Origin of the sequence: Pseudomonas svalbardensis (assembly GCF_030053115.1) — a bacterium.
Taxonomy (GTDB): domain Bacteria; phylum Pseudomonadota; class Gammaproteobacteria; order Pseudomonadales; family Pseudomonadaceae; genus Aquipseudomonas; species Aquipseudomonas svalbardensis.
This window is the reverse complement of the sequence record NZ_CP125619.1, coordinates 4,248,004-4,363,346: the sequence shown is the minus strand read 5'-3', so window position 1 is coordinate 4,363,346 and position 115,343 is coordinate 4,248,004. Positions and strand designations below refer to the sequence as shown.

Genomic DNA, 115,343 nt, shown 5'->3' with positions numbered 1-115,343 from the left:
CAGCCAACCGGCCACGGTTCAGTTATCCACAACGCTTTTGGTCCACGAACAAATCGCCGATCAGGCCGCCACCACCCCAGACGCGATGGCGTTGCAGGTCGACGGTCAATCCTTGAGCTACGCTCAGTTGAACACTCAAGCCAACCGACTGGCCCATCGCCTGATCGACAATGGCGCCGGTCCGGGCAAGCGTGTCGGCCTAGCGCTGCGTCGTGGCCCGCAACTGATCGTCAGCCTGCTGGCGGTGCTCAAAACCGGCGCGGCGTACGTTCCGCTGGACCCGAAATACCCGGCTGAACGCCTGGCCTACATGATCGACGACAGCCGCCTCGACGTGCTGCTGTGCGAGTCCGGTCTGCTGGAAAATGTGCCAGGCGTGCGACGTCTCGGCCTTGGCGACAGCGCCGACTATCCCGACAGCGATCCGCAAAACCACGCGCTCGCCGACAATCTGGCCTACATCATCTACACCTCCGGTTCCACCGGCCAACCCAAAGGCGTGGCCATCGCCCATGCCGCGCTGCGCGAGTTCTGCCAGACCGCCGCCGACTATTCGCTGCTGTCAGCGTCGGACCGTGTGTTGCAGTTTGCGACTTTCAGTTTCGATGGCTTCGTCGAGCAATGCTTCCCGGCGCTGTGCGTCGGCGCGACGTTGATCATGCGCGGTGACGACCTGTGGGACGCCGACCGCCTCGCCGCCGAAATCGTCCAGCAGGGCGTGACCGTGGCGGACTTGCCGGCGACTTATTGGTACTTGCTGGCCCGTGAGTGCGCGAGCGGTGTGGTGCGCAATCTCGGTGAGTTGCGCCAGGTTCACGTCGGCGGCGAAGCGATGTCGGTTGAAGGTCTGCGTTTGTGGCATCAGGCCTGTTTGAGCCACGTGCGTTTGCTCAACACCTACGGCCCGACCGAGGCGACTGTGGTGTCCAGTGTTCATGAATGCCATATCGAGGATGCCAGCGACGCGTTTGGCATTCCGATCGGTCGAGCCATCGCAGGTCGGGCGCTGTACGTGCTGGACGCTGCCGGTCAATTGCTGCCAAACGGTGGCGTTGGCGAATTGTGCATCGGTGCCCCGACCAGCCTGGCCCAAAGCTACTTCGACCGCCCGGCGCTGACCGCCGAGCGCTTCCTGCCGGACCCGTTCGCCCGTGAACCGGGCGCGCGGCTGTACCGCAGCGGCGATCTGGCGCGCTACAACGCTGAGGGGAATCTGGAATACGTCGGCCGCATCGACCATCAAGTGAAGATTCGCGGTTTCCGCATTGAAATGGGCGAGATCGAAGCCTGTCTGCAAGCCCGTGAGGACGTGCGCGAAGCGGCGGTCATCGCTCAGGACGGTACGCAATTGGTGGCGTATGTCGTGGCCAACGGCGCGGTGGTTTCAGAGACGGAATATCTGGAAGGCCTCAAAGTCGTCTTGCGTCAGTCGTTGCCGGAATACATGGTGCCGAATCACCTGATCCTGCTGGCCAAACTGCCGCTCAACAACAATGGCAAACTCGACCGCAAAGCACTACCGCGCGCTGAAGCTGGCGATGCACAACGTGACTTCGTGGCCCCGACCGAAGGGCTTGAAACGCAACTCGCGCTGATCTGGCAGGAAGTGTTGCAGGTCGAACGCGTGGGCCGCGACGACAACTTCTTCGAGTTGGGCGGACACTCGTTGCTGGTGCTTCAGGTGATCTCTCGCGTGCGTCAGCAATTGCAGCTCGAACTGTCGGTGAGCAGCCTGTTCTCCGCCGCCAACCTGGCGGAATTTGCCGAGCGTGCCGCGCTGGCGAACATCAGCGGCCAACCTGTTCTGCTACGTGCAACGGTCGATCAGCCACAAATTCTGTCCTACGCCCAACAGCGCCAGTGGATTCTCTGGCAACTTGACCCACAAAGCTCGGCCTACAACATTCCCGCCGCGCTGCGCCTCAAGGGATCGCTGAACCGCGAAGCCCTGCGCGAAGCTTTCGCCCACTTGCAGGCCCGTCACCAAACCCTGCGCACGACCTTTGAGCAGGACGGTCAACAGGCGCGTCCGGTGCTGCACGACAATCTGGCGCTGCAACTGGATGAACGCACGCTCGATCAGTCGTCGATCGACAATGCCGTAGCCGAAGAAATCTCCCGTCCGTTCGACCTGCGCAACGGCCCGCTATGGCGCGTGTTGCTGCTGCAAGTGAACACCGACGAACACGTGTTGGTGCTCACCGTGCATCACATCGCTGCCGATGGCTGGTCGATGCAGGTCATGGTCGATGAGTTCAGCGCGCTGTATCAGGCGGCCGTCGAAGGCAAAGCTGCGAACCTGTCGAGCCTGCCGGTGAACTACAGCGACTACGCCCGTTGGCAGCGCGACTGGCTGGAGGCCGGGGAGGGCGCACGCCAACTGGCGTGGTGGCGCGAGCAACTGGATGGCAGCCAGGCACCGCTTGAATTGCCGAGCGAACTGACCCGTCCGGCCCGTCGTACCGAGCGCGGCGCCAGTCTGGTATTGAACGTTGATCGCGGGTTGCTGGCCGGTTTGCGTCAACGCGCCCAGGAACAGCAGGTGACGTTGTTCATGCTGTTGCTGGCGAGTTTCCAGACCTTGCTGCATCGCCAGAGCGGGCAGTCGAGCATCAGCGTCGGCGTGCCGAGTGCCGGGCGTTCGCGCCTGGAAACCGAAGGCCTGATCGGCTTCTTCATCAACACCCAGGTGCTGCGTGCCGAGATCGACGGGCAGCAGTCCTTCAGCTCCTTGCTGCAACAGGTCAAACAGGTTGCCTTGGGCGCTCAAGCCAATCAGGACTTGCCGTTCGAGCAGTTGGTCGACGTCTTGCAGCCGGACCGCAGCCTCAATCACAGCCCATTGTTCCAGGTGCTCTACAACCATCAGCAGCAGTTGGGTGCGAGCGTCGAACGCAGCGTCGCCGACTTGCAGGTTGAGCGTCTGCATTGGCAGCAACACACTACGCAATTCGATCTGGTGCTCGACACTCAGGAACAGGGCGAAGCGCTGGATGCCAGCCTGACCTACGCCACTGATTTGTACGACGAGGCGTCGATGAACCGCCTCGCCGAGCAGTGGCTGAACCTGCTGCGAGCGGTGGTCAAAGACCCACAGCAACGGGTCGCCGAACTGCCGTTGCTGCAAGCGCCGCAATTCGATGCGCTTATCCAGCACTGGAACCCGACGTTCCAGGCGCAACCGCCGTCGCCAACCTTGCACCACTTGTTCGAAGTTCAAGCCGCACAACGGCCGAACGCAATCGCGCTGGTCTACGAAGGCGAGCAACTGACCTACGCCGCGCTCAACGCTCAGGCCAACCGACTGGCGCGCAAACTGCGTGAACAGGGCGTCGGCCCAGAGGTGCGCGTCGGCATCGCCACCGAGCGGGCGATGCCGTTGGTGGTTGGGTTGCTGGCGATTCTCAAGGCCGGCGGCGCCTATGTGCCGCTCGATCCGCAATACCCGGCCGAGCGCCTGAGCTACATGATCGAAGACAGTGGCATCACATTGCTGCTGGCCCAGCAACACTTGATCGATGGCTTGCCGGCCCGCGACGGCGTGCAAGTGCTGAGCCTGGAGTCGTTGCAACTGGATGCCTTCAGCGCCGACAACCTGCCAGCGCTAGCCTCCCCGGAAAACCTCGCCTACGTCATCTACACCTCCGGTTCCACCGGCCGGCCGAAGGGCGCATTGCTCAGCCATGGCAACGTCGGGCGTTTGCTCACAGCCACCGCTGACGAGTTCAACTTCAGCCCGGACGATGTCTGGACACTGTTCCATTCCTACGCGTTCGATTTCTCGGTGTGGGAGCTGTTTGGCTCGCTGTGCACCGGTGGGCGTCTGGTGATCGTGCCGTATTACATCAGCCGCGAGCCGCAGGAGTTTCACCGTTTGCTGTGTGATGAAGGCGTGACGGTGTTGAACCAGACTCCGACCGCGTTCCGCCAATTGCTGCCGATTGCCTGCGCCAGCTCGCGGAGCATGGCCCTGCGCCAGGTGATTTTCGGCGGAGAAGCCCTGGAAGTCGCGAGCCTGCGCCCATGGTTCGAGCGCTTCGGCGATCAGCAACCCACCCTGGTCAACATGTACGGCATCACCGAAACCACGGTGCACGTGACCTACCGCGCCATCCGCCTGGCCGACCTCGACGGCAAGGCCCAGAGCCCGATTGGCCTGCCGATCCGCGACCTGCGCTGGTACCTGCTCGACAGCCAGTTGCAACCGGTGCCCGTTGGCGTGGCGGGTGAGTTGTACATTGCCGGCGCTGGTCTGGCGCGTGGTTATCACGGGCGTTTCGGCCTCACCGCCGAGCGTTTCGTACCGAGTCCGTTCGACGCATCCCAGCGTCTCTATCGCAGTGGCGACCTGGCGCGTCAGCGCTCTGACGGCAGCATCGATTACCTCGGCCGGATCGACCAGCAAGTGAAGATCCGTGGCTTCCGCATCGAACTGGGTGAAATCGAAGCCGCGCTGCTGGCCCAACCGGGCGTGCGCCAAGCGGTGTTGAGCGTGCATACCGGCGACAGCGGCCCGCAATTGTGCGCCTACGTGGTAGCCGAGCACACCCCGCATGACCCGATCGCCTGGCGCGACAACCTGCGCGCCGCGCTCAAGGTTGATCTGCCGGACTACATGGTGCCGAGCCACTGGTTGCTGCTCGACGCCCTGCCGCTGACCGGCAACGGCAAGCTCGACCGCAAGGCCTTGCCGGTGCCCGATGCGCAGGAATGGCAGCGCCCGTTCGAAACCCCCGAAGGCGAGCTTGAACAGCACCTGGCCGCGATCTGGGCCGGCGTGCTGGGCGTGGCGCAGATCGGTCGGCGCGACAACTTCTTTGAACTGGGCGGGCATTCGTTGCTCGCCGCCCAGGCCAGTGCCCGTGTGGAACTGGAGCTGGGCATCGAGCTGCCGCTGCGTGCGCTGTTCGAATCCACCGACCTTCAGGCTTATGCCGCCATGGCCGGGCAACACACCCCGGCTGACAACGATGCACGTCTTGATGCGCTTGAGTCGCTACTCGACGAGATGGAGATCAACTGATGGAACACACCACTGCCCAGCGTATCGCCACTCGCTTCGCCGGCCTGCCGGCTGACAAGCGCCGCGAGTTTCTGCAACGCATGCAAGAGCAGGGCGTGAGCTTTGGTCAACTGCCGATTCCGCCCGCTGCCGAGCCGCTAACGACGTTCGAACTGTCGTATGCGCAGCAGCGCCAATGGTTCCTCTGGCAGCTTGATCCGCAAAGCTCGGCGTACAACATTCCGGCCGCCTTGCGTTTGCACGGGCCGCTGAATGTCGCGGCGTTGCAGCAGAGTTTCGACGTGCTGCTGGAGCGTCATCAGAGTTTGCGCAGCCGATTCGTCGAGGATGACGGTCAGGTGGTGCAGACACTGGCCGGGTTCACCTCGCTGCCGATCGAACAGATCGACCTGCGCGCCGAACCTCAGGAACAGCGTCTCGATCTGGCCATGAAAGCGGTCGAGCAGGACATCGCCCGGCCGTTCGATCTGCAGCACGGTCCGCTGCTGCGGGTCAGCCTGTTGCAGCTCGACGCCGAAGACCATGTGCTGTTGCTGACCCTGCACCACATCGTCACCGATGGCTGGTCGATGGGCGTGTTGGTGGAAGAGTTTTCCCGGCTCTACGCCGCCCATTGCCAAGGGCAAAACGCGGCGCTGGAAGCGTTGCCGATCCAGTACTCCGACTACGCAATGTGGCAACGCCGCTGGATGGACGCGGGGGAACTGGAGCGTCAACTCAACTGGTGGCGTGACACGTTGGGCAGCGAACAACCGCTGCTGGAATTGCCGACCGACCGCCCACGTCCGGCGCAACCGAGTCAGCGCGGTGCGCGTCTGGATTTCGCCCTCGATGCGACCTTGGCCAGCGGCTTGATGACCCTGGCCAAACAGCGCGGTGTCACGCCGTTCATGCTGTTGCTGGCGAGCTTCCAGGCCTTGCTCTATCGCTACAGCGGTCAGTCCGACCTGCGGGTCGGCGTGCCGATTGCCAACCGTAATCGCGCGGAAACCCGTGGCCTGATCGGCTTCTTCGTCAACACCCAGGTGATGCGTGCCGAACTGGACGGGCGTCTGCCGTTCAGCCAATTGCTCGACCAGACCCGCGCCGCTTCGCTGGATGCTCAGGATTATCAGGACTTGCCGTTCGAGCGTCTGGTGCAGACGCTGCAAAGTGAGCGCAGCCTGAGCCACAGCCCGTTGTTCCAGGTGATGTTCAACCACCAGCAAGCCAAACCGGCGGCGGTCAGCGGCTTGCTCGCAGGCCTGCGCGTCGAAGCACTGAACGCCACGGCGCACACCACGCAGTTCGATCTGCAACTGGACACGCAGGAGGAGGGCGACAAGCTGTTCGCCAGCCTGACGTATGCCACCGATCTGTTCGATGCTGAGCGCATCGAACATTTAGCGCGTCATTGGCGGAATTTGTTGGCCGGTGTGCTGGCGAACCCGCAATGCCCGCTCGCCGAGTTGCCGTTGCTGGAGGCCGACGAGCGCCTGCGCATCCTCGATGACCTGAACGACACGGCTCAACGCTATCCGGGCGAAGTCTGCGTGCAGCGGCATTTCGAAGCACGCGTGGCTGAAAACGGTGAGGCGACAGCGCTGGTGTTCCAAGGGCAGCGCCTGAGTTACACCGAGCTGAATTTGCGTGCCAACCGTCTGGCCCATCACTTGCGCGCCCAGGGCGTTGGCCCTGAAGTGCTGGTGGGGATTGCCTGCGACCGCTCGTTTGAAATGGTCGTTGGCCTGCTGGCGATTCTCAAGGCCGGTGGCGCTTATGTGCCGCTGGACCCGGAATACCCGCTCGATCGCCTGAGCTACGTGATCGAAGACAGCGGCATCACGCTGTTGTTGACTCAGGAACATCTGCTGGCGCAACTGCCTACGCCGGACAACTTGCGCACTTTGTGCCTGCACGCCGAAGCCGATTGGCTGAACGAGCTGCCGGGCACTGATCTGCCAAATCTGGCCATCGCCGAAAACCTCGCCTACGTGATTTACACCTCCGGTTCCACCGGCAAACCCAAAGGCGCGGGTAACCGCCATGTGGCGTTGCATAACCGCCTGGAGTGGATGCAGGAAGCCTACAACTTGCGGCCTACGGACCGCGTGCTACAAAAAACGCCGTTCAGTTTCGACGTGTCGGTGTGGGAGTTTTTCTGGCCGCTGATGAAGGGCGCCACGTTGGTCATCGCCGCGCCGGGCGAGCACCGCGATCCACAACGCCTGGCTGCGCTGATTGTCGAACAGGCGATCACCACTCTGCACTTTGTGCCGTCAATGCTCTCCGCATTCATCGGTGCCGACGAGGCGCTGGCCTGCACGTCGTTGCAACGGATCATTTGCAGCGGTGAAGCGCTGCCGATGGAACTGCAACGCCAGACGCTGCGCCGTCTGCCGCAAGCCAATCTCTACAACCTCTATGGCCCGACCGAAGCGGCCATCGACGTGACCCACTGGACCTGCGTGGAAGAGGGCCGCGACAGCGTGCCGATCGGCCGCCCCATCGCCAACCTGCGCACCTGCATTCTCGACAGCGAATTGCAGCCGTTGCCACTGGGCGCGGTGGGCGAGTTGTACCTGGGCGGTGTCGGTCTGGCTCGCGGTTATCACCGTCGCGGCGCGCTGACCGCTGAGCGTTTTGTGGCTGATCCGTTCGGCAGCGGCGAGCGCCTGTACCGCACCGGTGACCTGGCGCGTTATCGCGCTGATGGCGCCATCGACTACTGCGGGCGTATCGACCATCAAGTGAAGATTCGCGGTTTGCGCATCGAACTGGGCGAAATCGAAGCGCGTCTGCAAGAACATGCCGACGTGCAAGAAGCCGTGGTGCTGGCCCTCGATGGCCCAAGCGGCAAGCAATTGGTCGCGTACCTCGTGCCACAGAATCGCGCACTGCTGGACGCCGATGCCGACCAGCAAGGCGCATGGCGTGAAACCCTTAAAAGCCATCTGCTGGCCAGCCTGCCGGATTACATGGTGCCGACGCAGACCGTGCTGATCGAGCAAATGCCGCTGAGCCCCAACGGCAAACTGGACCGCAAACGCCTGCCGGCGCCGACCGCGCAAGTCAGCCAACGCGCCTTCGAAGCGCCACACAGCGAACATGAACAGGTGCTGGCGCAGATCTGGCAGGACGTGTTGGGCGTGGAGCAGGTCGGTCGTCAGGACAACTTCTTTGAACTGGGCGGCGACTCGATCATTTCGATTCAAGTGGTCAGCCGTGCCCGTCGTGCTGGCCTGAGCCTGCAACCGCGCGACCTGTTCCAGCAGCAAACCTTGCAAGCGCTGGCCGCTGTGGTCAAAGAACAAGCGGCACCGCTGGCGCAACAAGGGCCGGTTGACGGTGTGCAGAAACTCACGCCGATTCAGCGCTGGTTCTTCGACGAGCCGATCCCGCAGCGCGCGCACTGGAACCAAGCGGTGCTGCTGGTGCCGCGTGAAACCCTCGAATTGCCGCGTCTGCAAGCGACGCTGCAACGCCTGCTCAAACAGCACGATGCCCTGCGTTTGCGCTTCAGTCAGGTCGATGGCCAATGGTCGGCGCGTTATGTCGGGGCCGACAGCGCCGATGTGATCGACATGCTCTGGACCGCTCGCGTGGCCAGCGATGCCTCGCTCGAATCGGTGTGCGACGAAGCCCAGCGCAGCCTCAGCCTGCAAGACGGTCCACTGCTGCGCGTGGCGTTGATCGCCCAGGCCGACGGCTCGCAGCGTCTGCTGTTGGTCATCCACCACTTGGCGGTGGACGGTGTGTCCTGGCGGGTGTTGCTGGAAGATTTGCAGGCCGCTTACCAAGGGCAAGAGCTGCCGCCGAAGACCAGCGCCTTCCAGGCGTGGGCCGACAAGCTTGACGCGTACGCACGTTCCGAAACCGCCGCCAACGAACTGAGCTGGTGGCAGGCGCAACTGAACGTCGCCAATGATTCGCTGCCGGCCGCCAACGCCCAAGCCAGTCAGGCCGGGCACTTGCGTCAGGGCGTCAGTGTCGGTCTGGACCGCGAGCAGACTCGCCAGTTGTTGCAACAGGCGCCAGCGATCTACCGCACGCAAGTCAACGACCTGCTGCTGACCGCACTGGCCCGAACCCTCAGCCGCTGGACCGGCGACGAATCGGCGCTGATTCAGCTCGAGGGCCATGGCCGCGAAGAGCTGTTCGATGACATCGACCTGACCCGCACCGTGGGCTGGTTTTCCAGCCTGTTCCCGGTACGCCTGACGCCGACCGCCGACCTCTCGGGTTCGATCAAGGCGATCAAGCAGCAACTGCGCGAAATCCCCGGCAAAGGCATGGGCTACGGCCTGTTGCGCTACATGGGCGATGCCGCGGCCCAAGCGGCGCTGGCCGCGTTGCCGCAAGCACGCGTGACGTTCAACTACCTCGGCCAGTTCGACCAGAGCTTTGCCGACGACGCACTGTTCACCCCGGCTCGCGAATCCAGCGGTGCCGCGCAATCGGCGGACGCACCGTTGCCGAACTGGTTGTCGGTGGATGGCCAGGTGTATGGCGGCGAACTGAAACTTGACTGGACCTTCAGCCGCGAATGTTGCGACCAGCGCGAGATCGAAGCGCTGGCGGCGGATTTTCGCGCTGAGTTGCTGGCGCTGATCGCTCATTGCCTGAGCGATGGCGCAGGCGGCGTGACCCCGGCGGACTTCCCGTTGGCGCGTCTGACCCAGGTGCAACTCGATGGCCTGCCGGTGCCACCGGCGCAGATCGAGGACCTTTATCCGCTGTCGCCGATGCAGGCCGGTTTGTTGTTCCACAGCCTGTACGAGTCGGAGTCTGGGGCCTACGTGAACCAGCTCAGCGTCGAAGCCCGTGGCCTCGATGCCGAACGGCTCGGCCGCGCGTGGCAGGCGGTGCTCGACACCCATCCGATCCTGCGCAGCAGTTTCCACTTCCCCGACGGTTTCGAAGCGCCGGTGCAGTTGGTGCATCGTCATCTGCAATTGCCGATGGCCTGCCTCGACTGGCGCGGCCGCAATGATCAGGCCGAAGCGCTGGGGCAGTTGATCGACATCGAACGCTTGCAACTCGATTCGACTCGGGCGCCGTTGATGCGCTTGACGCTGGTACGACTGGACGATGAGCGTCAGCAACTGATCTACACCCACCATCACCTGTTGCTCGATGGCTGGAGTAACTCGCTGCTGTTGAGCGAAGTCCTGCAGCGTTATGCCGGGAAAGACGTGCAGGCGCCGATTGGGCGTTTTGCCGATTACATTGGCTGGCTGCAACGTCAGGATGCCCATGCCGACGAGATCTTCTGGCGCGAGCAACTGGCGACCCTCGACAACCCGACCTTGTTGGCGCAGAGCCTGGCCCATGGCGACAGTAAAAACCTGTCGACGGCAGAGTTCGCCGACCATCGTCAGACCTTCGATGTCGCCACCAGCAAACGCTTCAGCGACTTTGCCCGTCAGCAAAAGGTCACCCTCAACACCTTGGTCCAAGGTGCCTGGGCACTCTTGCTGCAACGCTACAGCGGACAACGCAGCGTCGCGTTCGGCGCGACCGTGGCGGGGCGGCCGGTGGACTTGCCGGGTGCCGAAAGCCAACTCGGCCTGTTCATCAATACCTTGCCGGTGATCAGCAGCCCGGACGCGGTTGAAAGCGTCGGTCAATGGCTAACCCGTTTGCAGGCGCAGAACCTGGAATTGCGTGAGCATGAATTCACCGCGTTGAGTGACATTCAGCGCTGGGCCGGGCGTGCCGGTGAACCGCTGTTCGACAGCCTGCTGGTGTTCGAGAACTTCCCGGTGGCCGAAGCGCTGCAACAAGGTGCGCCGGCCGGTTTGAGCTTCTCGATTCCACAGAACCATGAGCGCACCAACTTCCCGCTGACGCTGGCGGCCACCGCCGAAAACCAGTTGAGCCTGAACTGGAGCTACCAGTGCAGCCACTTCAGCGCCGAGGCGATTGCCCGCATGAGCGAGCATTTGGCCGCGCTGCTGGCGGCGATGGTCGCCGCGCCACAGGCTGCCTTGAGTGAACTGGACCTGCTGAGTGCGCCGGAACGCGAGCAACAATTGGTCGAGTGGAATCCCGCATTCACCGCAACGGAAAACCCGCTCTGCGTGCATCAATTGATCGAGGCCCAGGCCGTCGCCCGACCGGACGCAACGGCGTTGATCTTCAACGAACTGGAATTGAGCTTCGACCAACTCAACCGCCGCGCCAACCAATTGGCCCATCGCCTGCGCGCACTGGGCATTGGTCCGGAAGTGCGGGTCGGCCTCGCGATGCAGCGGTCGCCGGAGATGATCATTGGCCTGCTGGCGATCCTCAAGGCCGGCGGCGCGTACGTGCCGCTGGACCCGGCGTACCCGGCCGAACGCCTGCGCTATCTGATGGAAGACAGCGGCATTTCGCTGCTGATCAGCCAATCGTGGCTGCGGGAAAAACTGCCCTTGCCGGAAGGCCTGTCGGTCCTGGAGATCGACCGCGAGCCGCTGGAGCAAATGCCGGAAACCAACCCGGTCAACCTGACCTGCGGCGAAAACCTCGCCTACCTGATTTACACCTCGGGCTCCACCGGACGGCCGAAAGGCGTCAGCGTGGCCCACGGTCCGCTGGCCATGCATTGCCTGTCGATCGGCGAGTTGTACGGCATGACCCCGGACGATCGTGAGTTGCAATTCGCCTCGATCAGCTTCGACGGCGCTCACGAGCGCTGGCTGACGCCGCTGGTGTTCGGTTCGGCGGTGATGCCGCGCGACGATGAGTTGTGGAGCGTGGAGCGCACTTGCGCTGAAATCGAAAAACACGGCATCACCATCGCTTGCTTCACCCCGACCTATCTGGGGCAGATCGCCGAATTCATGGGCGAAGCGGGGCGCGATTTGCCGATCCGCTCCTACACCCCGTGCGGTGAAGGCATGGCCAAACATGCGTTCGATGAAGTCCAGCAGGTGCTGCAACCGAAGCGCCTGATCAACGGCTACGGCCCGACCGAAACGGTGATCACGCCGCTGATCTGGCTGGCGTATCCGGATACCGAATTCGACTCGGCGTTCATGCCGATTGGTCGGCCGGTCGGCAACCGCAGCGCCTATATCCTGGACGGCGGCTTGCAGCCGTTGCCGGTTGGCGTGGCGGGCGAGTTGTACCTGGGCGGCGAGGGCGTTGCGCGTGGTTACCATCAACGTCCGGACCTCACGGCTGAACGCTTCGTGCCGGATCCGTTCGTGCCGGGCGCGCGTTTGTATCGCAGTGGTGACCTCGCACGGTTCCGCGCTGACGGTGTCGTCGAGTACCTCGGCCGCATTGACCAGCAAGTGAAGATTCGCGGGTTCCGTATCGAACTCGGCGAAATCGAAGCCTGCCTGCTGGAACACGAAGGCGTGCGTGAAGCCTTCGTGATCGATCGCGAAGGCCTGGTGAGCCGCCAGTTGGTCGGTTACGTGGTGCCGCGCGATCCGCTCGCCGACGAGCACGATTTGCGTGAAGCGCTGACCCTGCACCTGCGCAGCCGTCTGCCGGCGCACATGCTGCCGGCGCACTTGATGTGCCTGGCCGCGTTGCCGCTGACGCCGAACGGCAAGCGTGATCGCCAAGGCCTGCCAGCGCCCGAAGCGTCACGTCAGAACCACGGTCAAGTCGCCGCCGTGTCGCCGGCCGAAGCGTTGCTGGTGGAGATCTGGCAGGAACTGCTGGGGCTCGAGTCGGTGGGCGTCACCGAGAACTTCTTCGAGCTGGGCGGTGACTCGATCATCTCGCTGCAAGCGGTGAGTCGTGCCGCGCAACGCGGGTTGGTGTTCAGTCCGAAGCAACTGTTCGAACAGCAAACCATTCGTGCACTCGCTGCGGTGGCGACCCGTCGTGAAGCGGCGTTGGTTGAAGCGTCGAAAGTCCCTGCTTTTGCGTTGGTGCCGCACATCGACATCGCCGCCCGTGAAGGGCTTCAAGACTTGTATCCGCTGTCGCCGATGCAGCAAGGCATGCTCTTCCATTGCCTCGATTCACCGGAGCTGAACCCCTACGTCAACCAGTTGAGCGTAGCGGTGGACGGTTTGCAGGTGCCGCGTTTCCGCGCCGCTTGGCAAACCCTGGTGGAACGTCATGAAGTGCTGCGCGCGGCGTTCCGCTGGCGCGATGGCTTGGCCGATCCGTTGCAAGCGGTGTTTACCGAAGTCGAGTTGCCGATCGAAGAACTCGACTGGCGCGAGCTTACCGACACCGAGCAGGCGCTGAGTGAACTGGCGGCTGCGGAACAGGCCAAAGGCTTCGACCTGAGTTGCCCGCCATTGATGCGTTTCATCCTGGTTCGCCTGGGTGATGACCGTTACCAGATGATCTGGATCTACCATCACCTGTTGCTGGACGGCTGGAGCGCCTCACGTCTGCTGGGCGACATGTTGCGCCTGTACCACAACGACAGTCTGCCGGCCCTGACCGGTCGCTACGCCGACTACATCGCCTGGCTGCAACGCCAGGACGGTGCGCAGGCGGAAGGCTTCTGGCGCGAACGACTGGCGTTGCTCGAAGAACCGACCATTCTGGCCAAGGCTTCCGGTGCCGCAGGTTCCGGCCACGGCGTGATGTACAGCAACCTCGACGCTGAAGCGACGCGCAAACTGCACAGCTTCGCCAAGCGTCAGCGCGTGACGTTGAACACGCTGGTGCAAGGCGCGTGGCTGTTGCTGTTGCAACGCCACAGCGGCCAGCGCAGCGTCGCGTTCGGCGCCACGGTGGCGGGGCGTCCGACTGGGTTGGCCGGCGCGCAGGACATGCTCGGTCTGTTCATCAACACCTTGCCGGTGATCCAGACCCTCGATCCGCAACAGCCGTTGGGCGTGTGGTTGCGAGCGTTGCAGGATTACAACCTGATGGTCCGCGACTACGAGCACACGCCGTTGTCGGACATTCAGCGCTGGGCCGGGCAGGGTGGCCAAGGCTTGTTCGACAGCATCATCGTGTTCGAAAACCATCCGGTGGACCGCGCCTTGAAAGGGGGCGAGGAAGGTGAGCTGCGCTTTGCCGAAGTCGGCAGCGGCGGTGTCACTAACTTCCCGATGGACTTGATGGTCAGCGCCAACGAAGAAGGCCTGGAAGTCGAATACCTGTTCTTGCGTGATCGCTTCAGTGAAGTGGAAGTAGAGCGGATTCGTGCGCAGCTTGAAGGGTTGCTGCGTGCGTTGCCGGAAGATGCCACGCGTCTGCTTGGCAACATTGGTTTGCCTGAAGCGCTGATCAGCCTGCCGCAAGTTTCTGACGACAACGCGGATTTGCTGCACGCGTTCAATCAGCACGTGCGCACTCAACCACAGAAAATCGCCTTGATCTGCGAAGATCGGGAAGTCAGTTATGCACAGCTTGAGGCGCAGGCTAATGGGTTGGCGCAGCAACTGATCGGTCGCGGCATCGGGCCGGAAAGTCTGGTGGCGGTGGCCCTGCCTCGTTCCGAGCGCACCATCGTTGCGTTCCTCGCAGTACTTAAAGCAGGGGCGGCTTATCTGCCGCTGGACTTGGCGTACCCGGCCGAGCGACTGGCTTACATGCTCAGCGATTCGGCGGCCAGCCTGTTGCTCTGCGACAGCGATTTGGGTGAACGGTTGACGCTGGCTGATAGCCCGCCACGGCTGTTGCTCGATCAGCTGAGCGTTGCCGACAACGCCGAGTGCCCGGTTTCCCGACCGCTGCCGGGACACCTCGCGTACCTGATTTACACCTCCGGTTCCACCGGCCAGCCGAAAGGTGTGGCGGTAGCGCGGGGTCCGATTGCCCGGCATTGCCGCGGCATCATCGAACTCTACGAACTGGCCCCGCGCAGCCGCGAACTGCATTTCATGTCGTTCGCTTTCGACGGTGCTCAGGAGCGTTGGCTGAGTGTGCTGTTGGCCGGCGGCAGTCTGGTGATCCGCGATGACAGTGTGTGGACGCCGGAGCAAACCCTGGAAGTGTTGCAGCGTCACGCCGTCACCGTGGCCTGCTTCCCGCCGGCGTACCTGCAACAGATGGCCGAGGTGGCTGAACGTTTGGGCAATCCACCGGCGGTCGAGGTGTATTGCTTTGGTGGTGACGCGGTGCCGGAGGCCAGTTTCGAGCAGGTCAAACGGGCTCTGCGTCCGCAGCGTCTGGTCAATGGTTACGGCCCGACCGAAACCGTGGTCACGCCGCTGTTGTGGCGTGCCGAGGTCAGCGAAACCTGCGACGCGGCGTATGCGCCGATTGGCCGTGGTGTGGCCGGGCGTGGTTTGTACGTGCTCGACGTCGACCTCAATCCGTTGCCGGTCGGTGTCAGCGGCGAGTTGTACCTGGGCGGCGAATGCCTGGCGCGCGGTTATCACCAGCGTCCCGGCATGAGTGCCGAACGTTTCATTCCGGACCCGTTCGAGGCCGGTGGCCGCATGTACCGCACCGGCGACCTGGTGCGCCAGCGCGAGTGCGGGTTGATCGACTACCTGGGGCGTCTCGACCAGCAAGTGAAGATCCGTGGTTTCCGTATTGAACTGGGCGAAATCGAAGCCCGCCTGCGTGATTGCGCCGGGGTGCAGGATGCCGCCGTGGTGGTGCACGACACGCCGACCGGCAAGCAATTGGTGGGTTATGTGGTGGCGGCCGGTGCTGTTGGGCTGGATCGTCGCTTGAAGTCTGAACTGCAAGCGCAACTGCCGGACTACATGGTGCCGGCGCGAATCCTAATGCTGGAGCGTTTCCCGCTGTCGGCCAACGGCAAGCTCGACCGTCGCTCACTGCCTACGCCTGAATGGGCGCTCGGCGGTTATCGCGCGCCGCGCAACGCACTGGAAACGGCGCTGACCGCGATCTGGCAAGAGGTGCTGGGCGTGCCGCAAGTGGGCATCGACGACAACTTCTTCGAACTCGGCGGCGACTCGTTGCAGGTGCTCAAAGTCATTTCGCGGGTGCGCAGTCAGCCGCAACTGGGCTTCGAATTGAAACTGCGAGACTTGATGCAGAAGCCGTGCATCGCCGAACTTAGTGGCTATCAGGCGGCCGAGCCAGTAGCAGCGGCGCCGGATCCGTTGTTGGCGCTGAATGCGCGGATCCCGAACGTGCCGGCGCTGTTCTGCCTGCACGCTGGTTTCGGCACGGTGTTCGACTACGAACCGCTGGCCCGTCGACTGGAAGGCCGGCGCACGGTGTACGGCGTGCAATGCCGGATGCTGCTTGATCCGCTGTGGCAGGACGAGTCGCTGCTCGCCATGGCTCAAGCCTATGCGCAACGGATTCGCAGTCAGCAGGCCAAGGGGCCGTATTACTTGCTGGGTTGGTCGTTGGGCGGAGCGTTGACGCAACTGGTTGCTCACGAACTGGAAAGCCAAGGTGAGACGGTCGCGTTTGCCGGGCTGGTCGACAGCTACGTGGCGGGCACCGCAGATGCGGGGGACTGGCGCGAGGACCTGGGCGACTTCCTGAAGTTTGTGCTCGGTCTGCCGGCCGATGAGGCTCAAGCGCTGATTGCGCTGAAAGCCGCTGACTTGAATGAGCGCGAGGGTTCCACGGCAGTGATCGAGGCGGCCATGCACGGCTCCAATGAGCAAGCCGCGTTGGGCGCGGGGGAACTCACGCAGATCTTCGCCACCGGCTCACGCCTCAAGCAACTGGCGTTGGCGCATCGGCAACTGCCGGCGATTCAGATTATGGCGCATCGCTGGTGGGTGGCCGAACGCGACGATGAACGTCGGGTGTTCGAGGCCCAAGTCGGCAGCCACGGCGTTGATCGCTTGTTGGCGGGCGGGCACTACGAGTTGCTGCGCGGTGAAGAGTTGCTCGACGAGCTTGAAGACCTGTTGGAACGCAGGCCGGCTATCGCATAACCCCCTGTGGGAGCGAGCCTGCTCGCGAAGAGGGAGTGTCAGACGGCATTCATGTTACTGACACGCCGCCTTCGCGAGCAGGCTCGCTCCCACAGGATCCTTGCTTGATTCGGATTTTTTGTACCGTCCGGTTATTGACCTATTTGTGTGAAGGATTCGTCCCATGGCCGTGTTGCCAGAACTTGAAGCATTTCTAGAACTCGCCGAGTTCGGCCGGATGACCGGCAAAAGTAGCGCGATGCATGAGCAGTCGCCGCAACAGGCGCGGATCGATTTCGAAGCGTCGTCGGGGTTTCTCGATGTGCCGCTGGACAGCGTTGCCTGCGAGGACTTCACCATCGCCGCGCGAGATGGGCACAGCCTGTCGGCAAGGGTGTATCGCGACGGACAATCGGTTGACGGGTTGCAGCCGGTGGTGTTGTATTTCCATGGTGGCGGCTACGTGGTCGGCAGTCTCGATTCCCATGATGCGCTGTGCCGGCGGCTGGCCTCCCAAGGTGGTTTTGCCTTGTTGACGGTGGATTATCGCCTGGCGCCGGAATGGCGATTCCCGACGCCGGTACAAGATGCCTGCGATGCGGGGAACTGGCTGGTGCGTGAAGGCGCGGCACATGGCCTGGACGCAACGCGGGTGGCCGTGGCCGGTGACAGCGTAGGCGCGACGCTGGCGACGGTGTTGTCGATCATGGCGGTGCGTGAACCTGAGGAACTGGCGTTGAAACCCAAGGCGCAATTGTTGGTGTACCCGGTGACGGATGCGACGACCAAGCGCGCGTCGCATCGGGATTTCGCCGAGGGTTATTTGCTGGAGACGCCGACGCTGGATTGGTTCTATGCGCATTACGGGCGTACGCCGGAAGACCTGGCAGATTGGCGCTGCTCGCCGTTGCTGGCGGAGGATCTGTCGGGCGTGGCGCCGGCGCTGGTGTATTTGGCCGGGCATGATCCGTTGCATGACGAAGGGCTGGCGTATGCGGATCGGCTGCGAGCTGCCGGGAATGAGGTGACGTTGCTGGAACAGCCTGGGATGACCCATGACTTTTTGCGCATGGCGGGGTTGTTGGGGGAGGTTGAGGGGATTCACTCGGAAGTGGCGGGGTGGGTGCGTTCGCGGCTTTGAATGATCGTTCCCACTCTGTGGTCTGCACCCCAGCAGTTGTGTCCAACTTTTTGGGGTCAGTCCACCGCGTGGGAACGAAATGTGGGAGCGAGCCTGCTCGCGAAGAGGGAGTGTCAGTCGACATCGCCGTTGCCTGGCACACCGCTTTCGCGAGCAGGCTCGCTCCCACATGGACCGCGTTTAAACATGGCTTGAGCCGGCGTGTTTAAAAGACCTGTAGGTTACTTCCTGAAAGCTACAGCGTCTTGCGTCGTTGCGTACAGGTACGCCAGAATCCGCCGGCTTGTGCGCCTTGAGCCTGGGTTTTATCGTTTCCCGGTCGCTGAAAATCAGCGTCCGGATTTGACCGTCCGAGTCAATCAAGGCGTGCACATGCCCAAGAGAAGTTCAGGCTTTTTGCGGTGGCTGTGCGCGGGACACCTTCGGGTGTGCCGGATACCTTGATTTCCGGTCGGTCAACCCGCGTACAGCTGCCACCTTATTCGTTTGACCGCGGACGGTCGCAGCTCCACTAATCAAGGAGCACCACTATGTTCAAAGCCACGCCACGCACACCCAGCACCATGTTCATCGTCAATCCAGAGCTCGATACCGAAACCCTGCTGGCCCATGCGTGCGAATCGCTGGCCTCGGCCAATGTCATGACCATGGATATGGCGGGTCATATGGACGGGCCGAATCGCAACTCCCTGCTGGGCATTGCGCAAGTCATCATGCTGGGGGCGCTGGCGGTGAACCGGGCGCTGGATAGACTCGATCCGGCTGAGTAACCATTACCGGGGCGACTACCGCCTTCGTCGGAACGCCGCCCGGAGCAGGCTCGCTCCCACAGTTAACCGATGTGAACAAAAATTCTGTGGCCACTGAAGATCCCCTGTGGGAGCGAGTCTGCTCGCTAAGACGGCATCACAGTCACCACACATCCATCAGCCATAAAAAATGCCCGTATCTCGCGATACGGGCATTTTTCATTTCAGCTCTGCCACTCAGAAATCATACTTTGCGGTGATCTGCAGGTTACGCGGCTCGCCGTAGAACGTGGTGCCGAAGTTGCCCAGACCCGACATGTACTTCTTGTCGAAGACGTTGTAGGCATTGGCGGTGAAGCTCAGGTGTTCGTCGTACTGATAACGGGTCATCAGGTCCACAAGGGTGTAGCCGCCTTGTTTGAGCATGGTGCTGCCGCCTTCGCCGTTACCCACGTTCGGGCTGTAGCTCTGGCCGTAGAAAGCGCTCTGCCAGCTGATACCACCACCGACGGTGAACTGGTTCAGCGCACCAGGCAGACGGTAAGTGGTGAACGTACGCACTACGTGTTCCGGTTTGCTGGAGGCCAGCGGGAAACCGAAGATGCGTTGTTCGTCGTCGTCACGGGTACGGGCATAGGTGTAGCCGGCAGTTACGTTCCAGTCCTGCGCCAGTTCGCCGGCCAGTTCCAGTTCCACACCCTTGGTGGTGGCGCCGGAGATGGCTTTGTAAACGTCTTGGCCGGTGCCGACGTCGGTGGTGACGTATTGCGCGACGTTGTCCTGCTCGATCTGGAACAAGGCGAAGCTGGCATTCAGCTTGCCTTCGAAATAAGCCGCTTTGATGCCGGTTTCGTAGCTGTCGCCTTCAACTGGCTTGAGGGTCGAACCGGTCACGTCCTTGTAGATTTGTGGCTGGTAGATCTTGGTGTAGCTGGCGTAGACCGAGTACGTATCGTTCAGGTCATAGACCACACCGGCGTAAGGCGTGACGACGCCATGTTCCTTGTAGCTGGCGTGAGTGTCGGTGAGGGTGCCGCCCGGAGTGTAGGAGTAATCTTCGTTGTACTTGAAGGTGCTCAGACGGCTGCCGAGGATGAACGACAGGTCGTCGGTCGGGCGCAGGCGCGTGGCCAGGTAAAGGCCGTTCTGGCTCTGGGTGCGTTCGTACTTGCCGTTTTTCGGGAAGTCCTGTTTCGGCAGGCTACCGTTCCAGTCATAGATGCTGCCCGGCACCAGTGCGAAGGCGCTGGTGTCGTACGTTGCACCGGTCTGGCGCGAGTGGGACGCCATGAAACCGGCCACCAGTTCGTGCTCGCGACCGCCCAGGGTGAACGGTCCGGAGACGTTTACGTCAGCCGTGTTCTGCACGCGATGACCTTCCCAGCGACCCCAGTAAAGGAAATTGCCTTCGCCCGTGGCGCGGTCCGCGTAACCACCGCTGGCCGAGGCCAATTGGGTATCGTGATCGGTGGTTTTCTGGTCGAAGCTGGCCTTGAATTTCCAGTCATTGGCCAGTGCTTGTTCCAGCGACGAGAAGTAGGTGACGCTGTCGAAATCACGACGGCTCCAGTCTGCACCGGGGTTGAAACTGCGAGAAAAGTCGGTACGGCCGCCGTCGGTGAAGTACGGCGAGTTACCGGTCCAGGAGCTGCCGCGCGGGGTGGTACTGGACTTGTCGACGCCCAGGGTCAGCAGGGTGTCGTCCGTCAGGTCGGCTTCAAGGATGCCGTAGTAGATGTCTTTTTTCTGGCTGTAGTGGTCGATGTACGAACCTTTGTCCTGGTAGGCGCCAACGAAGCGACCGCGCACGTTGCCCGAGTCGGTCAGCGAACCGGAGATGTCGCCTTCGGTGCGGTAGTTGTCCCAGGAACCTGCGGTAGCGCTGACCGAGGCCTTGAAATCCTTGGTCGGCTTCTTGCGGATCAGGTTGACCGTGGCGGACGGGTCACCCGAGCCGGTCATCAGGCCGGTAGCACCCTTGGTGACTTCGATGTGGTCGAGGCTGGCGGCGTCGTCGCTGTTGTTCGGGTTCTCACCGTAAACACCGTCGTAAGGAATGTTGACGCCGTCGTACTGGAAGTTGGTGATGGCAAAACCACGAGCAGAAAACTCAGTACGGTCACTGTCGTACTTCTGCGACGTGACGCCAGGGGTGTTGCGCAATGCGTCGGCGACGCTGGTGACACCGCGATCGTCCATCTGCTGACGGGTGACCACGGTGACTGATTGCGGGGTTTCGCGAATGGACAGCGGCAGCTTGGTCGCGGTGGTGGTGGCGCCGGTGGTGTAGGAACCGGTGTCTTCTGTGGTCAGGCCCAGGGCCCGGCCGGAAATGGTGGTCGCGCCCAGTTGCAGGCTCGAGCCGCCGCCGGACACCAGGGTGACGCTGTTGCCGTTGATCTGGAACGAGATGCCGGTGCCTTGCAGCAGGGCCTTCAGGGCATCGGACGGTTCCAGGGAACCGGACACTGCGCGAGACTTGATCCCTGCAACCTGATCCGGGCTGTAGAGGATCTGCAGATTAGTCTGCATGCCCAGTTCGGTCAGCGCGTTGGAAAGCGATTGACCTGCAATGTTCACTTTTACAGGTGCAGCATTGGCCATCGAGCTCCCCAGCAAGGTGGCGGTCAGCAGTACGCTAGTGAACAGGGTGCGATGCAAAGTCGGGCGCTGTACGGCCAGCGCGAGAGGTGTGCGGCGTGTTTGAGGTCGCATTACTTACCTGAGCTCCTGAAAAAGTGTTGTGCAGAATTTTTGTTAATAGGAATGATTATTAGACGCAGCACGAACGTAAAACCGGAAAGAAACCGGGAAAATAAATTTGCGAGGGGCGGAATCGGAGAAAAATGCCGGCCAGTTAAGCTGCAACTCGGTCTGCTGCTGGCGAAGCCTGCGTTCGGCTGCGCAGCAGTCGTCAACTCGGCTCGCGAGGTCTACCTGATGCACCGTGAGTTCTGATTTCACGACTGCTGCGCAGCCGAACGCAGGCTTCGCCAGCTGCTACGAAGACCGCGTTCCTCTCGAAGTTGCCTAACTTGGCTGGCATTACCTTTCAGGCGGTGGCCAGCTCGGTGACAACCCGTCCGCTTTGCATGCGCACCAGTTGGTCCGCCACGTCGAAATAACGGTCATCGTGGGAGATCACGATGATGGTCTTGCCCAGACGTTTGAGGTCCGGTAGCAGCTCGGTGTAAAAAATCCGCCGGAAGGTCGGGTCCTGATCTGCAGCCCATTCATCGAACACCAGCACCGGACGCTCCTCCAGCCAGGCATTGACCAGGGCCAGGCGTTTGCGCTGGCCGGTGGAGAGGTCGGTGGTGGTGAAGTTGCCGTCCTTGACGCTGACCTTGTGCGCGATCTCCAGCCGTTGCAGGTATTTGTTGGCGTCTTCGGGGATGTGCGTATCGCCCTGGACCACATCATCGAACAGGTAATAGTCGGCAAAAATGGTGGTGAACAACTGGCGATAGTCATCGCGGTTGGCGGCGTCGATCACTTCGCCATTGACGTGGATTGCACCCTGCTGCGGCGTGTACAGGCCCAGCAGCAGTTTGATCAGCGTGGTCTTGCCGCAACCGTTCTCGCCGACAATAAAGGTGATGTCGCCTTGCTTGATCGTCAGGTTCACCGGCCCGAGCTGGAAGGTTGCGGCGCCTTCCGCAGCCGGGAAGCTGAAACGCACATCGGCCAGTTTCAGTTCGTGCACCGCTTGTTTGACGTTGCCTTTATCGCTGAGCAGCAGATGAGGTTCCGGGGTGGAAAACTGCTCCGACAGTTCGGCGATGCGGCGGAAGGCAATCTGCGCGCGGCTGACGATTGGCAAGGTGCTGATCAAATGCTCCAACGGACCTTTCATATAAAGCAGCACCAGCACGAAGCCGCTCATCACCGTTTTATCGGCACTCGGCCAAAAGGTTTGCAGCGCGAGGGCCAGGCCGATGACCACGAAGAACAGCATCGAGCCGAAGGTCTTGGCAATGACGAATGTATTGATCGAACGCACCTGGGTGTTGCAGATGAATTCGGCCGTAGCCTTGATGCCCGAGACGAACATGCGTTGGCGGCGTGGGCGATGAATGCGCAGTTCCTTGGCGCCTTCGGCAATCGCGTTGTAGTGCTTTTGCAGTTCATCTTCGGCCTCCCGGGCGGCCATGAAACCCTGAACACCTTTGCTCTGGGCGTAGGCCTGAATCGCCGTGCCGATCAGGATGGCGGCGACCATGATCAGGAACATTGGCCAAGACAGAATGGCCAGGTACCCCATGCAGCCCAAGGTCACGGTGACGGAAATGGCCAAAGGTGCGAAGGCGAAAGCGAAGTCGCTGATGGTGTCGACGTCGTGGGTCAGCACCGGAATCAGACGGTGGCTGCGATAGCGTTCGATTTGTTCGATCGGTGCCGACAGAACTTTTTCACCCAACTGTTTACGCAGCTTGGCAATGATGTGCTGGCCGACATAGTTGGTGCCGATGTCCGAGCAGATCGAACTGGCCAGTGCCAGCAGGCACAGACCAGCGAACAGGGTGACCACGCCTTGGGTCAGGCCGGTGTCCGAATGCAGTGCGTTGTTGATGGTCGCCAGCAATACCGTGACGCTCAGGCCGCCGACCATGCCCAGGAAAATGGACGCGGCGACGATGAGCCGAAAGGGTTTCAACAGGGCGAACAATTCGCCGATGGCGCCACGGGTAGGCTGGGTCATGGAAGACAGTTCCTTGGGTCGTGAAGGCAGATACCCAGTAGAACGTCTGGTGGAAGGCTTAATTTAGAAGGGCGCCGACTGGCGGGGCTTGCTGTCACTACACAGTCCCGTAGGAGCCAGGCTTGCCGGCGAAGGCGTCCTTGAGATCGCCTTCGCCGGCAAGCCTGGCTCCTACAGAGGGGCGGTGGGCTTAGAGGTCGCGCACGATGCGAAACCCCATCCAGTCGCCGCGCTCTTGCGGGTACAGGCTGTTGCGGTTGCCGGAGCGCGAGAACACCGGTGCTTCAGCCCAGTCGTTGCCGCGAATCCGTACGGCTTCGCATTTGGGCTCGACCCAGGCGCTGCCATCGGTGGGCGCACCGACGTAGTCCGGGTGTTCGCAGTCTTCGACCCATTCGTAAACGTTGCCATGCATGTCGTACATGCCAAAGGCGTTCGGCGGGTAGCTGCCCACTGGCGAACTGAAACTGTAACCGTCCGCCGGGCCATAGGTGTTGGCGTGCTTGGCGATGCTGTATTCCTTGCCCTCATCGAACGGGAAGGGGAACGGCCCTTTGCTGCCGCCGCGCGCGGCATATTCGCGTTGGGCTTCGCTGACCATGTGGTACTTCTGCCCGGTTTTTTTCGACAGCCAGGCGACGTAGTTTTTCACGTCGTCGAAGTTCATGCACACCGCAGGCTGACGCGGGCTTTGCGGATAGCGCGGCTTGCTGGCGACGCACTCGCGACCCGGCCGGGTGTCGCCGTTGGCGATGGTCACGCCACTCTCGCGCATGTAGCTGTCCCATTCACCGGCGGTGACCTGGAAGCGGCTCATGGCGAATGGTTTGGCGAAGGTCACGTCATGCATCGGACCTTCATCGGGTTCGCGACCGACTTCGTCATCGGGGGTGCCCATGGCGAAGGTGCCGGCGGGCAGCACGACCATTTCCGGGCAGTCCCGGCAGTCCTTGAACACTTTGCCCGGTTGCGGGGTGGCGGCCGCTTGGGCGGTGGTCGGCAAAAGTCCGACCATGAGTGCGGTCAGGGCCAGGGCCTTGAGTGACAAGGTCAATTGATCTCGGTTCATGAATCATCTCGATATAAAAAACGGGTGTCACGCCAGGCCCAATGTGGGAGTGAGCCTGCTCGCGATTGGGCCATCAAATTCAACATTGATGGTGACTGATCCACCGCTATCGCGAGCAGGCTCGCTCCCACAGGGTTCTGCATTAGGCGGTTTTGTTCAGCAGGGCCATGAAACGGTCGATATCGTTTTCGGTGTTGAGCAGGCCGGGGGCGATGCGGATCACCGGGCCGACGTCGCGGTCCACCGAGTCGCAGACCACGCGGTTTTCCATCAGCTGGAGGGCGACTTTTTCGCAGTCGCGATCCTTGATCCGGAAGAAGGTAAAACCGGCCGACAGGTCCACGCTTTTTGGCGTCACCAGTTCGATCTGCGGGTGCTCCAGCAAGCGGTTTTTCGCATAGGTATTGAGCGCGTGGATGCGCGCCTGCACCTCGGCCTTGCCCAGGTCTAGGTGCAGCTTGAAGGCTTCGTTCAGGGCCCAGCGATGCTCAAAGCTGTGATAGCCGCCGGGGGTCATGATGGTCGAGAAGGTGGTGGCTTCGGAGAACGTCGGGATGGTCGGCGTCACGTCCTTGAGCTCGCTCGAACGGGCGCAGATGATCCCGGTACCGCGCGGGCCGAACATCCATTTGTGCGTGCCGGCGATGAAGAAATCGCAGTGCATGTCGGGGAAGTCGAGGTCCTCGACGCCGAAGCCATGGACGCCGTCGACCACATACAGGATGCGGTCCTTTTCTTCGCGGTGGCGGTTCTGGTCCTCCACCAGTTTGCCGATCTCGCCGATCGGCAGTTTCACGCCGCTGCCCGATTGCACCCACGTCATGCCGAGCACTCGGGTTTCGGGGCGAATGCCTTTAGCAATCGAGCCCAGCACCTCATCCACGGAAATGCCGTAACTGTTCTCGAACAGTTTGAGCTTGCGAACCTTGACCCCGTCCTTTTGCTGGCGATACCCCAGCGCATAGTTCGTTGCGTAATGTTCGTGTTCGCTGGTGAGGATTTCCTGGTCGGGGCGCACATGAATGCCGCCGTAGATCAGTGAAAGGCCTTCGGTGGTGCTGCCGGTGAGGGCGATCTGCTCAGGCTTGGCCTTGAGGTAACGACCGGCCCAGACGCGCACTTCCTGCTCGCGCTTTTCAGTTTCCCCCAGGTCCCAGTCCATGGCCCGGCCGGGGTTGCGGTCGAGGTTGGCGCGGTGCATGTCGATCGCTTCACGCACCGGTCTTGGGTGTGAGGTCACCAGAAAGTTGGCGAAGTGCAGGTAGTCCGGGTCCTGATTGAACATCTGGCGTAGTTGCGCCCATTTATCCTTCGGCAGCGGCGCCGGATTGGCGGCCAGCGCTGGTAGGTTCACGGCAGCGCCCAGGGGCAGGCCGGCCGCGAGAATACCGGCCTGCTTGAGGAATGAACGACGGTTGGTCATGTGCTCGGTTCGCTTTTGCAAAAGAGGGGGTCAATTTTTCGCCACAGGCTTGGAAGACTTCTGCACCTGGTCCCAGACCCTCAGGAAGTTGCCGCCCCAGAGCTTGGCGATATCGGCTTCGCCGTAGCCGCGACTGATCAGCTCGGCCGTCACGTTGCGTGCCTCGCTGACGTCTTTCCAGCCGTTCAGACCGCCGCCATCGTTGAAGTCGGAACTGATGCCGACGTGGTCGATGCCGATTTTCTTCACCGCGTAGTCGATCGCGTCGCCGTAGTCCTTGAGCGTGGCCTTGGGCTCCTCGTCGACGATGGCGTAGAGCTGACTGGCGTACTCGCCGAAACGTTGCTCGGACCAGACTGTGATCACCGGGTCCCCCGGCATCAGCGCCATCTCCAGGCCTTGCAACGGTTGCAGGTCGAAGCGTGCGCGCAGGGCGTTGAGTTTGTCCTGGGTGGCCTGGCTGAGCGGGCGGATGTAAGTCGGGAAACCGACAATCTGCACCACGCCGCCGCTGTTCTTGATCAGCTGCATTTCCTGATCACTGAGGTTGCGTGGGATGTCTACCAACCCTCGCGGTGCCGAGTGGGAAGCGACCATTGGCGCACGGCTCAGCTGGGCAACTTGCTCCAACGCCTTGGTCGACATCTGTGAAACGTCGATGATCACGCCGAGGTCGTTGAGGCGGTGCACGGCCTGCTTGCCGATCTCCGAGAGGCCGCCGAGGGCGTCGCGGGAATCGTTGAAAAACGGCAACGGCCGGGATGAGTCAGCCCAGGCGTTGTTGCCCACGTAACTGAAACCGAACATGCGCATGCCGCGGGCAGCCCACTTGTCCAGGGCGTTCAGGTCGTTGCCCAGCGGATAGGCGTTGAGCATGCTCATGAAGATCGCGAACTTGCCTTCGCCATGCAGGCGTCGGAAGTCGTCGGGGGTGTAGGCGATGGCAACCTGATTGGGGAAGTCGCGAACCAGTGTGCTGATGATTTTGTAGCGGGTTTCCTGCTCGAACCGTGCTTCGTCGACGAAACCGGCGGTTGGGCGGTGCGGGGCGTTGGCGCCGTTCCAGATTTCCGGCCAGCCAAAGATGGTCAACGCCGCGCCGGACAAACGTCCACGCCCGGTCTTGACCAGGTCGAACTGCCCGGTGCCGTCCTTGTCCGCTTCATTGCCGGCGGTGCCGAAGTCCAGCGGGACGGTGACGTGGCTGTCAAAGGAGAGGATTCGCTCGTGCAGCTCATCCGCCTGTTTCATCACCTTGACCGGGTAGCCGGGATTGTCCTTGAACCCGTAATCCCAGGCCGCAAAGCCTGCACTGGCGCTGATCGCCAGGGCCAGCGGCAGGCCGATGTAAAGAGCCTTTTTCGAACGTGGTTTTGTCATTGCCGTCTCAGTCAGGTTCGCCGTTGGGTGCAGGCGCAGGGGCCTTTGCTATCTGGGAAGAACGAGTGGCCTGCCAAGGAATTTAGTGTTTGTGCCGGCCTCTTCGCGAGCAGGCTCGCTCCCACAGTTGATCTGTGTACGCCTCGGTCCAATGTGGGAGCAGGCTTGCTCCGGGCGGCGTTCCGACGAAGCTTTTAAATTTTTGGAGGCAACAAACGTTCTAGCTTGGATAAAGCCTGCTTCATGGCTGACACAGGTAGGGCAATGACGATTTCTCGACGATGGTTCATGGCAGGCCTGGCGCTGACCGGCGCCGCCGTGCCCGCGGCTTTTTATGGGCATCGTGAATGGACGAAAGCGGATCCGACGATCACCCCCGGCGAAGCTTCGTTCGATGTCGCGGATGTCGCTGGCCAGCACTTGGCGAACACCTTGCGCGGTGTTTGGCAGATCCGTTTCGAAGGTCATGACGCCGGTATCGAAGGCCTGCCAAGGGACGGGCTGGAGGTGTTTCTCGACATCGGCCACAAAGGTCGCGGCTTGAGCGGGTTCCTCGACACCGCCGAGCGTTTGCGCTCGAACGAAATGCCGCGTTACCGGGTACTCGGCGATCTGGCCGGCACCAAACCGGCGCAATTGAGCTGGCGACTGCTCAGCGCCAGCGGCGCAGCGGATTATGAATTCAGCCTGTTGCTGGACGAAGTCTGGGCCGGTTTCGGCAACGCTGGCAGCGGCACTCTCAGTGGTCGCGTGTTGAATCTGGATCGTCCGTTAATGTTGACGGCCCAGGACAATCGCTTCATTGCCGTCAAACGCGTGTTCCCCGAAGCCCGCGAGCGCACCGGTCTCAACCCGACGCTGCTGGCCTGGCTGGTGTCCCCGGAGCATCGGCTGTTTCACCAGCTCTGGCATGCCTCCCGGGACAAATGGCACACCCTGTCCGAAGACAAGCGCGGCGCCCTGCGCGGCATTGGCTGGCAGCCTGGCCCGCGAGACAAGGAGCGTGATGCCCGTGGCGCGCGCAAGGATCGCAACGGCTCGGGTGTGGATTTCTTTTTCATGCACCGGCACATGCTCGGCAAGGCGCGCTCCCTGCAAGACTTGCCGTCCTGGTCGCACTTCCCGCTGCCGCAGCCGGAACTGGCGCGTGATCGCGTTGGGTTCGCCCGTTATTTCGACAACCACGACGGTACTGCGCTGCCGCCGACCTGGCTGGCCGACGACGATGCCGAGTACTCGCAATGGGTCAGCGACATCAAGACCGCCGAGACCTACCACAGCAATTTCCAGGTCTGGGAATCGCAGTACCGCGATCCGCGTTACCTGTCGAAATTGACCTTGGGTCAGTTCGGTTCGGAGGTGGAATTGGGGCTGCACGACTGGCTGCATATGCGTTGGGCCTCGGTGCCGCGTGATCCGTCCAACGGTCAACCCGTGCCGTTTGCCCGGGATCCGTCGGACTTTTCCGCGCGCTGGTATGCGCCGGAAAACGACTTTCTCGGCGATCCGTTTTCGTCCCACGTGAACCCGGTGTTCTGGCATTTCCATGGCTGGATCGATGATCGTCTGGAAGACTGGTTCCGTGCGCACGAGCGCTTTCATCCGGGGGAGGTCAGTCGGCTCGAGGTCAATGGCGTGGCGTGGTTTGCGCCTGGGCGTTGGGTCGAGATCGACGACCCGTGGCTCGGCCCGAGCACCCATGGTTGCAGTACTACGCCGGGGTTGCAGACCGACAAGTCGGGGGAGATGGACCCGGAAACCATGAAGCTGGCGTTGCGGATTACCTTTGGTGATGACGAGAAGAAATTGGCGGACTTATTCCGCAAGGTGCCGCAGCGGCCTTGGTATGCACGGCATTTGAAGGCCAAGCCGATTACCAGTTAATCAATAAGACCGCGTTATCGTTCTTCGCGAGCAGGCTCGCTCCCACATTAGTCCTGCGAACAAAGGTCCAGTGTGGGAGCGAGCTTGCTCGCGAAGGCGGCCGAATAGACACAGAAATTACAACGCCTGCCACCCGCCACCCAGCGCTTTGTACAACGCAATACTCGCCTGCAATCTCGACAACCGCAGTTGCACATTCAAGTCCTGCGCCGCATACAGCGTGCGCTGTGTCTCCAGCACCGTCAGCAAATCCTCGGCACCGGCCTGATAGCGGCTTTGCGCAATGTTGAACGCGGTCTGCGCCTGGTTCAGTTCTTCACCTTGCCACTGCCGCTGCTCGTCCAGACCGCGAATGCTGTTGAGGGCTTTTTCCACATCGGCAAAACCATTGATGATCGCCCCGCGGTACGTCTCCAGCAGTTCTTCCTGACGGGCTGTGGCCTTGTCGCGCTCGGCGCTCAGGCGACCATTGTTGAAGACCGGTGCGAGCAGTCCGGCGGTGAGGTTGTAGAAGGGGTTGCGCAGGATGTCGGCGGTGCGGTCGGCACCGGAGCCGATTTCTGCACTCAGGGTCACAGCCGGCAACATGGCGGCGCGGGCGACGGTGATGTCGGCTTGTGCGGCGGCTAATTGCGCTTCGGCGCGGGCAATGTCCGGGCGACGGCTGATCAGCTCGCTGGGCAGCCCAGCGCCAATGGTTGGCCATGACAGTTGATCAAAGCGTTCCTGACCCAAAGACAACTCCTGCACCGGCCGGCCGAGCAGGGCGGCAAGGCTGATCTGTGCGTCCTGAGCCTGTTGCTGCACCAGCGGCAATTGTCGTTGTTGCGCGGCGACCAGGCTCTTCTGCTGCGCCAGTTCCAGCGCGGTTGCCGAGCCTGAGTCAAAACGCGTCTGCACCAGCTTCAATACATTCTGCGCGTTCGCCAGATTCAGCTCGGCGATGCGACTTTGCTCACGCAGCGACAAGGTCTGCGCGTAGGTACTGGCGACACCACTGAGCAGCGTCAATTCCACGGTCGCCTGATCGAACTCACTCGCCTGCAAACCGAATTGCGCGCTTTCACGGGAAGCGCTTTGACCGCCCCAGAAATCGATTTCGTAACTGGCGCTGAGGCTGGCGTTGAAGTAATCGACGGCCTTGTTGTCGCTGTCGGCATCGAGCTGGCTGTAGCCGTTGCCCCGTAGCAGTTTTTGCCGATTGGCGTTCAGGGCGGCCTTGACCTCGGGTAGCAGCGAACCACCGGCAACGACCGTTTCAGCCTGCGCCTGACGCTCCCGGGCGATGGCGGCGGCCAGATCGTAACTGCCGACCCGGGCCTGTTCGATCAGGCGATCAAGCCCCGGGCTGCCGAACTGCGTCCACCATTGCAGGTGGCTGCGAGTAGCGCTTTGAGTGTGTGGCGATTGCCAGGCGGCGGGCGGCTGGAGCCCACTGTCCGGACGCTGGGCGGGACTGCCGCAGGCGCCGAGCAACAGGCAGAGGGTCAGCAGGCTGAGTTGCGGCTTCATAGATCGATCATTCACTGGTAAGGGCCGTGACCGGGTCGAGTCGGGCAGCTTTGCGGGCCGGCATGAAGCCGAAGACAACACCGGTGACCAGGGCGCAGCCGAAGGCGCCGAGCACCGCTATCAAGGAGAACGCCACGGCGACTTCGCTTAGGATCAGCACACCGCCGACGATCAGCGCCAGGGCGATCCCGGCGAGCCCGCCGACCACCGAAAGCATCACCGCTTCGGTGAGGAACTGGCGCAGGATGTCGCGTTGACGGGCGCCGGTGGCCATGCGGATGCCGATCTCACGGGTGCGTTCGCGCACGGTCATGAGCATGATGTTCATCACACCGATGCCGCCCACCAGCAACGAAATCGCGGCAATCGAGCCGAGCATCAGCGACAGCGTATTTTGCGTGCGTGCCTCGGCCTGAATCATCGCCGCGTTGTTGGTCAGTTCGAAATCCTTCTTGCCGTTGTGCAGGCGCAGCATCAACTGTTCGATGGCTTTTTCCGTTTCTTTGACCTTGCGCGCATCGGCGGCGGCGATGGCCACGTATTCGGGGTTGTGGGTGCCAAACAGCCGGACACTGGCGGCGGAGTAGGGGATGGCGATGCGGTCGTCGCTGTCGGAGTCACCGGAGCTGGCGCCTTTTTCCGCGAGCACCCCGACCACCTGGAACGGCACGTTCTCAATCAGGATGTACTGGCCGATCGGGTTGGCGACGTCCTTGAGCAACTTGGTCCGCACCTTGTGGCCGATGACTGCGACGGCTGCTGCGTTGCGTTCATCGTCCTGGGTGAAGTAGCTACCTTCTACCACCGGCCAGTTGAAGATCGCCGGGAAATTGGTGTCGTTGCCGCCGACGTAACTCAAGTGGTCGAGGTTGCCAAAACGCACCCCGGCCTCCTGGCCGTTGACCGGCATGATCCGTGTCACTTGCGGCAGGCTTCCCACCGCCGCGACGTCATCCAGGGTGACGATGCCCAGCGGCGTTCGCGGGTTCGGTGACGAGCCGCTGAGGTAAATGATGTTGGAGCCGAACGCGCCCATTTGCGCCATCACCTGACGCTTGCTGCCTTCACCGACGGCCAGCATGACCACCACCGACGCCACGCCGATGATGATCCCGAGCAAGGTCAGTGCGGTGCGAAAGCGGTTGATCCACATCACCCGCCACGCAGCTTGCACCGCATCGACCAGTTCACCTTTCCAGGCGCCAGTGGCTTCGGCGCCTTCGGTCAGGCGCTTGCGTAAGTCCACCGCTTGCAGCGCGCCAGGGCTGGCTGAGGTTTGTGCTTCGGGGTTGTCCCGGGCGCTGTCGCTGATGATCAGCCCGTCGCGAATTTCGATGATGCGTTTGGCCCGGGCCGCGACTTCGCGGTCGTGGGTAATGAGGATCACCACGTGACCCTGGCTCGCCAGTTCGTCGAGCAGGGTCATGACCTCGGCGCCGCTGTGGCTATCGAGGGCACCGGTGGGTTCGTCGGCGAGGATGATGTGGCCGCCGTTCATCAAGGCGCGGGCGATGGACACCCGTTGTTGCTGGCCGCCGGAGAGTTGGTGCGGACGGTTACCGGTGCGCGAGGCCAGGCCGAGGCGGTCGAGCAGGGCGGCTGCGCGGGCGTGGCGTTCGGCGGCCGGCAAGCCTGCGTAGATGGCCGGCATCTCGACGTTTTCCTGGGCCGAGCCGGACGGGATCAGGTGATAACCCTGGAACACAAAGCCGAAGGCTTCGCGGCGCAACCAGGCCAGTTCGTCGCTGTCGAGTGCGGCGACGTTTTCCCCGGCGAAGCGATATTCACCCGAGGTCGGGCGGTCGAGGCAGCCGAGGATGTTCATCAGCGTCGACTTGCCGGAGCCGGAGGCACCGACGATCGCCACGAATTCCCCGGCATGGATCGACAGGTCGATGCCGCGCAGTACGTGAACTTCCGGTGAATCGCCGCCGCCGTAGGCTTTGCGGATGTCGTGCAGGTCGATCAGGGGCGTCAGCATTCAGCCGCCACTCCCGTCGGCCGGACCGATCAGCAGGTGATCACCTTCCTGCAAGCCGTCGAGGATCTGCACCCGCAGGCGATCGCTGATGCCGGTGCGCACGTCGCGCTGCTCGATGCGGCCGTTTTTGGCGACGACTTGTGCCGTCTGGTTGTCCGCTCCAGTGCCGGCTTGCAGGGCCGCGATGGGCGCGGTGAGGACGTTTTTCGCCTGCTCGGCGACGAAGAAGACTTGCGTGGTCATTTCCGCCATCAGCGCGTTGTCGGCGTTGTCGACGTCGAGCAATACGGTGTAGAGCACCACGCGAGCGCTGCCACTTTTGCTCGAACTGGACGGGTTGCCGCCGCCCTGGCTGGTCTGGTCCAGCGGCTTGGGCGGCACCGGCAGAATCTGCCGCACGGTGCTGTTCCAGCGACGGTTGCCGCCGCTGAGGGTGGTGAACCAGGCCGTCATGCCGGGTTTGACGTGACCGATATCGGCTTCCGACACCTCGGCCCAGACGGTCATCGGCGACAATTTGGCAATGCGCAGAATCAACGGTGTTTGTTGCTGAGCATTGAGGGTCTGGCCTTCACGAGCGTCGAGCGCGACGACGGTTCCGCTCATGGGTGCATAGATTCGCGTGTAGCCGAGTTCCGCCTGATCACTGCGCAGGCTGGCCTGGGCTTGGCGGATCTGCGCCTGGAACATGTCGATGCGGGCCTGGGTGGCGCGCAGTTCGGCCTCGGCGGTCTGCACGTCTTCTTCGCGGGTGGCGCCACCGGCCTTGAGGTTCTGCTGACGCTGGAATTTCTGCCGGGCGAGGTCGTGCTGCGCCCGTTGTTCCTGCAGCTGCGCCTTGAGGTTTTCGATGGAGAAACGCCCGGCGTCGAGTTTGGCCTGTTGCGTGGACGGATCGATTTCAACCAGCAACTGGCCTTCCTTCACCACATCGCCGACTTCCACGTGGATCTTGTGGATCTGCCCGGACGCCTGGGCACCGACGTCGACATAACGTCGAGGTTGCAGGGTGCCCAAGGCCGTGACGCTGCTTTCGATGTCGGCGCGGGTGACCTGAACGGTGGCGAACTGGTCTCGACCGGGCGGGATGATCTGCCAGGCGGCGACGGCGATAACGGGGATCAGACAAAGTGCTACAAGCAGGGCGCGTCGGGTCTGTCGGGGACGTTTCATGCAGGGTTCCGGCCAATGAATATCGGCCCGTCGTTCAATCTGTGCGCAAAAACGGGCGACAGAGACGGGGAGCTGTCTTGTAAACGAGGAAGGTACCGGGGAATTTAGCTGTCGACACAATCAAACTGTGGGAGCGGGCTTGCTCGCGAAGAGGGCGTGTCAGTCGACATAAAAGTTGAATGGCACACCGCTTTCGCGAGCAAGCCCGCTCCCACAGGTTCAAGACTATTTGTCGGGCAAGGTGAAGCAATACTTTAAATCTATATGAGAATTACTATAAATTACGCACATCGAACTGCCACTATCGTGCCACTGCCCATTTCGGCGGTCGACGATCTGGCTCAAGGATAGAAACCGCACCCCTGCGGCCGGGAGTCATGTTGGAAAACTACTATCGCGAGCTGGTGTGTTTTTTGAACGCCAAGCTGGGCAACCGTCAGGTGGCCGAAGATGTGGTGCATGACGCTTATCTGCGGGTACTGGAGCGGTCCAGCGACACGCCGATCGAGCAGCCTCGGGCGTTTCTGTATCGCACCGCGCTCAACCTGGTGATCGACGACCATCGGCGCAATGCCCTGCGTCAGGTCGAATCGCTGGAAGTGCTCGACAACGAAGAGCGCTACTTCACCCCATCCCCTCATCACAGCCTCGATCACGGTCAACGCCTGGAGATGCTCCAACGTGCGTTGGCTGAATTACCTCGGTTGTGCCGCGAGAGTTTCCTGCTGCGCAAGATCGAAGGTCTGTCGCACCCGGAGATCGCCGAACACCTCGGTATTTCTCGCGCGCTGGTGGAGAAGCACATCGTCAATGCAATGAAGCATTGCCGTGTGCGGATGCGCCAGTGGGACGCCCATTGATCCCTCTGCCCCATCAAAAAACAGTATTAAATTTCTTTTCATTGTCCTCGTTCCATACCAACAGACGATCTGCTGTCCTGCTCAAGGCCGGTCAGGTCACTTAGGCTTACTCCCCGCTGCTTCGGGGGTTCATCCAGAGGACACTGGAAATGACACAGGCAATTGCATCGCCCATCGTTCACGACCTGATCGGCGTCGGTTTCGGCCCTTCGAACCTGGCGCTGGCCATCGCTCTGCAAGAGCGCGGGCCGAGCCAGGGCGAGCTGGATGTGCTGTTTCTCGACAAGCAGGCCGACTACCGCTGGCACGGCAACACCCTGGTGACCCAGAGCGAGTTGCAGATCTCCTTCCTCAAGGACCTGGTGACCCTGCGCAACCCGACCAGCCCGTACTCGTTCGTCAATTACCTCAAGCACCACGGTCGTCTGGTGGACTTCATCAACCTGGGCACCTTTTATCCGTGCCGCATGGAGTACAACGATTACCTGCGCTGGGTCGCCGGGCAATTTGAAGCGCAGAGCCGCTACGGCGAAGAAGTGCTGACCATCGAGCCGGTGCTGCACAACCAGCAGGTCGAAGCACTGCGGGTGATCTCGCGCGATACCCAAGGTCAGCAGCACGTTCGCACCGCCCGTTCGGTGGTGGTCAGTGCCGGCGGTACACCGCGCATTCCCGAAGCGTTCAAGGCGCTCAAGGGTGACAGCCGGGTGTTCCACCACTCCCAGTACCTGGCGCAGATGGCCAAGCAGCCGTGCGTGAACAACCAGCCGATGAGCATTGCGATCATCGGCGGCGGGCAGAGCGCGGCGGAAGCGTTCATCGATTTGAACGATAGCTTCCCGTCGGTGCAGGTGGACATGATCCTGCGTGGCTCGGCCCTGAAGCCGGCGGACGATAGCCCGTTTGTCAACGAAGTGTTCTCGCCAGAGTTCACTGATCTGGTGTTCCAGCAGGCGAGCAGCGAGCGCGAGCGTCTGGTCAACGAGTACCACAACACCAACTATTCGGTGGTGGACATCGACCTGATCGAACGCATCTACGGCATCTTCTATCGCCAGAAAGTCTCGGGCGTCGCGCGTCATGCGTTCCGTACCCTGACCACCATTGAAAAGGCCACCGCCACCGAGCGCGGTATCGAGTTGGCCGTGCGCAACAACGCCACCGGCGAAGTCACGGCCCGTCATTACGACGCCGTGGTGCTTGCCACCGGTTATGAGCGCCAGATGCACCGCAAACTGCTGGCGCCGCTGGAGCAATACCTGGGGGATTTCGAAGTCGATCGCAACTACAAACTGATCACTGACGAGCGCTGCAAGGCTGGCATTTATATGCAGGGCTTCTGTCAGGCCAGCCATGGTTTGAGCGACACCTTGCTGTCGATCCTGCCGATTCGCGCCGATGAGATTGCCGGTTCGTTGTATGACCATGGCAAGGCGCGTGGGCATGGCCGGTCGGTGATGGATTTACTGTTGGCGACTGCCAGCTAAGATTTTCGGCGCCTGTAATGGCGCCTTCGCGAGCAGGCTCGCTCCCACAAGGAACGAATCGTGCGTTTGTTCAAGGGCAACGGTCATGTGGTCGGTTTCATGGGCGACGGCATCCGCCAACATGCTCAAGTACATCAAAATGACCGTCAGCTCGAACTTCGACATCACCACGTTTGCCTTGATGTGGTACGTCTTCGACGCCAATACCCCGGACGATCAAACCCTGTTCCAGTCCGGCTGGTTCGTGGTCGGGCTGCTGACCCAGACGCTGATCGTGCACATGATCCGCACACCGAAAATCCCGTTCCTGCAAAGTCGCGCAGCGATGCCACTGATGGTGATGACTGGAATCATCATGGTCGTTGGCATCTACCTGCCGATGGGAGCGCTTGCGCACTACTTCAAATTACAGGCGCTGCCGTCGCTGTACTTCGTGTTCCTGCCGGTGATTTTGCTGGCGTACATGGGCCTGACGCAGGCGGTGAAAGGATTTTTTATTCGCCGGTTTGGCTGGCAGTAATGCTGCCAAATGTAAGAAGAACTGTGTTCGGACGGTTTTTGGACTTTAACTTCCCAAGTTACCGGACAAGAGCGCGGCTTTTAGGAAAAGTCCTACAGAAAGCTCGACGGGTCTTCCGTAGCCTTGCGCCCTCACGAATCTGACACTCTCCTGGGGGCCCACGTTGTCGAACAAAGCCTTACGTATCCTGATCGCCGACGAGTTGCATTTTCACCGCATGAAGGTCGAGCGACTGTTCAATCAACTCGACTACTACCGGATAGCACCGGTACACAGCCTTGAAGAGCTGTTGACCCTGGTCGAATACGGTTGCGAGCCATTTGATCTGGTGGTCATCAATGCCTCGCTGGCAAGCGGGGCGTTAAACCTGTTCGATTTTTTTCTTGATAACCAACAGGTTCATCACGCCTTGATCTATGACGTTCAGCAGGCGCAACTGCTGCCCATTCCTGCCTGCGTTCAACAGATGGTTGAGGTGAGCCACGCAATGCTGCCTGATCTGGCATCCATTCAGCGGCTGATGGCGATCATCGATCCTAGTCTACCGTTTGTCGGCACTGTCATTTCTGTCAGGTAGTTGCGCCCGGGTTTCCATGCAAAGGTCTTTGCGCAGCCAGTACGTTCAACCGGGCCGGGCCGAGCTTATGGGCATTGGTTGCTCAATCGTCGTTTTTGTTGCACAGGGAGTTGCCATGAAGTCAGTGCTGATTGTGGACGATCATCCGGTGGTTCGCGCCGCAGTCAAAATCATACTGGTGCAGGAGGGTTTCAAGCAGATATACGAAGCGGCGAGTGGTAATGAGGTCTTGCCGAAGATCCGCGAACACAAGCCTGATCTGGTGGTACTGGATCTGCTGATGCCCTCGCTCGACGGGCTGGATGTACTGGCGCGGATCAAGACCAGTGGGGTGCCCTGCCGAGTACTGGTCTTCACGTCCCAGGAACCTATGTTTTATCAGGATCGTTGCATGTACGCCGGCGCCGCTTCCTATGTCGCCAAGACCAATGATTTGCAGCATTTGCACAAAGCCGTGCAAGCCGTGATGGCCGGTTACACCTATTTCGCCCAGCTACCCTCGGCGTCGGTGTCGCTGAACTCGATACAACTGAGTGAAAAACAGTTGATCGATAAACTCTCCGACCGGGAACTGACGATCTTTCAGCATCTGGCCCGGGGCATCAGTAACAAGGCGATCGCTGAAATCATGCACTTGAGTCACAAGACCGTCAGCACCTACAAGACCCGTCTGGTTGGAAAACTCAACGTGGAATCGGCGGTGTATCTGAGGGATTTTGCCAAGCGTAATCACCTGATCTGAGTGAGCCCGATCATGCGCGATTATTTGTGGGCTCTGTTGCTGTTCTGTGGACTGGGGCCCCCGGTGACGGCGGCCGATGAGCCAACGCTTTTGCATGTGCTGGGGCGTTCCGCGGTGGAGGGGTATCAGGTCCAGCTGGATGAAAAAGACTGGCAGTGGTTGCGTGGCAAACGAGTCTTGCGCCTCGGGGTGTCGGGGCCGGACTACCCGCCGTTCGAGATCACGCGTAACGTTGATGAGCTGGAAGGCATCACCGCAGACTATGCCGCACTGTTGGGGCAGCTGTTGCACGTAAAAATCGACGTGCTTCGTTATCGCACGCGCGAGGCGGCCATGGATGCGCTCAAACGCGATGATCTGGACCTGCTCGGCACGTCCAACAACTTCGAGGTGGCTGACCCCGAGCTGACCCGATCCAGTGCCTATGCCGAAGATCAGCCGATGCTGGTTACCCGCCTGGACGACTGGATGCCCGTCGACCTCGCGGGCAAACGCATCGCCATGGTCGATGACTATCTGCAGGCGCAGACTGTCGAAGCCTTCTATCCCGATGCGAGCTTGCAACGCTACCCCTCGGCACTCGACGCGATCGGGGCGGTGGCGTTCGGGCTCGATGATGTGTACCTCGGGGACTTCATCAGCGCCAATTACCTCATCAATAACAACTACCTCAGTAACGTACGCCTGGTGGGACCTTCCGGCCTGGACGCCAATCCGTTCGGCTTTGCCTTCAGCCGGGGTAACCCACGTCTGAAAAGCATTGTCGATAAGGCTCTGGCGACGATTCCCATGGATCAGCGCACGGACATCGAACAGCGCTGGAGTGCCGGCAGAGCCAACATGGCGGGTCAAGAGCGAGTACGTTTGAGCGCCAGTGAACAACGTTGGCTGGATCAACATCCGACGGTGGAAGTCGGTGCCATCGAGAATTTTGCACCGCTGACTTTTTACGATGCCCAGGGACAACTCAGCGGGTTGACTGCGCAATTGCTGACGCTGATCAGCCAGCGCAGCGGCTTGACCTTCAAGGTGCAGCGGGGTAACTCCCTCGATCAGCAGATCCAGCAACTCAAGGACGGCAAGATCGACGTGTTACCTGTGGTCACGCCCAGTATCGAACGCGAAGTCGAACTGCGTTTCACTCGGGCCTACTTGAACAATCCGTTTGTACTGGTCAGTGCGACCCCCCCGGGAAGCCCAAGGACCCTCGATGACATGGCTGGTAAACGCCTGGCGATTTATCGCGGTCATCCGTTGCTCGGGTTCATCCGCGCTCGGGCGCCCAATGTACGTCTGGTCGAAGTGCAGAGTCCGGCGCAGGGTATGGAATGGGTGATCAAGGGCCAGGCCGACGGGGCAGTCAGCTCATTGATCGTGGCTCGGTATCTGATCACCCGGCAATACCGCGAGCGTCTGCGGATCAGCAGCACCGTGGGTGATGAACCGGCGCGTATCGCTCTGGCCACCAACCGAGGTGCGCTGGAGTTGCACTCGATTCTGAACAAGGCACTGCTGAGCATTTCGCCCCAGGAGATGGATGAGCTGTTAGCCCGCTGGAGCAATGATGTGGTGATCGATGACAGCTACTGGCTGCGTCATCGCCAAGGCATTCTCCAGGCGTTTGCCGCTGCGGGCGCTTTGCTGTTGCTCGCACTGGCCTGGATTGCCTGGCAGCGTCGGCAGATCACTCAACGCCAACAACTGCTCGGGCAATTGCAGGATGCCAAGAACGCCGCCGACGATGCCAACCGCGCCAAAACCACCTTTCTGGCGACCATGAGTCATGAAATCCGCACACCGATGAATGCCCTGATCGGCATGCTCGAACTGGCGCTGAAGCGAGCGGAAGAGGGCTTCACTGATCGCTCCGCCATCGAAGTAGCATCCAATGCCGCGCAGCAATTGCTGGCGTTGATCGGCGACATCCTGGACATCGCCCGCATCGAGTCCGGGCATTTGTCGCTGACCCCTGAGCGGGCCAATCTACGCACGCTGGTGGAGTCGGTGTGCCGGGTATTCGAAGGCCTGGCACGGCAGAAGAACTTGCAGTGGCGGGTCGAATTGGCCGAACACAGCGATCGTGACGTGTTAGTCGACCCCACCCGCTTCAAGCAGGTGCTGTCCAATCTGCTGAGCAACGCGATCAAGTTCACCCGTGAAGGTGAGGTGAGTCTGACACTGCGAGTAGAGCCCGGGGTGTCGGGGCATCTGGCAGTCAGTGTGCGTATTGAGGACAGCGGCATCGGTGTCAGTGTGGTCGATCAGCAACGACTGTTCAGCCCGTTCGTGCAGGCCGGTAACGGCCAGCAGTCAGGCCACAATGGCTCCGGTCTGGGACTGGTGATCAGCCGCACTCTGTGCGAAATGATGGGCGGCCGATTGCAGCTCGACAGCGTCCTCGGACTGGGTACGCAGGTCGACATCAGCTTTGATCTGATGGCGTTGCAACCGTTGGCCTGCAGCGAGCGGACCGATAGCGGATTGCAGGTGGCCACTCGGCTGCTGACGATTCTGGTGGTCGACGATTACCCGGCCAATCGATTGTTGCTCTCACGGCAGCTGAGCTACCTGGGGCATCAAGTGCTGGAGGTTGAGGATGGCGAGCGTGGTCTTGTGACGTGGCGCGAGCATGAGCTCGATTTGGTCATCACCGATTGCAACATGCCGGTGGTCAATGGTTATGAACTGGCGGGTGCGATACGCGATGAAGAGCGCGCTAATGGCTTGCCACCCACGCTGATTCTTGGGTTTAGCGCCAATGCGCAGCCGGAGGAAAAGATCCGTTGCCTTGAAGCCGGCATGGACGACTGCCTGTTCAAACCGATCCGGCTGGCCGATTTGAGTGCCTGGCTGGCGTCCCGATTTGTGAATGAGCCGCCAGCGCCGGTGGAAGAGCAAGCAACGTCCGAGATCGACTTGACCGGCCTGGAGCTCTACGTCGGTGAAGACCGGACGCTGATCAATCAGTTGTTGCGCGAACTGGCAGCAACCAACCTCTACGATCGCGATGATCTGCTTTCAGCGCACGTCAGTGGCAATCGTCACCGCCTGCAAGACCTGGCGCACCGCATCAAAGGCGGTGCGCGGATGGTTCGTGCAAAACGTTTGATCGAGTGCTGCGAACATCTGGAACGTGCCTGCGCCGAAGGGCGCGCGACGTTGATCGACGAGGCCGTCGATCAATTGCAACACGCCATGGCACGCCTGGATCAGAGCCTCAAGCGAGACTGACGCTTAATCCCAGTGGGGCGCGATGCCTTTGGGAATGGACACGAGTATCCCCGGCTGCACTGGGGGATACACCCCAACCTTAGCTGTACTGGAAAAAACCCGAAATCTGTATCTCTCCCCGCGTAGGAAAATTCGCCAGTATTTCTACAAGCCTTGGCGAGCCGATGAATGGCTCTACTTTGCGCCCCGCAACACTCTCGACGCTTACAGTCGGCAGAGCGTAATACCTGATTTTTTGAATAGATCGGCGTCCACCGCAAGGTCACTTCCTGTCCAGCTAAAAAATCTAAAAACAAACCCAGCAGGCGAACTGCATTTACTGCTTTTCAAACATTCCAGGATGAATGCTGGCGCCCCCGTGCGCCCGGCATAAGAGACGAAACGGACGACGTATGATCAAGCAACTTATCAATGAAGATAGTTATGTGCAGATTGGGGATCTTTGCAGCGCAACGATCCAACTGAAAATCGAAGGACTGAATCCTGCCGGATCAATAAAACTCAAAACCGCCCACGCCCTCGTTACGGATCTGGAAAACCAGGGCCGGATTACCCATAAAACTCGGCTGGTCGAATCTTCGTCGGGGAATCTGGGGGTCGCGCTGGCCATGGTCTGCGCCGCCAAGGGTTACAAGTTTGTCTGTGTGATCGACCCCAATATTTCTGCGCCGAACAGAAAGCTCATGCAGGCACTGGGTGCCGAGATGATCATGGTTGATCAGCGTGACGAGAACGGCGGCTACCTTAATTCGCGCATTCGTTTGATCGAGCAAATGGTCGCGCAAAACCCGGACTACATCTGGCTCAATCAATACAAGAATCCGACCAACCCCTTCGCCCACTATCAAGCGACGTCCAGGTCCATTGCCCATAAGTTTCCACACGTGGATTACTTGTTTGTCGGCGCTGGTACGACCGGCACGCTGATGGGCTGCAAGAACTACTTCGCCGAACATCATCCGCACACCAAAGTCATCGCCGTCGATACCGTCGGCTCGGTCACGTTTGGTCTACCGGGGGGTACGCGCCATATTCCGGGGCTCGGCACCAGCCGCCTGCCGGAGATATTCGAGCCGTCCGGTATTCACGACTTCCTGTCGATTCCCGAGGAACAGACGATCAAGGTCTGCCGCTGGCTGGCGCAACGCTACGGTCTGCTCTTCGGCGGCTCCACCGGCACTGTCCTCGCGGGTATCCAGCAATGGGCGCCGAACATTCGTCCCGACGATGTCGTTATGGCGATCTCCCCGGACATGGGTGAGCGCTACCTCGAAACCATCTATTCCGACGACTGGGTTTCCCAGCGCATCGGCCCAGCAGCGCTGCATCCACTTTTCCCAGAAATCGCTCTGGCGCTTTCGGCGTAATTCCCAATGACCACTCAGACTTCGATTCAACCGTTCCACGTCATTCCCGGCGCAGTCGTCAAGGACATACTCAACGGACTTCGTCAGGAAGCCATCGAGATCGTCGCGCAGACTTACCTGACCCATGAACGCGGCGAAACCGTTAATCCCGACAGTTACTTTCTGCGTTTTCCGGCGGAACCGGCGAACCGGATCATTGCCTTGCCGGCGGCGATCGTCGACAGCGAGGGCGATCAATCGGTCTCCGGGATCAAGTGGATTGCCAGTTATCCCGATAACATCAAGTCGGGCATTCCGCGCGCGTCGGCGGTGCTGATCCTCAACGAACCGGACACTGGCTATCCCTATGCCCTTCTGGAAGGCGCGCTGATCAGCGCGGTGCGCACGGCGGCGTCGGCGGTGCTCGGCGCCTGGTGGCTCAATGGCCAACGCCGCAGCGCGCCAAGGCTGTCGATCATTGGTGGCGGGGTGATTTCCCGTAACATCCTTGAGACGTTCATCGCCGACGATTGGTCTTTCGACAGTGTCGGCATTCATGACCTCAACCTCGAATCCGCTCAAGCACTGGCCACATTCGGCGAACAACTCGGCCTGCCGGATGTGCGGCTGTTGTCGCTTGCAGACGCACTGACCGCCGACATCGTGGTGTTCGCGACCAGTGCCGGCGAGCCTTATGTCAAAGGCAGAGGGACATTCCGCCCGGGGCAGATCGTGCTGAACATCTCGCTGCGTGATATCGGCGCAGAAATCATCGAGGAAAGTTACAACTACTTCGACGACGTCACCCATTGCCTGAAAGCCAATACCTCGCCGCACCTGGCCGAGCAGAAGTATGGTCATCGCAAGTTCGTCACCGGCACCGTGGCGCAGCTGATTCGCGGCGATCTGCAAGTCGCCACGGACAAACCGCTGATCTATTCGCCGTTCGGCATGGGCATTCTCGATCTGGCGATTGGCCGAATGATCCACGACATCGCGGTCAAGGACGCTTCGGCTGTCGCCATTCCATCCTTCTTCGGGGAGGAGCGCAGATGGTGAAGGCGCCTCTGCACATCGGCCTGGTCGGCTGCGGATCGCGCGGGCTGTCGATTTTCGAACGCCTGTTGAGCCTTGCTGAAGAGCGCCCGGAGCAACCCGTCGTCATCGACATTTTCGATCCCAATGTGCTCGGTAGCGGCGCGCATTGGCCGGACCAACCGGACTACCTGCTGCTCAACACCGTTGCCGGCCAGCTCGGGGTATTCCCGGATGCGGCAGCATTCGGGAACCTTGCGGATGCGCGGGAACGATCGGGGCCGGATTTCCTGACGTGGTGCCGCGCGCAGCGGCTCAAGGTCGATCCGGACAGCGGCTTGCTCGCCGCCAATGGACGCGATGTCGAGCCGCAGGACTTCCTGCCGCGTCATTTGCTTGGTGCTTACCTGGCTGACGCCTTTGCGCAATTCTTCGCCACGGCCCCTCAGTGGGTGAGCGTGAATCTGCATCAACAAGCCGTCACGGCTGTCGAGCGCAACGAGGATCATCAGTACCTTCTGAAAAGCGCTTCAGGGGCTGCGGTGACGGTGGATCAGCTGATCCTGACGGTCGGCCACACCGGTCGCCTGCAAACTGCTGATCACAAACGCGTCGAGAACATCTATCCGCTGCCTCGCAGCCTCGATGCCATTGAGCCCGGCGAAACCGTGCTGATCGAAGGTCTGGGACTGGGCGCGATGGACACCTTGGCGGCGCTCACCTCTGGACGGGGCGGACACTACAAGCGGATGGCCGACGCCAGTCACGCCTATGAACCGTCAGGTCGCGAGCCGGTGATCTTTATTCAGTCGCGGGACGGGCTGCCGTTTCGAACCCGTCCCAATGGCCTGATAGAAAATCCCCGCCACCAAGCCGTGCTGCTGACGAGTGCGCGCATCGAAGCCTTGCGCGCGAATGCACAAAACCGACAACTGGATTTCGAGCAGGACATCCTGCCGCTCATGCTGCTGGAGATGCGGGCTGCAGCCGTCGCCGTCCTGCACGGCCAATCAGGGCCGGAGCAGGTGCTGGCACAACTCAGGGCCGTCAGTGTTGCGGGCAGTCCCGGGGTTGTCGCTTGCGAAGCGTTGCTGCGCGATTACGAAGCTACCTGCGGCTCGATCAATCCGCAGGCGCTGATCTGGCACGCACTGCCCGACGACGTGACGCCTTACAACTATCACGCCTGGATCTACGACACGATCGAAGCTGACCTGTACGAATCGCGGCTTGGGCGTGGGGAATCAGCGATCAAAGCGGCCATCGAGGTCTGGCGCGATCTGCGTGACCGACTGCGCGAAGCCGTGGATTTCGACGGGCTGACCGACGCCTCGCATCGCCAGTTCTACGGCCGTTGGCACAAGGCGATCAACCGCCTCGTCGCCGGCCCGCAGAAAGAGCGCCACGCCGACCTGCTCGCCCTGTGTGACGCGGGCCTGCTGACGTTCCTCAAGCCCGGCTCACGACCTGCGATAGACAACTTCCGGCGTGTTGCCGGCTATGTCCAGGGCAGTGGCGTGACCAACAGCGACAGCGCGCCGGTGCGCGATCTCGCGCGACTGGGCCTGATCCGTCCGAGGAGCAACGAGCCGGGTATCGACGGCATCGATGTCGATGCGGCGTGTCATCCCAAGTCGATTTCGGGCGAACCGGTACGCAACATCTGGGTACTCGGCCCGCTCGCCGAAGGCTCTTGCTACTACAACCACTACGTCACCTCGGCGGGTGCGCCCTCGCGTCTGTTCATGGACGCCCATCGCGCGGCCACTGCAATCCTCCAGGCAGGTACTCCAGCATGAAACTTTTCTACCAGACGCATTCGCCCTACGCCCGCAAAGTACTGGTGCTGGCTCACGAACTCGGGATTGCTTCGAACCTGGAAGTCATCCACCACGAGACCAGCCCGACGTCGCCTAATGAGGTCATCTACAAGGCCAACCCGTTGGGCAAAGTACCGGTGCTGATGCTGCCCGACGACACGGCGCTGTTCGACTCCATCGTGATTTGTGAATACCTCGACGACCTGAGCGACGGGCCGAAACTCATCCCGGCAAGCGGCCCCGAGCGCTATAAGGCGCTGCGCCTTCAGGCCTTGGCGCAGGGCATGTGCGATGTCGGCATCAAGCTGCGTTGGGAAGTCGAGCGTCGCCCGGAGGCCTTGCGCTATCCGGCCTACGCCGACGGTCAAGCCTTCAAACTCAAAGAGGCTTACCGCTTCATCGAAGAACACGTCGACCTCAATGGCCCGATCACCATCGGCCACATTGCCCTGGCGACTGCGCTCGACTGGATTGCCTTTCGCCAACTATCGGACTTTTCCGCTCAAGCACGCCTGACCGAGTGGTATCAGACTTTTTGTGAGCGCGCGTCCATGCGGGCGACCGAGTACAGCGGGCAGACTCACGATTAAGTTAAGGAAAACTGTGTATGAGCTCTCTCTTGTTGCAAATGTCGCCGATCGCTCTGGTGATCGCATTGATCCTGATCGTCCGCCGGCCACCGGTACAAGCCGCGCTGGCGGGTGTGGTGCTGGTGCTCGTGCTGTGGGCATTGGGCGCGGCCGGGCCTGTGTCCACGACGATCACCGCGGCGATCTTTCAGGACACCACGATCCTGTTTCTCAGCACCGCGTGCGTGATCGTACCGGGGCTGGCCTTCGTCATCCTGGTCGAGCGCGGTGGTGCGCCGCAGGCCATCGGCGCCTGGGTCAAGGAGCTCGGCTGGACGCCACCGGCACAAGTCATCTTCATCGTGCTGGGCCTGGCGCCGCTGCTGGAAGCGATGACCGGTTTCGGTGTCTCGCTGATCGCTACCGTGCCCTTGCTCATGGGCCTGTTCACGCGTCAGTCGGGGATGAAAATTGCCCTGGCCGGCATGGTCATCATGCCATGGGGCACCTTGGGTCTGGCCACGGTGATCGGCGCGTTGCTAGCGCACTTGCCGGCGGAAACCCTTGGCAGCCATTCAGCGCTGATCAGTGCGCCGGTGTTCCTCTGCCTGGCCGCCATCGCCATGTGGCAGGGCGGCATCCGCACCGTCTCGCCGTGGCTCGGGCTGATTGTGGTGACGGCGCTGTTCGTCGCCGTGCTGTTTTCCATCAACCTGTGGATGGGCCCGGAAGTCTCCGGTGTGCTGGCCGGTCTTGCCGTGGCCTGCGTAGGTCTGGGCATCTCGTATGCGCAACGCAAGAAACTGGTGCGTTGGCCGAGCGCGGCATGGCCTTATCTGGCCTTGCTGGGGGTGATCGTGGCGTCGCGCGGGTTGTTTGTTATGTCGGGCTGGGATGCGCTGTGGATCGTCAAGGGCGAGCACGTTTCGTGGAAGCCATTGGCATCCCCAGGCCTGGCGCTGCTGATTGTTACCCTGCTGATGGCGATCAAACAAAGCGCCGCAGCGGGTTTCCCATGGCGCGCGCTGTTCAATCGGGCGAAGTTTCCGGTCACGACGATTTTCCTGTTCCTGCTGCTTTCTCAGGTGATGGTCAACGCCGGTTTCCTCGTCGAGGCACAGCGCACACTGCAATCGTTGTCGGGGATTTCCCTGGCGCCGACGATCGCCTTGCTGGCGGGTATCGCCGGTTACGTCACCGGTTCCAACGTCGGCGGCAACACCCTCGTCATGCCGTCCATCGCCGCGCTGACCAGCGAACACGGGGCGTGGCTGGCCGCGATGGTCAACAGTGCCGCCGGGCATGGTGCACTGGGGTCGCTGTCGATTCTGTCGCTGATCACCGGGCTGGCGGGCGCCAATCGGCATGAAGAAAACAACCTGATTCGATTCGCCTTCGGACTGGTCGCCCTCAACATCGTCATAGTTGCTGCAACGGGAGTCGTTTTGCTCTACTTTCTCTGAATTGTTTCGAGAAATAACAGAGAACTTATGGACAGGTTTGATTTACCGGACAAACGCTGGCGGATAGTCAAGGACTGGATTATTCGTCAGATCGAAAGTGGTGATTGGGCAGCCGAAACAAAACTGCCCTCGATCCGCACCCTGGCGCGAATGTTTGAAACCAGCATCACTACCGTTCAGCGTGCCTTGGCTGATCTAGAAGCCGATGCCTATGTGTCGACCGTCCCCCGTGTAGGCTATTTCGTCTCGGCCTCCGGGCAGGCCAAACCCGCCAGCGGGTTTGATTTCTCCAGTGTCACGGTCAACATCAATCATGCGGTGGTCGCGATGCTCTCCCAAGCGGCCTCGCGGACCACCGCGTCGTTGAACTCGGCCGTCCTGCACAGCGACCTCACACCGAATGTGCTCCTCAACAAATGCCTTTCAGTGCTGGCCGGCAAGGCTGACAACTCGCTGACCGGACTGGTCGCGCCGCCGGGCCTGCCGGCGCTGCGACGGCGCATCGCCGGGCTGATGCTGACTCGCGGCGTGGTCTGCGGGCCGGACGATATCCTCGTGACCTCGGGTGACACCATTGCCCTGGAACTGGCCCTCGAAGCCGTCGCGCCAAGAGGCGCTACGGTCGCCATCGAAACGCCGACCTATTACGGCATCTTGCAGACCATCGAACGCTTGGGCATGCGCGCCCTGCCGATCCGCACTCACGGCAAACTGGGCCTGGACGTCGATCACCTCGAAGAAGCGTTGAAACTAAAAAAGGTCGCGGTGATCTTTCTCAACCCAACCCTGCAGAATCCCCGTGGTTTCATCATGCCCGATGAAACGCGCGCACGACTTTCACAGATCGCGCGCGAAGCGGACGTGCCGATTATCGAGGACGACATTTTCTTCGACCTGGTGCCGGAAACAGAGCGCCCGCGCGCCATCAAGAGCTACGACACCAGCGGGCAGACGATTTACTGTTCGTCATTCTCCAAAACCATCGCACCCGGTTATCGCGTCGGTTGGTGCCTGGCCGGCAAGTACCGCAATGCCATTCTTGCGCAAATGTTTTCGCGCAACCTGGCGGTTTCCAGCCTTGCGCAAAATGTTCTCAACGAATTTATCGGGCGCGGCTACATGGAAGAACACTGCGCCAGGCTCAGGTCGCAACTGTCATCGCTGGCGAGCTTTGTCGAAGCGCTGGTGCGCACAGATTTCCCTTCGGGAACCGTGTACGTGCCACCGCGCGGAGGCTTCATCCACTGGATCGAAATGCCTGGGCACACCGACATGCCCGCACTGCAACAGTTGGCCACCGAACGCGGATGCCACGTGGCCGGCAGCGGGATCTTTTTCGCCGATGGCCATGCAACCACAGGCGTGCGCATCTGCCTTGGCACAGCGCTGACCCCTGGCGTGATCGAGATTCTGAAGGTGATTGCCGAGTGTGCGCACCTCGCCGGGCGACCGTCGAATGTGCGACAACCACTGATTGAGCAACAGGAAGAACCGGCGCTCTCCTGAACGCCAAAGCCGCGTGACGTTTTGGCTGACCGTGCTGGTTGGCGTGCTGATTGCCTTCGCCATCGGTGCCTCGATCTACATGCTGATCGACAGCTGGATCAGCGGCTCCATCACCACCAACAACCGCGGCCCGCGCGACACCTATGCGCTGGCCTTGCATCCACGACGGTTCTGGGTCGAGTTCGTGTCGCAATGCATAGGAACCGTGTTTATTTTGCTTATTGGCGTGTTCGGGGTGTGGGTTTATCGCAAAGTGCAGGAGCCCGCGCAGAAACCGAAGGCCAAACGCCCTCGACGATAAACGGAGGGCCGACTTCAGAGGGTGTTGACGTAGTCGACTGGCAGCAGAACGGTGTCGAGTGCGGCGTCTACCGGCAGGGACACGACGGTGATCAGCGGACAGACAATCATGATGTAACAGATGATCGCCGCGGGTTTGCTTTCCTTTCCTGTCACGCCGAGGAGCTGCAAACCGCCGTCGACGCCTTTGTAATAAGCCACGTCCGACATGCCATTGCTGACGCGCCCGATCATGGTTCCACAACCGGCCATCATGACGACAAGGCCCGCCAGACAGCCAACACGCAAAATCCCTTCCAAACCCGCACTTCCTTTGCCACTCACTATGAGGCGTGGGATTGTACCCGCGCCATCCCATGAGAAAAACCGCTGGATCGGCAAAGCAATGTTTACCGCAAGTCATGAATCGGGGTGGCAGAAGGCTTTGTGGTGTTTGATCTGGCGCCTTCGTCGGAACGCCGCCCGGAGCAAGCTCGCTCCCACAGGGGATCTGTGGTGTACGCAAATCCAATGTGGGAGCGAGGTTGCTCGCGCAGGCCGCGACTCGGTTTAAAGCCTTACCCCCGCGCCTCAAGAATCATGCAGGTGGTCGACCCCGTCGCGTACAACCGCCCATCCACGTCATAAATCCGCCCCTCGGCCAGCTACATGGAGTGTGTACGGGCTTCTAAGCAATATCGCTGTGGCTGAATTCCTCGCCCAGAAAGTCGATCAATGCACGCACCGACGGCAGCAGCCCACGGCGTGAAGGGAAGATGGCGTGCACGATCCCGCATTTGGGTGCCCAGCCCGGCACCAGTTCCACCAGACGGCCCGCGGCAATGTCATCGCGCACCACCACGCTGGGCAGGTGAGCGATACCGATCCCGGCCACCACGGCGTGACGCAACGCCAACAGGTCATCGGTGACCATTCGTGGCGCATGCCGAATCACCGCACTGGCGCCATCGGCCCCAAACAATTCCCACTGATATTCACGCTGCGCCGCGCCCCAGTGCAGGCTCGGCAACCCACTGAGGTCAGCTGGGGAGGCCGGTGAAGACAGGCGCGACACAAAGGCCGGACTGCCCACCAGGCACTGGGTGCTGTTGCCCAGCACCTTCATCACCATGTCGGTATTTTCCAGCGGCGGAAAGCGCACCCGCAGGGCGATGTCGAACCCCTCGTGGATCAGGTCGACCCGGCGGTTGGTGCTCTCGATGAACAACTCCACCAGCGGGTACTTGAGCATGTAGCGGGTCAACATCGGCCCGACCCAAGAGTTGAGCAGCGCGGTCGGGCAACTGATGCGCACCAGGCCCTGGGGTTCGGAGCGGTTGCGTTCGATCAGTTCGGCAGCGCTTTCGGCCTCCACGCGCATCGCCAGGCAACGCTGGTAATAGGCCTGACCGATTTCCGTCAGTGAACAATGCCGGCTGGTGCGGTGCAGCAGGCGCACACCGAGGCGCTCTTCGAGCTCGGCAATCCGCCGGCTCAGCTTCGACTTGGGCATGTCCAGCGCCCGACCGGCCGGGGCGAAACCGTGGTGCTCCACCACTTGGGTGAAGTAGTAGAGGGTGTTGAGGTCTTCCACCATCGTTCTCCATATAGAACGCTAAGGCTGATTTTTGCAGTCTAGTGCATCAAAGGGTTCAGTTTTAAGCTTTGTCCATCGCGTCACACACCAGATTCGGAGGCGGAATGAAAAACATCATCGGTATCTACACCAGCCCACGGACCCATTGGGTCGGCGACGGTTTTCCGGTTCGCACGCTGTTTTCCTACGACAACCTGGGCAAGCACATCAGCCCGTTTTTGCTGCTCGATCACGCCGGTCCCGCTGAATTCACCCCCACCACCGAGCGTCGTGGCGTTGGTCAGCATCCACACCGCGGTTTCGAAACCGTGACTATCGTTTACAAGGGCGAACTGGAACACCGCGACTCCACCGGCAGCGGCGGCAAGATCGGCCCAGGCGACGTGCAATGGATGACCGCAGCCTCCGGGATTCTCCACGAAGAGTTCCACTCAGAAGGTTTCGCCAAAACCGGCGGCACCCTGGAAATGGTTCAGTTGTGGGTCAACCTGCCGGCCAAGGACAAAATGGCCGACGCCGGTTACCAGACGATTCTCGATGGCGACATCCCGAGCATCCCGCTCAAGGACCAGGCCGGCAGCCTGCGCTTGATCGCCGGTGAGTTCGACGGCCACACCGGCCCCGCGCGCACGTTTACCCCGATTGACGTCTGGGACCTGCGCCTCAACGGCGGCAAGTTGCTGACCCTGGACCTGCACGAAGGTCGTAACACGGCACTTGTAGTGTTGCGTGGCACGGTTCAGGTCAACGGTGTGGAACTGGTGCGCGAAGGGCAGTTGGCGTTGTTCGAACGCAATGGCCAGCAGCTCAGCCTGGAAGCCAATAACGATGCCGTCGTGTTGCTGCTCAGTGGCGAGCCGATCGACGAGCCGATCGTCGGCCATGGCCCGTTCGTGATGAACAGCGAGCAGGAAATCCACCAGGCCTTTGCTGACTTCCAGTCAGGCCGGTTCGGTCGGATGAGCGGTTGAACTCATAGTTGTAACGCTGTGGCGTGCCGGGCGAGGGTGACTACCCTGCTTGGCCGCGTTTTAACGAACTATCAGGTTTCTCTCACGCCGGCCCATTCGGCATCGATAAAAAGCGAGGATTACTCCCATGACTACCTCTTACAAACGTCTCGACAAGGATAACGCCGTCGTTCTGTTGGTTGATCACCAGGCGGGTCTGCTTTCACTGGTGCGCGACATCGACCCGGACCGTTTCAAGAACAACGTGTTGGCCCTGGCTGACCTGGCCAAGTACTTCAAGTTGCCGACCATTCTCACCACCAGTTTCGAAACCGGCCCCAATGGCCCGCTGGTGCCCGAGCTCAAGGCGCTGTTCCCGGACGCGCCGTACATCGCCCGTCCTGGCCAGATCAATGCCTGGGACAACGAAGACTTCGTCAAGGCGATCAAGGCGACCGGCAAGAAACAACTGATCATCGCCGGCGTGGTGACCGAAGTGTGCGTGGCGTTCCCGGCGCTGTCGGCACTGGCTGAAGGCTTCGAGGTGTTCGTGGTGACTGACGCTTCAGGCACCTTCAACGAACTGACCCGTCAATCGGCCTGGGACCGCATGTCGGCCTCCGGCGCACAGTTGATGACCTGGTTCGGCCTGGCCTGTGAGCTGCATCGCGACTGGCGCAACGACGTGGAAGGCTTGGGCACCTTGTTCTCCAACCACATCCCGGACTACCGCAACCTGTTTACCAGCTACAACGCGCTGACCAACAGCAAGTAATGTTGGATCGATGAATAGAAAAGGGTCTCATTCGAGGCCCTTTTTTGTTTTTCAAAGCTATAACTCCACAAGGGAAATGTGTGCGATCTTCCGTTCATTGGCCTTCGCTGGAGTTGCTTGATGCTGTCACTGCTTACCGATCACCCGTTGATCTGCGCGATGATTTTGATCCTTATCGATCTTGGGCTATGGCGCCTGCTCAGTGCCAATGGCAGCAACTGGAAACTGGTGGTGCGGCTGGTGATTTTTTTGTTGTTCAGTGTCCTGCTGTTCAACGAAGGTCTGAACCCCATGGAACCGGCGCCCTGGGCCGACAACGTCCCGCTGCACCTGGCGGCCACCGGATTGCAGATCGGCTGGTGGCTGTTCGGCGCGCGCACCCTGACGGTGCTGATCGGCGCGGTGATGATGCAACGGGTCGGGCACACCGGGCGCTTGCTGCAGGATTTGCTCGGCGCGGTGATTTTCCTGATCGCGATTATCGCGGCTTTGGCGTACGTACTCGATCTGCCGGTCAAGGGCGTTCTGGCGACCTCCGGCGCGTTGGCAATCATCGTCGGCCTGGCCTTGCAAAGTACCCTCAGCGACGTGTTCTCCGGGATCGTCCTGAACACCACCAAACCCTATCAACTGGATGACTGGATCTCGATCGACGGAACCGAAGGTCGGGTCGCCGATATCGACTGGCGCGCGACGCGCCTGCAAACGGCCCAGGGCAGCATGGCGGTGATCCCCAACTCCCTGGCGGCCAAGGCCAAGATCATTAATTTCAGCCGGCCCAGTGACATTTTTGGCGTCTCCATCGGCTTGCAATTGAGCCCGCACGCGCGTCCGCAAACCGTCATTGAAGCGCTGGAGCGGGCGATGGAGGGGTGCCGTTATCTATTGAACAAACCGGCGCCGTGTGTAGCGTTGAAAGGCTCCAGCGCCACCGGCGTGGAATACGAAATCAGTGGTTTCGTGGTCTCCATGGACCAGAAGCGCATGGTCCGTAATCAACTGTTCGACCTGGCATTCCGGCACTTGCAGGCCAGCGGCGTCAGCCTGTTGTCGAACGTAGAACCCAATGCACCTGCCAACCTGTCACGGCCACGGGCATTGCTGGACGCCTCGAACATTTTCTCGACCCTGCGTCAGGAAGAGAAAGAAACCTTCAGCCAGAACATGACCCTGCAAAACTTCCGCGCCGGTGAAATGATCCTGCCGGCGGGGGAGGTCAGCGATCATTTGTTCATCATCGAATCCGGCGTCGTGTCGGTGGAGCTGAGCCGTGGTGGGGTCAAGTTCGAGTCCGGGCGCATGGGGCCGGGTGAGGTGATCGGCGAGGGCGGGATTTTGTCCGATACGGCGCTACCGGCGGACTTCAGCGCCAAGACGTTCTGCAGCTTGTACCGGATCGAGAAGGAGTACCTCAAACCGTGTCTGGATGCGCGACATGACATCGGCGAAGCGATGAAGGCGTTGCTGGATTTCCGCTTGAACAAGGCTCAGACGTTGACTCAGGAAGCGCCTAGGGTTGTGCAGAAGAAGGGATTTTTGCAGTGGCTGCGCAATCGAGCGTAGGGGCTTGAAGGTCATGGGCGTGGGTGCAATCGAGTGAGTCGGCAGCCGGCGCCTGGCCAACAAGTTGTGCGCCGACCAGGGTACGGTCATGACTGTTCCAGTACTCGAACGGCGCATGTTGCCAAATCATGCCGACGGGGCCGGCGATCAACAGCAAGGCTAGATAAGCCAGGGTTTGTCGACGGGTCAGCGGTTTTTTATGCGCCGACTGCCGTGCTGCGATCCGGGCGCGGCCATGTCCATGAATCTGGGCGAGCAAAAAGGCTTCGCGTGCCTGTTCCGGCATTTCCCACAATAAGGTTTCCAGGTGCCAACGCGATTCGGAATTCGGCGAAGTAGCCGCTGGCAGAGGCATTTCGGATGAGGACGACATGGGCAGGAGGCACTCGTTTCCGGCATCCTGGCCGCGCTATCAAGAATGAATCGCATTCTAGTGGTGTCAGTGCGGTGATGGCAATTACCCCTATAGATTATTTTCAAGCCCGCCCATTGGCATCCTCATCTTCCCAATAATTGGCTATTTGCTGCAGGTCAGTGCGGGATTAACGTAGCTCCCCACCCTTTTGACTGGAACCCCCCATGCAACCGCGTATTGATTTCTACACTGCTTCCCCAGAAGCACTCAAAGCCATGATTGCGCTGGAAACCGCTGTCTCGAAGCTGCCACTGGAAAAATCGTTGATTGAACTGGTCAAGCTGCGTGCTTCCCAGATCAATGGCTGCGCCTTCTGCGTCGACATGCACACCGCCGATGCCCGCAAGGGTGGCGAAACCGAGCGTCGGCTGTATGGGGTGTCGGTCTGGCGTGAAACGCCGTTCTTCACACCGCGCGAACGTGCTGCGCTGGCCTGGACCGAATCCTTGACGCTGCTGAGCCAGACCCATGCCCCTGACGAAGATTACGAACTGGCCACTGCGCAGTTCACGCCCAAGGAAATGGTCGACCTGACCATGGCGATTTCCACCATCAACAGCTGGAACCGTCTGGCGGTAGGCTTCCGCAAAATGCCTCAGGAGTAATTACACCCAAGGCTCAATGCGCATCGGCGCTCGGGATGGGGTTGGATCGACTGACCATGCTGCGCAAGGGAATTCCGGATATTCGCTTGCTACGTGATCAGAACGTACGAGTACAGGCGCAGATGCATGATTTGAATCCCTGGAGCGCTGTATCACGTTTGCCTTCGATTGCTCGTGATATTTCGTTGGCGGTAACGCCAGGGTTAAGTGAGGAAGTGTTGACCGAGAGGATGTTACAAGCTGCTGGCGACAACTCTGACTGGATTGAGGAGATGCAGGTCAAGGGACGTTGGGGATTCTCGGGTTTACCTGTGCAGGCAATTGAATGCCTCGGACTGCTGCCGGGCCAGGAAAATGTGCTTCTGCGCGTTGTACTGCGTGATTGTTCGCGATCAATCACTACCCAAGAGGCGAACGCCTTGTATGCGAACATTCAGTCAGCGTTGCATGAAGGTGCGCCGGGGGCGGGTTACAGAATGGATCTTCCAAAGGCTTGAAACCGCCATAATCGAACTGCCCAAGTAACCACTGAGGCACCGTGTAATCGTTCATCGCGAGCAAGCTCTCTTCCGCGCTAGATCTTCAATGAACACAAATTCTGTGTACGACGCTGATCAAATGTGTGAGCGAGTTTGCTCCGGGCGGCGATCCGACGATAGCGGCAGGTCAGTCAGCATCAATGTTGAGTGATCAATTGCTTTCGCGAGCAAGCGCACGCGTTCTCCTCAACAGTTGACGCTCGGGAATCCAGCATAGAAATGACACAAACGGAAATCGGAGACGGTCATTTCGGAAACCTCCCACACCCAGAGTTTGAGCTTCCCGGTAGGGTCAACGGCCCCGGCACCCTGCCGAGACACCCCAAGGAAGAACGAACCATGACCAGAAAGGCCGTTATCGTTTTCAGCGGCGGACAAGACTCAACCACCTGCTTGATCCATGCATTGCCGATGTACGATGAAATTCATTGCATCACGTTTGATTATGGCCAGCGTCATCGTGCGGAAATCGAAGTGGCGCAACAGCTTTCGAAACAGCTTGGTGTGAAGGTACACAAAGTATTGGATGCTTCATTGTTGAGCGAACTGGCTATTAGCAGTTTGACGCGCGATCACATTCCAATTGCAAAGAGTTCGGGGGAGGGCGTGCCGAATACGTTCGTGCCTGGCAGGAATATTCTGTTTTTAACGTTGGCTTCTATTTATGCCTATCAAGTGGGCGCTGAGGCTGTCATCACAGGTGTGTGTGAAACAGAGAGCTCTGGTTATCCTGATTGTGGCGATGAGTTTGTTAAGGTGTTGAACAGCGCTATTCACTTGGGCATGGACTATAAGATACGACTCGAGACGCCGCTTATGCGGCTGAATAAGGCAGAGATTTGGGCCTTGGCTGATTACCATAAGCAGCTGGATTTGATTCGTTACCATACATTGACTTGCTACAACGGGATAATGGGAAGCGGATGCGGCGACTGTGATGCATGTGCTCTTCGTGCAAAAGGATTGAGTGAGTTTCTCGAAAGCAGAGCGAAGGTTTTGAATAGTCTGAAAAACAAACTAAAACTATGAAAGTAATTTGCTGCGGGTAGGGTGGGCCATTAACGGCAGTCCCTGTTTTTATGTCGTTCGGGTTGCGCTCGCAAAGCGTTTGCGTTTGTGTTTGGCGAGGGCGTCCACAGTGAACTGGCGCGGGTGTTGGTGACGTCACTGCGCGATGGCTGTGATTTGATGGATGTCGTCGGACGACGACTGCAGGTGCAGGTTCAACGTAGAAAAAAGAACGCCTTTTTCCGCGTATTGCCGATCAGTTAAGCCAAAACATGATCTGTAATTGAATGGACTCGCCCACGCCGAGGCGTCAATGCGCCACGGTGGCAGTCTAAACAGCCAACGACAGCGAGGGCGAGTCCATGAAAAAGCATACTTCGATTGATCAATCTTTGTCTTCTGCCGATTTATCGGCCTGCACTACCGTGGCGGTCGACCTGGCCAAGCATGTTTTCCAGCTCGCCGGCGAAGACGCCCTCGGCAAGGTGCATTATGAGCAGCGGATCAAGTCGCGCGAGGCGTTCTACGAGTTTCTCCGCCAGCTGCCGCCTCATGTCGTGGTCCTGATGGAGACCGGCCCGGGCGCTCAAGCTTGGGCCCGGCAGTTGCAGGATCAAGGCAACCTGGCGCGGATCCTTCCTGCCGGTCTGGTGGCCAAGCATCGCAGCGGCCCTAAAAATGATCGTAACGATGCGCTGGCAATCCTGCGTGCCGGTCGCGACGAAAAGATCTGCGCAGTGCCGGTCAAAAGTGTCGCAGCGCTGGCCATGCAGGCACTGCATCGCGCTCGTCAAGGTTACGTGCGTCGCCGCACCGCCGTGAGTAATCAGATGCGCGGCCTGCTGCTTGAGCACGGGATTGCGCTGGCACAGGGCGACGTCGCGATCAGCCAGAGAATCCCGCGGATATTGGAGGATGCCACTCAGCCGGTGCCTGCCATGTTGCGCGAACTGATCGACGAACTGTTGGCCGAGTGGCGCCATTTGGGCGAGCGCATCAACGTCCTGACGGGACGCCTGGAAGTGGCCGCGAACGCCGACAAGACAGCCAAACGGTTGATGACTGTGCGCGGTATCGGCCCAATCACCGCTACGGCGCTGGTGGCCAAGGAAACCAAGCCTGAGCGTTTTCCCAATGCTCGCATGTTCGCCGCGTACTTCGGCATGGTCCCTGATCAGCACAGCAGCGGGAAGACGATTCAACTGGGGGACATGACCAAGCGAGGCGATAGCTATTTGCGCAGCCTGATGATCCAGGGTGCCCACGCGGTATTGCAGCAGTTGCGACCTGATTCCCAACAGCCCGACGACCGCCGTTTGTTGCGCTGGATGAGCCGATTGGGCCGCAAGGACGCAGCGGTCAGGTTGGCCAATCGCAACCTGCGCATCGTCTGGGTGCTTTTACAGAATGACCAGACTTATCGTCGCCAGCCCGCCGACGGCCAGCAAGCGACGATGAGCCACTGATCCACCGAGTTCTGCCACCGAGGTACCTACTGACCAACCTGTTGCTGAAAAAACATTGACCCCTGGTAAGACCGGCGTGGATAGATGCCTAAGCTGCTAGTGGCCTTCGAGGCCTGACTGTAATCGGCATGCCACGAGCTCTTCCAATTTTGGCCAGAAGCCGACGACGGCTTCCTCGAGTAGGCCTAATACATAGATGCAACGGGGCGGCAGTTTTTTTAAAAGCGGGTAGACAGTGGGGGCGAGTCCATACATAGCAGCTGGCGAAGCCTGCGTTCGGCTGCGCAGCAGTCGTGAAATCAGGCGACGCGGTTTTCAGGAAGACCTCGCGCTCCGGTTTCACGACTGCTACGCAGCCGAACGCAGGCTTCGCCAGCTGCTACGGTCCGTGTTGTTCCTTAACGGGTCGACTCCTACGGGTTCTTAATCCCATTGCTTCCAGTTAATAGGAAGCATTACTATTCACGCCCCGTCTTCACAGCACACCGCAATGACCCCCAAGCTGCCCCGCAGACACGGCTTTTTCGAGCATTACGAAGAGTTGGTCGGGACCTGGACCCGTCGCCTGAGAAATCGTCAGCAGGCCGAGGACCTGGCCCACGACACCTTCGTGAGGGTGCTTGAGTCCGATTCGACGACGGTTGTACAACCTCGGGCGTACTTGCACCAGACCGCGCGCAACATCGCGGTGGATGGTTATCGGCGGGAGGATCGGCGGGGCGCCATGGAGTCGGAGGCGGTTGATCACAGTGTGTCGTCGTCCGGCGACCCGGAGCATTTTATGCGTGCGATCCAGTTGGCTGACTCCATCGAACGGGCGCTCACCGAGTTGCCGGTCAACTGCCGCAAAGTGTTTGTCTGGCAGAAGATCGAAGGCCTGACCCAGGCCGAAATCGCCGAACGCCTGGGACTGTCCAAGAACATGGTGGAAAAGTATATGATCCGCACGCTGCGGCATCTGCGCGACCGCCTTGACGGATTGCAGTCATGACCGGCAGTGCCTTCTCATCCCCAGCCAAACAGGAACTTCCATGATGGATACTCGTGATTGTGCGTGCGGGCAAACAACGGTTCGCGACGAGGCGGCGCGGTGGTTTGTGCGTTTGCAGGAACCTGCGGTGAATGTCGAAGAGTATCGGCACTTCGAAGCCTGGCTGGACGAACACCCTCAGCATCGTGATGAATTCCAGTTGCTCCAGGGCTTGTGGTCGGCGGCGGATTTGCTGCCGGCGGCGCGTCTGCAAGCCTTGTGTGAAACCCCGCCAGTACGCAGCAAGCGCCGCCCGCTGGTGCGTTATGCAGTGGCCGCCAGTGTGTTGGCCGTCGCGCTCGGTTTGGGGTTGTTCAGCGGTTTGAATCACTCGGCAATCTACACCGCCGAATTTTCTACGACCTTGGGTGAGCGACGTCATGTGGCGTTGCCGGACGGTTCGGTGATCGACCTGAACAGCCGCAGCCGCGTTCAGGTGCGTTATGAAAACGACCTCCGCAGCATCGAGCTGACGCAGGGCGAAGCGATGTTCAGCGTCGAGCACGATACCCGTCGGCCCTTTGTGGTCGAGGCGGGCAGCGGCAAGGTCACGGTCACCGGCACCCGTTTTGATGTGCGCCGCGACACCGCCCAAACCCGGGTCGTGGTGGAGCAGGGCACCGTCAAGGTTCAGGGGCACGCAGCGGCGGACAGTGATTTCATCAGCCTCACCGCCGGCCTCGGTACGCACATCGATGCCCAAGGCAAAGTGGCCGCTGCTTACGCGGTCAACCCTGCCGAGCTGACCGCCTGGCGCAGCGGCAAACTGGTGTTCAACAACGCCAGACTCAGCGATGTCGCCGAGGAAGTCTCGCGCTATCGGGCGAAACCGCTCACCGTCGACAACGACAAAGTGGGCAATTTGCGCCTGACCAGCGTGTTCAAATCCGACAACACCGACGCACTGCTCAAGGCCTTGCCGAGCATTCTGCCGGTGGCCTTGCGCACCCTCGATGATGGCAGTCAGGAAATAATTTCAAAATAAATTCAGGTTTTTTTCGACTTGATCGTCTTCCTGTCCAACTGCAACTGGTTTGCATTAACAAGCGCACACTCTTGCGATCCACAGGACTACGTTCGACGTGAAAAAATCCACCGCTAAAAACAACAAATCACCTTGGTTGCGCCTCGCTCTCGCCCTGGCTGTCACCGCGGCGCTGCCCCAGGCTTTTGCCGCCGACGCGATTCACATTTCGGCGCAACCCCTGGGTCAGGCCCTGAGTGAACTGGGCCAGCAAACCTCGCTGCAGGTGTTCTTCAGCCCTGAGCTGGTCGCCGGCAAACAGGCCCCGGCGGTGGACGGCAACCTTTCGCCAGAAGACGCGCTGCGCCAATTGCTGCAAGGCAGCGGTCTGCAATACCAGATCGATGAAGGTTCGGTCACGTTGATGCCTGCACCGGCGTCTGCTGCCAACGGCCCGCTGGAGCTGGGCGTGACCGACATCAAAGTGGTTGGTAACTGGCTCGGTGACGCCGATGCCGCCGTGGTGCAGAACCACCCCGGCGCGCGTACGGTAATTCGCCGAGAGGCGATGGTCGAGCAGGGCGCGATGAACGTCGGCGACGTGTTGAAGCGCGTGCCCGGTGTGCAAGTGCAGGACGCCAACGGTACCGGCGGCAGCGACATCTCCCTGAACGTCGGCGTGCGCGGCCTGACTTCGCGCCTGTCGCCACGCTCCACTGTGCTGATTGACGGCGTGCCGGCAGCGTTCGCCCCGTACGGCCAACCGCAATTGTCCATGGCACCGATTTCCTCCGGCAACCTAGACAGCATCGACGTGGTTCGTGGCGCCGGCTCCGTGCGTTACGGGCCGCAGAACGTCGGTGGCGTGATCAACTTCGTCACTCGCGCGATTCCGGAAAAAGCCACGGGTGAAATCGGCTCGACCCTGGAAACCTCCCAGCACGGTGGCTGGAAGCACATCGACACGGCGTTTCTCGGCGGCACCGCGGACAACGGCATCGGCATGGCGTTGTTGTATTCCGGCGTGAATGGCAACGGTTACCGTGAGCGCAACAACGGCAACGACATCGACGACGTGATCCTCAAGACCCACTGGGCACCCACCGATGTGGACGATTTCAGCCTCAACTTTCACTACTACGACGCCAGCGCCGACATGCCCGGGGGCCTGACCCAGGCGCAGTACGACGCCGATCCGTTCCAGTCCGACCGCAACAACGACAACTTCAGCGGCCGCCGCAAGGACGTCTCGTTCAAGTGGGCACGGCAGATCGACGACCGCACCCAGGCCGAAGTGCTGACCTACTATTCCGACAGCTTCCGTGGCAGCAACATCGCCGCTCGCGATCAGAAAACCCTCGGCTCGTTCCCGCGTACTTACTACACCTTCGGGATTGAACCGCGGGTCTCCCGTGTGTTCGACGTCGGCCCGACCACCCAGGAAGTCAGTGTCGGTTATCGCTACCTCAAGGAAGGCATGCACGAAGAAGCGAGCCGTCTGGCGCTGGTCAACAACGAGCCGGTTGCGACCAAGAGCTCGGACGGCCATGTCTATCAGGACCGCACCGGTGGCACCGAAGCCAACTCGGTGTACGTCGATAACAAAATCGACGTCGGCAACTGGACCATCACCCCCGGCATCCGCTTTGAACACATCAGCACCGATTGGCACGACCGCCCGGTGCTCGATACCGCCGGCAAACCGGTGCTGGAAAAGAACCGCAGCATCGAAAGCAACGAGCCGCTGCCAGCCCTGAGCGTGATGTATCACGTGTCGGAAGAGTGGAAGCTGTTCGCCAACTACGAAACCTCGTTCGGCAGCCTGCAGTATTTCCAGCTCGGCCAGGGTGGCGCGGGTGACGAACCGGCGAATGGCCTGGAACCGGAAAAGGCCAAGACCTACGAGGTCGGCACGCGCTACAACAATGATGTGTGGGGCGGCGAAGTGACGCTGTTCTACATCGACTTCGATAAAGAGTTGCAATACATCAGCAACGATGCGGGCTGGACCAACCTTGGCGCGACCACGCACCAGGGCCTCGAAGCCTCGGTGCATTACGACATGGCGGCACTGGACCCACGGCTCGACGGCCTGACCGCCAACGCTGGTTTCACCTACACGCGTGCCGTTTATGAAGGCGAGATCCCCGGCTTCAAGGGCCGTGACCTGCCGTTCTATTCGCGTCAGGTGGCGACTGCCGGTTTGCGGTACGACATCAACCGCTGGACCTACAACCTTGATGCCTTTGCCCAGTCCAAACAGCGTTCGCCGGGCGTGGCTGTGAACGCTGATGGCAGTTTCAGCGGCAACTACATCACCGAAGGCACCGCGGACGGTCAGTACGGCGACATCCCGGGCTACGTCACCTGGAACGTGCGCGGCGGTTATGACTTCGGTGCGACGCTTTCGAACCTGAAAGTCGGCGCCGGGGTGAAGAACATTTTCGACAAGCAGTACTTCACCCGCTCCAGCGACAACAACTCGGGGATGTACGTCGGTGCACCGCGCACGTTCTTTGTGCAGGCCAGCGTCGGGTTCTGATAGACCGAGGTGGCTTCTTCGCGAGCAGGCTCGCTCCCACAGGGATCACACGAAATCTTGTGGGAGCGAGCCTGCTCCGGGCGGCGTTCCGACGAAGCTTCTAAACCTTCAACACCTTGCCGCCAATGGCCACCGCCACCAGCAACACCGCCATCAACCCGAAGGCAAAACTCAAACTGCTGCCATGGGCGATAAACCCGATCAACGCAGGCCCCGCAAGAATGCCCGCGTAACCCAGTGTGGTAATGGCCGGCACGGCGACGCTTTCGGGCATCACCGTCTGTTTACCCACTGCGGTGTACAACACCGGCACAATGTTCGAACAACCCGCCCCCAACAATGCATAACCCACCAGTGCCGCTTCCCAACTCGGGGCGAAGGTCGCCACAAACAGGCCCGCTGCGGCCGTCAACCCACCGAACACAATCACCCGGGTAGCGCCGAGACGACGCACGATCGAATCACCGGTCAAACGTCCGACGGTCATGGTCAACGCAAACGCCGCGTAACCCAGCCCCGCATACGCCGTGTCGATCCCGCGCTCCTGCGCCAGGAACACCGCGCTCCAGTCGAGTGCCGCGCCTTCGGCGAGGAACACGATGAAACACATCCCGCCGATGAACAGCACGATGCCATGGGGAACAGCAAACGCCGGCCCCGAACTTTCGCTGCCGTAGGGCAATAGGTGTGGCGCGGCCTTGGCCAGGGCGATCAGCAGCATCACGATCACCACCAGCGTTGCCCCCAGCGGTGAAACCCCAAAGCCGAGCAGGGCGCTGACACCCGCCGCACCTACAATCCCACCCAGGCTGAACAGCCCATGGAAACCCGACATCATGGTCTTGCCGCTGGCCCGTTCGACGATCACCGCTTGCAGGTTCACCGTCGAATCCACCGTGCCCAGCCCCGCGCCGAACATGAACAACGCCGCAATCAACGCCGGAATCGACGTCACCGTCGCCAATAGCGGCAGGGCCGCACAGATCAGCAACACCCCGGCACTCACCACCCGGCGACAGCCGAAACGCGTGGCCAGAAGCCCCGCCATCGGCATCGCCAGAATCGACCCCACCCCCAGGCACAACAGCAGCAAACCGAGCGTCCCTTCATCCAGCCCGGCCCGAGCCTTGGCGTAGGGCACCAGCGGCGCCCACGCAGCGATACCGAAGCCGGCAATGAAAAAGGCGATGCGCGTGGACATCTGTTCCAGGCGTCCGGGAACAAATGCGGTTTGAGTGTTGAGGTTGGTCATATCAATCCTTGGCAAAAAACGTCGCGTACCCAAGGGACAGTGACTCACCGGTGAGGGTTCGATCAGCGTCCGCCCAGGTTCGCGGTCAGGCAGGGTGACATCCTTGCACAGCCTGACGGTGTTTCGCGATATGTTGAGCCCGACCAATGATTTCCTTAAGGGAGGGCGCCATGGCGCGGAGGTACGATGCACGAGGCAATATCTACATGGTTGTGGCGCCTGAGGACTTGCGCAGCAGTGGTATCGACATACCCGATCAGGCCAGCGCCGCCGCGCAAACCCGCAAGGTCTGGGCGTTGGCGGCCATCGAGGCTTGCTGTGGCTGGGCCCCCGGCACACAACCACCGGGCAGCAAGGCCCATCGTAGCGATGGTTTGCTGGTGGGGCCGTTCCAGTCGTCGCATCCTTTTGATTTGTTGATCGTGAACACCGACGGCACCCTGGCCGAGCGTAGCGGCAACGGCCTGACGATTTTTTCCCAGGCGCTCAGCGACCTTGGGCTCTGGCCGAGGGATGAAGCGTGTCTGCTCAGGGTTCATCATGACAAGGCCGATATGCCTTCACCGGGAGAAACATCGGTGAAACTGGCGCAGATCGAAGGTGTGCACGGTTTTTGGCTGGACTTGGGCAAGCCTGCCTTCGGGCCGGGGGCCGTCAGTGCCGAAGGGGTTGAAGGCGTGGCATTCAATGGTCGCGAACTCAGCCACGTACAGCCATTGGCATTGCTGGATGCCGGGTGGGCGCGAAGTCAATTCGTGCGGGTTGGCAATCCGCATTGCGTAACGCTTGTGGATAACTCGGGTGCCTTGCCGAGTAATGAGCAGATGCGCCAAGCGGGATTGTCCGAAGGGCTGATGCGTATCGCCTATGCCATGCCGACCGGGGAAGGCCGACCGTGCCCGGCGGGGATCAATCTGCAATGGGCGATGCTTGAGTCTGAAGGGCGAGTCGTCGCGCGGGTATTCGAGCGTGGAGAGGGGCCGACGGCGTCGTCGGGCACCAGCGCCAGTGCGGTGGCTTGCGCGGCGTGGCGGGTGGGTTGGGTCACGGCTTGCGAAGTGAAAGTCGTCATGCCCGGGGGGACGGCGCCGATTTTGCTGGAGGAAGAGTCGGGGGAGTTGAGTCGGGTCAGTCTGTTTGGTACGGCTCGGTTAATGGATTGATCATTCGATTGCCTTCGCGAGCAGGCTCGCTCCCTCAGGAAACTTGTGAACGACACAGATCCAATGTGGGAGCGAGCCTGCTCGCGAAGGCGTCAGCCCAATCAACGCAAATCTCAGCTCTGATCGCCGAAGAACTCCACCACCGGCATCTGCCGCTTCATCAACACTTTGCCATCGCGCACCGAATACAGCGGCAGGCCCTGGCTGCGGATCACCTCGTAATCGCTGTCCGCCGACAGAATCAGCAAATTCGCCGGCCGCCCGCGTTCCAGTCCATATCGATCCCCCAAATTCATGGCCTTGGCGCTGTTGTCGGTGACCAGGTCCAGCGCGCTTTGCAGGTTGCGGTAACCGAGCATGTGGCAGATGTGCAGGCCGGCTTCGAGCACCCGCAAGATATTGCCGTTGCCCAGCGGATACCACGGGTCGACGATCGAATCCTGGCCGAAACACACGTTCATCCCGGCTTCGAGTAGCTCGTTGACACGGGTCACGCCACGACGTTTCGGAAAGTTGTCGAAGCGCCCTTGCAGGTGAATGCTTTCGGTGGGGCAGGAGACAAAACTGATCCCCGAATGCCCGAGCAAGCGAAACAGTTTGGCGCAGTAAGCGTTGTCGTAAGAGCCCATGGCCGTGGTGTGGCTGGCGGTCACCCGCGAGCCCATGTCGCGACTGCGGGCTTCTTCGGCCAGCACCTCCAGAAAGCGTGAGTGCGGGTCGTCGGTTTCATCGCAATGCACGTCCACCAGGCAACCGGTGCGCTCGGCCAGGTCCATCAGGAATTTCACTGAACTCACGCCTTGATCGCGGGTGTACTCGAAATGCGGAATGCCGCCGACCACATCGGCCCCCATGCGGATCGCTTCTTCCATCAGCTCGCGACCGTTGCGGTACGACTCGATGCCTTCCTGCGGGAACGCAACGATCTGCATGTCGATCAGGTGACGGCTTTCTTCGCGCACTTCGAGCATCGCCTTGAGCGCGGTGAGCTGCGGGTCGGTGACGTCGACGTGGGTGCGCACGTGCTGGATGCCGTGGGCGGCGAGGGTCTGGATGGTTTTCTTGGCGCGTGTTTTGGTGTCTTCTTCGGTGATCGTCACCTTGCGCTCGCCCCAGCACTCGATGCCTTCGAACAGCGTGCCGCTCATGTTCCAGCGCGGCTCGCCGGCGGTGAGCGTGGCGTCGAGGTGGATGTGCGGCTCGACGAAGGGTGGCACCACCAGGTTGCCGCCGGCGTCCAGATCATCGGGGCCCAGGGTCGGCGCTTCGGTCTGTCGGGCGATGTTGCTGATCAGGCCGTTTTCCAGGTGCAACTCATGCAGGCCATCTTGGTTGCGCAGGCGGGCGTTGATGATGTGCATCAGGCGAATCCTTTTATAGATCTTGTAATGGTGCGTTGGCAGTACGGGCACCCAGCACGCCGGTCAATAGCACATACGTTAACGCGGCAGCGGCAATCCCTACCAGTGGCGCGACCCACGGTGAACTGAACGCAGCAACGGTGCCGACTGCGTAGGCGGCTAAACCGGACCAGTTGAACGCCGGCAATCGGGCATCGGCCAGACGTGGATATTGACCACGATAACGGTAGAAGAAGTCCGCCATGATCACGCCGCCAATCGGTGGAATCACAGTGCCCAGCAGAATCAGGTAGGGCACCAGCATGTCGTACATGCCCAGTAGCGCCAGCAACGTGCCGATCACCGCGCCCGCCAGGGTTACGGTTTTGCGACGGCCGGTGCGCAGCAGGTTGCAACCGGCGACGGCGAAGTTGTAGATGGTGTTGTCCTGGGTGCTCCAGATATTGATCAGCAGCATCGCCATTGCCGCCATGGCGAAGCCTTGCAGCAGCAACACTTCGACCACATCCGGTTGCTGATAGACGATTGCGCCATAGGCACCGATCAACACCATCAGGCCGTTGCCGATGAAGAAACCGATCAGGCTCGCCAGCACCGCGACGCGTGCTGAACGAGAGAAACGCGTCCAGTTGGTTGCCTGGGTCGCACCGCTTACAAAAGTGCCGAACACCAAGGTAATCGCTGTCGACCAGTCCAGTGTTCCCGTCGGGACTACCGCGAGCAAACCCTCGAGCCCGCCGACCTTCACCGTGGCCACCCACATCGACAGCATCAGCAGCAACATCATCGCCGGTACGGCGATGTACGACAGAATCTCCAGGCCGCGATAGCCGACATACGCGGTCGCGCAAAACAGCAGGCCGAACAACACCATCAGCCCGAGAACGGTGCCCTCGCTCAATTCGAAATACTTGCCCAGCACCACGGCGGCAGTGGCCGTGCCCCAGGCGTACCAGCCGATCTGGGTAAAACCGAGGATCAGGTCGCTGAGCTTGCTGCCCACTTCACCGAAGCAAAAGCGTCCCATCAATACCGAGTTGAGTCCGCTCTTGAAGGCGATGTAGCCAAGGCCTGCGGCGTAGATCCCCAGCAGCAGATTGCCGACGATAGTCACCGCCATCATCTCGCCGAAACTGAACGCCACACCGAGCTTGCCGCCGGCAAACATGGTCGCGGTAAAAAAGGTGAAACCCAGCAGCACCATGGCCGTTGAGGCCAGGCCTTTGCGGGCATGCATCGGGACTTCGCTGAGGGGGTAATCGTTACCGGGATCGTTCTGCGTCATGGGGCGTTCCTTGCTGAATGAGTGACGCGGGAGCGTGTTGCAGTGGTCGTGCCAAGCGTGGGGTGGTGTAGTTATTTATAGCCGAGCACGGAGATTTGGCCCGGGGAGGGGCACGAAAGAGGTGCACCTGAAGGAACACAGAACCCATGTGGGAGCGAGCCGGCTCCGGGCGGCGTTCCGACGATAGCGGTGGGTCAGTCGACATCAATGTCGGATGTGACTCAGTCATCGCGAGCAAGCTCGCTCCCACAGTGGATTTGGTTTCGTCATGAGGATTTGTGTTGCGGCAAAAACTTCAGCAACGCTGCGACAATCGCTTCCGGCGCATCCTCCTGAACCAGATGCCCGGCATTCGGAATCGCCTGAAACCGCGACCCCGGAATCATCTGATGCAACGCCTGCCCGCGTTCAATGGGAATCCACTGATCGTCTTCCCCCCACAGAATCTGCACCGGACAACGAATCGTCGGGTACAGCCCTTCGGCCTCACGGGTATAACGCTCGTCCATCTGCGCAATCTGCCGGTAGAACGCCGCTTGCCCCGGATCGCCGAGCCACGGCTGCACGTAAGGCGCGAGTTCGTCGTCCGGAATTTCGCGCTTGATCGCCCCGCGAATATAGGTCGGCACGATTGCTTGTTGAATGTAATCGGGCAGGCCACTGAATGCCGCCTCATGCTGACGCACGTGCTGCACAAACGGCGAACCCCAGGGCGTCAGCGCCACTGGATCAATCAGCGTCAGGCTGCGGTAGTCCTTGCCGTTCAGCAGGTGAGCACGCAGGGCGGTGGCGCCGCCGAAGTCGTGAGCGACGAGGTCTGGTCGCTCCAGACCCCAGTGATCGAGCAAGTGAGCCAACAGGTCGTTCTGCACACCCAGTGACACATCGCCCTCGATTTTCTCCGATAGCCCATACCCCAACAGATCAAAGTAATGCACCCGATGGGTGGTGATGAAGTGCGGCGCAATCCGGTGCCACACGTAAGAAGAGAAGGGCGTGCCATGCACGAACACCAACGGCGGACCGTCGCCCCGTACGGCGTAGCGAACGGAGTGCCCGTTGAAGCGATAGGTCTGAGGCAGCGGCCAGTCCGTCATTGGGGGTGTCCTCTTGGCGTGGGGGGGCCAAAAAGCATAGGCATAAAAAAACAGCCATTGAAGGCTGTTTTTGTATTCACTGACGAAACGCAGTTCTCTGTGGGAATCTCCCACAAGGGATTTTCGTTGTCTTTAGATCGGTTTACTCGCCGCGATAGATGCAGCCGCTGGTGCACGTCTCGTGAATGCGGATCGCGCTGAGTTCCGGCAGCAGAGGCTTCAATTCCTTCCAGATGAATTTGGCCAGGACTTCACTGGTCGGGTTTTCCAGACCGGGAATGTCGTTCAGGTAGTTATGGTCCAGGCGCTCATAGAGCGGCTTGAAGATCGCCTTGATTTCCGAGAAATCGCGGATCCAGCCAGTGTGCGGATCGAGGTCGCCGCTCAGGTGGACCGCCACTTTGAACGAGTGACCGTGCAGGCGGCCGCACTTGTGGCCTTCCGGTACGTGGGGCAGGCGGTGGGCGGATTCGAAGGTAAATTCTTTGAAGATTTCCACAGTTGTTTGAGCTCTGTCAGGTGGCGATCGCCGCGGCGATGTGGGCAGGCGGCGAGTTTAACAGTTTGCGTTTGGCGTTGCGGGAAAACACTGACTAAAGGGTCAGCAAGCGCTCCCCGAGGCGACCGCTGGCAGCCAGTTCGAGGAACTCATCGCCCATACGACGGCTTTCATCCATCGTCGTGCGCCAGTATTTCTGCCGGCTCGGGGCATCGCCCATGAAGCGTTTGAAGTCGTTGCGGTCCGGGAGTTTGCCGTAGGGCAGACGCGCCAGGTAATCCTTCGATGGCGCCAGCAACAGGACATCCTGCAAACGCGCAGGACACGCGCGGCGCCACGGCAGGGTCTTGTCGAACCAGCCGGGAATGACCCGGTCGGTGAAGTGCGGATAGAGCACGATGTCGTTGCCGCTGTAGGGCAGGTCGAGGTGATAGTCCAGCAGACCGCCATCGCGAAAAGTCCCGGCACCGGCACCCGGCAGATCACGCACGCCTTCCATCACCATCGGGATCGAGCCTGACGCGAGCAAGGCCTGGCGCAGGTTACCGGCATTCAGCGCAACGAAGCGCGAGGGGAAATCGTTGAGTGCATTGACCGGCGGTGCCAGGCGCGGATCGTGAATGATCAGCCGCTCGAAATGCCGCGACAGCCGCGCGCGACCGCGCAGGTTGTCGGCGATCACCGATGACAGGCCCAGCCCCAGTCGGCCGCGATGATCGTCCGCCAGCAGGCCGTGGCTTTTGACCACCATGATGTTCAGTCGGTAATGAGCGTTGTCCAGAATCGAGGCATCGCGGCCGTCGAGCAGGTCATCGAGCATGCGCCGGGAGCTCTGGCTGATCTGCGCCATGGTCACGCCCTTGGCGAAGTTCTGCTCGGTGTAGAGGTGACCGAGACGGCGGATACCTTCGGCGGCATCCGGCAGACACGCGCTGGCGAAGCGCCAGGAACCCACCGACGCTCCGATCAACGAGCGCTCCCGTGGTGCCGCTGGCAGCCATTCACCGAACAACGCCAGGTCCAGACCTTGAATCCCCAACGCCTTGGGACCACCGGCAGCACCCGGCAGTGTGCCGACATCGGCGGCGCTCAAACCGTTTTCACGGATGCGCGCCAAGGCGCGAGGGCCGGCCTTGAGCGTCAGCGAGGGGAACTTGATGTGGATAGCGGTCATACCGGTCTCGAATGCAGGCAAGCGGGGGATTATGTGGGAGCAACTGTCTTGGTGATCTTTATTTTGAAGGCATATTGATAGACAGCTAAATTCCCACAGCTTTACGCCATGCGATGCCCTACAGGAACACCGCGACCCGTTTTAGGCCAAGGGTTGTTTCCACTCAGTTCGGTCTCGGATCATGGCGTTCAGTCGTATCAGCAGCACGCGCATACAGGCGATGAGCGCTACTTTTGCGCATTTGCCCTTACGACGCAGTGCGTCATACCGCGCTTTGAACTCAGGCTGTCGCTGAATCACCACCCAGCACGCCATGTACATCGCGCGACGCGCAGCAAACCTGCCGCCGCTAATATGGCGCGGACCTTCATGCTTGCCGCTGTCATCGTTGTAGGGGGCTATGCCTGCCAGCGCTGCAATCTCGTGCCGTCCAACCTCGCCCAGCTCAGGCAAATAGGCCATCAAGCTGGCTGCCGTCACGAGCCCTATTCCCTTGACCGAGCACAAACGGGCTATTTTATCACTGTCCAGGTCTTGGGCACTTTGACGGATCAACTTCTCTATCGACTTTATTGCTTGGCATAAATAGTCGATATGCCTCTGCAGACAGGGTTTTACCCGGTCTACAGAGGCTGTTTTGAGGCGCCGAATATCATCGCTTTGCTGCTGAACAAAGTTTTCACGTTGCTGTACCAGCGCACGCAAATTGTCCTGTTCAGGGCTGGTGATGCGGTTGCTTGGCGACTTTATGACTTCTGCAAACTGCGCGAGAAGTCGCGCATCTATCGGGTCGGTTTTAGCGCGCTGCCCCATCGCCTTGGCAAAGTTCTTGGCGCGACGAGGGTTGATCCGCAAGACTTCGAAGCCCGCGGCCTGAAGCGCTTTCATGGCCTCTCGCTCATAGCCGCCGGTGGCTTCCAGCAATACGCGGTTGACCTGGTAGCGCTTTAACCAATCAATCAGCGCAAGGAAGTCACTGGCGGTATTGAGGTAACTTGCGCCAACGTCTTGCGGGTTAATCCGAACCTCAAGAGTATCTTTGGCAACGTCGATGCCTGCGCAGGAAAACATAGCTGAATCCTCTTACACTCAAAGGTGAGAGCACTCTGGCTGGGCACCACGCTTGTAAATGTTCGAGGTAGGCTCGTTCAACTGTTCGGGCTCAATAACCAGAGTGGAGAGGTGAATGGCAGCATGGGCTCCCACACGTGCTTTAAGCACTCCGGGCATTCAGCTTGCCACTCACCGCTCTCACCCTCAGTCTAATTCCTGCCCAAGACACAAGCGGGCTTGCTCGCGAAAGCGGTCTGTCTGTCACATCAATATTGGATGTGCCGCCCCTTCGCGAGCAGGCTCGCTCCCACAGGTTTTGTGTATGTCTGTGATGTCGTGTTGCCATCTCGATGATGGCAATTCAGTTTCAGTTAAGTTCGGATCGCTAAGGTGGCTCCCGTAGGCAACACATAAAAAAATACGGAGACACCCCATGAGAACCCTGACTGCCCTGTTCACCGCGTCCATCATCGGCATGACCGCCAGCATCGCCCACGCTCGCGACCTCGGTCCCGACGAAGCCCTGAGACTGCGCGACGCTGGTACCATTGTGTCTTTCGAGAAGCTCAACGCTACTGCTCTGACCAAACACCCGGGTGCCACCATCACCGAAACCGAGCTGGAAGAAGAGTACGGCAAGTACATCTATCAGGTGGAGTTGCGCGACCCTCAGGGCATTGAGTGGGACCTGGAATTGGACGCTGTCAGCGGGCAGATTCTCAAGGATCATCAGGATACGTAATGAAGGTGTTTTCTTTTTCACAGCGGTGCACGAGAGGTCGAATGGCTCTGGCGCTTCTGGCTTTTTGCTCGGTGGTCATGGCCCGCGACCTGGATCAGGACGAAGCCCTGCGCCTGCGACAACAGGGGGTGATCCTGCCGCTGGAGCAGCTGTTGCAGCAAGCGCTGGACCGCTACCCCGGGGCCAAACTGCTGGAAGCCGAGCTCGAAGAGAAACACGACGTCTACGTTTATGAAGTCGAGTTGCTGACCGCCGAAGGCGTGGTCCGCGAACTTGACCTCGACGCCACCACCGGCCAGTTACTGAAAGACAAGGAAGATTGATCGATGCGTTTGCTTCTGGTGGAAGACCATGTGCCGCTGGCCGACGAACTGATGGCAGGCCTCAACCGTCAGGGTTACGCCGTGGACTGGCTGGCCGACGGTCGCGACGCGGTGTATCAGGGCAGCAGCGAGCCTTATGACCTGATCATTCTCGACCTCGGCCTGCCGGGTTTGCCAGGGCTCGAGGTGCTGACGCAATGGCGGGCCGGTGGCCTGGCCACGCCAGTGCTGATTCTCACCGCCCGTGATTCCTGGGCGGAACGGATCGAAGGTCTCAAGGCCGGCGCCGACGATTACCTGACCAAACCCTTCCACCCCGAAGAGCTGCACTTGCGAGTCCAGGCACTGTTGCGCCGTTCCCATGGCCATGCCAACCAGCCGACGCTCAAGGCTGCCGGACTGCACCTGGACGAAGGCCGCCAATGCGTGACCCGCGACGGCGCCGACATCCAGCTCACCGCCGCTGAATTCCGCCTGCTGCGTTATTTCATGCTGCACCCCGAGCAGATTCTTTCCAAAAGCCACCTCGCCGAACACCTCTACGACGGTGAAACCGAGCGCGATTCCAACGTGCTCGAAGTCCACGTCAACCACCTGCGGCGCAAACTCGGGCGCAGCGTCATCGAAACCCGTCGCGGCCAGGGTTACCTGTTCGGCGGGCAAGCCCAGTGAGGTCGATCCAGCGCCGCTTGAGCCTGGGTTTGATCAGCGTGATGGTGATCGTCGGCCTGGTGCTGGCGCAGACCAGCCTGTGGCTGTTCGAAATGGGTTTGCAGCGCTACCTCGAAGCCGGGCTGCGCAACGACAGCGAAAACCTGCTGGTGGCGCTGGTTCGTGGGCCGCAGGGTTTGCAGCTGGATGAGCGGCACCTGTCGCCGGCCTATCAGCGACCGTTTTCCGGGCATTACTTTCGCATCGACTTTGCCGACAGCCATTGGCGCTCCCGTTCGCTGTGGGATCAGGACATGCCGCGCCTCGACCATGCCGGCCTGCACAGCAATCTGCAATTGGGGCCGGAAGGCCAGCAATTGCTGGTGCTGCGTTCGGACTATCGGCGCTTGGGCCAATCGATTTCCATCAGCGTGGCCCAGGATTACACGCCGGTGCGCGAGAGTTTCCTGCGCATGCAACAGGTTGGTCTCGGCCTGGGATTGGGGGGGTTGTTGCTGATTCTGCTGCTGCAACGCATCACCGTGCGCCGCGCCTTGCGCCCGCTGGAGAAGGCGCGAGAGCAGATCGCCCAGTTGCAGCAGGGCCAGCGCTCGCAACTCGATGATCAGGTGCCGGTAGAGCTTGAACCGTTGGTGGCGCAGATCAACCATTTACTGGCGCACACCGAAGACAGCCTCAAGCGCTCGCGCAATGCGCTGGGCAACCTCGGCCACGCCTTGAAAACCCCGCTGGCGGTGTTGTTGAGCCTGGCCTCAAGCGAGAAGCTCGATGCGCATCCAGAACTGCGCAAGGTGATTAAGGCGCAGCTGGAACAGGTCCAGCAGCGACTCAATCGCGAACTCAATCGCGCACGGTTATCCGGCGATTCGTTGCCGGGGGCATTGTTTGATTGCGATGCTGAATTGCCTGGGTTACTGGCGACGTTGAACATGATTCATGGTGAGCATCTTGAGCTCAGTTACCGCGCACCGGCCGGTTTGCAACTGCCTTGGGATCGCGAGGATTTGCTCGAACTGCTCGGTAACCTGCTGGACAACGCCTGCAAATGGGCGGATGCCGAGGTTCGGTTGAGCGTGGTCGAGACGACCGAAGGGTTTGAGTTAAACGTGGAAGACGATGGACCGGGGATTCCCGAAGACCAGCGCGATCAGGTGTTCAGCCGGGGTACTCGGCTTGATGAACAAACGGATGGGCATGGGTTGGGCTTGGGGATTGTGCGGGACATCGTCGATACGTGGGGCGGGGTGTTGCGGCTGGAGGAGAGTGAGTGGGGCGGGTTGCGGGTGGTGATTGAGTTGCCCAAGCGTTCAGGCTGAAAACCACCCCTCACCCCAGCCCTCTCCCCAGAGGGGAGAGGGGGAAAGGGAGCCGATCTCCAGCGCTTTCAGATCCTGAGTTCGACTCTATATTTCAGGTCGATGTAGCTCTAAGAACAACTCGGTCAGTCCCCTCTACCTTTGGGAGAGGGTTAGGGTGAGGGCTTCTCAGACCCGAAACTGATCCATCAAACTCTGTTGCTGATTCGCCAGGCTATTGAGCGACTGACTCACCCGCGCCGATTCATTCGCCTGCCCTGACAGCGACTCAGTCACATCCCGAATCGTCGCCACGTTGTTGTTGATCTCCTCAGCCACGGCGCTTTGCTCTTCAGCGGCACTGGCAATCTGCAAGTTCATGTCGCTGATCACCGTCACCGCCTCACCAATCTGGCGCAGCGCCGTCACCGCCTGACCCACCTGTTCGACACTGCCCTGAGCCTGACGATGGCTGTTGTTCATCGAGCCGACCACGTCCTGAGTGCCACTCTGCAATTGCTCGATCACCAGACGGGTTTCTTCGACAGATTCCTGGGTTCGGCGTGCCAGGTTGCGCACTTCATCGGCCACGACGGCAAAACCGCGTCCGGCTTCACCGGCACGTGCGGCCTCGATGGCGGCGTTGAGCGCCAGCAGATTAGTCTGTTCGGCGATGGCCCGAATGACTTCCAGCACCGAACCGATCTTCTCGCTGTTGGCCGCCAGGCCTTCGACTTGAACCATCGCCGCGCTCATGTCGGCCGCGAGGTTGTCGATGCTGGCGGTGGTGCGGTCGATCACGGTCAAACCGCGACGGGTGGCCTGATCCGCATCCCGCGCTGCCTGTGCCGCTTGCGCTGCACTGCGAGCGACGTCTTGAGCGGTGGCGCTCATTTCGTGGGAAGCGGTAGCGACCTGATCCACCTGACGGAATTGCTGTTCCATGCCAGCGCTGGTCTGGGTGGCGATGGCGGACGACTGATCCGCCGTGCTGCGCGCGTCCTGCACCGAGCGTTTGACCTCGGCGATGATCGGTTGCAGTTTGTCGAGGAAGCGGTTGAACCAGCCGGCCAATTGGCCGAGTTCGTCCTTTTTGTCGTAGGCCAGGCGGCGGGTCAGATCGCCTTCGCCGCTGGCAATGTCTTCGAGCATGTGCGCCACACCCAGGATCGGCCTGGTCACGCTGCGGGCCATCAGCCACACCAGCAACAGGCCAATCAACGCGGCCAGCACGCCCAGGCCGAGTTCGACCAAGGTGCCGGCGGTGTTGCTTTCATCGAGTTGTTTTTTCAACGCTTCGGCGGGGCCGACCAGGACTTTCTCCGGCACCTCAAGCAACACACCCCAGGAGTTGCCACCGGGAATCGGCTGGAACGGCGACAGCACTTTGAGCTGTTGATTGTTGTGCAGGCTTTCGGTCTTGCTGCTGGTGGCGAGCATGCGGATCAGCTCGGCACCGTTGGCCTTGTCCACGGTATCCAGGCGCTGGCTGAGCTTGCTGGCGTCCGGGCTGTAACCGGCCAGCAAACCGACCGGGCTGATGATGCTGACGTTGGTCTGGCCGTCATAGAGCTTCTTGCTCGCACCCTGGCTGACGGCTTGCAGGCTATTGAGGTTGATGTCTACCGACAGCGAAGCGATGACCTTGCCGTTGACCATCAGCGGGAAAACGATGCTGGTCATCAGCACGTTCTGGCCGTCGATCACGTAGAAGTAGGGTTCGATCACGCAGGGTTTGAGCGTCGTGCGCGGGCAGGTGAACCAGGCGTTGGCCGGTTCGCCGCTGGGGCCGGTGCTGGTGTCGGCCATGTCGCTTTCCGGTAGCGCCATCGACGTCACCTTGCCAGGCACAGGTTGCGACCAGTACAGGGCGAAACGGCCCTTGTCGTTGCTGCCCAGCTCGGCCTGGCCGGCGAACAGATCGTCCTTGCCGTCCAGCGCGTTGGCTTCGAACACCAGCGAGAGGCCGAGCAATTCCGGGTTGGCTTGCAGGGCTGACTTGACCTGACGCGTCAGGTCTTCACGCAGGTCAAAGGCATCGAGAAAGCGTTTCTCGGCCTGGTCGCGCAGGAACAGCACCTGACGCGAAAAGCCATGGCCATATTGATAGGCGTCCATGAACTGCTGGCGAATCCCCAGCGCCTGGTTTTCACCCTGGGATTCGATCCGGGCCTGGGCAGCTTCGGTGAGCATCTCCATGCTGGATGCTTTCACCATCTCGGAACTGTGCTCCATGCGATACAGCGAAAGACCCACCAGCAGGGTCACGATGCCGGCCAGGCACAGCCCGGCCAGCAGTGTGATTTTCCATTGAATGGAAAGTTGTCTGAGCGACATGGAGACGTCCTTTATTCGATAAATATCTGAGACTTTGCACTGTAACGGCCGCCATTCGGCTTTCTTTATGCCGCTCGACGAATATCGAGGCACACAAACCTGTAGCAGCTTGCGCAGCCTGCGTTCGGCTGCGCAGCAGTCGTAAAACCTGCTTGCACGTTCATCCAGATACACCGCGCCAGCTGGATTACGACTGCTGCGCAGCCGAACGCGGGCTTCGCCAGCTGCTACAGGGGCGGTGTTCGCTTTGACAAGGCGTGGATGCTGCGGCACAGTGCGCGCCCTCTAATAAAACCCTCTCATTTAATCCGCTGGCGGCTCTTTGCAGACTGCCGGCCGGACTCTTTCCGTTTGCCTTGAGGTACCGATGATTAATGCTGTAATTGCCGCGGTCGGCGTCATGCTGATCCTCAGCCTGTCCCGCGTGCACGTCGTAATCGCGCTGATCGTGGGCGCCCTGGTGGGTGGTTTGACCGGTGGCTTGGGCATCGACGCGACACTCAAAGCCTTCAACAGTGGTCTCGGTGGCGGCGCGACGGTCGCGTTGTCCTACGCATTGCTTGGCGCTTTCGCCGTGGCCATTGCCAAGTCCGGCCTGGCACACGCCCTGGCCGACAAAGCCTTGCTGATGGTCGATCGCCAGCACGCCAGCGGCGGCCGTCAGGTCAAATGGCTGTTGATCGGTTTGCTGTGGGTGGTGGCCATCGCGTCCCAGAACATCTTGCCGATACATATCGCCTTCATTCCGCTGCTGGTGCCGCCGCTTTTATATGTGCTGACCAAGCTGCAACTGGATCGCCGACTGATTGCCTGCGTCATGACCTTCGGCCTGATTACGCCGTACATGTTCCTGCCCGTGGGCTTCGGCAACATCTTCCTTAATGAAATCCTGCTGGCCAACGTCGCCCGTAGCGGGGTGGACATCAGCGGCATCAACGTCACCCATGCCATGGGGATTCCGGCACTGGGCATGGTCGTCGGGCTCGCGGCAGCGTTTGTCAGCTACCGCAAGAAGCGCGTCTACGATCTGGAAAAGATCGAGCAAGTCGAACAGGTCGCGGTGCAGTACAACCCGCTGAGCCTGATGGTCGCCGGTCTGGCCATAGCAGCAGCGTTCATCATTCAGCTGCTGCTGGACTCGATGATCATCGGCGCGCTGGCGGGTTTCCTGATCTTCTCGGTCTCGGGCATTGTGAAATGGCGCGACACCGATGACCTGTTCACCGAAGGCATGAAAATGATGGCGATGATCGGCTTCATCATGATCGCCGCGTCCGGGTTTGGCGAAGTGATTAAAGCCACCGGGCAAGTGCAAACGCTGGTCGAAACCTCGGCTTCATGGATCGGCCACAGCAAAGCCATTGGCGCGTTGCTGATGTTGTTGGTGGGCCTGTTAGTGACCATGGGCATCGGCTCGTCGTTTTCCACCGTACCGATTCTGGCGGTGATTTTCGTGCCGTTGTGCGTACAGTTGGGTTTCAGCCCGATCGCGATCGTGTGCATCGTCGGCACTGCTGGCGCCTTGGGTGACGCCGGTTCGCCAGCCTCAGACTCGACCCTCGGCCCGACCTCGGGTCTGAACATCGACGGCCAGCATCACCACATCTGGGACACCGTGGTCCCGACCTTCTTGCACTACAACATCCCGTTGCTGGCGTTCGGCTGGGCGGCGGCGATGGTCCTCTAAACACATTTCCCCTGTGGGAGCGAGCCTGCTCGCGAAGGCGGCACATTCAACACCTCGGTGACTGACAAACCGCTTTCGCGAGCAGGCTCGCTCCCACAAGGGCCGCACTCAACTTTTGATCCGGCGTGCCGTTAAAGCCTTTAACCACGCCAATAAAATCAAAAGAGTGAACCGTCATGCGCATGAGCCTGAAGGCTAAAGTCCTGTCCCTTGCCGTCCTCCCGGTGTTGCTCTTTGCGCTGGTCATCAGCTTGACTACGCTGTTCATTCTGCAGGAGCAGGCCCGCAAGGAAGTCGAGGAAACTCGCCAGCGCCTGCTCAGCGATGCCAAGGCGACGCTGCAAAGCTACGTCGCCGTGGCCATGACCACGATCAAACCTCTTTACGATGCGGCCGCCCCCGGTGATGACGCGGCGCGGGCCCAAGTGGTCAAGTTGCTGTCGAGCATCACCTACGGCAAGGACGGCTACTTCTTCGGCTACGACTCCAACACCGTGCGTCTGTTCAAGGCCAACAGCCCTGAAGGCGTGGGCCAAAGCTTCAAGGACAACCGCGATCCGAACGGCGTTTACGTCAACCGCGACCTGGTGAAAGTCGCCAAGGACGGCACCCACTATCTGCAATACAGCTCGACGCTGCCCGGCAACACCCAAGTGCTGGTGCCCAAGCTCGGCTACACCGAATACTTGCCGAAGTGGGACATGGCGGTCGGTACGTCGGTCAACCTCGACGGTATCGAAGCGCAAGTCGCGCTGGTTCAAGCCAAGGTTCAGGAGCGCATGCAAGGCGTGGTGCTGAGCATCGTCGGGATTGCCGCCGTGGTGCTGTTGGTGATTGCCGCCGCCGGGATGCTGCTGGCCAACACCATCCTGCGTCCGCTGAACCTGATGAAAGCCAACCTCGATGACATCGCGGCGGGCGAGGGTGACCTGACGCGTCGCCTGACCATCACCAGCCAGGATGAACTAGGCGAACTGGCCGGCTCGTTCAACCGTTTCGTCGACAAGATTCACGGCCTGGTGCGCCAGATCACCGAAATGACCTCGCAACTGACCGGGCTGGTGAATCAGGTCTCCGACCAGGCCCAGCGTTCGGATCAGGCCATGGAGCGTCAGCGTCACGAGACCGATCAGGTCGCCACGGCGATCAACCAAATGTCCGCCGCCGCTCAGGAAGTGGCGAAAAGCGCGCAAAACGCCGCGGTGGCCGCCCAGCAGACCGACGAAGAAGGCCAGGCTGCCAAGCGTGTGGTGGCCGGCAGCATCGTGAAGATTCATGCGTTGGTGGACGATATTCGCAGCAGCGGCGTGTCCCTCGACAGTCTGCAAAAAGACGTGTCGTCGATTGTCAGTGTGCTTGGGGTGATCCGTTCGATTGCCGAGCAGACCAACCTGTTGGCGCTCAATGCCGCCATCGAAGCCGCCCGTGCCGGTGAGGCCGGGCGTGGTTTTGCCGTAGTGGCCGACGAGGTTCGAGCGCTGGCCAGTCGTACGCAAATCAGCACCCAGGAAATCCAGGGCATGATCGATCGCTTGCAGGCCGGCACCCAATCGGCCGTGGAAGCGATGCGCCGTTCCAGCGAGGCCGGCGACGGCACGTCGGCTCAGGCCAACGAGGCCGGCGCTTCGCTCGATACCATGGCTCAGCTGATCGGCACCATCAACTCGATGAACGCGCAGATCGCCAGCGCTGCCGAAGAGCAGACCGCCGTGGCCGAAGAGATCAACCGCAGCGTGCATCAGATCGCCGTGGCCGTGGACAGCGTTGCCGACGAAACCCAACTCGGCGCCCAGACTTCCCGCAGCCTGGCCGACCTCGGTCAGCGCCTGGGCAAACTGGTGGGTCAGTTCCGTATCTGACACCACCCCAAAACTGTAGGAGCACGGCTTGCCGGCGATGGCGATCTCGAGAACGCTATCGCGAGCAAGCTCAGCTCCTACAAGGGCGGGTGGTTACGGCCTGTCCCAGTAGGGCACCGTGCCGAAGCATTCCACGAAGAAATCAATCACCGTCCGCACCTTCACCGACAACCGCCGGCTCCCAGGCCACAGCACCGCAATCTGCTGCGGCTCAAGGCTGTTGGACACCTGATACGCCCCCAGCACCGGCACCAGCGTGCCGTTGCGCACCGCCTCACCAATCAGCCACGACGGAAACATCACCAGCCCCAAGCCTTGTTCGGCGGCTTGCGTCAGGGTGTCGGCGTGGTTGCCGGTGATCGGCCCCTTTACCGACCAGTGCGTCCATTCCTGCTGATCCTTGCGGAAAAACCAGCGTTGCTGACCAGTCACGCCCTTATAGGCCAGGCACTGATGCGCGGTCAGTTCTTCGGGATGTTGCGGCGTGCCGTGACGTTCTAAATAGGCTGGGCTTGCGGCGACTTGAAAACGATGGGGCGCCAGAATGCGCGCCTGCATGCTCGAATCGTGCAGCGGCCCGATGCGGAACAGCAGGTCAGCACCTTCCTGCAGCGGGTCGACGTAGCTGTCGGTTTGCTGGATATCCAGTTGCAGTTTCGGGTAACGCTCGCAGAGCTGCCCCAGCCACGGCGTCAGGTGCCGCTGACCGAACACCACTGGCGCATTGATCCGCACCAGTCCGCTCGGTTCGCTTTGCTGTTCCTGCAAGGCCTGTTCGGCCTCTTCGAGTTGCACCAGCACCAACCGCGCGTGATGACCGAGCATGCGCCCGGCTTCAGTGGGCGAGACGGCGCGGGTGTGGCGATAGAGCAATTGCTGGCTCAGGGCTTGCTCCATCAATTGGATCTGCCGGGAAATCGAAGAGGGTGCCAGGCCCTCGCGGCGGGCGACTTCGGAAAAACTGCCGTGATCCAGCACCGCTACAAACAGCCGAAGGGCCTTGAAACCCAGTTCGTTGAGGCCATGCATGACAAATCCTGCTGTGCGAGTTGCGCAAAAGTGTTGTCAGGATGCTCCCATTTATCGCAAAGGATCGCCAGCCGATAATGCCCACCTATTCCACTGAGAACACAAAACCCTGTGGGAGCAAGCTCGCTCCCACAAGGGGTCGTGTTCCATCTGATAACTGGTAGGTGTCCCCTAATGCAGTCTTCTTCAATCGACGATGTTGGCGTTGTCGCCGCGCCGACCACTAAGCCGGGGCTGCGACTGTTGCTGCTGCCGCTGGTGATTCTGGCCGGCATGGGCCTTTCCGTGGAGGCCGGTTTGCTCGGGCCGCTCGGGGTTCAGGTCGGGCACTTGTGGGCGACCTTGAGCATCTTCGGTGTGGGCTCGGCGATTCTGTTTTTGCTGTTGTTGTTCAGCGGCCCGCATCAGGGGCCGGCCTTGAATGAGCTGCCGCGCTGGCAGTTGATCGGCGGGTTTTTGGGGCCGATCTACGTGATCGTGCTGACCTTGGCCACGCCGCACATCGGCATTGCCATGACCATGATCGCGATCCTCTCCGGGCAGGTCGGCAAAAGCGTGTTGATCGACCACTTCGGCTGGTTCGGCGCTATCCGCAAAAAGGTCAACGGTGAACGTTGGCTGGCCTTGTTGCTGATTGTCGCGGCACTTGTTCTGATCGCTCGGGGTTGATGATGAATCTGATAATTTTGTTGGCGGTGGTCGTGGCGGCCGGTGCGGTGTTGAGCGTTCAGGCGGCGATCAATGGACGTCTGGGCGAAACGGTGGGCGTGTTGCGCAGCAGTTTGTTGACCTTCGTGGTCGGTGCCGTGACCACCGGGCTGCTGATCCTGTTTTTCGAACCGGCCCATGCCGTGAGTTTGCTGGACGTGCCGAAATGGCAGCTCAGCGGCGCGTTGTTCGGGGTGGTCTACATGATGGTGATGGTCGGCGCGGTGCCGCGGGTCGGCACGGCGGTGGCTACGGTGGCGGTGATCGTCGGGCAACTGGGGATGGGGATGTTGATCGATAACTTCGGCTGGCTGGGCAACCCGGCGATCGAGTTGTCCAGCAGCCGGATACTGGCGATGGTGTGTCTCGCGTTGGCGTTGCTGTTCATGTATCGCAGCAGTACGCGGCAAGGCTGACGCAAGCTCCTACACTGGTTATACGGGCCGCGTTCGCGGATACCGGACGACCACAACCATGGAGTCAGACACATGATCAGCAGTGACAGTAAATGCGACTGCCCCAAATGTTCCTGCAAACTGGGCGAACATCCGATCGCGCGCCACGGCAAGCACTATTGCTGTGAGGCGTGTGCCAAGCACCACGAACATGGCGAAGAATGTGCAAGCAAGGGCTGTAAGTGCGCCAAAGGCTGACATCAGCCACGCACAGAATGTGGGGCCTATTCGGGCTCCACTTCCAGTTTCAGGCTTTGATCTTCCAGCCGTTCGGTATGGCGGATGATCCCATTGAGTCGTCGTCCATCCACCTTCACCAACACCGTTTTTGCCTGTTCCAGATCTTGCGGTATAGGTGGCTGGACGCGTAGTGCGAAGCGGGTCGGGTCATGCTCGACTTGTTCAAGACCGACCTGACACTCGGCGCTTTTGGTGATTCGACCGAACGGCGTATCGAGGCCGTAGTCGAGGTGTACCGTGCTGGTGAGTTGCGTTGATTTCATGCGCCGATCCCTCCAAATGTCCAAAGCCGCGCCATCTGTTAATTCGCCGGCCGCCACTTGACGTTTTCCACGCCGAATTTTTCCGCCATCGGCTTGCTGGTTTTTTGCACCTTTTCTCGACCGAAGCGAGGGATTCGTCCGACCCCCGCGTCGCAACTTGCCCAATGCCAAGCCTCCGCGTTATCCATCTTATCCAGGCGGATGATGAAAGACTTGGGCGCGCCATGAAGGGTGTATTCAATGACGAAAAGTTTTGCGTTGTTCATAGAGCCCGTATTCCTCCCTGTGGTAATACAAGGATCGTTTGGGTTACGGAAAATTCACTCGGATTGTCAGATGGATGCCGCCAGTAGCGACGAGACTGGTGGCTCGTTACCCTGCAATCTCTGAAACCCCCAATGATTGCTGCCCATGGCCCTTGCCGCGCCCCCAGACCTGAGTGACACCGATGCAGATGCGCAAATCTCCTCCGGCCGTCATTCCATCCCTGTAGATACTCTGTTCACGGTCAAGCCTCGGGAACGCCTTTCTCCCACGCCGACCAGTTCTTCAAAATCTCCTGCACAGTCGGGTACTCGGCGGACAGCCCCGGCACCCGCACTTCCTGCTTGAGTTCCAGCCGATCAATCCAGTTTTGCGCCTCGGGGGCGAACATGGTGATCAACATCACTTTCGGCTGGATCGGCGCTTCAGTCGCCCAGGCCGTTGAAGAGAGCAGGGCGGCGCAGGCCAGGGAAAGACGCGTCATTGCATGCGTAAAACCTCCTGATTCAAACAAGTCTTAAAACTGATAACCGACGCCGGCGTAGTAACCCCAACCGTCGGAACGGGCGCGGAAGTTACCGTCGCCGAAATTCAATTCGCTGCCATCCTCCCAGTTGCCGCCGTTGTGGAAATACCGGCCGACCAGGGTGAAACGCAAGTGGGTGAACGAGTACAGCAAGACGTTGGTGGCGACGGTGGCGTTGGCGGTGCGAGCCGGGTTGTCCTTGTGCAAGTCCGAGCCGAAGTCCAAGTTGGTGAACCCGATGTAGGTCAGTGACGCGCCGTTGCTGAAGCTGCTGATCGGCACGATGTATTTGAGTTGGGCGCGATAGCCGTCCCACGAATATTCGTTGCTGGCGCCGTAGTTTTCCCACTGGTAGCGCCCATAGAAGTTGGCCGACAGGTTGACCCGCGAATGGGTGTCGATGTCGGTACCTAAACCGCTGTACAGCGTATTGGCGCGGTTGGCGCTGTTGCTGCCGTGGTCGTAGACCCAGTCGAAGGCGACGTACCATTCCTTGAACGGCCCGATGGCCAGGCTGCGGCCGGCGAGGTAGTCGATGGAGATCCGCGGTTCGTGCTCCATGAACACCGGTGAGCCGTGGTCCCACACGCCTTTGTCATGGCTGTTGCCGATGTCGAAGATCTTCGGGATATCGATGTAGCCGTACAACTCGAACGGCCCCTTGCGCCCGAAGTACTCGTATTCCAGGTAGATATCGTCGGCCGGTTGCGGGCCGAAACTGATGTCTTTGCTGCCGATGACGGTCAGGTCCTGGTTGAACCAGTCCGAGAGGTACACGCCTTTTTTCGGTGGGCTCGCTTGGGGGCTGAGGGTTTCGCCTTGGGCTGATTCTTCGGCGGGGGCGGGTTGCGCCAAAACAGTGCTGCTGAGTAGTCCTGTAACGCTGGCCAGCAGCAAGGAAACAGCAAAAGTGCGCGAGCAAGTCACGCGGCTGGACGTGCGGAGCATTAAAAGTCCCTTTTCGTGCGAATCGAAGGCCCGGTTCTGCGGGCTTGCGCGGTTATGTAGCGAAAACGCTTGTATCAACGACTCGCAAACGTTTGCACAAGGCATACCAGTTTTGCTCAAGGTATGGAAAAGGTTAGGGAATTGGTGGTTTAACTGCCCTTCGGTCAACGATTCGTGGGGCCTCGGGGGAGACGACGTTGATGTAGACTCTTCGGCACTGATTTTACGAGGTGTGTCCCCCCATGAGCGAACCGATTCGTCTGACCCAGTACAGCCACGGCGCAGGGTGTGGCTGCAAGATTTCTCCCCAGGTGCTGGAGGTGATTCTGGCCGGCAGCGGGGCGCAGAACCTTGACCCGAAACTCTGGGTTGGCAACGCCTCGCGCGATGATGCGGCGGTGTACGCCATTGATGAAGAGCGCGGCGTGGTGTCGACCACCGACTTCTTTATGCCGATCGTCGACGACCCGTTCGATTTCGGCCGCATCGCCGCCACCAATGCCATCAGCGACATCTACGCCATGGGCGGCGATCCGTTGATGGCGATTGCGATCCTCGGCTGGCCGGTCAACGTACTGGCGCCGGAGATTGCCCGGGAAGTGATTCGCGGCGGGCGTTCGGTCTGCGATGAAGCCGGAATTCCGTTGGCCGGTGGACACTCCATCGACGCGCCCGAGCCGATCTTCGGCCTCGCCGTGACCGGTCTGGTGGAAAAGCGCCACATGAAACGCAACGACACCGCCACCGCCGGTTGCCTGCTCTACCTCACCAAACCGCTGGGCATCGGCATCCTCACCACGGCCGAGAAGCAGGGCAAATTGCGCCATGCCGATATCGGCCTGGCCCGCGACTGGATGTGCACCCTGAACAAACCCGGCAGCCGTTTCGGCAAACTCGAGTGCGTCACCGCGATGACCGACGTCACCGGTTTTGGTCTGCTGGGGCATTTGGTGGAAATGGCCGACGGCAGCAACGTGACCGCTCGCATCGAGTACGACCGTGTGCCGCGTCTGCCGGGTGTCGAGTATTACCTCGACCAAGGCTGCGTGCCGGGCGGGACGTTGCGCAACTTCGACAGCTACGCCAGCAAGCTTGGGCGTCTTCAGGAAATGCACAAACGCGTGCTCTGCGATCCGCAGACCAGCGGTGGCCTGCTGGTTGCGGTGACGCCCGAAGGCAACGAACACTTCCTCAACGTAGCCGCCGAGCTGGGCCTTACCCTTGAGCCGATCGGTGAACTGATCGAGCGACAGACGAACGCGGTTGAGGTGTTTTGATGTCCATCGAATTCACCGATTACCGCGACATTTTCCTCAACGACCGACCGATGATGGATGCCCGTGCGCCGGTCGAATTTATCAAAGGCTCATTCCCCGGCGTGATCAACCTGCCGCTGATGAATGACCATGAGCGGCAACGGGTCGGCACCTGTTACAAGCAACACGGCCAGCAAGCGGCTATTACGCTGGGGCACCAGTTGGTGTCCGGCGAGATAAAAGCCGAGCGTATCCAGGCCTGGGCCGATTTTGCCCGGGCTCATCCAGATGGGTATTTGTATTGTTTTCGCGGCGGTTTGCGCTCGCAGATCGTCCAGCAATGGCTCAAGGACGAGGCGGGCATCGACTATCTGCGAGTGGGTGGCGGCTACAAGGCCATGCGCAGCTTCTTGCTCGACACCGTCGATCAAGCGGTTGCCCAGTGTGATTTCGTCTTGCTCGGCGGCATGACCGGCACCGGTAAAACCGAAGTGCTCACGCAGTTGCGCAACGGCCTGGACCTTGAAGGTCACGCCCATCACCGCGGCTCCAGTTTCGGTAAACGCGCCACCGGCCAACCCTCCAACATCGATTTTGAAAACCGCCTGGCAGTGGACGTGCTGAAGAAGCGCGCCCACGGCATCGAGCAGTTTGTACTGGAAGACGAGAGCCGTGCGATTGGCAGTTGTGCGCTGCCGTTGCCGCTGTTTGAGGGCATGCAACAGTTCCCGATGGTTTGGCTGGAAGACAGCCTTGAAGGGCGAGTCGAACGGATCCTGCGCGATTACGTGGTGGACTTGTGTGCCGAGTTCATCGGCGTGCATGGCGATGAAGGCTTCGCGCTGTTTTCCGAGCGCTTGCTGGAGAGCCTGAACAACGTGCAGAAACGTCTGGGCGGTGAGCGCCATCGGCGGATGTTGATGTTGATGGAAGACGCGCTGGCGGAGCAGGCGAGCAGCGGGGCAGTGGACTTGCACCGGGGCTGGATCGAAGGATTGCTCCGCGAGTATTACGACCCGATGTATGCGTTTCAGCGGGAGAAGAAAGGGGCTCGTATTGAATTCGCCGGGGAGCGGGCTGCGGTTCTTGAGTATCTTCGGGAGCGGCGCATCAATCGTAAGTAATGTGTTGGTTTTGTCGGCCCCTTCGCGAGCAAGTCGAAGGGGCCTTGCAGACGCTATAAAACTTAAAGCACTGCCGCCCCTTACGTCGGACAGGTCTCCCGTCCATTATCCAGACCTTGCTTGTAGGCGTGGCTCTGCACACTGGCCTTGCCGTTGTGCCAGGTCAGGGTGAGCACGTACAGCGAGTCGTAGTCGCTGGATTCCCAGTCATCGGTGATGTTCTGTTTCTTGCCGACGGCTTCTCCCGCGACCTTGTTGATCAGCTCCGGCAGGTAGCCGTGGGACCAGGCGGTGTAGATGACCGAGTTGTGATACTTGTCGTGGAGCAATTCATCGGCCAGGTCGCTGGTGTCGTTGGCCGAGAAGTTGATGTTCACCGGCAAACCAAGCTTGATCGCGCTGGGGCTGATGGTCATCAGGGGACGGATGTAACTGTAGGAATTGTCCAGTTCGCCTTCTTCGACATTGCGCGTCGGGTTGGCGGCAAACACGTAGTTGGCCTTGCCGAATTTTTCCGGCAGCAAGGTGGCCAGGTCGATGGCACGGTTCAGACCCTGACAGTTGAGCTGGCCGAGGCCGCCGGCGGGTTTTTCCGCGTGACGCAGGAACACCAGCGTCTGGGTGCCGTCCGCCGGTTGGGCGCGGCTTTCGCTGGACTCAAGGGACAGGAACAGCGCGCTGACCGCCAACAGGGAGGGCAGGACGACATACGCGCGATGCTTGAAGCGTTTGGCGAAATTAAAAAGGTTCATCATTTGAATAGGTGATCTTCAGCGCATTCGGTTAAGGCTGACAAACCTTTACACCGCGAGCTCCCTGCGTCGGGTGTTTTCCATGTCGTTGGGCCGGTCCGTTTCCGAAAGGGCAATGCTCAGAGTCCTCTGAAGCCCATTTGGTTCGATCCGAGCGAGTGCGCAGCACTGTAGCGGCAACCTGAGATGGGTTAGAGCAGAGGTTATCGACAGGATGTTGCGGATTTATGGACACAGTACACGTGTTGGCGCCACTGACCGGCTGGGATCTATTGATCTTGCTTATCAGCAACATTGATACGCCAAAAAATCGTAGCCTTCGCCAGGCCCTACATTATGATCAGCAGCTACTTTTTCCGTGTGGATGCTTCCCATGACCGATCTGTCCGCGTTCCCGATTACCCAAAAATGGCCGGCTCAATACCCCGAGTGGATCCAGCTTTACTCCTTGCCGACCCCCAACGGCGTCAAGGTGTCGATCATGCTCGAAGAGATCGGACTGCCCTACGAACCGCATCGTGTGGCCTTCGACACCCATGATCAGATGTCCCCCGAATTTCTTTCGCTGAACCCCAACAACAAGATCCCGGCAATCCTCGACCCCCACGGTCCGGGGGATCAACCCCTGGCGCTGTTCGAGTCCGGGGCGATTCTGATTTACCTGGCCGACAAGAGCGGGCAACTGCTGGCCCAGGAATCGGCGGCGAGATACGAGACTATCCAGTGGCTGATGTTTCAGATGGGCGGCATCGGACCGATGTTCGGCCAGGTCGGTTTTTTCAATAGATTTGCCGGCAAGGACTACGAGGACAAACGTCCCCGCGACCGCTACGTCGATGAAAGCAAACGCCTGCTCAATGTCCTCGATAACCGCCTGGAAGGGCGCGACTGGATCATGGGCGAGCGCTACACCATCGCGGACATCGCGACCTTCCCCTGGGTGCGCAACCTGATCGGATTCTATGAGGCCGGCGAGCTGGTGGGCATCGAGGACTTCCCGAACGTCACGCGTGTGCTGGAGCGCTTTCTGGCACGGCCGGCGGTGATGCGCGGGCTGGAAATTCCCAAGTCAAACGCTTCGATTTGATCAAGACCAAGGCAGGCCATGCACTCATTCGATTTCAAGCAAGTAGATGTCTTCAGCCGTGTTGCGCTCAAGGGCAATCCGTTGGCGGTGGTGTTCGGCGCCGATGAGCTCAGCGATGAGCGCATGGCGGCGTTCGCCAGCTGGACCAACCTCAGCGAAACCACATTCATACTCGAGCCGCGCGATCCTCGCGCCGATTATCGCGTGCGGATCTTCACCACCCTGAACGAATTGCCGTTCGCTGGCCATCCGACACTGGGCACCTGCCATGCGTGGCTGGAGGCCGGTGGCGTGCCCAAGGGCGAAGAGATCATTCAGGAGTGCGGCGTGGGGCTGGTGCGGGTTCGTCGACAAGGGACAGCGCTGGCCTTTCTCGCACCGCCATTGCTCAAAACCGGGCCGGTGGAAGCGGATGTGGTGGAACGGGTGCGGCGGGGGCTCGGGCTGGAATCGGGAGCGATTGTGCGCACTCAGTGGGTCGACAACGGTGCCGGATGGCTGGCCGTGATGGTCGAGGATCGCCAGCAGGTGCTGGACCTGCAACCGGATCATTCGCAAATGCTTGGCCTGGCCGTCGGTGTCATCGCGCCGTGGCATCCCGAGCGCGATGGCGATGACGCACAGTTCGAAGTGCGGGCGTTCATCTCCGGCGACGGCATGCCGGAAGACCCTGCCACCGGCAGCCTGAACGCCGGAGTTGCCCAATGGTTGCTCAGCGAAGGACTGGCGCCGGCGTCCTATGTGGTCAGCCAGGGCCTGACCATGGGCCGCGCCGGACGCATTCAGGTCGAGCATGTGGGCGACGAGATCTGGATTGGCGGCGCGGTGGTGACCTGCATCAGCGGAACCCTGACGCTGTGACCTGTGGGAGCGGGCTTGCGTTAATTGCGCGCGATTGTTGCTGTCGCGGTAACGCAGTCTTGAGCGATCGAGGTTTGTGCCCCGCGCCTTGCAAGGCATAAGCTTCGCCCCCTACAACTTTCGTCTCGTCCTCCGTTTTTCAGGAACCCCTCATGTCCAGTCAGTTCCCCGAAGCACGTCCACGCCGTCTGCGCCGCAATGCGAGCCTGCGCAGCCTGTTCCAGGAAACCGAGTTCAGCTTGAACGATCTGGTGCTGCCGATTTTCGTCGAGGAAGAGATCGACGACTTCGTACCGATCAAAAGCATGCCCGGTGTGATGCGTATTCCAGAGTCGAAACTGGCGGGTGAGATCGAGCGTTATGCCCGGGCCGGGATCAAGTCGGTGATGACGTTCGGCGTGTCGCACCATTTGGACGGCAACGGCAGCGACACCTGGAGCGACAACGGGCTGGTGTCGCGGATGTCGCGCATTGCCAAGGATGCGGTACCGGACATGATTGTGATGTCCGACACCTGCTTCTGCGAATACACCGACCACGGCCACTGCGGTGTGCTGCATAACCACGAAGTTGACAATGACCAGACCCTGATCAACCTCGGCAAACAAGCCGTGGCCGCCGCCCGTGCCGGCGCCGATGTGATCGCTCCTTCGGCCGCCATGGACGGGCAGGTTCAGGCCATTCGCCGGGCGCTGGACGAAGCGGGTTTCAACCAGACCGCGATCATGGCCTATTCGACCAAGTTTGCCTCGGCGCTCTACGGTCCGTTCCGTGAAGCCGGCGGCAGCGCACTCAAGGGCGACCGCAAAAGCTATCAGATGAACCCGATGAACCGCCGCGAAGCCGTGCGCGAGTCACTGATGGACGAGCAGGAAGGCGCCGACGCGCTGATGGTCAAACCGGCCGGCGCGTACCTGGACATCATCCGCGACATCCGTGAAGCCTCGCGTTTGCCGCTGTCGGCGTATCAGGTGAGCGGTGAGTACGCGATGATCAAATTCGCCGCGCAGGCCGGGGCGATCGATGAGGCTCGCGTGGTGCGTGAGAGCCTTGGCGCGATCAAGCGGGCCGGAGCGGATCTGATCTTCACTTACTTCGCGATGGACCTGGCACTGGCCGGGATCTAAGTATCACTGCAGATTAAATGTGGGAGCGAGCAAGCCCGCTCCCACATTTTGACTGTGTTGAGTCAGTTCGCGCCGAAAAACGGCCTGATCCCGTGATCCCGAAAGTACCGCTCGATCACCTTGGGATCGGCAGCGTTGTCGGCAATCGCCACATACGTATCCGGCCGCAACAGGTAAAACCCGTTACGCCCCAAGCCAGCCGTTTCAAACGCCGGCCGCCAGTCAAAAACATGCAACGGCAAATGATGTTCGTGGCACCAGGCGATCATTTCGTCGCTGGTGTCGCCATATACATGCACCTGCCAGGTCAGACACTTCAACGATTCGAAATTGTCCCCCTCACCATCGTGAGCCCAAGGCAGGCGGTCGCCACCGTGAACATGACCGGCAACGCCCGTGCTCAACGGCATCCCGCGATAATTCAGGGTGATCTGCGACACTGTGCGAAACAGGAACTCGCGGGACGCCTCAAACGATGCCATTTTTGGAATCACGAACGGCGCCAGACGCGTGCGCAGCACATCGGCCATGCGCCCTTCGGCCGTGACGAAACTGAACACCCGATCGGTGGTGGCGACCAGTTTTCGGGCAAAGGCGATGCGTTCAGGTTCGTAAGTGTCGAGGAGCTTGGCCTCAGCGCCGCCGCTCAACACCGCCGCGAGTTTCCAGGCGAGGTTGATGGCATCGCCAATGCCGGTGTTCATGCCCTGGCCACCGGCGGGGCTGTGGACGTGGGCGGCGTCACCCAATAGAAACGCGCGCCCGGTGCGAAAATGATCCGCCACCCGATGATGCACGCGGTAGCTTGAGAACCAGTTCAGTTGTTCGATCTTTACTTTCATATGCTCGATGGCCCGGCTGCTGACGTCTTCAAATTGCAGGGGTTCGGCTTGCTCGGCGCGCTCGTCGCGTACGGTGCCGATCAGGCGGGCGCGGCCTTCACCGGCCAAGGGAAACACCGCGAGAAAATCCGCTTCATCGAGATCCACATGCAGTTCGCCATTGAACGTCGGCCCGCTGGCCTGCACGTCGGCGACGTAGAAAATCTGCTGGTAGGTGCCGCCGGGAAATCCGGTGTCCAGAGTCTTGCGCACGATCGACCGGGCACCGTCACAACCTGCCAGATAGCAAGCCTGGCAGGTTTCCTCCTGACCATCGGCCAAGCGCAGATAGGCGGTGATGCCGTCACCGGTTTCCATGAAACTCTCAAGTTCAGTGTTGCGCTCCACCTTGATGCCAAAGGCTTCGAGGCGGTCTATCAGCAGCCGTTCGTGTTCGTCCTGAGGAAAGATTTCGAGGAACGCATAGGGCGTCAGGCCTTCGCCGATGCGGGTCAGCGGCAAGCGCGCCACGGGTTCGCCCTTGACCCAGAAGTTCGCCGCGGCCACTCGATGACCGTTCTGCACCACCGCATTGCTGAGGTCGAGCTGGCGATACAGCTCCAGCGTCCGCGCCTGGACGGCCAGCGCCCGCGAAGTGGTTCCGGGTGCCGACGTCTTGTCGATGATGCGCACTTGCACGCCAAGCTTGCTCAGCCACAGCGCCAACACCAGCCCGGTCGGGCCGGCGCCGATGATCAGTACGTCGCTACGGTTCATGAGCTGTCCTCCTCGGTGTGTGGCTCAAGTATGGTTCAGCCGCGACAGACGGGCAGGTTGTCTGCCAAACGGAAAAAGGCCCCGCGCTGCTACGGGGAACAGTGGGGGGCGGCGAGAGTCATAGCCTGCGCCATGCCATTGATCGTATGGTTACCCCGGCTCAACGGATTTGATGGAGCAACATGCAAGCCAATCGATTGATGATGAGCGTCGCCGCGCTGCTGGTGCTGGCGGGTTGCGGTACTCAGCGCACGCAAGAGCTCCCTGCGCGCAAGCCTGCCGAGGTCAAGGCCGAGATCGTGCGCCTGCTGCCGGCCAAAACCGCCGATCGCCAGGGCTGGGCTACCGACATTTACGCAGCATTTGCTGCCCAGAACATTTATCCATCCACCCAAAACCTGTGCTCGGTACTGGCGGTCACCGAGCAGGAGTCGACTTTTCAGGTGGACCCACCGGTACCGGGCCTGGGCAAAATCGCCCGCGAGGAGATCGACCGTCGTGCCGACAAAGCCCACATTCCCGGACTGCTGGTGAGAGGTGCGCTGCAGGTGAGTTCATCCAACGGCAAAAGCTACAGCGACCGACTCAATGCGGCGCGCAGCGAAAAAGAGCTCAGCGCGATCTTCGATGACTTCATCGGTATGGTGCCCATGGGGCGGACGCTGTTCGGTGGCTTCAACCCGGTGCACACCGGTGGGCCGATGCAGGTCAGCATCGATTTCGCCGAGCAACAGGCGAAGGCGTATCCGTACCCGGTGGACGGCTCGATCCGTCATGAAGTGTTCAGTCGTCGCGGCGGCCTGTACTTCGGTATCGCCCACTTGCTCGGTTATCCGGTGAGCTACAAACAACCGCTGTATCGCTTTGCCGATTTCAATGCCGGTTGGTACGCCAGTCGCAATGCCGCGTTTCAGAACGCGGTGAGTCGCGCGTCGGGCATACCGCTGGCGCTGGATGGTGACCTGGTCCGCTACGATTCGATCATGCCTGGCACCACGGAACTGGCGGTGCGCACGCTCGGCAAGCAACTGGGCATGCGCAATCCGACTCTTCGGGACCAATTGGAGGAGGACAAAAACTTCGAATTCGAGGACACCCAGCTCTATGCACGGGTTTTCGCCCTGGCCGAAAAGGCGGAAGGTCGGCCATTACCGCGCGCAGTGTTGCCGGGGATTGTGCTGCAAAGCCCGAAAATCACCCGCAAACTCACCACGGCGTGGTTTGCCAAGCGGGTCGATGAGCGTTATCAGCGTTGCATGGCGCGGGCCGGCAAGTGACCGAGCGCAAAAAACAGGCATAAAAAACCCGGCTGATAAGGCCGGGTTTTTCATTGAGTACCGTCGTCAAGGAGCACTGGGGCGGCAGCGGTTTTGCCAACACTGACCTGGATTTCCTGCTCAAACAACACGGCATCGAGAAAGTCGTGGTGGTGGGGATGCTCGCCAATACCTGCATCGAGACCACCGGCAAATTCGCCGCCGAACTGGGTTACCACGTGACTTTGGTGCGCGACGCGACGGCAGCCTTCAGCGCGGAAGCGATGCACGCGGCCCATGAAATCAACGGGCCGACGTATGCCCATTCGATTGTCACGGAGACGGAGTTGATCGCGGCGCTTGGGTGATCGCCGTCAGATCACTTTCACCGCTCGGCCGATGAACTGAATCGGCCCCGTAGGTTTGCCGGTCGGCGATCCATTGGGGTTTTCCAATGTCAGCTCGAACAGCTGGTCGGGTTGCAGTGGCGGCAAGTTGTCCAGCGGCACCGAGAGCATCTGTCCCGGTTTGACCAAGCCCAGGGACACCGGTCCTTGCCAGCCTTCAGCCTTGGTCCAGAACTCCAGTGCCTTGTCGGCCGGAACTTCCGCCACGCCCAGTGGGATCAACTGGATTTCCCTTGGATTGCTGGCCTGAATCACCCAACCAGGCGCTTTGTCCTGAGGGGCGACCAGTACCACCAGATAGGTCGGTTGGACCGTGGTTTGCGTCAACATCAAGGCGCCGAGCAGCAAGGTCGCCGCCAGCCCCGCCCCCGCGAGCCCACGCCAAAGCGGCAGCAGGTTCCACCAGGATGACGACGCAGCCGCCGCTGCCGGTTGCCGGTTCAAGGCATGCACGCTGCGCTCGATGCGCTGCCACAGGTGGGGTGATGGTGTCCGGGGTTCGGCGAGATCGGTCAGGCCGAGCAAGCGGCGTTCCCAGGTGTCGACCGCCGTGCGCAGTTCGACATCGTCGCGCAGGCGCTGTTGCACCTCGGCACGCTGTTGCGCCGGGAGCGTGCCCAGCACATATTCGCTGGCCAGCTCGTTGAGTTCTTCCAAAGTTTCATTCGCAGGTCTGGTGGTCATCCCATGCACTCCCGCAATGCCGTCAGGCTCCGTTTGATCCAGGCTTTGACGGTGCCCAGCGGGGTGCCGAGTTTGAGTGATATTTCAGCGTGGGAATAACCGTCGACGTAGGCGTGCAGAATGCAGCTGCGCCGCGCAGGTTCCAGTTGTTCCAGGCACAGATGAATCCGGGATGAGTGCGCCTGAGCCTCGAAGGTTTCAGTGTTGTCCTGCACGTCGATCTCGCCGTGGACCTCGCGACGGTTGTCACGGATGAAGTTGAGCGCCAGATGCCGTGTCACGCTAAACATCCAGCCTCGCGCCGAACCCCGCGCCGGGTCGAAATGCGCGGCGCCGGCCCAGATCTTGAGGAATGCATCGTGGACAATGTCCTCGGCCAGCGCAGTGTCACGCACCAGGCGTTTGGCAACTCCCAGCAGGCGCGGACTCTCCTGCACATACAAATCCCGCAGGGCCTGACGCTCGCCGCGCGCGCAGGCGGCCAGATGGGCTTCGTAATCAAAAAGGGGTTGGGGCAAGGACACAGTGCTCAGCCGTCAAAGTGGGCAATAGCCCCGGACCAGAGGGCCGGGGCATGTGCAGAGCAGCGTAGACCAATTTCCCGCAGGACTGGTGTTAGTTGGCCGCCCAGAAAATATAGTCCGCCTGATACTTCACCACTTCCTGCTTGCCCTTGTTGGCGGCCGTACACTCGGCGCTTGGGGCCACGCCACCCTTGAGGGCTACGCGCTGGATGTAACTCACGTCGCTCATCGCGCCTTTGCCCTCGGCCGGGTTGGCCTTGACCAATTGGTAGGGGAGATTGCCCGGGCTCGACGGTGCGACGGCCAGTTGAGTGCCGGTGACTTTCGAGCCATCTTTCGCCTGCCAGGTAGCGGGCGGGCCGAAGTAGGTGCCGACCTGTTTGCCGCTGCGATCATTGAGCACCGCTTTGGGCCCGACAAAAACCCATTCGGTCTGGCCGGCTGCATTGGCCTTGTCACGGCATTCGTAGGTGATCTCGCCGACCCCGGTGGTTTCCATGGTGACCTTGTGTCCGTCCGGCACCTTGATGCTGTCGGGCAAACCGGTCTGGGCGTAGGCTGCAGGTATGGCAGTGAGTAAACCGGCAAGGCAAATCAGGTGTTTGGCGTTCATGAATTTCTCTCCGAAAATGAGTAACCCGCTCTGCAGCATCAAGGGCTGCTACAGGTACTACCCATCGGAAAGCGATTTGGATGCAGCAGGTAAAAAAAATTTTCTAACATCGCCAGATGTCAGCTGCTACAAAGAGACAATCGCAAGGAGGTGTTTATGTACCAACTCTACGGACACAAGAACTCCGGCGCAGCCGCGATAGAAGCGGCACTGGAGCTTTGCGAAATTCCTTACCGCTTCATCGACGTTGAATCCTCTCCCGAGGCGACCCACGCGCTGGAGAAACTCAATCCGCTCAAGCAGATCCCGACACTGCAATTGCCCGATGGCAGCGTTCTCACCGAGAGCGCGGCGATTCTGATTCACCTGGGGCTCACGTTCCCCAAATCAAACCTGTTGCCGAAAAACACCGCCGCGCGGGATCAGGCCATTCGCGGCCTGGTGTACATCGTCAGCAATTGCTATTCGGCGATTGGCATCATCGATTACCCCGAGCGCTGGTTGGCCGAGGCGGATGAATCGTCCAGGCAAAACCTCATGGCCGGCGCCCGCGCGCGACTGCACAGGAGTTGGGAGGTGTTTGCCGATCAGTTTTCGGGCGATTTGTATCTGGGCGATGAGACGCCGGGAGCCTTGGATGTGCTGGCGGCGGTGGTTTCCAGATGGGCGGGCAGCCGGGAGTATTTACGCAGTGCAAGGCCTGGGTTTTTCGCGTGGCTTACGCGCATCGACCGGCACCCGACATTGGCACCGGTCTTCGCGCGGCATTGGCCGGACTGATCTATTCGCCGCGGATGTACTGCTCCAACTGGCGAATCAGCTCAGCCTGTTCGGCGATGGCCTCCTTGACCAGGTCGCCGATCGACAGCAAGCCGATCAATGTGCCGTTTTCCACCACTGGCAAGTGGCGCAGGCGTTTGTCGGACATGATGCCCATGCAGGTTTCGACGGTTTGATGGGTGTCCACGGTGATCACCGGCGACACCATGATGTCTTCGACCGGTGTACCGACGGAGGAGCGGCCCTTGAGCACGAGTTTGCGTGCATAGTCACGCTCGCTGATGATGCCGACGACCTCGCCATTCCTCAAGACCGGCAAGGCACCGACGTTTTTGGCGGCCATGACCATCAGCGCTTCCAGCACCATTTGATGCGGTGCAATGGTGTGGACTTCATGATTCTGTTCAGCCTTTAACTTCAGCAGTTGGGCGACGGTTTTCATGGCAGTTTCTCAGGTGTTGTCGTTGTCCTTGAAGAATCGTAGACACGGGCGCTGAGGGCAAGGGAGAAAGCGGCAGATAAAGCGCAAAAAACGTCATTCAGCGGTTTTTCTTCGGTAAACCTGAAATTTTTCACAGTTATTCATTGATCCATGGGCTGACTCAATCCATGTGGGAGCGAGCCTGCTCGCGAAGACGGTGGGTCAGTCAATATAGGTGTCGACTGATACGCCGCCTTCGCGAGCAGGCTCGCTCCCACACGGATTGCATCCACCTCGCAGAGAGGGCTATCGCCTTCGATGACGCGTAGAATTGCGCCTTGAATCAAATCTTGAGGTTGCAGTGGTGGATTTACAGCGGGGCTTCGTCCTGACCCGGCATTGGCGCGATACCCCGGCCGGTACGGAAGTCGAGTTCTGGCTGGCGACCGACACCGGTCCCCAGCGGATCCGCCTGCCTCATCAACCGTCGGTGGCGTTCATCCCCGCAGCCCAGCGTGAGCAGGCCGAAGCGCTGCTGCGCGGCGAAAAGAACGTCGAGCTGCGGCCGTTGGCGTTGCTGGATTTCGAGCACCGCCCGGTACTCGGTCTGTATTGCCAGCAGCACGGTCAGTTGATACGCCTGGAAACCGCGCTGCGCAAGGCCGGCGTCGACATGTTCGAAGCCGATGTGCGCCCGCCGGAACGCTACATGATGGAGCGTTTCATCACCGCGCCGGTCCGGTTCAGTGGCACGCCGAACGCCGAGGGCCTGCTGCTCGATGCGCAAATGAAACCCGACCCCGACTATCGCCCGAGCCTCAGGCTGGTCTCCCTGGACATCGAAACCACCGCTCAGGGCGAGCTGTATTCCATCGCCCTGGAAGGCTGCGGCGAGCGCCAGGTCTACATGCTCGGCCCGCCCAATGGCGACGACAGCGAGGTGGATTTCCAGCTCGAATACTGCGATTCCCGAACCCTGCTACTGAAAAAACTCAACGAATGGTTCGCCCGCCATGACCCCGACGCGATCATCGGCTGGAACGTGGTGCAATTCGACCTGCGCGTACTCCACGAACACGCCCGGCGCCTGGCGGTGCCGCTGAAACTGGGGCGTGGCGGCGAAGAAATGCAGTGGCGCGAGCACGGTAGCCGCAACCATTACTTCGCCTCGGCCGCCGGCCGACTGATCATCGACGGCATCGAATCCCTGCGCTCGGCAACCTGGAGTTTCCCCTCGTTCAGCCTGGAAAACGTCGCGCAAACCCTGCTTGGCGAGGGCAAGTCGATCGACAATCCGTACCAGCGCATGGATGAAATCAACCGCATGTTCGCCGAGGACAAACCGGCCCTGGCCAAGTACAACCTCAAGGACTGCGAGCTGGTGACGCGGATTTTCGCCAAGACCGAACTGCTGACCTTTCTGCTGGAACGGGCCAGCGTCACCGGTTTGCCGGCGGATCGCAGCGGCGGCTCGGTGGCGGCGTTCACGCACCTTTACATGCCGCTGATGCACCGCCAGGGTTTCATTGCGCCGAACCTTGGGAGCAAGCCTGCGCAGGCCAGCCCCGGCGGTTTTGTCATGGACTCGCAACCGGGGCTGTACGAATCGGTGCTGGTACTCGACTACAAAAGCCTCTATCCATCGATCATCCGGACCTTCCTGATCGACCCGGTGGGCTTGATCGAGGGGCTTAAACATCCCGATGACAGCGAGTCGGTGCCAGGCTTTCGCGGTGCGCGTTTTTCCAGAACCCGGCATTGCCTGCCCGCCATCGTCGCCCGAGTCGCCGAAGGTCGCGAAACCGCCAAGCGCGAACACAACGCACCGCTGTCCCAGGCCCTGAAAATCATCATGAACGCCTTTTACGGCGTGCTCGGATCCAGCGGTTGCCGTTTCTTCGACACACGCCTGGCGTCGTCCATCACGCTGCGCGGCCACGAAATCATGCTGCGTACGCGACAGCTGATCGAAGCCCAGGGCCACACGGTGATTTACGGCGACACCGACTCGACCTTCGTCTGGCTGCGCCGTGCGCATGGTCAACAAGAAGCCGCACAGATTGGCCGCGCGCTGGTGGATCACGTCAACCAGTGGTGGCGCGAGCATGTGCAGCAGCAATACGGTCTGGAAAGTGCCCTGGAGTTGCAGTTCGAAACCCACTACAAGCGCTTTCTGATGCCGACCATTCGTGGCGCCGAGGAGGGCAGCAAGAAGCGCTATGCAGGGCTTGTGACCCGCGCCGATGGCACCGACGAAATGGTCTACAAAGGCCTGGAAACCGTGCGCACCGACTGGTCGCCGCTGGCCCGGCAATTCCAGCAGGAGTTGTACCTGCGCATTTTCAATCGCAAACCCTATCAGGATTATGTGCGCGACTACGTGCGCAAGACGTTGGCGGGGGAGTTCGACGATCGCCTGATCTACCGCAAGCGCCTGCGCCGCACCCTCGATGACTATCAGCGCAACGTGCCGCCCCACGTGCGTGCCGCGCGGATTGCCGATGATTACAACGACCAGCAAGGCCGTCCGCGGCAGTACCAGAACGGTGGCTGGATCAGTTACGTGATCACCGTCGCCGGGCCCGAGCCGCTGGAAATACGCAGCGCGCCCATCGACTACGACCACTACGTCACCCGGCAACTGCAACCGGTGGCGGACGCCATTCTGCCCTTCGTGGACGACGACTTTTCAACCTTGATTGGTGGGCAGTTGGGCCTGTTTTGAGTCCAGCAGCAACAACGTCCAGTCATCCAGGATGCCGTGAAAATACTGGTCAAGTGCTCGATGAAAGTCGCTGTTAGCGCCAGCAACCTGGGCGAACAGCGTCATGGAAGAGTGAAACTTGAGATCGTCGGGATGGCCGAATATGCCGGCACTCGAGCTTTTTTCGATGTTCAGCACCATTTGCGTGCAGGTGCGCAACCGTGAGCCCAGCAGTGGATGATTGAGGTACGCCGCCGCTTCCTCTTTGGAACGAATGGCAAAGTGGCGGGACATCTCGCTGCCGCCCAACCCTGCGAATTGCGGAAAGATGAACCACATCCAGTGACTGCGCTTGTGGCCGGCGTTCAGCTCGGCCTGGACCCGTTTGAACACCGGGTCCTGTGCCTGGATAAAGCGTTGCAGATTAAAGGAATCGTCCTGATCAGTGCTTCTCATGCCGAAGCCCTCTGACAGACTGCGATGGCTCAGACCATGGCCAACCGCTGTTTGCGTTGTGGCGCGCGAAACGCCTGGTCCAGCGCCTCCAGATCCCCAGCCTCCAGTTGCAATTGCGCGGCTTGCGCGTTGAGTTGCACGTGCTCCGGTCGGACCGCTTTGGGGATGGCGATCACACCTTCCTTACGCAGCATCCATGCCAGCGCTACCTGGGCCGGCGTCACACAGTGACGGGCGGCTATTTGCTTGAGCGTTGTATGGTTCAGCATAGGCCCACCCTGACCGATCGGACAGTAGGCCATGACCGGCATTTGATGCTGGCGGCTCCAGGGCAACAGATCAAACTCGACGCCGCGTTCTTCCAGGTTGTAGAGCACCTGATTGGTGGCACAGGCCGGTGAGGCCAGTTCCTCCAGGTCGTCGACATCAAAATTGGAGACGCCCCAGCGACCGATCTTGCCTTCTTCGCGCAGGCGTTCGAAAGCTTCGACTGTTTCTTCGAGGGGGTATTGGCCGCGCCAGTGCAGCAGGTACAGATCGATGTAATCGGTATCCAGCCGCCGCAGACTGCGTTCGCACGCCAAGGGGATGCCTTTGCGGCTGGCGTTGTGCGGGTAAACCTTGCTGACCAGAAACACGTCGTCACGTCTGCCGGCGATGGCCTCACCGACCACTTCCTCAGCGCCGCCCTCGCCGTACATTTCAGCGGTGTCGATGAGGGTCATGCCCAACTCGATGCCCAGGCGCAATGCCGCCACTTCCTGGGTGTGCCGGGAACGATCTTCTCCCATGCGCCAGGTGCCTTGGCCGATGACCGGTACGTTGACGCCGGCCAGTTTTAGGGTCCGCATTCAAACCTCCTTTCTGAACTTCGATCGATACTTCAATGGGCAGCAGAATAGCTGAAGGGTTCCATCGCCCAATCTTTTGATATTTTGCTTGCCGGTGACCGGCGTGTAATTGCTGGCGTGCAGGGTGGCGAGCTGTATCAGCACATCGCCGCTACCGGCGCCGCGACCGTCGGCACTGCACTTTTCAACGATTCACGGCTCTATCCTTGGCCAGCCTGCGGCGAATCCCCACTGCCGGCCCATGCCCAAGTTCAATAACCCATGGCTCGAGTTTTACCCCTCACCACCCCGCCAATCCGTCGCCGTTGCCTGCTGTTGGCCTGCTTGTCGATGCTCGCAACCTCCGGGTGCAGCCAGCAGCAGGGCAGCGACATCGTCAGTCAGTTCCGCGAAGGCAAACCCCAGGAATTCCTCCAGACCAGCGTCGACCGCATGGCGACCCTGGCGATGCGTGACAACCTCGACAGCCTCTACCTGCTGATGAGCAAGCTTTACCTGCGCAACCCGGATGAGTTGAAAAAATCAGGTTTCCTCGACGCCCGCACCGCTGGCAAACAAGTGCGCATGGCCATCGAACAGCAACAGCCGCTGCCGACCCTGGGTGGCAAAAAAGACCTGGCAGCGCTGAGTTATGCCATGAGCCCGGAGTTTCTCGGCGACCGCGTCGGTGCCTTCATCTATGCCATCGGCAGCATGCTCGTCACCGCCCACGGCAATCGGCTCGAGTTCTACATGACGGATGCGATCAACCCGACGTTCGTCAGCAACGCAGCCCGCAATATCGAGAAAGCCACCTGGATACTCAGCCAGCGGCAAAGCAAGAACGGCGAGCCTTTGCTGTTCTCCAACGAAATTTCGGAGGAGGGCAGCAACCTGAGTTTTGCCGTGGAGTTCGGCAAGATCGTCGCGCGGCTGGATCTGCTGACGCAGATGCTGGACGAGCGCTACCGACGGATCGGCTTGAATTACGCGCAGAGTTTGCTGTTTTTGAATTTCTTGCCGGTGCAGTAAGTAAGGAAGTGCATAAAGATAGATCGCATCGATATAAGTGGTTATAAGAAAAATCGCTATGCTGCGGGCCAGATTTTTCATGCGTTTTTTGTGGGCGTGTTAATGGAATTCGGTAATTTCGGTTTAGTCGTGGCAGGTCTGGTGGTCGGCTTTATTGTCGGAATGACTGGGGTAGGTGGCGGTTCCTTGATGACTCCCATTCTGTTGTGGTTCGGCGTCAATCCGGCCACCGCAGTGGGGACGGATTTGCTGTACGCGGCGATTACCAAGTCCAGTGGCGTGCTGGTTCACCGAAAGAATAAGAACATCGACTGGGCCATTACCGGTTGGCTGACCCTTGGCAGTGTGCCGGCGGTGGCGCTGACGTTGTGGTTCCTGAGCACCTTGCAAACGTCGCCCGATGCGATGAACGCGGTCATCAAACAGGCCTTGGGTTTTGTCCTGTTTGCCACGGCACTGGCGATTTTCTTCAAGAAACGCCTGCTCGATTTCGCCCACAAACGCGCGGGTGGTCATTACAATCCCAGCGGCAACCGCTTGAATGCGCTGACCGTGATCACTGGCCTGGTCCTCGGTACCATGGTTGCCCTGACCTCCATCGGCGCTGGCGCCCTGGGCACCGTCGCGTTGTTCATTCTCTATCCGCTGCTGCCTACCCGCCGCCTGGTGGGCACGGAAATCGCGCACGCTGTACCGCTGACCCTGGTGGCAGGCCTCGGCCATGCGAGCATGGGCAACATGGATTGGCACGTGCTGGGTTACTTGCTGATCGGTTCGCTGCCGGGGATTTACCTGGGGAGCCACCTGACTGGCCGTATCTCCGATGAAGTGCTGCGGCCTTGCCTGGCCACGATGCTGGTGCTGATCGGGTACAAACTGGCCTTTTAATCCGGTAGAGGTTCCAGAAACAAACCAGCTTGGCAGGCGCCCTTAGGACCGAGTCAAAATCTCCAGCAGATGCCCGTCCGGGTCATCGAAATAAACCCGCCGGCCACCGCCGTAATCGTTGATCTCGTTCGGTCGTTGTTTGCCGGGGTCGGCCCACCAGGGTTGCTGTCGGGCTTGCAGGCGGGCGAAGGCCGCATCGAAATCGTCGTCACCGATCAAAAACGCGTAGTGCTGGGAGGCAATCGGCGGGTCATTGTCGTAGAAGTCCAACGACACACCGTTGTCGAACTTGACGATGAGCATCGGGCCGAAGGGTTCGGGGCAGGGCAGACCGAGGATGTCTGCCAGATAGTTGGCTGATGTCTGCTTGTCGCGACACCAGACGATGGTGTGGTCCAACTGAGCGCTCATGCAGAGGTCCTCACCGCGGATCAGGGCTTGGTTATTGAGCTATGAGATTAGCTCAGCCTGTTGCGCAATGACCGCCCTGACCTAAGCTTGGGGCAAGGCGAGACATAATTGCGTGCGTCACCCGGAACGAACGCCGCGATGCGCAATCATTAGAGCGTGGATATCAAAAGGAGATGCGCATGCTCATCAGGTCATTGACCCTGACTACCCTGCTGGCTTTCGCGGGCCCCTTGTTCGCTGCCGATGACGGCTCACCGCTGGATATGGACAAGGGCAGGTCCCGGCCACTGATTGTCATCGCTCCAAGTACGGTCGATCCCACGTGGGTGAGCCTGAAAAAGTCGCTGGATGAGCCGGCAAACCGCAAGGGGTTCACCGAGCGAAACATGGTCCTGTACACCGTGCTCAATTTGATGGGCCAGCGCGAGGGCAAAGACCTGGGGCCGCAAGACACGGCGGCATTGATCCGCTCGCTCAAGTTGGGTGCCGGCGCGAAGAGCAAAGTCATCCTGGTCGGCAAGGACGGCGAGAAGAAGTTTGAGAGTTCGGGGGATGAATCAAAATCGGTCGATTTGAAGAAAATTTTCGATACGATCGACGCCTTGCCAGCGACTGAGAAAGAAGCCGCAGCGCCGACGGTCGCGACGCCTGTTGAAGCGGCTGAACCGGTCAATGGTGCAAAGGGCGCCAAGGGCGCAAAACCAGGCAAACCGGCGAAACCCGCCAAGCCGCCTGAAATGCCGGATGATTAAACGCAGACTTTTGTAGCCGCTGGCGCCAGCTGCTACAACAATGAAAAATGGGCGATCTCAAGAGGTCGCCCATTTTTTTTGCTCGGTAACTGCTACAAAAAAACGGGTGTTTCGGGGTGAGATGTACGGTCTTCTATTGGTCTCGGAAGTTTCCTGCAAGTCCTGTCGGTCTTTATGAACTGGTTTCTGTCAGAGAGCACCGCTAGCCTTCGTCAGCCACCGCAAAATCGCGGTCGTACGTGGGAATCCGCGACACTGAGGGATCCAGGGACGAAAAACACCAATGGCACAAAAAGGAGCCTCGTCTGTGAAAAAGTTCAGCAAGCACCAACCGCAAACCCCAACCGATGCCGATCATCTCGATCCCGCGAAGCTGTGTGAAACCGCAAAAGGTGCAGTCACCCGAAGCCCCAGGCGTACCGCCACGACCCAGCAGATTTTCACTGTTGCTCCTGGCGTCGACACACTAACCCTGCTAAATCAGGCCTGCGAAAACCTTGCCTCCCTGACTGTCCTGATTGCGAATTTTGCCGGAAAACTGGAAGGCTCGAACCGCAAGGTGCTGCTGTCGATTCAGCAATTGGCGGCGGTCACCGAGTTGTTGGTGAATCAGGCACGGGAAAATCTTGATCCGAGAAGCGATGCACCTGACGCTCAGCCGACGACTCGGCATTGAGCTGACGCAGTAACGACAATGGGCGACCTCAAAGGGGTCGCCCATTTTGTTTGCCTGCTGCGAGAAATCGCGTTTCTCGGCTACTTGCTCAGAGCGCTTAGTATCGTATGAGCAATCTTGATCCGCTCAGGGTTCGGATAGTTTTTGTTGGCCAGGATCACGATGCCGATGTCTTTCGACGGCACGTACGCCACGTAAGCACCGAAGCCGCTTGTTGAGCCGGTTTTGTTGATCAATACGTTTTCTGGTTGAGGTTGCGGCGGGGTCAGCCACTGGACTTCGTGAGCTTCCATCGCCATCTGTGTCGAGTTACCCGCCAGCAATGTATCGAGGGTGACCGGGTAGTTGTAGAGCTCCCAACCCAATCCCTGAGTCATCTCGCCCACCTTGTAGTAACCGGTATGCGTCGCGGCGATTGCCCGCTGCATCGGATCTTCAAGGCGGGTCGGTTTCATGTTCGCCTCAACATAACGAATCAGGTCCGCAGCGCTGGTTTTCACGCCATAAGCCTCCGAATCCAGTGCCCCCGGCCCAACTCGTACAGGTTTGTCTTCCTTGTTGTAACCCTGAGCGTAAAGACCCATTTGAGCCTGCGGCACTGTGAGATAGGTGTGCTTGAGTCCGAGTTTCGGAAGCAGGATCTTTTCCATCACATCATCAAACGGTGCGTCCATGCTTTGGGCTGCGAGGTAACCGAACAACCCCAGGCTCGGGTTTGAATACTGCCGATGGGTGCCCGCCGCATAGGTCGGTTTCCACTGCTTGAAATAGCCGAGCATCTTGTCCGGTGCATCGGCATCGTCGGGGAATTGCAGCGGCAGGCCGCCGGCGCTGTAGGTGCCCAGTTGCAGCACGCTGATGTTATCGAACGCGCTGCCACGCAGATCCGGCAGCACGCTGCTGGCCTTGTCCGACAGGGACAGTTTGCCGGTGGCCTGAGCGTAGGCGGCGAGTGTGGCGGTGAAGGTTTTGCTCACCGAGCCGATCTCGAACAGGGTGTCTTCGGTGACGGCTTTGCCGTTTTCCTTCGAGGCCACACCGTAGTTAAAGTAATGCGGTTGGCCGTTGACGGTAATCGCAATCGCGACACCGGGGATCTGCTGTTGCTGCATCACCGGTTCGATGGTGGCCTTCACGATGGCTTCGATGCGGTCGTCAGCAACGCAATGACCGGCGCTGAGGAACAGTGCGAAAGCGCTGTAGTATGCGAGCTTGTTATGCATGATTGAGTCACTTTCTATGAGGTTCAAGGGTATTAGCCGCTACACTCCGAGCGGCTTTTCAGTCCGGGCGGCTGATGGGCGAGCCAAATCTATGCAGTCTTCCGAGGTTCGACAACCGATGATATTTCGGGCGAGCCATTAGAAAAATTTGGGAGTGGACATGATCCGGCCTCAATTACCGCTCAATGCATTACGCGCCTTCGAGGCCTCTGCCCGGCACTTGAGTTTCACCCGGGCGGCCGTTGAGTTGTGTGTCACTCAGGCGGCGGTGAGTCATCAGGTCAAGAGCCTTGAGTCTCAACTTGGGGTGACCCTGTTCAAGCGGCTACCCCGCGGGCTGATGCTGACCAGCGAGGGCGAAACCCTGTTGCCGGTATTGCGGGAGTCCTTCGACCGTATCGCGCACACTCTTGAGCGATTCGAGGGCGGACATTTTCGCGAGGTCTTGACGGTCGGCGCGGTGGGGACATTCGCGGTGGGCTGGTTGTTGCCACGGCTGACGGACTTCCAGACGAAACATCCGTTCATAGATTTGCGCCTGTCGACCCACAACAATCGAGTGGATGTGGCGGCTGAAGGGCTGGATTACGCGATTCGTTTTGGCGCGGGGGCGTGGCATGGCATTGAAGCGGTGAGGTTGATCGAGGCGCCGCTGTCGGTGTTGTGTGTTCCCGAGATTGCCCGGCAACTGAAAACACCGACAGACCTGTTGCAGCAAACGCTGTTGCGTTCTTACCGCGCGGACGAGTGGCCCGAATGGTTCCAGGCCACCGGCTTATCGACCCACACAGCATCGCCCCGAAGCATCATCTTCGACTCATCGCTGGCGATGATGGAGGCAGCGCTGCAAGGGGCGGGGGTGGCCTTGGCGCCGCCGCTGATGTTCGCCCGGCAACTGGCGGCGGGTGCAATCGAGCAACCGTTCGCCATCGGGATCAGCACCGGCAGTTACTGGCTGACCCGCTTGCTGTCCCGCCCCGAAACATCGGCGATGGCCGCGTTCAAGCAATGGTTGCTGCAAGCAGCGCAAGAATCTGTGGGAGCGAGCCTGCTCGCGAAAGCGGTCTATCCGTCACATTGATGCTGGATGTGCCGACGTCTTCGCGAGCAGGCTCGCTCCCACAGGGATTGCGATATCCCAATAGAGTTAGCGCACCAGACACGGCCGCTTGTTATCGAACTTCCAACCCGGAATCAGAAACTGCATCGCCACGCTGTCATCCCGCGCGCCCAATCCCATGCCTTTATACAACTCATGAGCCTTGGCCAGTTGATCCATGTCCAGTTCGACGCCCAACCCAGACTTCTTCGGCACCTGCACACAGCCGCCAACGATTTGCAGCGGCGCTTTGGTCAGGCGCTGACCGTCCTGCCAGATCCAGTGGGTGTCGATGGCGGTGATTTCACCCGGCGCGGCGGCCGCGACGTGGGTGAACATCGCGAGGGAAATATCAAAGTGGTTGTTGGAATGCGAACCCCAGGTCAGGCCCCACTCATGGCACATCTGCGCCACACGGACCGAGCCCTGCATCGTCCAGAAGTGTGGGTCGGCCAGCGGAATGTCCACTGATTGCAACTGGATCGCGTGGCCCATTTCCCGCCAGTCGGTGGCGATCATGTTGGTGGCGGTTTTCAAACCCGTGGCGCGACGGAATTCAGCCATGACTTCCCGGCCCGAATAGCCGTTTTCCGCGCCGCACGGGTCTTCGGCGTAAGCCAGGACGTGATGCTGATCCCGGCACAGGCGAATGGCTTCCTTGAGTGACCACGCGCCATTCGGATCGAGGGTGATGCGCGCATCGGGGAAGCGTTCGGCCAGGGCGGTGACGGCTTCGATTTCTTCATCGCCACTGAGCACGCCGCCCTTGAGTTTGAAGTCCTTGAAACCGTAGCGGGCGTGGGCAGCTTCGGCCAGGCGCACCACCGCCTCGGCAGTCATGGCTTTTTCGTGACGCACGCGGAACCAGTCGTTGTCGGCGTCCGGCTCGCTGCGGTAGGCCAGATCGGTTTCGTTGCGATCGCCAACATAAAACAGGTAGCCGAGCATCTTCACTTCATCGCGCTGCTGACCTTCGCCGAGCAGGGCGGCGACCGGCACGTCCAGGTGCTGACCCAGGAGATCAAGCAACGCAGCTTCAAGGCCGGTGACGGCGTGGATGGTGATGCGCAAATCGAACGTCTGTAACCCGCGACCGCCGGCATCACGATCGGCGAAGGTCTGGCGCACTTGATTGAGGATCTTCTGATACGTGCCGATCGGGCTGCCGACCACTAATGAGCGAGCGTCTTCGAGGGTTTGGCGAATGCGCTCGCCGCCTGGTACTTCACCGATGCCGGTGTGACCGGCGTTGTCCGTGAGGATCACGATGTTGCGTGTAAAAAACGGCCCGTGGGCGCCGCTCAGGTTGAGCAACATGCCGTCGTGGCCGGCCACCGGAACAACCTGCATGCTGGTGATGATCGGGGCTTTGGCGGTTTCTTGTGCGTTCATTTTCATGTCCTTCAAAACAGATGTTCACGCGTGGTTGGGTGCTGGTTTGGCCAGTGCAACGGCAGGTGCGGATTTCGGTTTATTGCGTGCGGCGAAGACGATGATCGCGGCAATGATCGAGGTCGCGGCCAGGCCGTACAGCCCGCCCTGAATCGAGCCGGTGCGTTCTTCCAGCAGACCGAACGTGGTCGGTGCGACGAAGCCGCCGAGGTTGCCCACCGAGTTGATCAGTGCGATTACGCCTGCCGCGATCCGTGCATCCAGATAGGCCTGAGGAATCGGCCAGAACAGCGACGACGCCGATTTGAAACCCAGCGCAGCAAAGCAGATGGCGACGAAAGCGAAGATCGGCCCGCCGGTGGTGGACATGAACATCCCGGCCGCCGCGATCAGCAGGGCAGCGGCGACCCAGGCTTGCTGGTGTTTCCACTTGGCCGACAGCGAAGCGAAGGCGTACATGCCGACGATCGACAGCAACCACGGAATCGAGTTGAACAGCCCGACTTGAATATCGCTCAGGTCACCCATCTTTTTGATGATGCTAGGGAGCCAGAAGGTCGCGGCGTAAATGGTCAATTGGATGAAGAAGTAGATCAGGCAAAACAGGATGATCTGGCGATCCTTGAGCAGTTTGCCCAACGACGGTTTGATCGGCGTCGCGGCTTCGCGGGCCAGTTGTTCGTTGTCGATGGCCTTGACCAGCGCGTCCTGTTCTTCACGGCTTAGCCATTTGGCGTCGTGGGGTTTGGAGTCCAGCCAGAACCAGACGAACACGCACAGCCCGACTGAGAACATCCCTTCAATGAAGTACATCCATTGCCAGCCGTGCATACCGAAACCGCTGATTTGCAGCAGTAACCCGGACAGCGGGCCGGAGATCAGCGAAGCAATCGCCGAACCGCTGAGGAAGATGGCAATCGCCTTGCCGCGTTCAACGCCAGGTAACCAGCGGGTGAAGTAGTAAATCACTCCAGGGAAGAAACCTGCTTCGGCCACGCCCAGCAGGAATCGCAGGATGTAGAAGTGGGTTTCGTTCTGGATGAACGCCATGCAAGCCGCGACCAGGCCCCAGGTCAGCATGATGCGGGTCAGCCAGATTCGCGCGCCGACTTTTTGCAGGAGGATGTTGGAGGGGACTTCAAATAGCGCGTAACCGATGAAGAACAGCCCGGCGCCGAGGCCATAGGCGGCAGCGCCGATGCCCAGGTCGTGTTCCATGTGGGCGCGGACGAAGCCGATGTTCACGCGGTCGATGTAGTTGACGATGAACATGATCACGAACAGCGGCAGAACATGGCGTTTCACTTTCGAGATTGCGGACTTCAGGGCCGAATCGGCGCCATCGTTCATCCCGGATATGGATGTATTCACTGCGTTATCTCCCACTGATTATTTTTATGCGGGGTGCGACTGGGTGTTGCGATGTTGATAGACATCATACAACTACGTTTTTTCATACCGCAAGAGTAGTCGCCCAACAATATGGCGCTTTATGGAGTGTTTATTATTCTTTTGCGCTGATGAATGACCTTTCTGATGGTCTCGAATACCCTGTTTGTTGAGTGTTGTCATACAAGTTGGTCGGCGTTTTCCTGAGATTCCCGTCCAGCGCAGTGCTACGATTCCGTTAGCCCTGCTTTAGGATGATCGCCATGCAAGAAGACCTCGACGCGCCTGCCCGCAAGCGCACCCACAACCTGGCCCATGACCTGGTCGCCAAACTGACCCAGAGCATCTTGCTCGGCCAGATGCTGCCCGGGGACAAGCTGCCGTCCGAGAACACGATTGTTCAGGAGCACGGGGTCAGTCGCACGGTGGTGCGCGAGGCGATCTCGAAGTTGCAGGCGTCCGGGTTGGTGGAAACCCGGCACGGTATTGGCACCTTTGTGATTGAACGAGCGCCGGAGCAGGGGCTTCGGTTGAACGTCGATACCGCGCTGGGGGTGCGCAGCATTCTGGAGTTGCGCATGGGCCTGGAAACCCAGGCCGCCGCACTGGCGGCAACCCGTCGCACGGATCATCAGTTGGCACAGATGCGCGAAGCGCTGGACGACTATCAAAGCCTGCTGGCCAACAACGACAGCTGCGTCGAAGCCGACAAGCGCTTCCACCTGCTGATCGCCGAAGCCACCGGCAACGTGTGCTTCACCGAAATCATGCAGCACCTGGGCAGCGCCATGATCCCGCGCACCCGCGTCAATGCCGCCGAGCGCGGCGCAGTGGACTTGAGCAAGCTCGGGCACTTGGCCAACCTTGAGCACGAGGCGATTCTCAACGCCATCAAACGCCAGGATCCGGATGCGGCGCGGGCGGCCATGTGGCTGCACCTGACCAACAGTCGCGACCGGTTTTCGGCCGATCGCTGACCACCGTTTGTCTACTCGATAGCACCTCATCCGCGGCCCTGCTTCCAACGAGTACGGCCCAGATTTGCTGGACCTCATCAGTGAGGTGCGTCATGGCTAACGATTCGATGTTCCAGGGTGGAACGCCCAATACCGACCCAACCCGACCCATGCCCGGAACCGACAAGCCGACCATGGATCATGACGTGCCACCCGGCATGGACCCTTCGCGGGACCCGGCCGAGGGTGACGCTGATCGACCTGAAGACTGGATGGATCCTGATGCGGCCGAGGACGTTCCTCCGGCAGATGAGCCTACACCGCTGTCCGATGACAGGCGATAAAGAGAAACCCGGCCATTGCGCCTAGTGCCAATCAGTTAAGGATTTGAACACCGCTCCCACAGGTTCTGCGCCATAACTGACTGGCATTGGCCATTGCACCGGTTTTTTTGTGCACGACAGGTCTGGATCAGGCCTCGGTTACTCGAGCTACCACCGGCCTGCGTTCCAGATTCAAGGCCAACACGCTGACCAGCACCACCAGTGCTCCCCCAACGATCATCAACGTCGGTCGCTCGCCCAGCGCAAAAGAGGCAATCGCCATGGCGGTCGGTGGAATCAGATACAGCGTCATCGTCGCGCGGCTCAAATCCACATGAGTGAGCACATAGGCCCAGGCGAGATACGCGAGGGCACTTGGGAAAATGCCCAACCCGATGACCGCAAGCTGCACTTCAACCGGAGCGGTAATGACCTGGCTCACCAGCCCCGGGAGATAAACCAATAGCAGCAGCGTCCCGAACCAAACCGTGTAACACACCAATGTCAGCCCGTCGTAGCGCCGCGAGTGATGCTTCTGCAAGGCAAAGTAGAAACTCCACGAAACCGCCGCCAACACAATCAGCAAACCATGGGTGTCGATGCTCCCCAGTCCGTGATCACCGGCCACCACAATCACCACGCCGATCAACCCCAGAAACACGCAGCCCCAGCGCCACACGCTCACCCGGTCCTTGAGCACGAAGCGCGCCAGCAACGTGCTGAACAACGGCGTTGATTGCGCCAACACACTGGAGGCGCCGGCGCTGACACTTTGCTGGCCGAAATTCAGCGCGACATGGTGCAGGCTCACGGCAAAGAAACCGAGCGCGAACAGCAGCGGCAGGTCACGCCTGTTCGGCAGGTTGATGCCTCGGAACACCGCGACCACCGCCATGAATGCCGACGCCAGCAGAAACCGCAGCAAGGCCAGATGACCAGGCTCATAGGCCTGCAAACCGATATGAATGCCGGTCGGTGAATAACCCCAGCAGCCGACCACAAATGCCATGGCCAGGATGATTTTGACGGGAGAACCGGGAGAGGGCGTGGGAGGCTTCATGATCGGGCACCTATAGGCGGATGCACCCAGTATCAGAAGCCTGACTGTTCTCCACAACTGACTTATAGTGCGTTAACTCTTCACTTTAGGTGATGTATGGAGCTGGCGCAGATACGCATGTTCAAGACCGTTGCCGAGGTCGGCAGCATCGCCCGGGCAGCCGAGTTGTTGCATTGCGTTCCGTCGAATATCACGGCACGGATCAAGTCCCTGGAAGCGGAGCTGGGGGTTGCGCTGTTTCTGCGCGAGGGCCGAGGGCTGCGAATCAGCCCGGCAGGGCAGACCTTTCTGGCTTATGCCTCGAAAATTCTCGCCCTGACGGCTGAAGCCAAGCGCGCGGTGGACCCTTCGGCCGAGCCGTCCGGGCCGTTGCGCATTGGCGCCATCGAGTCGTCGGCGACCGGTCGATTGCCGCGTTTGCTGGCAAAATTCCACAAGCGTTTCCCGGCGGTGGCGCTGGAGCTGACCACCGGCACCTGGAGCCAATTGCTCGACGACACGCTCAATCACCGGCTCGACGGCGCGATCGTCGCAGTGGATGTCGAGCGCTCACACCTCAAGCGCACGCCGATGTACCGCGAGGAGCTGCTGCTGATTGCCTCGACGTCTCTGGGGCCGGTGCGTGACATCGCGGATTTGCAGGACAAGACCGTGTTCATGTGGCCTCAGGGCTGTCCCTACCGGGCGGCGCTGGAGCATTGGTTGCTGCGACAAGGGCAGGCGTTGCCGATCGTCAGCCTGGCCAGTTACGGGGCGATTGTCGGCTGCGTCAGTGCCGGGGCGGGTGTCGCGCTGGTGCCAAAAGGCGTGTTTGATCAGTACGCCAAAGGGGCGGGTTGCGCGGGGTATGAGTTCCCCGAGCTGACGGCGATCGACAACCTGTTTTACTGGCATGAAAACGCCGGGGTTCACCCGGCGCGGGAAGCGTTTGTGGGGATGTTGCGCGAGGAGTTCGCGTAACGGCTTACCTGTGGGAGCGAGCCTGCTCGCGAAAGCGGTTCAACATTCAACAATGATGTTGGCTGAGAGTCCGTCTTCGCGAGCAGGCTCGCTCCCACAAGATTTTGTGTCGCTTGATGATATTCAGCTTACGCTGACATCCCGCATCAACAACCCAAACTGCAAATCCACCGCATCCGGAATCGGCAGGTACACGGTGTGCCCGTCCCCCGGCGCCACCTCGATCGGCTCGCCTTTAACGTTTTGCAGCTCATGCAAGTCGAATTGGAAGTTGCCCTTGGGCGTCATCATTTCCATATGGTCGCCCAGACCAAATCGATTCTTCACCTTGACCTCCGCCATCCGGTCACGCCGTTCACCGGTCAGCTCGCCGACAAACTGCTGACGCTCCGACACCGAACTGCCGTGCTGGTAGTTCTGGTATTCGTCATGCACGTGCCGCCGCAGGAAACCTTCGGTGTAGCCGCGCTGGGCGAGGGATTCCAGATCCGTCATCAGGCTGCGGTCGAACGCGCGACCGGCTACCGCGTCGTCGATCGCCCGGCGGTAAACCTGAGTGGTGCGTGCGCAGTAAAAATGGGATTTGGTCCGGCCCTCGATTTTCAGTGAGTGCACGCCCATCTGCGTCAGGCGCTCGACATGCTGCACCGCGCGCAGGTCCTTGGCGTTCATGATGTAAGTGCCGTGCTCGTCTTCGAAGGCCGGCATTAGTTCGTCGGGCCGATTGGCTTCCTGCAACAGAAACACCTGATCTGTCGGGGCACCGATGCCCAGGGTCGGTTCGGGCTGGAAGGTCTGCACGATTTCGCCGAGCTGATTTTCCGTGGCCTGCTGCGCCGAGTACTTCCAGCGACAGGCATTGGTGCAACTGCCCTGATTGGCGTCGCGCTTGTTCATATAGCCTGACAACAGGCAGCGACCGGAATAGGCCATGCACAAGGCACCGTGGACGAACACCTCCAGCTCCATCGCCGGGACTTGCTCGCGGATTTCGGCGATTTCTTCCAGGGACAGTTCCCGCGACAGGATGATTCGGCTCAAGCCTTGTTGCTGCCAGAACTCGACACTGGCCCAGTTCACCGTGTTGGCCTGTACCGAAAGGTGAATCGGCATCTGCGGATAATGCCGGCGGACCAGCATGATCAGGCCTGGATCGGACATGATCAGCGCATCCGGTGCCATGGCAATCACCGGTTCCAGATCCCTGAGGAAGGTTTTCAGTTTGGCGTTGTGCGGGGCGATGTTCACCACCACATAGAAGCGCTTGCCTTGAGACTGGGCCTCGTGAATGCCGAGGGCCAGATTGGCGTGATCGAATTCGTTATTGCGCACCCGCAGGCTGTAGCGCGGCTGACCGGCGTACACCGCGTCGGCGCCGTAGGCGAAGGCGTATCGCATGTTTTTCAGGGTGCCGGCGGGGGCGAGCAGTTCTGGAGGCAGGAGAGTCATGGCAGAGTCGGTCACAAAAGCCGCCGAGAGTAAGCGGCTTGCCCGTGGGATTCATTGATCTGGATCTATGCTTGATGAACAAACGGATGGCACTCGGGCGAACCGTGGCGGACTAAGCATCAGGGCGCGACATTGTGTCCTTGCGGACTGACATGGATTGGACATGAACGAAGAGACAGTACAAAACAAATCACTGGTGATTTTGCTGGGGCTGGTCACCGCCGCTTTCGTCTGGATTTTGCTGCCGTTTTACGGCGCGGTGTTCTGGGCGGTGATCCTTGGCATCCTCTTCGCGCCCCTGCAGCGTCGACTGCAACTGAGGTTCGGCTGGGAGCGCAACTTGACGTCGCT

Annotated in this window: 91 protein-coding genes and 5 pseudogenes (2 of these 96 only partly in view); 56 read left to right on the top strand and 40 right to left on the bottom strand. The window is 60.3% G+C overall.

The features are described 5' to 3' along the window. From QFX16_RS20125 to QFX16_RS20110, 4 genes are all read left to right on the top strand, one after another. Nucleotides 1-5,023 carry the 3' end of a non-ribosomal peptide synthetase gene (locus tag QFX16_RS20125; protein ID WP_283181065.1) on the top strand. 5,951 nt of this gene lie to the left of the window's left edge, so 5,023 of the gene's 10,974 nt are visible here — the last part of the coding sequence; its start codon lies beyond the left edge, outside the window; it ends in the stop codon at nt 5,021-5,023. Next, nucleotides 5,023-16,788: a non-ribosomal peptide synthase/polyketide synthase gene (locus tag QFX16_RS20120; protein WP_283181064.1), complete on the top strand. Its 11,766-nt coding sequence runs from the start codon at nt 5,023-5,025 to the stop codon at nt 16,786-16,788. Before QFX16_RS20125 ends, QFX16_RS20120 begins: the two co-directional genes overlap by 1 nt. Before the next feature lie 163 nt (nt 16,789-16,951). Further along, on the top strand, nt 16,952-17,908 hold the full coding sequence (locus tag QFX16_RS20115; RefSeq protein ID WP_283181063.1) for an alpha/beta hydrolase: 957 nt from the start codon (nt 16,952-16,954) through the stop codon (nt 17,906-17,908). 530 nt (nt 17,909-18,438) lie between these two features. After that, the gene (locus QFX16_RS20110) at nt 18,439-18,678 is read left to right on the top strand and encodes a DUF6124 family protein (RefSeq protein WP_283181062.1); all 240 of its coding nucleotides are present in this window, start codon (nt 18,439-18,441) and stop codon (nt 18,676-18,678) included. Nucleotides 18,679-18,894: 216 nt separating this feature from the next. On the opposite strand, the gene QFX16_RS20105 is transcribed toward QFX16_RS20110, so the two are convergent. The 5 genes from QFX16_RS20105 to pvdM all read right to left on the bottom strand — a co-directional run bounded on the left by QFX16_RS20105 (nt 18,895) and on the right by pvdM (nt 27,231). After that, complete coding sequence (locus tag QFX16_RS20105) at nt 18,895-21,372, bottom strand: TonB-dependent siderophore receptor (RefSeq protein WP_283181061.1); 2,478 nt, start codon at nt 21,370-21,372, stop codon at nt 18,895-18,897. Between the two features lie 337 nt (nt 21,373-21,709). Beyond that, nucleotides 21,710-23,359: a cyclic peptide export ABC transporter gene (locus QFX16_RS20100; protein WP_283181060.1), complete on the bottom strand. Its 1,650-nt coding sequence runs from the start codon at nt 23,357-23,359 to the stop codon at nt 21,710-21,712. Nucleotides 23,360-23,549: 190 nt separating this feature from the next. Beyond that, a complete protein-coding gene (gene pvdO / locus QFX16_RS20095; protein WP_283181059.1) occupies nt 23,550-24,428 on the bottom strand; it encodes a dihydropyoverdine dehydrogenase in 879 nt (292 codons plus the stop codon). Between the two features lie 142 nt (nt 24,429-24,570). Continuing rightward, the gene (pvdN, locus tag QFX16_RS20090; protein WP_283181058.1) at nt 24,571-25,851 is read right to left on the bottom strand and encodes a pyoverdine-tailoring periplasmic protein PvdN; all 1,281 of its coding nucleotides are present in this window, start codon (nt 25,849-25,851) and stop codon (nt 24,571-24,573) included. A gap of 30 nt (nt 25,852-25,881) precedes the next feature. Beyond that, nucleotides 25,882-27,231: a pyoverdine-tailoring dipeptidase-like protein PvdM gene (pvdM, locus tag QFX16_RS20085; RefSeq protein ID WP_283181057.1), complete on the bottom strand. Its 1,350-nt coding sequence runs from the start codon at nt 27,229-27,231 to the stop codon at nt 25,882-25,884. 264 nt (nt 27,232-27,495) lie between these two features. Between pvdM and pvdP the strand changes: the two genes are divergently transcribed. Continuing rightward, the gene (pvdP, locus tag QFX16_RS20080; protein ID WP_283181056.1) at nt 27,496-29,115 is read left to right on the top strand and encodes a pyoverdine maturation tyrosinase PvdP; all 1,620 of its coding nucleotides are present in this window, start codon (nt 27,496-27,498) and stop codon (nt 29,113-29,115) included. A gap of 117 nt (nt 29,116-29,232) precedes the next feature. Here the strand turns inward: pvdP and QFX16_RS20075 are convergent, their stop codons facing one another. The 3 genes from QFX16_RS20075 to QFX16_RS20065 are packed head-to-tail and all read right to left on the bottom strand — an operon-like array spanning nt 29,233 to nt 33,781. Continuing rightward, nucleotides 29,233-30,627 (bottom strand): efflux transporter outer membrane subunit, encoded by a 1,395-nt coding sequence (locus QFX16_RS20075; RefSeq protein ID WP_283181055.1) that lies wholly within the window; start codon nt 30,625-30,627, stop codon nt 29,233-29,235. 7 nt (nt 30,628-30,634) lie between these two features. Further along, complete coding sequence (locus tag QFX16_RS20070) at nt 30,635-32,608, bottom strand: MacB family efflux pump subunit (protein ID WP_283181054.1); 1,974 nt, start codon at nt 32,606-32,608, stop codon at nt 30,635-30,637. Next, nucleotides 32,609-33,781: an efflux RND transporter periplasmic adaptor subunit gene (locus tag QFX16_RS20065; RefSeq protein ID WP_283181053.1), complete on the bottom strand. Its 1,173-nt coding sequence runs from the start codon at nt 33,779-33,781 to the stop codon at nt 32,609-32,611. 377 nt (nt 33,782-34,158) lie between these two features. Between QFX16_RS20065 and QFX16_RS20060 the strand changes: the two genes are divergently transcribed. The 13 genes and pseudogenes from QFX16_RS20060 (at nt 34,159) to QFX16_RS20005 (ending at nt 49,238) form a co-directional block, all read left to right on the top strand. Then, nucleotides 34,159-34,641, top strand: coding sequence for a sigma-70 family RNA polymerase sigma factor (locus QFX16_RS20060; protein ID WP_283181052.1), 483 nt, complete (start codon nt 34,159-34,161; stop codon nt 34,639-34,641). Nucleotides 34,642-34,790: 149 nt separating this feature from the next. Beyond that, the gene (locus tag QFX16_RS20055) at nt 34,791-36,128 is read left to right on the top strand and encodes a lysine N(6)-hydroxylase/L-ornithine N(5)-oxygenase family protein (RefSeq protein WP_283181051.1); all 1,338 of its coding nucleotides are present in this window, start codon (nt 34,791-34,793) and stop codon (nt 36,126-36,128) included. A gap of 42 nt (nt 36,129-36,170) precedes the next feature. Further along, nucleotides 36,171-36,648, top strand: a pseudogene (locus QFX16_RS20050) (cation transporting ATPase C-terminal domain-containing protein); the annotation flags it as partial. A gap of 163 nt (nt 36,649-36,811) precedes the next feature. Then, entirely contained in the window at nt 36,812-37,225 is a 414-nt protein-coding gene (locus tag QFX16_RS20045) for a response regulator (RefSeq protein WP_283181050.1), read from the top strand. A 115-nt stretch (nt 37,226-37,340) separates the two neighbouring features. Next, nucleotides 37,341-37,967 (top strand): response regulator transcription factor, encoded by a 627-nt coding sequence (locus QFX16_RS20040; protein WP_283181049.1) that lies wholly within the window; start codon nt 37,341-37,343, stop codon nt 37,965-37,967. A gap of 12 nt (nt 37,968-37,979) precedes the next feature. Then, a complete protein-coding gene (locus QFX16_RS20035; protein WP_283181048.1) occupies nt 37,980-41,198 on the top strand; it encodes a transporter substrate-binding domain-containing protein in 3,219 nt (1,072 codons plus the stop codon). A 392-nt stretch (nt 41,199-41,590) separates the two neighbouring features. Continuing rightward, nucleotides 41,591-42,565: a 2,3-diaminopropionate biosynthesis protein SbnA gene (sbnA, locus tag QFX16_RS29810; protein WP_439900093.1), complete on the top strand. Its 975-nt coding sequence runs from the start codon at nt 41,591-41,593 to the stop codon at nt 42,563-42,565. Between the two features lie 6 nt (nt 42,566-42,571). Further along, nucleotides 42,572-43,603 (top strand): 2,3-diaminopropionate biosynthesis protein SbnB, encoded by a 1,032-nt coding sequence (sbnB, locus tag QFX16_RS29805; protein WP_439900092.1) that lies wholly within the window; start codon nt 42,572-42,574, stop codon nt 43,601-43,603. Then, entirely contained in the window at nt 43,597-45,378 is a 1,782-nt protein-coding gene (locus QFX16_RS20025; protein WP_283181047.1) for an FAD/NAD(P)-binding protein, read from the top strand. The genes sbnB and QFX16_RS20025 overlap by 7 nt, the downstream gene beginning before the upstream one ends. Then, nucleotides 45,375-45,989, top strand: a complete 615-nt coding sequence (locus tag QFX16_RS20020) for a glutathione S-transferase family protein (protein ID WP_129437132.1) — start codon at nt 45,375-45,377, stop codon at nt 45,987-45,989. Before QFX16_RS20025 ends, QFX16_RS20020 begins: the two co-directional genes overlap by 4 nt. 17 nt (nt 45,990-46,006) lie before the next feature. Further along, entirely contained in the window at nt 46,007-47,431 is a 1,425-nt protein-coding gene (locus QFX16_RS20015; RefSeq protein ID WP_283181046.1) for an L-lactate permease, read from the top strand. 27 nt (nt 47,432-47,458) lie between these two features. Continuing rightward, nucleotides 47,459-48,937, top strand: a complete 1,479-nt coding sequence (locus tag QFX16_RS20010; RefSeq protein WP_283181045.1) for an aminotransferase-like domain-containing protein — start codon at nt 47,459-47,461, stop codon at nt 48,935-48,937. Nucleotides 48,938-48,950: 13 nt separating this feature from the next. After that, nucleotides 48,951-49,238, top strand: a complete 288-nt coding sequence (locus QFX16_RS20005; RefSeq protein ID WP_283181044.1) for a hypothetical protein — start codon at nt 48,951-48,953, stop codon at nt 49,236-49,238. A 14-nt stretch (nt 49,239-49,252) separates the two neighbouring features. On the opposite strand, the gene QFX16_RS20000 is transcribed toward QFX16_RS20005, so the two are convergent. The 3 genes and pseudogenes from QFX16_RS20000 to QFX16_RS19990 form a co-directional block, all read right to left on the bottom strand. After that, nucleotides 49,253-49,537: a YceK/YidQ family lipoprotein gene (locus QFX16_RS20000; RefSeq protein WP_283181043.1), complete on the bottom strand. Its 285-nt coding sequence runs from the start codon at nt 49,535-49,537 to the stop codon at nt 49,253-49,255. A 257-nt stretch (nt 49,538-49,794) separates the two neighbouring features. Next, nucleotides 49,795-49,881, bottom strand: a pseudogene (locus QFX16_RS19995) (PaaI family thioesterase); the annotation flags it as partial. A gap of 23 nt (nt 49,882-49,904) precedes the next feature. Beyond that, nucleotides 49,905-50,813, bottom strand: a complete 909-nt coding sequence (locus QFX16_RS19990) for a LysR substrate-binding domain-containing protein (protein WP_129437126.1) — start codon at nt 50,811-50,813, stop codon at nt 49,905-49,907. A gap of 104 nt (nt 50,814-50,917) precedes the next feature. Between QFX16_RS19990 and QFX16_RS19985 the strand changes: the two genes are divergently transcribed. The 3 genes from QFX16_RS19985 (at nt 50,918) to QFX16_RS19975 (ending at nt 54,101) form a co-directional block, all read left to right on the top strand. Next, entirely contained in the window at nt 50,918-51,784 is an 867-nt protein-coding gene (locus tag QFX16_RS19985; RefSeq protein WP_283181042.1) for a pirin family protein, read from the top strand. A gap of 127 nt (nt 51,785-51,911) precedes the next feature. Further along, a complete protein-coding gene (ycaC, locus tag QFX16_RS19980) occupies nt 51,912-52,538 on the top strand; it encodes an isochorismate family cysteine hydrolase YcaC (protein WP_283181041.1) in 627 nt (208 codons plus the stop codon). Between the two features lie 120 nt (nt 52,539-52,658). After that, nucleotides 52,659-54,101, top strand: coding sequence for a mechanosensitive ion channel family protein (locus QFX16_RS19975; protein WP_283181040.1), 1,443 nt, complete (start codon nt 52,659-52,661; stop codon nt 54,099-54,101). On the opposite strand, the gene QFX16_RS19970 is transcribed toward QFX16_RS19975, so the two are convergent. After that, nucleotides 54,049-54,474 (bottom strand): hypothetical protein, encoded by a 426-nt coding sequence (locus QFX16_RS19970; protein ID WP_283181039.1) that lies wholly within the window; start codon nt 54,472-54,474, stop codon nt 54,049-54,051. The genes QFX16_RS19975 and QFX16_RS19970 overlap by 53 nt on opposite strands. Before the next feature lie 206 nt (nt 54,475-54,680). On the opposite strand from QFX16_RS19970, the gene QFX16_RS19965 reads away from it, so the two are divergent. The 7 genes from QFX16_RS19965 (at nt 54,681) to QFX16_RS19935 (ending at nt 62,670) form a co-directional block, all read left to right on the top strand. Continuing rightward, nucleotides 54,681-55,121 (top strand): carboxymuconolactone decarboxylase family protein, encoded by a 441-nt coding sequence (locus tag QFX16_RS19965; RefSeq protein WP_283181038.1) that lies wholly within the window; start codon nt 54,681-54,683, stop codon nt 55,119-55,121. Further along, nucleotides 55,076-55,618, top strand: coding sequence for a tRNA ligase subunit PheS family protein (locus tag QFX16_RS19960; RefSeq protein ID WP_283184607.1), 543 nt, complete (start codon nt 55,076-55,078; stop codon nt 55,616-55,618). Before QFX16_RS19965 ends, QFX16_RS19960 begins: the two co-directional genes overlap by 46 nt. A 381-nt stretch (nt 55,619-55,999) precedes the next feature. Beyond that, nucleotides 56,000-56,689: a 7-cyano-7-deazaguanine synthase QueC gene (gene queC, locus QFX16_RS19955; protein WP_283181037.1), complete on the top strand. Its 690-nt coding sequence runs from the start codon at nt 56,000-56,002 to the stop codon at nt 56,687-56,689. 341 nt (nt 56,690-57,030) lie between these two features. Then, nucleotides 57,031-58,134: an IS110 family RNA-guided transposase gene (locus QFX16_RS19950; protein WP_283180771.1), complete on the top strand. Its 1,104-nt coding sequence runs from the start codon at nt 57,031-57,033 to the stop codon at nt 58,132-58,134. A 490-nt stretch (nt 58,135-58,624) separates the two neighbouring features. After that, complete coding sequence (locus QFX16_RS19945) at nt 58,625-59,125, top strand: sigma-70 family RNA polymerase sigma factor (protein ID WP_283181036.1); 501 nt, start codon at nt 58,625-58,627, stop codon at nt 59,123-59,125. Between the two features lie 40 nt (nt 59,126-59,165). Continuing rightward, entirely contained in the window at nt 59,166-60,149 is a 984-nt protein-coding gene (locus QFX16_RS19940; RefSeq protein ID WP_283181035.1) for a FecR family protein, read from the top strand. Nucleotides 60,150-60,246: 97 nt separating this feature from the next. Beyond that, nucleotides 60,247-62,670 (top strand): TonB-dependent siderophore receptor, encoded by a 2,424-nt coding sequence (locus tag QFX16_RS19935; protein WP_283181034.1) that lies wholly within the window; start codon nt 60,247-60,249, stop codon nt 62,668-62,670. Between the two features lie 100 nt (nt 62,671-62,770). Here QFX16_RS19935 and QFX16_RS19930 read toward each other — a convergent pair whose 3' ends face one another. Further along, nucleotides 62,771-63,922 carry an MFS transporter gene (locus QFX16_RS19930; RefSeq protein ID WP_056740119.1) on the bottom strand — a complete coding sequence of 384 codons (1,152 nt, stop codon included), beginning with the start codon at nt 63,920-63,922 and terminating at the stop codon, nt 62,771-62,773. 170 nt (nt 63,923-64,092) lie between these two features. Between QFX16_RS19930 and QFX16_RS19925 the strand changes: the two genes are divergently transcribed. Further along, nucleotides 64,093-65,085 carry a diaminopimelate epimerase gene (locus QFX16_RS19925; protein ID WP_283181033.1) on the top strand — a complete coding sequence of 331 codons (993 nt, stop codon included), beginning with the start codon at nt 64,093-64,095 and terminating at the stop codon, nt 65,083-65,085. A 113-nt stretch (nt 65,086-65,198) separates the two neighbouring features. On the opposite strand, the gene codA is transcribed toward QFX16_RS19925, so the two are convergent. The 6 genes from codA to QFX16_RS19895 form a co-directional block, all read right to left on the bottom strand. After that, on the bottom strand, nt 65,199-66,446 hold the full coding sequence (codA, locus tag QFX16_RS19920; RefSeq protein WP_123368400.1) for a cytosine deaminase: 1,248 nt from the start codon (nt 66,444-66,446) through the stop codon (nt 65,199-65,201). A 13-nt stretch (nt 66,447-66,459) separates the two neighbouring features. Beyond that, nucleotides 66,460-67,731, bottom strand: coding sequence for a cytosine permease (gene codB, locus QFX16_RS19915; RefSeq protein ID WP_283181032.1), 1,272 nt, complete (start codon nt 67,729-67,731; stop codon nt 66,460-66,462). Between the two features lie 266 nt (nt 67,732-67,997). Further along, a complete protein-coding gene (locus QFX16_RS19910; RefSeq protein ID WP_283181031.1) occupies nt 67,998-68,828 on the bottom strand; it encodes an alpha/beta fold hydrolase in 831 nt (276 codons plus the stop codon). A gap of 142 nt (nt 68,829-68,970) precedes the next feature. Then, complete coding sequence (gene queD / locus QFX16_RS19905; protein WP_283181030.1) at nt 68,971-69,327, bottom strand: 6-carboxytetrahydropterin synthase QueD; 357 nt, start codon at nt 69,325-69,327, stop codon at nt 68,971-68,973. 94 nt (nt 69,328-69,421) lie between these two features. Continuing rightward, a complete protein-coding gene (locus QFX16_RS19900; RefSeq protein WP_283181029.1) occupies nt 69,422-70,501 on the bottom strand; it encodes a patatin-like phospholipase family protein in 1,080 nt (359 codons plus the stop codon). A 141-nt stretch (nt 70,502-70,642) separates the two neighbouring features. Then, the gene (locus QFX16_RS19895; protein WP_283181028.1) at nt 70,643-71,572 is read right to left on the bottom strand and encodes an IS110 family transposase; all 930 of its coding nucleotides are present in this window, start codon (nt 71,570-71,572) and stop codon (nt 70,643-70,645) included. A 415-nt stretch (nt 71,573-71,987) separates the two neighbouring features. Here QFX16_RS19895 and QFX16_RS19890 point away from each other — a divergent pair, with 415 nt between their 5' ends. From QFX16_RS19890 to QFX16_RS19875, 4 genes are read left to right on the top strand one after another with little or no spacing between them, the layout of a single operon-like run. Continuing rightward, nucleotides 71,988-72,296: a PepSY domain-containing protein gene (locus QFX16_RS19890; protein ID WP_283181027.1), complete on the top strand. Its 309-nt coding sequence runs from the start codon at nt 71,988-71,990 to the stop codon at nt 72,294-72,296. Then, on the top strand, nt 72,296-72,619 hold the full coding sequence (locus QFX16_RS19885; protein WP_223433639.1) for a PepSY domain-containing protein: 324 nt from the start codon (nt 72,296-72,298) through the stop codon (nt 72,617-72,619). Before QFX16_RS19890 ends, QFX16_RS19885 begins: the two co-directional genes overlap by 1 nt. Before the next feature lie 3 nt (nt 72,620-72,622). Next, nucleotides 72,623-73,291: a response regulator transcription factor gene (locus QFX16_RS19880; RefSeq protein WP_283181026.1), complete on the top strand. Its 669-nt coding sequence runs from the start codon at nt 72,623-72,625 to the stop codon at nt 73,289-73,291. Beyond that, entirely contained in the window at nt 73,288-74,607 is a 1,320-nt protein-coding gene (locus QFX16_RS19875) for a sensor histidine kinase (protein ID WP_283181025.1), read from the top strand. The genes QFX16_RS19880 and QFX16_RS19875 overlap by 4 nt, the downstream gene beginning before the upstream one ends. 168 nt (nt 74,608-74,775) lie before the next feature. Here the strand turns inward: QFX16_RS19875 and QFX16_RS29800 are convergent, their stop codons facing one another. After that, nucleotides 74,776-75,531 carry a methyl-accepting chemotaxis protein gene (locus QFX16_RS29800; protein ID WP_439900138.1) on the bottom strand — a complete coding sequence of 252 codons (756 nt, stop codon included), beginning with the start codon at nt 75,529-75,531 and terminating at the stop codon, nt 74,776-74,778. Between the two features lie 102 nt (nt 75,532-75,633). Next, nucleotides 75,634-75,780 (bottom strand): annotated as a pseudogene (locus tag QFX16_RS29795) (HAMP domain-containing protein); the annotation flags it as partial. Between the two features lie 1,513 nt (nt 75,781-77,293). On the opposite strand from QFX16_RS29795, the gene QFX16_RS19865 reads away from it, so the two are divergent. Both QFX16_RS19865 and ctpM read left to right on the top strand, forming a co-directional pair. After that, nucleotides 77,294-78,610 carry a Na+/H+ antiporter family protein gene (locus tag QFX16_RS19865; protein WP_283184606.1) on the top strand — a complete coding sequence of 439 codons (1,317 nt, stop codon included), beginning with the start codon at nt 77,294-77,296 and terminating at the stop codon, nt 78,608-78,610. 176 nt (nt 78,611-78,786) lie between these two features. Then, complete coding sequence (gene ctpM / locus QFX16_RS29900; RefSeq protein ID WP_283181023.1) at nt 78,787-80,469, top strand: methyl-accepting chemotaxis protein CtpM; 1,683 nt, start codon at nt 78,787-78,789, stop codon at nt 80,467-80,469. Between the two features lie 93 nt (nt 80,470-80,562). On the opposite strand, the gene QFX16_RS19855 is transcribed toward ctpM, so the two are convergent. Next, entirely contained in the window at nt 80,563-81,498 is a 936-nt protein-coding gene (locus tag QFX16_RS19855; RefSeq protein ID WP_283181022.1) for a LysR family transcriptional regulator, read from the bottom strand. Between the two features lie 174 nt (nt 81,499-81,672). On the opposite strand from QFX16_RS19855, the gene QFX16_RS19850 reads away from it, so the two are divergent. From QFX16_RS19850 to QFX16_RS19840, 3 genes are all read left to right on the top strand, one after another. Beyond that, complete coding sequence (locus QFX16_RS19850) at nt 81,673-82,167, top strand: DMT family transporter (protein ID WP_283181021.1); 495 nt, start codon at nt 81,673-81,675, stop codon at nt 82,165-82,167. Then, the gene (locus tag QFX16_RS19845; protein ID WP_282480914.1) at nt 82,167-82,622 is read left to right on the top strand and encodes a DMT family transporter; all 456 of its coding nucleotides are present in this window, start codon (nt 82,167-82,169) and stop codon (nt 82,620-82,622) included. The genes QFX16_RS19850 and QFX16_RS19845 overlap by 1 nt, the downstream gene beginning before the upstream one ends. Before the next feature lie 72 nt (nt 82,623-82,694). After that, entirely contained in the window at nt 82,695-82,859 is a 165-nt protein-coding gene (locus QFX16_RS19840; RefSeq protein WP_140680239.1) for a metallothionein, read from the top strand. 26 nt (nt 82,860-82,885) lie between these two features. Here the strand turns inward: QFX16_RS19840 and QFX16_RS19835 are convergent, their stop codons facing one another. The 4 genes and pseudogenes from QFX16_RS19835 to QFX16_RS19820 form a co-directional block, all read right to left on the bottom strand. Beyond that, entirely contained in the window at nt 82,886-83,164 is a 279-nt protein-coding gene (locus QFX16_RS19835) for a hypothetical protein (RefSeq protein ID WP_283181020.1), read from the bottom strand. Nucleotides 83,165-83,202: 38 nt separating this feature from the next. Continuing rightward, nucleotides 83,203-83,430, bottom strand: coding sequence for a DUF6555 family protein (locus QFX16_RS19830; protein WP_008152143.1), 228 nt, complete (start codon nt 83,428-83,430; stop codon nt 83,203-83,205). A 293-nt stretch (nt 83,431-83,723) separates the two neighbouring features. Next, nucleotides 83,724-83,912 (bottom strand): annotated as a pseudogene (locus QFX16_RS19825) (purine nucleoside permease); the annotation flags it as partial. A gap of 33 nt (nt 83,913-83,945) precedes the next feature. Then, a complete protein-coding gene (locus tag QFX16_RS19820) occupies nt 83,946-84,902 on the bottom strand; it encodes a nucleoside-specific channel-forming protein Tsx (protein WP_283181019.1) in 957 nt (318 codons plus the stop codon). A 242-nt stretch (nt 84,903-85,144) separates the two neighbouring features. Between QFX16_RS19820 and selD the strand changes: the two genes are divergently transcribed. Together selD and mnmH are read left to right on the top strand one after the other, a co-directional pair. Then, complete coding sequence (gene selD, locus QFX16_RS19815; RefSeq protein WP_283181018.1) at nt 85,145-86,179, top strand: selenide, water dikinase SelD; 1,035 nt, start codon at nt 85,145-85,147, stop codon at nt 86,177-86,179. Then, nucleotides 86,179-87,282 carry a tRNA 2-selenouridine(34) synthase MnmH gene (gene mnmH / locus QFX16_RS19810; protein WP_283181017.1) on the top strand — a complete coding sequence of 368 codons (1,104 nt, stop codon included), beginning with the start codon at nt 86,179-86,181 and terminating at the stop codon, nt 87,280-87,282. The genes selD and mnmH overlap by 1 nt, the downstream gene beginning before the upstream one ends. Before the next feature lie 80 nt (nt 87,283-87,362). On the opposite strand, the gene QFX16_RS19805 is transcribed toward mnmH, so the two are convergent. Beyond that, nucleotides 87,363-88,034 (bottom strand): histidine phosphatase family protein, encoded by a 672-nt coding sequence (locus QFX16_RS19805; protein ID WP_439900137.1) that lies wholly within the window; start codon nt 88,032-88,034, stop codon nt 87,363-87,365. Between the two features lie 373 nt (nt 88,035-88,407). Between QFX16_RS19805 and QFX16_RS19800 the strand changes: the two genes are divergently transcribed. From QFX16_RS19800 to hemB, 3 genes are all read left to right on the top strand, one after another. Next, a complete protein-coding gene (locus tag QFX16_RS19800) occupies nt 88,408-89,121 on the top strand; it encodes a glutathione binding-like protein (RefSeq protein WP_283181015.1) in 714 nt (237 codons plus the stop codon). Between the two features lie 18 nt (nt 89,122-89,139). Then, nucleotides 89,140-89,982: a PhzF family phenazine biosynthesis protein gene (locus tag QFX16_RS19795; RefSeq protein ID WP_283181014.1), complete on the top strand. Its 843-nt coding sequence runs from the start codon at nt 89,140-89,142 to the stop codon at nt 89,980-89,982. Between the two features lie 152 nt (nt 89,983-90,134). Beyond that, a complete protein-coding gene (gene hemB, locus QFX16_RS19790) occupies nt 90,135-91,109 on the top strand; it encodes a porphobilinogen synthase (RefSeq protein WP_140894665.1) in 975 nt (324 codons plus the stop codon). 62 nt (nt 91,110-91,171) lie between these two features. Here hemB and QFX16_RS19785 read toward each other — a convergent pair whose 3' ends face one another. Continuing rightward, nucleotides 91,172-92,707 carry an FAD-dependent oxidoreductase gene (locus tag QFX16_RS19785; protein WP_283181013.1) on the bottom strand — a complete coding sequence of 512 codons (1,536 nt, stop codon included), beginning with the start codon at nt 92,705-92,707 and terminating at the stop codon, nt 91,172-91,174. 182 nt (nt 92,708-92,889) lie between these two features. On the opposite strand from QFX16_RS19785, the gene QFX16_RS19780 reads away from it, so the two are divergent. Together QFX16_RS19780 and QFX16_RS19775 are read left to right on the top strand one after the other, a co-directional pair. After that, the gene (locus tag QFX16_RS19780; protein ID WP_283181012.1) at nt 92,890-93,984 is read left to right on the top strand and encodes a DUF1615 domain-containing protein; all 1,095 of its coding nucleotides are present in this window, start codon (nt 92,890-92,892) and stop codon (nt 93,982-93,984) included. A 62-nt stretch (nt 93,985-94,046) separates the two neighbouring features. Further along, nucleotides 94,047-94,331 (top strand): annotated as a pseudogene (locus QFX16_RS19775) (cysteine hydrolase family protein); the annotation flags it as partial. A gap of 6 nt (nt 94,332-94,337) precedes the next feature. Here the strand turns inward: QFX16_RS19775 and QFX16_RS19770 are convergent. From QFX16_RS19770 to QFX16_RS19760, 3 genes are all read right to left on the bottom strand, one after another. Next, a complete protein-coding gene (locus QFX16_RS19770; protein WP_283181011.1) occupies nt 94,338-95,054 on the bottom strand; it encodes an anti-sigma factor in 717 nt (238 codons plus the stop codon). Then, the gene (locus tag QFX16_RS19765; RefSeq protein ID WP_283181010.1) at nt 95,051-95,572 is read right to left on the bottom strand and encodes a sigma-70 family RNA polymerase sigma factor; all 522 of its coding nucleotides are present in this window, start codon (nt 95,570-95,572) and stop codon (nt 95,051-95,053) included. Before QFX16_RS19765 ends, QFX16_RS19770 begins: the two co-directional genes overlap by 4 nt. 97 nt (nt 95,573-95,669) lie before the next feature. Then, entirely contained in the window at nt 95,670-96,191 is a 522-nt protein-coding gene (locus QFX16_RS19760) for a DUF3455 domain-containing protein (RefSeq protein WP_283181009.1), read from the bottom strand. 156 nt (nt 96,192-96,347) lie between these two features. Here QFX16_RS19760 and QFX16_RS19755 point away from each other — a divergent pair, with 156 nt between their 5' ends. Continuing rightward, on the top strand, nt 96,348-96,971 hold the full coding sequence (locus QFX16_RS19755) for a glutathione S-transferase (protein WP_283181008.1): 624 nt from the start codon (nt 96,348-96,350) through the stop codon (nt 96,969-96,971). Nucleotide 96,972: 1 nt separating this feature from the next. On the opposite strand, the gene QFX16_RS19750 is transcribed toward QFX16_RS19755, so the two are convergent. Beyond that, the gene (locus QFX16_RS19750) at nt 96,973-97,413 is read right to left on the bottom strand and encodes a CBS domain-containing protein (protein ID WP_111452421.1); all 441 of its coding nucleotides are present in this window, start codon (nt 97,411-97,413) and stop codon (nt 96,973-96,975) included. Nucleotides 97,414-97,756: 343 nt separating this feature from the next. Between QFX16_RS19750 and QFX16_RS19745 the strand changes: the two genes are divergently transcribed. Further along, nucleotides 97,757-100,117, top strand: coding sequence for a DNA polymerase II (locus tag QFX16_RS19745; RefSeq protein ID WP_283184605.1), 2,361 nt, complete (start codon nt 97,757-97,759; stop codon nt 100,115-100,117). Here QFX16_RS19745 and QFX16_RS19740 read toward each other — a convergent pair. Then, nucleotides 100,082-100,552 carry a DUF1810 domain-containing protein gene (locus QFX16_RS19740; protein WP_283181007.1) on the bottom strand — a complete coding sequence of 157 codons (471 nt, stop codon included), beginning with the start codon at nt 100,550-100,552 and terminating at the stop codon, nt 100,082-100,084. The two genes, QFX16_RS19745 and QFX16_RS19740, sit on opposite strands and share 36 nt — an antisense overlap. A 29-nt stretch (nt 100,553-100,581) precedes the next feature. Further along, on the bottom strand, nt 100,582-101,403 hold the full coding sequence (locus QFX16_RS19735) for an aldo/keto reductase (RefSeq protein WP_283181006.1): 822 nt from the start codon (nt 101,401-101,403) through the stop codon (nt 100,582-100,584). A gap of 261 nt (nt 101,404-101,664) precedes the next feature. Here QFX16_RS19735 and QFX16_RS19730 point away from each other — a divergent pair, with 261 nt between their 5' ends. Both QFX16_RS19730 and QFX16_RS19725 read left to right on the top strand, forming a co-directional pair. Then, nucleotides 101,665-102,414, top strand: a complete 750-nt coding sequence (locus tag QFX16_RS19730; protein WP_283181005.1) for a hypothetical protein — start codon at nt 101,665-101,667, stop codon at nt 102,412-102,414. Between the two features lie 102 nt (nt 102,415-102,516). Then, a complete protein-coding gene (locus tag QFX16_RS19725) occupies nt 102,517-103,302 on the top strand; it encodes a sulfite exporter TauE/SafE family protein (RefSeq protein WP_283181004.1) in 786 nt (261 codons plus the stop codon). A 42-nt stretch (nt 103,303-103,344) separates the two neighbouring features. Here the strand turns inward: QFX16_RS19725 and QFX16_RS19720 are convergent, their stop codons facing one another. Then, on the bottom strand, nt 103,345-103,713 hold the full coding sequence (locus QFX16_RS19720; protein WP_283181003.1) for a VOC family protein: 369 nt from the start codon (nt 103,711-103,713) through the stop codon (nt 103,345-103,347). 179 nt (nt 103,714-103,892) lie between these two features. Between QFX16_RS19720 and QFX16_RS19715 the strand changes: the two genes are divergently transcribed. After that, a complete protein-coding gene (locus QFX16_RS19715) occupies nt 103,893-104,465 on the top strand; it encodes a DUF4174 domain-containing protein (protein WP_149631875.1) in 573 nt (190 codons plus the stop codon). A gap of 307 nt (nt 104,466-104,772) precedes the next feature. Further along, a complete protein-coding gene (locus tag QFX16_RS19710; RefSeq protein WP_283181002.1) occupies nt 104,773-105,141 on the top strand; it encodes a DUF6124 family protein in 369 nt (122 codons plus the stop codon). Between the two features lie 80 nt (nt 105,142-105,221). On the opposite strand, the gene ampC is transcribed toward QFX16_RS19710, so the two are convergent. Beyond that, nucleotides 105,222-106,364, bottom strand: a complete 1,143-nt coding sequence (ampC, locus tag QFX16_RS19705) for a class C beta-lactamase (protein WP_283181001.1) — start codon at nt 106,362-106,364, stop codon at nt 105,222-105,224. Nucleotides 106,365-106,524: 160 nt separating this feature from the next. On the opposite strand from ampC, the gene QFX16_RS19700 reads away from it, so the two are divergent. Further along, the gene (locus QFX16_RS19700; protein ID WP_283181000.1) at nt 106,525-107,445 is read left to right on the top strand and encodes a LysR family transcriptional regulator; all 921 of its coding nucleotides are present in this window, start codon (nt 106,525-106,527) and stop codon (nt 107,443-107,445) included. Between the two features lie 66 nt (nt 107,446-107,511). Here QFX16_RS19700 and gudD read toward each other — a convergent pair whose 3' ends face one another. Together gudD and QFX16_RS19690 are read right to left on the bottom strand one after the other, a co-directional pair. Then, a complete protein-coding gene (gene gudD, locus QFX16_RS19695; RefSeq protein WP_283180999.1) occupies nt 107,512-108,855 on the bottom strand; it encodes a glucarate dehydratase in 1,344 nt (447 codons plus the stop codon). Between the two features lie 24 nt (nt 108,856-108,879). Continuing rightward, nucleotides 108,880-110,226, bottom strand: a complete 1,347-nt coding sequence (locus QFX16_RS19690; protein WP_283180998.1) for an MFS transporter — start codon at nt 110,224-110,226, stop codon at nt 108,880-108,882. Between the two features lie 281 nt (nt 110,227-110,507). Here QFX16_RS19690 and QFX16_RS19685 point away from each other — a divergent pair, with 281 nt between their 5' ends. Further along, the gene (locus QFX16_RS19685; RefSeq protein WP_283180997.1) at nt 110,508-111,221 is read left to right on the top strand and encodes a FadR/GntR family transcriptional regulator; all 714 of its coding nucleotides are present in this window, start codon (nt 110,508-110,510) and stop codon (nt 111,219-111,221) included. A 92-nt stretch (nt 111,222-111,313) separates the two neighbouring features. Beyond that, nucleotides 111,314-111,544, top strand: a complete 231-nt coding sequence (locus QFX16_RS19680; protein ID WP_283180996.1) for a hypothetical protein — start codon at nt 111,314-111,316, stop codon at nt 111,542-111,544. Nucleotides 111,545-111,671: 127 nt separating this feature from the next. On the opposite strand, the gene QFX16_RS19675 is transcribed toward QFX16_RS19680, so the two are convergent. Next, entirely contained in the window at nt 111,672-112,583 is a 912-nt protein-coding gene (locus QFX16_RS19675; RefSeq protein WP_283180995.1) for a DMT family transporter, read from the bottom strand. A gap of 96 nt (nt 112,584-112,679) precedes the next feature. Between QFX16_RS19675 and QFX16_RS19670 the strand changes: the two genes are divergently transcribed. Continuing rightward, nucleotides 112,680-113,543, top strand: coding sequence for a LysR substrate-binding domain-containing protein (locus tag QFX16_RS19670; protein WP_283180994.1), 864 nt, complete (start codon nt 112,680-112,682; stop codon nt 113,541-113,543). 123 nt (nt 113,544-113,666) lie between these two features. Here the strand turns inward: QFX16_RS19670 and trhP are convergent, their stop codons facing one another. Further along, nucleotides 113,667-114,992: a prephenate-dependent tRNA uridine(34) hydroxylase TrhP gene (gene trhP, locus QFX16_RS19665; protein ID WP_283180993.1), complete on the bottom strand. Its 1,326-nt coding sequence runs from the start codon at nt 114,990-114,992 to the stop codon at nt 113,667-113,669. A gap of 163 nt (nt 114,993-115,155) precedes the next feature. On the opposite strand from trhP, the gene QFX16_RS19660 reads away from it, so the two are divergent. After that, nucleotides 115,156-115,343, top strand: partial view of an AI-2E family transporter gene (locus tag QFX16_RS19660; RefSeq protein WP_283180992.1) — the 5' end (the start) only. Its footprint extends 874 nt past the window's final position; the window shows 188 of its 1,062 coding nt (coding positions 1-188); it begins with the start codon at nt 115,156-115,158; its stop codon lies off the right edge, out of view.

What these genes read in the sequence shown, in the direction of transcription:
- QFX16_RS20120 (WP_283181064.1), top strand. Translation starts at nt 5,023, where the DNA reads ATGGAACACACCACTGCCCAGCGTATCGCCACTCGCTTCGCCGGCCTG.
- QFX16_RS20115 (WP_283181063.1), top strand. Translation starts at nt 16,952, where the DNA reads ATGGCCGTGTTGCCAGAACTTGAAGCATTTCTAGAACTCGCCGAGTTC.
- QFX16_RS20110 (WP_283181062.1), top strand. Translation starts at nt 18,439, where the DNA reads ATGTTCAAAGCCACGCCACGCACACCCAGCACCATGTTCATCGTCAAT.
- QFX16_RS20105 (WP_283181061.1), bottom strand. Translation starts at nt 21,372, where the DNA reads ATGCGACCTCAAACACGCCGCACACCTCTCGCGCTGGCCGTACAGCGC.
- QFX16_RS20100 (WP_283181060.1), bottom strand. Translation starts at nt 23,359, where the DNA reads ATGACCCAGCCTACCCGTGGCGCCATCGGCGAATTGTTCGCCCTGTTG.
- pvdO (WP_283181059.1), bottom strand. Translation starts at nt 24,428, where the DNA reads ATGAACCGAGATCAATTGACCTTGTCACTCAAGGCCCTGGCCCTGACC.
- pvdN (WP_283181058.1), bottom strand. Translation starts at nt 25,851, where the DNA reads ATGACCAACCGTCGTTCATTCCTCAAGCAGGCCGGTATTCTCGCGGCC.
- pvdM (WP_283181057.1), bottom strand. Translation starts at nt 27,231, where the DNA reads ATGACAAAACCACGTTCGAAAAAGGCTCTTTACATCGGCCTGCCGCTG.
- pvdP (WP_283181056.1), top strand. Translation starts at nt 27,496, where the DNA reads ATGACGATTTCTCGACGATGGTTCATGGCAGGCCTGGCGCTGACCGGC.
- QFX16_RS20075 (WP_283181055.1), bottom strand. Translation starts at nt 30,627, where the DNA reads ATGAAGCCGCAACTCAGCCTGCTGACCCTCTGCCTGTTGCTCGGCGCC.
- QFX16_RS20070 (WP_283181054.1), bottom strand. Translation starts at nt 32,608, where the DNA reads ATGCTGACGCCCCTGATCGACCTGCACGACATCCGCAAAGCCTACGGC.
- QFX16_RS20065 (WP_283181053.1), bottom strand. Translation starts at nt 33,781, where the DNA reads ATGAAACGTCCCCGACAGACCCGACGCGCCCTGCTTGTAGCACTTTGT.
- QFX16_RS20060 (WP_283181052.1), top strand. Translation starts at nt 34,159, where the DNA reads ATGTTGGAAAACTACTATCGCGAGCTGGTGTGTTTTTTGAACGCCAAG.
- QFX16_RS20055 (WP_283181051.1), top strand. Translation starts at nt 34,791, where the DNA reads ATGACACAGGCAATTGCATCGCCCATCGTTCACGACCTGATCGGCGTC.
- QFX16_RS20040 (WP_283181049.1), top strand. Translation starts at nt 37,341, where the DNA reads ATGAAGTCAGTGCTGATTGTGGACGATCATCCGGTGGTTCGCGCCGCA.
- QFX16_RS20035 (WP_283181048.1), top strand. Translation starts at nt 37,980, where the DNA reads ATGCGCGATTATTTGTGGGCTCTGTTGCTGTTCTGTGGACTGGGGCCC.
- sbnA (WP_439900093.1), top strand. Translation starts at nt 41,591, where the DNA reads ATGATCAAGCAACTTATCAATGAAGATAGTTATGTGCAGATTGGGGAT.
- sbnB (WP_439900092.1), top strand. Translation starts at nt 42,572, where the DNA reads ATGACCACTCAGACTTCGATTCAACCGTTCCACGTCATTCCCGGCGCA.
- QFX16_RS20025 (WP_283181047.1), top strand. Translation starts at nt 43,597, where the DNA reads ATGGTGAAGGCGCCTCTGCACATCGGCCTGGTCGGCTGCGGATCGCGC.
- QFX16_RS20020 (WP_129437132.1), top strand. Translation starts at nt 45,375, where the DNA reads ATGAAACTTTTCTACCAGACGCATTCGCCCTACGCCCGCAAAGTACTG.
- QFX16_RS20015 (WP_283181046.1), top strand. Translation starts at nt 46,007, where the DNA reads ATGAGCTCTCTCTTGTTGCAAATGTCGCCGATCGCTCTGGTGATCGCA.
- QFX16_RS20010 (WP_283181045.1), top strand. Translation starts at nt 47,459, where the DNA reads ATGGACAGGTTTGATTTACCGGACAAACGCTGGCGGATAGTCAAGGAC.
- QFX16_RS19990 (WP_129437126.1), bottom strand. Translation starts at nt 50,813, where the DNA reads ATGGTGGAAGACCTCAACACCCTCTACTACTTCACCCAAGTGGTGGAG.
- QFX16_RS19985 (WP_283181042.1), top strand. Translation starts at nt 50,918, where the DNA reads ATGAAAAACATCATCGGTATCTACACCAGCCCACGGACCCATTGGGTC.
- ycaC (WP_283181041.1), top strand. Translation starts at nt 51,912, where the DNA reads ATGACTACCTCTTACAAACGTCTCGACAAGGATAACGCCGTCGTTCTG.
- QFX16_RS19975 (WP_283181040.1), top strand. Translation starts at nt 52,659, where the DNA reads ATGCTGTCACTGCTTACCGATCACCCGTTGATCTGCGCGATGATTTTG.
- QFX16_RS19970 (WP_283181039.1), bottom strand. Translation starts at nt 54,474, where the DNA reads ATGTCGTCCTCATCCGAAATGCCTCTGCCAGCGGCTACTTCGCCGAAT.
- QFX16_RS19965 (WP_283181038.1), top strand. Translation starts at nt 54,681, where the DNA reads ATGCAACCGCGTATTGATTTCTACACTGCTTCCCCAGAAGCACTCAAA.
- queC (WP_283181037.1), top strand. Translation starts at nt 56,000, where the DNA reads ATGACCAGAAAGGCCGTTATCGTTTTCAGCGGCGGACAAGACTCAACC.
- QFX16_RS19950 (WP_283180771.1), top strand. Translation starts at nt 57,031, where the DNA reads ATGAAAAAGCATACTTCGATTGATCAATCTTTGTCTTCTGCCGATTTA.
- QFX16_RS19945 (WP_283181036.1), top strand. Translation starts at nt 58,625, where the DNA reads ATGACCCCCAAGCTGCCCCGCAGACACGGCTTTTTCGAGCATTACGAA.
- QFX16_RS19940 (WP_283181035.1), top strand. Translation starts at nt 59,166, where the DNA reads ATGATGGATACTCGTGATTGTGCGTGCGGGCAAACAACGGTTCGCGAC.
- QFX16_RS19930 (WP_056740119.1), bottom strand. Translation starts at nt 63,922, where the DNA reads ATGACCAACCTCAACACTCAAACCGCATTTGTTCCCGGACGCCTGGAA.
- QFX16_RS19925 (WP_283181033.1), top strand. Translation starts at nt 64,093, where the DNA reads ATGGCGCGGAGGTACGATGCACGAGGCAATATCTACATGGTTGTGGCG.
- codA (WP_123368400.1), bottom strand. Translation starts at nt 66,446, where the DNA reads ATGCACATCATCAACGCCCGCCTGCGCAACCAAGATGGCCTGCATGAG.
- codB (WP_283181032.1), bottom strand. Translation starts at nt 67,731, where the DNA reads ATGACGCAGAACGATCCCGGTAACGATTACCCCCTCAGCGAAGTCCCG.
- QFX16_RS19910 (WP_283181031.1), bottom strand. Translation starts at nt 68,828, where the DNA reads ATGACGGACTGGCCGCTGCCTCAGACCTATCGCTTCAACGGGCACTCC.
- QFX16_RS19900 (WP_283181029.1), bottom strand. Translation starts at nt 70,501, where the DNA reads ATGACCGCTATCCACATCAAGTTCCCCTCGCTGACGCTCAAGGCCGGC.
- QFX16_RS19895 (WP_283181028.1), bottom strand. Translation starts at nt 71,572, where the DNA reads ATGTTTTCCTGCGCAGGCATCGACGTTGCCAAAGATACTCTTGAGGTT.
- QFX16_RS19890 (WP_283181027.1), top strand. Translation starts at nt 71,988, where the DNA reads ATGAGAACCCTGACTGCCCTGTTCACCGCGTCCATCATCGGCATGACC.
- QFX16_RS19885 (WP_223433639.1), top strand. Translation starts at nt 72,296, where the DNA reads ATGAAGGTGTTTTCTTTTTCACAGCGGTGCACGAGAGGTCGAATGGCT.
- QFX16_RS19880 (WP_283181026.1), top strand. Translation starts at nt 72,623, where the DNA reads ATGCGTTTGCTTCTGGTGGAAGACCATGTGCCGCTGGCCGACGAACTG.
- QFX16_RS29800 (WP_439900138.1), bottom strand. Translation starts at nt 75,531, where the DNA reads ATGGAACAGCAATTCCGTCAGGTGGATCAGGTCGCTACCGCTTCCCAC.
- ctpM (WP_283181023.1), top strand. Translation starts at nt 78,787, where the DNA reads ATGCGCATGAGCCTGAAGGCTAAAGTCCTGTCCCTTGCCGTCCTCCCG.
- QFX16_RS19855 (WP_283181022.1), bottom strand. Translation starts at nt 81,498, where the DNA reads ATGCATGGCCTCAACGAACTGGGTTTCAAGGCCCTTCGGCTGTTTGTA.
- QFX16_RS19850 (WP_283181021.1), top strand. Translation starts at nt 81,673, where the DNA reads ATGCAGTCTTCTTCAATCGACGATGTTGGCGTTGTCGCCGCGCCGACC.
- QFX16_RS19845 (WP_282480914.1), top strand. Translation starts at nt 82,167, where the DNA reads ATGATGAATCTGATAATTTTGTTGGCGGTGGTCGTGGCGGCCGGTGCG.
- QFX16_RS19840 (WP_140680239.1), top strand. Translation starts at nt 82,695, where the DNA reads ATGATCAGCAGTGACAGTAAATGCGACTGCCCCAAATGTTCCTGCAAA.
- QFX16_RS19835 (WP_283181020.1), bottom strand. Translation starts at nt 83,164, where the DNA reads ATGAAATCAACGCAACTCACCAGCACGGTACACCTCGACTACGGCCTC.
- QFX16_RS19830 (WP_008152143.1), bottom strand. Translation starts at nt 83,430, where the DNA reads ATGAACAACGCAAAACTTTTCGTCATTGAATACACCCTTCATGGCGCG.
- QFX16_RS19820 (WP_283181019.1), bottom strand. Translation starts at nt 84,902, where the DNA reads ATGCTCCGCACGTCCAGCCGCGTGACTTGCTCGCGCACTTTTGCTGTT.
- selD (WP_283181018.1), top strand. Translation starts at nt 85,145, where the DNA reads ATGAGCGAACCGATTCGTCTGACCCAGTACAGCCACGGCGCAGGGTGT.
- mnmH (WP_283181017.1), top strand. Translation starts at nt 86,179, where the DNA reads ATGTCCATCGAATTCACCGATTACCGCGACATTTTCCTCAACGACCGA.
- QFX16_RS19805 (WP_439900137.1), bottom strand. Translation starts at nt 88,034, where the DNA reads ATGAACCTTTTTAATTTCGCCAAACGCTTCAAGCATCGCGCGTATGTC.
- QFX16_RS19800 (WP_283181015.1), top strand. Translation starts at nt 88,408, where the DNA reads ATGACCGATCTGTCCGCGTTCCCGATTACCCAAAAATGGCCGGCTCAA.
- QFX16_RS19795 (WP_283181014.1), top strand. Translation starts at nt 89,140, where the DNA reads ATGCACTCATTCGATTTCAAGCAAGTAGATGTCTTCAGCCGTGTTGCG.
- hemB (WP_140894665.1), top strand. Translation starts at nt 90,135, where the DNA reads ATGTCCAGTCAGTTCCCCGAAGCACGTCCACGCCGTCTGCGCCGCAAT.
- QFX16_RS19785 (WP_283181013.1), bottom strand. Translation starts at nt 92,707, where the DNA reads ATGAACCGTAGCGACGTACTGATCATCGGCGCCGGCCCGACCGGGCTG.
- QFX16_RS19780 (WP_283181012.1), top strand. Translation starts at nt 92,890, where the DNA reads ATGCAAGCCAATCGATTGATGATGAGCGTCGCCGCGCTGCTGGTGCTG.
- QFX16_RS19770 (WP_283181011.1), bottom strand. Translation starts at nt 95,054, where the DNA reads ATGACCACCAGACCTGCGAATGAAACTTTGGAAGAACTCAACGAGCTG.
- QFX16_RS19760 (WP_283181009.1), bottom strand. Translation starts at nt 96,191, where the DNA reads ATGAACGCCAAACACCTGATTTGCCTTGCCGGTTTACTCACTGCCATA.
- QFX16_RS19755 (WP_283181008.1), top strand. Translation starts at nt 96,348, where the DNA reads ATGTACCAACTCTACGGACACAAGAACTCCGGCGCAGCCGCGATAGAA.
- QFX16_RS19750 (WP_111452421.1), bottom strand. Translation starts at nt 97,413, where the DNA reads ATGAAAACCGTCGCCCAACTGCTGAAGTTAAAGGCTGAACAGAATCAT.
- QFX16_RS19740 (WP_283181007.1), bottom strand. Translation starts at nt 100,552, where the DNA reads ATGAGAAGCACTGATCAGGACGATTCCTTTAATCTGCAACGCTTTATC.
- QFX16_RS19735 (WP_283181006.1), bottom strand. Translation starts at nt 101,403, where the DNA reads ATGCGGACCCTAAAACTGGCCGGCGTCAACGTACCGGTCATCGGCCAA.
- QFX16_RS19730 (WP_283181005.1), top strand. Translation starts at nt 101,665, where the DNA reads ATGGCTCGAGTTTTACCCCTCACCACCCCGCCAATCCGTCGCCGTTGC.
- QFX16_RS19725 (WP_283181004.1), top strand. Translation starts at nt 102,517, where the DNA reads ATGGAATTCGGTAATTTCGGTTTAGTCGTGGCAGGTCTGGTGGTCGGC.
- QFX16_RS19720 (WP_283181003.1), bottom strand. Translation starts at nt 103,713, where the DNA reads ATGAGCGCTCAGTTGGACCACACCATCGTCTGGTGTCGCGACAAGCAG.
- QFX16_RS19715 (WP_149631875.1), top strand. Translation starts at nt 103,893, where the DNA reads ATGCTCATCAGGTCATTGACCCTGACTACCCTGCTGGCTTTCGCGGGC.
- ampC (WP_283181001.1), bottom strand. Translation starts at nt 106,364, where the DNA reads ATGCATAACAAGCTCGCATACTACAGCGCTTTCGCACTGTTCCTCAGC.
- QFX16_RS19700 (WP_283181000.1), top strand. Translation starts at nt 106,525, where the DNA reads ATGATCCGGCCTCAATTACCGCTCAATGCATTACGCGCCTTCGAGGCC.
- gudD (WP_283180999.1), bottom strand. Translation starts at nt 108,855, where the DNA reads ATGAACGCACAAGAAACCGCCAAAGCCCCGATCATCACCAGCATGCAG.
- QFX16_RS19685 (WP_283180997.1), top strand. Translation starts at nt 110,508, where the DNA reads ATGCAAGAAGACCTCGACGCGCCTGCCCGCAAGCGCACCCACAACCTG.
- QFX16_RS19680 (WP_283180996.1), top strand. Translation starts at nt 111,314, where the DNA reads ATGGCTAACGATTCGATGTTCCAGGGTGGAACGCCCAATACCGACCCA.
- QFX16_RS19675 (WP_283180995.1), bottom strand. Translation starts at nt 112,583, where the DNA reads ATGAAGCCTCCCACGCCCTCTCCCGGTTCTCCCGTCAAAATCATCCTG.
- QFX16_RS19670 (WP_283180994.1), top strand. Translation starts at nt 112,680, where the DNA reads ATGGAGCTGGCGCAGATACGCATGTTCAAGACCGTTGCCGAGGTCGGC.
- trhP (WP_283180993.1), bottom strand. Translation starts at nt 114,992, where the DNA reads ATGACTCTCCTGCCTCCAGAACTGCTCGCCCCCGCCGGCACCCTGAAA.